At 34.0% G+C, this 115343-nt stretch carries 100 protein-coding genes and 1 riboswitch (2 of these 101 cut by a window edge); of the genes, 55 read left to right on the top strand and 45 right to left on the bottom strand.

The features are described 5' to 3' along the window. Positions 1–389: the 5' portion of an MgtC/SapB family protein gene (locus IR010_RS17065; RefSeq protein WP_029272419.1), read on the bottom strand. 34 nt of this gene lie to the left of the window's left edge; the window shows 389 of its 423 coding nt (coding positions 1–389); it begins with the start codon at positions 387–389; its stop codon lies beyond the left edge, outside the window. 41 nt (positions 390–430) lie between these two features. Continuing rightward, entirely contained in the window at positions 431–1315 is an 885-nt protein-coding gene (gene dinD / locus IR010_RS17060) for a DNA damage-inducible protein D (protein WP_194605572.1), read from the bottom strand. A gap of 264 nt (positions 1316–1579) precedes the next feature. Between dinD and ppsA the strand changes: the two genes are divergently transcribed. From ppsA to IR010_RS17030, 6 genes are all read left to right on the top strand, one after another. Continuing rightward, positions 1580–3982 (top strand): phosphoenolpyruvate synthase, encoded by a 2403-nt coding sequence (gene ppsA, locus IR010_RS17055; RefSeq protein WP_194605570.1) that lies wholly within the window; start codon positions 1580–1582, stop codon positions 3980–3982. A 107-nt stretch (positions 3983–4089) separates the two neighbouring features. After that, positions 4090–5280, top strand: a complete 1191-nt coding sequence (locus tag IR010_RS17050) for a PAS domain-containing sensor histidine kinase (RefSeq protein WP_029272422.1) — start codon at positions 4090–4092, stop codon at positions 5278–5280. Further along, a complete protein-coding gene (locus IR010_RS17045) occupies positions 5273–6322 on the top strand; it encodes a response regulator (protein WP_194605568.1) in 1050 nt (349 codons plus the stop codon). Before IR010_RS17050 ends, IR010_RS17045 begins: the two co-directional genes overlap by 8 nt. Before the next feature lie 117 nt (positions 6323–6439). After that, positions 6440–6889: an Hsp20/alpha crystallin family protein gene (locus IR010_RS17040; RefSeq protein ID WP_194569409.1), complete on the top strand. Its 450-nt coding sequence runs from the start codon at positions 6440–6442 to the stop codon at positions 6887–6889. Positions 6890–6960: 71 nt separating this feature from the next. Continuing rightward, entirely contained in the window at positions 6961–7791 is an 831-nt protein-coding gene (locus tag IR010_RS17035; protein WP_194605566.1) for an ATP cone domain-containing protein, read from the top strand. Position 7792: 1 nt separating this feature from the next. Next, positions 7793–9148 carry an MBL fold metallo-hydrolase RNA specificity domain-containing protein gene (locus IR010_RS17030; RefSeq protein ID WP_194605564.1) on the top strand — a complete coding sequence of 452 codons (1356 nt, stop codon included), beginning with the start codon at positions 7793–7795 and terminating at the stop codon, positions 9146–9148. A 136-nt stretch (positions 9149–9284) separates the two neighbouring features. Here IR010_RS17030 and IR010_RS17025 read toward each other — a convergent pair whose 3' ends face one another. Continuing rightward, positions 9285–9722, bottom strand: coding sequence for a hypothetical protein (locus IR010_RS17025; RefSeq protein ID WP_194569414.1), 438 nt, complete (start codon positions 9720–9722; stop codon positions 9285–9287). Between the two features lie 332 nt (positions 9723–10054). On the opposite strand from IR010_RS17025, the gene IR010_RS17020 reads away from it, so the two are divergent. The 5 genes from IR010_RS17020 (at position 10055) to IR010_RS17000 (ending at position 12985) form a co-directional block, all read left to right on the top strand. Then, a complete protein-coding gene (locus IR010_RS17020; protein ID WP_194569416.1) occupies positions 10055–10567 on the top strand; it encodes a general stress protein in 513 nt (170 codons plus the stop codon). A 75-nt stretch (positions 10568–10642) separates the two neighbouring features. Then, positions 10643–11311 (top strand): BON domain-containing protein, encoded by a 669-nt coding sequence (locus tag IR010_RS17015; RefSeq protein ID WP_194569417.1) that lies wholly within the window; start codon positions 10643–10645, stop codon positions 11309–11311. Positions 11312–11431: 120 nt separating this feature from the next. Then, positions 11432–11596 (top strand): hypothetical protein, encoded by a 165-nt coding sequence (locus tag IR010_RS17010; protein WP_157495070.1) that lies wholly within the window; start codon positions 11432–11434, stop codon positions 11594–11596. 56 nt (positions 11597–11652) lie between these two features. Further along, positions 11653–12132 (top strand): hypothetical protein, encoded by a 480-nt coding sequence (locus IR010_RS17005; RefSeq protein ID WP_194569419.1) that lies wholly within the window; start codon positions 11653–11655, stop codon positions 12130–12132. 22 nt (positions 12133–12154) lie between these two features. Beyond that, positions 12155–12985: a universal stress protein gene (locus IR010_RS17000; RefSeq protein WP_194605562.1), complete on the top strand. Its 831-nt coding sequence runs from the start codon at positions 12155–12157 to the stop codon at positions 12983–12985. A 134-nt stretch (positions 12986–13119) separates the two neighbouring features. On the opposite strand, the gene IR010_RS16995 is transcribed toward IR010_RS17000, so the two are convergent. The 7 genes from IR010_RS16995 to IR010_RS16965 form a co-directional block, all read right to left on the bottom strand. Further along, entirely contained in the window at positions 13120–13569 is a 450-nt protein-coding gene (locus tag IR010_RS16995; protein WP_194569423.1) for a hypothetical protein, read from the bottom strand. A 169-nt stretch (positions 13570–13738) separates the two neighbouring features. Then, on the bottom strand, positions 13739–14449 hold the full coding sequence (locus tag IR010_RS16990; protein WP_029272433.1) for a TIGR00730 family Rossman fold protein: 711 nt from the start codon (positions 14447–14449) through the stop codon (positions 13739–13741). A gap of 20 nt (positions 14450–14469) precedes the next feature. Beyond that, positions 14470–15141 (bottom strand): BON domain-containing protein, encoded by a 672-nt coding sequence (locus IR010_RS16985; RefSeq protein WP_194569425.1) that lies wholly within the window; start codon positions 15139–15141, stop codon positions 14470–14472. Between the two features lie 20 nt (positions 15142–15161). Next, positions 15162–15821, bottom strand: coding sequence for a BON domain-containing protein (locus IR010_RS16980; protein ID WP_029272435.1), 660 nt, complete (start codon positions 15819–15821; stop codon positions 15162–15164). A 419-nt stretch (positions 15822–16240) separates the two neighbouring features. Continuing rightward, complete coding sequence (locus tag IR010_RS16975) at positions 16241–16753, bottom strand: PRC-barrel domain-containing protein (protein ID WP_194605560.1); 513 nt, start codon at positions 16751–16753, stop codon at positions 16241–16243. Between the two features lie 92 nt (positions 16754–16845). Further along, positions 16846–17010 (bottom strand): hypothetical protein, encoded by a 165-nt coding sequence (locus tag IR010_RS16970; protein WP_194569429.1) that lies wholly within the window; start codon positions 17008–17010, stop codon positions 16846–16848. A gap of 232 nt (positions 17011–17242) precedes the next feature. Next, the gene (locus tag IR010_RS16965; RefSeq protein WP_029272437.1) at positions 17243–18028 is read right to left on the bottom strand and encodes a polysaccharide lyase; all 786 of its coding nucleotides are present in this window, start codon (positions 18026–18028) and stop codon (positions 17243–17245) included. A 578-nt stretch (positions 18029–18606) separates the two neighbouring features. On the opposite strand from IR010_RS16965, the gene IR010_RS16960 reads away from it, so the two are divergent. The 3 genes from IR010_RS16960 (at position 18607) to IR010_RS16950 (ending at position 20132) form a co-directional block, all read left to right on the top strand. After that, entirely contained in the window at positions 18607–19023 is a 417-nt protein-coding gene (locus IR010_RS16960) for a DUF2452 domain-containing protein (protein WP_194569792.1), read from the top strand. 15 nt (positions 19024–19038) lie between these two features. Beyond that, the gene (locus IR010_RS16955; RefSeq protein ID WP_194569433.1) at positions 19039–19689 is read left to right on the top strand and encodes a flavin reductase family protein; all 651 of its coding nucleotides are present in this window, start codon (positions 19039–19041) and stop codon (positions 19687–19689) included. A gap of 113 nt (positions 19690–19802) precedes the next feature. Then, the gene (locus IR010_RS16950) at positions 19803–20132 is read left to right on the top strand and encodes a YegP family protein (protein WP_029272440.1); all 330 of its coding nucleotides are present in this window, start codon (positions 19803–19805) and stop codon (positions 20130–20132) included. Positions 20133–20183: 51 nt separating this feature from the next. Here the strand turns inward: IR010_RS16950 and IR010_RS16945 are convergent, their stop codons facing one another. Together IR010_RS16945 and IR010_RS16940 are read right to left on the bottom strand one after the other, a co-directional pair. Further along, a complete protein-coding gene (locus IR010_RS16945; protein WP_194605558.1) occupies positions 20184–21608 on the bottom strand; it encodes an SDR family oxidoreductase in 1425 nt (474 codons plus the stop codon). 14 nt (positions 21609–21622) lie between these two features. Next, positions 21623–22306 carry an SDR family NAD(P)-dependent oxidoreductase gene (locus IR010_RS16940; protein WP_194605556.1) on the bottom strand — a complete coding sequence of 228 codons (684 nt, stop codon included), beginning with the start codon at positions 22304–22306 and terminating at the stop codon, positions 21623–21625. A gap of 286 nt (positions 22307–22592) precedes the next feature. Between IR010_RS16940 and IR010_RS16935 the strand changes: the two genes are divergently transcribed. The 3 genes from IR010_RS16935 (at position 22593) to IR010_RS16925 (ending at position 25001) form a co-directional block, all read left to right on the top strand. After that, positions 22593–22889, top strand: coding sequence for a TIGR03643 family protein (locus IR010_RS16935; protein ID WP_029272443.1), 297 nt, complete (start codon positions 22593–22595; stop codon positions 22887–22889). A 114-nt stretch (positions 22890–23003) separates the two neighbouring features. Continuing rightward, positions 23004–24524, top strand: a complete 1521-nt coding sequence (locus IR010_RS16930; RefSeq protein ID WP_194569440.1) for an ATP-binding protein — start codon at positions 23004–23006, stop codon at positions 24522–24524. A 189-nt stretch (positions 24525–24713) separates the two neighbouring features. Then, positions 24714–25001 carry a hypothetical protein gene (locus IR010_RS16925; RefSeq protein WP_194569442.1) on the top strand — a complete coding sequence of 96 codons (288 nt, stop codon included), beginning with the start codon at positions 24714–24716 and terminating at the stop codon, positions 24999–25001. Between the two features lie 89 nt (positions 25002–25090). Here IR010_RS16925 and IR010_RS16920 read toward each other — a convergent pair whose 3' ends face one another. The 11 genes from IR010_RS16920 to IR010_RS16870 form a co-directional block, all read right to left on the bottom strand. After that, positions 25091–25576, bottom strand: a complete 486-nt coding sequence (locus IR010_RS16920) for a hypothetical protein (RefSeq protein ID WP_194569444.1) — start codon at positions 25574–25576, stop codon at positions 25091–25093. A 364-nt stretch (positions 25577–25940) separates the two neighbouring features. Continuing rightward, positions 25941–26312: a hypothetical protein gene (locus IR010_RS16915; RefSeq protein WP_194605554.1), complete on the bottom strand. Its 372-nt coding sequence runs from the start codon at positions 26310–26312 to the stop codon at positions 25941–25943. Positions 26313–26660: 348 nt separating this feature from the next. Beyond that, entirely contained in the window at positions 26661–27425 is a 765-nt protein-coding gene (locus IR010_RS16910) for a tetratricopeptide repeat protein (RefSeq protein ID WP_194605552.1), read from the bottom strand. 759 nt (positions 27426–28184) lie between these two features. Beyond that, entirely contained in the window at positions 28185–29903 is a 1719-nt protein-coding gene (locus IR010_RS16905; RefSeq protein ID WP_194605550.1) for an FAD/NAD(P)-binding protein, read from the bottom strand. A gap of 372 nt (positions 29904–30275) precedes the next feature. Further along, positions 30276–31670 (bottom strand): aldehyde dehydrogenase family protein, encoded by a 1395-nt coding sequence (locus IR010_RS16900; RefSeq protein WP_194605548.1) that lies wholly within the window; start codon positions 31668–31670, stop codon positions 30276–30278. A gap of 140 nt (positions 31671–31810) precedes the next feature. Then, on the bottom strand, positions 31811–32119 hold the full coding sequence (locus tag IR010_RS16895) for a putative quinol monooxygenase (RefSeq protein ID WP_194605546.1): 309 nt from the start codon (positions 32117–32119) through the stop codon (positions 31811–31813). Positions 32120–32208: 89 nt separating this feature from the next. Then, complete coding sequence (locus IR010_RS16890; RefSeq protein WP_228515185.1) at positions 32209–33003, bottom strand: type 1 glutamine amidotransferase domain-containing protein; 795 nt, start codon at positions 33001–33003, stop codon at positions 32209–32211. 130 nt (positions 33004–33133) lie between these two features. Next, positions 33134–33703, bottom strand: coding sequence for a Crp/Fnr family transcriptional regulator (locus tag IR010_RS16885; RefSeq protein WP_029272461.1), 570 nt, complete (start codon positions 33701–33703; stop codon positions 33134–33136). Positions 33704–33873: 170 nt separating this feature from the next. Further along, on the bottom strand, positions 33874–35439 hold the full coding sequence (locus IR010_RS16880) for a SusD/RagB family nutrient-binding outer membrane lipoprotein (protein WP_194569468.1): 1566 nt from the start codon (positions 35437–35439) through the stop codon (positions 33874–33876). Positions 35440–35470: 31 nt separating this feature from the next. After that, on the bottom strand, positions 35471–38797 hold the full coding sequence (locus tag IR010_RS16875) for a SusC/RagA family TonB-linked outer membrane protein (RefSeq protein ID WP_194569470.1): 3327 nt from the start codon (positions 38795–38797) through the stop codon (positions 35471–35473). Positions 38798–39068: 271 nt separating this feature from the next. Next, positions 39069–40082, bottom strand: a complete 1014-nt coding sequence (locus tag IR010_RS16870) for a LacI family DNA-binding transcriptional regulator (protein WP_228515184.1) — start codon at positions 40080–40082, stop codon at positions 39069–39071. A gap of 423 nt (positions 40083–40505) precedes the next feature. Here IR010_RS16870 and IR010_RS16865 point away from each other — a divergent pair, with 423 nt between their 5' ends. The 16 genes from IR010_RS16865 to IR010_RS16790 all read left to right on the top strand — a co-directional run bounded on the left by IR010_RS16865 (position 40506) and on the right by IR010_RS16790 (position 55707). Beyond that, positions 40506–40760 carry a hypothetical protein gene (locus tag IR010_RS16865; RefSeq protein ID WP_194569473.1) on the top strand — a complete coding sequence of 85 codons (255 nt, stop codon included), beginning with the start codon at positions 40506–40508 and terminating at the stop codon, positions 40758–40760. A gap of 700 nt (positions 40761–41460) precedes the next feature. Continuing rightward, positions 41461–42279: an alpha/beta fold hydrolase gene (locus tag IR010_RS16860; RefSeq protein WP_029272467.1), complete on the top strand. Its 819-nt coding sequence runs from the start codon at positions 41461–41463 to the stop codon at positions 42277–42279. 64 nt (positions 42280–42343) lie between these two features. After that, positions 42344–42667: a phosphoribosylpyrophosphate synthetase gene (locus IR010_RS16855; protein WP_194605543.1), complete on the top strand. Its 324-nt coding sequence runs from the start codon at positions 42344–42346 to the stop codon at positions 42665–42667. A 137-nt stretch (positions 42668–42804) separates the two neighbouring features. Then, complete coding sequence (locus tag IR010_RS16850; RefSeq protein WP_194605541.1) at positions 42805–43437, top strand: hydrolase; 633 nt, start codon at positions 42805–42807, stop codon at positions 43435–43437. A gap of 73 nt (positions 43438–43510) precedes the next feature. Further along, the gene (locus IR010_RS16845) at positions 43511–44899 is read left to right on the top strand and encodes an alginate export family protein (protein WP_228515183.1); all 1389 of its coding nucleotides are present in this window, start codon (positions 43511–43513) and stop codon (positions 44897–44899) included. A 198-nt stretch (positions 44900–45097) separates the two neighbouring features. Continuing rightward, positions 45098–45829, top strand: coding sequence for a M17 family peptidase N-terminal domain-containing protein (locus IR010_RS16840; protein ID WP_194569477.1), 732 nt, complete (start codon positions 45098–45100; stop codon positions 45827–45829). 2 nt (positions 45830–45831) lie between these two features. Beyond that, positions 45832–47718, top strand: a complete 1887-nt coding sequence (locus IR010_RS16835) for an amidohydrolase (protein WP_194569479.1) — start codon at positions 45832–45834, stop codon at positions 47716–47718. Between the two features lie 10 nt (positions 47719–47728). Next, positions 47729–48163, top strand: a complete 435-nt coding sequence (locus tag IR010_RS16830; protein ID WP_194569481.1) for a DoxX family protein — start codon at positions 47729–47731, stop codon at positions 48161–48163. Between the two features lie 193 nt (positions 48164–48356). After that, a complete protein-coding gene (locus IR010_RS16825) occupies positions 48357–48830 on the top strand; it encodes a Dps family protein (protein ID WP_194605539.1) in 474 nt (157 codons plus the stop codon). A gap of 5 nt (positions 48831–48835) precedes the next feature. Beyond that, positions 48836–49498 carry a YoaK family protein gene (locus tag IR010_RS16820; RefSeq protein WP_194605537.1) on the top strand — a complete coding sequence of 221 codons (663 nt, stop codon included), beginning with the start codon at positions 48836–48838 and terminating at the stop codon, positions 49496–49498. 142 nt (positions 49499–49640) lie between these two features. Then, a complete protein-coding gene (locus IR010_RS16815; protein ID WP_194605535.1) occupies positions 49641–51833 on the top strand; it encodes a histidine kinase dimerization/phosphoacceptor domain -containing protein in 2193 nt (730 codons plus the stop codon). Positions 51834–51842: 9 nt separating this feature from the next. After that, positions 51843–53201, top strand: a complete 1359-nt coding sequence (locus IR010_RS16810) for a sigma-54-dependent transcriptional regulator (protein WP_194569490.1) — start codon at positions 51843–51845, stop codon at positions 53199–53201. A gap of 6 nt (positions 53202–53207) precedes the next feature. Continuing rightward, positions 53208–53498, top strand: coding sequence for a GNAT family N-acetyltransferase (locus IR010_RS16805; RefSeq protein ID WP_113678950.1), 291 nt, complete (start codon positions 53208–53210; stop codon positions 53496–53498). 386 nt (positions 53499–53884) lie between these two features. After that, positions 53885–54502, top strand: a complete 618-nt coding sequence (locus IR010_RS16800; protein WP_029272479.1) for an alpha/beta hydrolase — start codon at positions 53885–53887, stop codon at positions 54500–54502. Continuing rightward, positions 54502–54852, top strand: coding sequence for a hypothetical protein (locus IR010_RS16795; protein WP_194569494.1), 351 nt, complete (start codon positions 54502–54504; stop codon positions 54850–54852). Before IR010_RS16800 ends, IR010_RS16795 begins: the two co-directional genes overlap by 1 nt. 237 nt (positions 54853–55089) lie before the next feature. Next, positions 55090–55707 (top strand): TMEM175 family protein, encoded by a 618-nt coding sequence (locus IR010_RS16790; protein WP_194605533.1) that lies wholly within the window; start codon positions 55090–55092, stop codon positions 55705–55707. Positions 55708–55713: 6 nt separating this feature from the next. Here the strand turns inward: IR010_RS16790 and IR010_RS16785 are convergent, their stop codons facing one another. Continuing rightward, positions 55714–57291, bottom strand: a complete 1578-nt coding sequence (locus IR010_RS16785; protein WP_194605531.1) for a sigma-54 interaction domain-containing protein — start codon at positions 57289–57291, stop codon at positions 55714–55716. A 312-nt stretch (positions 57292–57603) separates the two neighbouring features. On the opposite strand from IR010_RS16785, the gene IR010_RS16780 reads away from it, so the two are divergent. After that, positions 57604–58542, top strand: coding sequence for a ring-cleaving dioxygenase (locus IR010_RS16780; RefSeq protein WP_194569501.1), 939 nt, complete (start codon positions 57604–57606; stop codon positions 58540–58542). A gap of 323 nt (positions 58543–58865) precedes the next feature. Next, on the top strand, positions 58866–59060 hold the full coding sequence (locus tag IR010_RS16775; RefSeq protein WP_194605529.1) for a hypothetical protein: 195 nt from the start codon (positions 58866–58868) through the stop codon (positions 59058–59060). Positions 59061–59120: 60 nt separating this feature from the next. Here IR010_RS16775 and IR010_RS16770 read toward each other — a convergent pair whose 3' ends face one another. Both IR010_RS16770 and IR010_RS16765 read right to left on the bottom strand, forming a co-directional pair. Then, positions 59121–59888 carry a methyltransferase domain-containing protein gene (locus IR010_RS16770; RefSeq protein ID WP_194605527.1) on the bottom strand — a complete coding sequence of 256 codons (768 nt, stop codon included), beginning with the start codon at positions 59886–59888 and terminating at the stop codon, positions 59121–59123. Positions 59889–59908: 20 nt separating this feature from the next. Further along, complete coding sequence (locus tag IR010_RS16765) at positions 59909–61543, bottom strand: NADP-dependent glyceraldehyde-3-phosphate dehydrogenase (RefSeq protein ID WP_194605525.1); 1635 nt, start codon at positions 61541–61543, stop codon at positions 59909–59911. Between the two features lie 382 nt (positions 61544–61925). On the opposite strand from IR010_RS16765, the gene nagA reads away from it, so the two are divergent. Both nagA and IR010_RS16755 read left to right on the top strand, forming a co-directional pair. Next, complete coding sequence (gene nagA / locus IR010_RS16760) at positions 61926–63050, top strand: N-acetylglucosamine-6-phosphate deacetylase (RefSeq protein WP_194605523.1); 1125 nt, start codon at positions 61926–61928, stop codon at positions 63048–63050. Between the two features lie 158 nt (positions 63051–63208). Beyond that, the gene (locus IR010_RS16755; RefSeq protein WP_029272488.1) at positions 63209–64789 is read left to right on the top strand and encodes a Na+/H+ antiporter; all 1581 of its coding nucleotides are present in this window, start codon (positions 63209–63211) and stop codon (positions 64787–64789) included. Positions 64790–64857: 68 nt separating this feature from the next. Here IR010_RS16755 and xylA read toward each other — a convergent pair whose 3' ends face one another. Next, on the bottom strand, positions 64858–66186 hold the full coding sequence (gene xylA / locus IR010_RS16750; RefSeq protein WP_194605521.1) for a xylose isomerase: 1329 nt from the start codon (positions 66184–66186) through the stop codon (positions 64858–64860). 184 nt (positions 66187–66370) lie between these two features. Continuing rightward, positions 66371–66541, bottom strand: coding sequence for a hypothetical protein (locus IR010_RS16745; RefSeq protein ID WP_194569514.1), 171 nt, complete (start codon positions 66539–66541; stop codon positions 66371–66373). Positions 66542–66780: 239 nt separating this feature from the next. Between IR010_RS16745 and IR010_RS16740 the strand changes: the two genes are divergently transcribed. Next, positions 66781–67830 carry a glycoside hydrolase family 130 protein gene (locus IR010_RS16740; RefSeq protein ID WP_194605519.1) on the top strand — a complete coding sequence of 350 codons (1050 nt, stop codon included), beginning with the start codon at positions 66781–66783 and terminating at the stop codon, positions 67828–67830. A 9-nt stretch (positions 67831–67839) separates the two neighbouring features. On the opposite strand, the gene IR010_RS16735 is transcribed toward IR010_RS16740, so the two are convergent. The 10 genes from IR010_RS16735 to IR010_RS16690 form a co-directional block, all read right to left on the bottom strand. Continuing rightward, positions 67840–69066, bottom strand: coding sequence for a sensor histidine kinase (locus tag IR010_RS16735; protein WP_194605517.1), 1227 nt, complete (start codon positions 69064–69066; stop codon positions 67840–67842). 20 nt (positions 69067–69086) lie between these two features. Beyond that, positions 69087–75446 carry a HAMP domain-containing protein gene (locus tag IR010_RS16730; RefSeq protein WP_194605516.1) on the bottom strand — a complete coding sequence of 2120 codons (6360 nt, stop codon included), beginning with the start codon at positions 75444–75446 and terminating at the stop codon, positions 69087–69089. 70 nt (positions 75447–75516) lie between these two features. Continuing rightward, positions 75517–75948 carry a response regulator gene (locus IR010_RS16725; RefSeq protein WP_194569522.1) on the bottom strand — a complete coding sequence of 144 codons (432 nt, stop codon included), beginning with the start codon at positions 75946–75948 and terminating at the stop codon, positions 75517–75519. Continuing rightward, positions 75945–77393 (bottom strand): ATP-binding protein, encoded by a 1449-nt coding sequence (locus IR010_RS16720; RefSeq protein WP_029272494.1) that lies wholly within the window; start codon positions 77391–77393, stop codon positions 75945–75947. The genes IR010_RS16725 and IR010_RS16720 overlap by 4 nt, the downstream gene beginning before the upstream one ends. A gap of 128 nt (positions 77394–77521) precedes the next feature. Beyond that, entirely contained in the window at positions 77522–77905 is a 384-nt protein-coding gene (locus tag IR010_RS16715) for a response regulator (protein ID WP_029272495.1), read from the bottom strand. A 278-nt stretch (positions 77906–78183) separates the two neighbouring features. Next, on the bottom strand, positions 78184–79809 hold the full coding sequence (locus IR010_RS16710; RefSeq protein ID WP_194569524.1) for a sensor histidine kinase: 1626 nt from the start codon (positions 79807–79809) through the stop codon (positions 78184–78186). A 5-nt stretch (positions 79810–79814) separates the two neighbouring features. Further along, positions 79815–80828 (bottom strand): SpoIIE family protein phosphatase, encoded by a 1014-nt coding sequence (locus IR010_RS16705; protein ID WP_194569526.1) that lies wholly within the window; start codon positions 80826–80828, stop codon positions 79815–79817. Further along, entirely contained in the window at positions 80821–81183 is a 363-nt protein-coding gene (locus tag IR010_RS16700) for an anti-sigma regulatory factor (RefSeq protein WP_317174477.1), read from the bottom strand. The genes IR010_RS16705 and IR010_RS16700 overlap by 8 nt, the downstream gene beginning before the upstream one ends. Before the next feature lie 31 nt (positions 81184–81214). Continuing rightward, positions 81215–81613 carry an STAS domain-containing protein gene (locus IR010_RS16695; RefSeq protein WP_029272500.1) on the bottom strand — a complete coding sequence of 133 codons (399 nt, stop codon included), beginning with the start codon at positions 81611–81613 and terminating at the stop codon, positions 81215–81217. 21 nt (positions 81614–81634) lie between these two features. Next, positions 81635–82462 (bottom strand): STAS domain-containing protein, encoded by an 828-nt coding sequence (locus IR010_RS16690; RefSeq protein WP_194569528.1) that lies wholly within the window; start codon positions 82460–82462, stop codon positions 81635–81637. 575 nt (positions 82463–83037) lie between these two features. Here IR010_RS16690 and IR010_RS16685 point away from each other — a divergent pair. The 4 genes from IR010_RS16685 (at position 83038) to IR010_RS16670 (ending at position 89070) form a co-directional block, all read left to right on the top strand. Continuing rightward, positions 83038–85182 (top strand): catalase, encoded by a 2145-nt coding sequence (locus tag IR010_RS16685; protein ID WP_194605514.1) that lies wholly within the window; start codon positions 83038–83040, stop codon positions 85180–85182. An 18-nt stretch (positions 85183–85200) separates the two neighbouring features. After that, a complete protein-coding gene (locus IR010_RS16680) occupies positions 85201–85770 on the top strand; it encodes a ferritin-like domain-containing protein (RefSeq protein WP_194605512.1) in 570 nt (189 codons plus the stop codon). A 213-nt stretch (positions 85771–85983) separates the two neighbouring features. Next, positions 85984–86793, top strand: a complete 810-nt coding sequence (locus IR010_RS16675) for a mechanosensitive ion channel family protein (protein WP_194605510.1) — start codon at positions 85984–85986, stop codon at positions 86791–86793. Positions 86794–86892: 99 nt separating this feature from the next. Then, positions 86893–89070, top strand: a complete 2178-nt coding sequence (locus IR010_RS16670) for a hypothetical protein (RefSeq protein ID WP_194605507.1) — start codon at positions 86893–86895, stop codon at positions 89068–89070. Between the two features lie 83 nt (positions 89071–89153). On the opposite strand, the gene IR010_RS16665 is transcribed toward IR010_RS16670, so the two are convergent. Further along, positions 89154–90323, bottom strand: a complete 1170-nt coding sequence (locus tag IR010_RS16665) for a zinc-dependent alcohol dehydrogenase (protein WP_029272506.1) — start codon at positions 90321–90323, stop codon at positions 89154–89156. Between the two features lie 204 nt (positions 90324–90527). Here IR010_RS16665 and IR010_RS16660 point away from each other — a divergent pair, with 204 nt between their 5' ends. Further along, positions 90528–91208, top strand: a complete 681-nt coding sequence (locus IR010_RS16660; protein WP_194569538.1) for an SRPBCC family protein — start codon at positions 90528–90530, stop codon at positions 91206–91208. Between the two features lie 74 nt (positions 91209–91282). On the opposite strand, the gene IR010_RS16655 is transcribed toward IR010_RS16660, so the two are convergent. Together IR010_RS16655 and IR010_RS16650 are read right to left on the bottom strand one after the other, a co-directional pair. After that, entirely contained in the window at positions 91283–91582 is a 300-nt protein-coding gene (locus IR010_RS16655) for a hypothetical protein (RefSeq protein WP_194605504.1), read from the bottom strand. Positions 91583–91755: 173 nt separating this feature from the next. Continuing rightward, complete coding sequence (locus IR010_RS16650) at positions 91756–92388, bottom strand: ferritin-like domain-containing protein (protein ID WP_194605501.1); 633 nt, start codon at positions 92386–92388, stop codon at positions 91756–91758. A gap of 262 nt (positions 92389–92650) precedes the next feature. Between IR010_RS16650 and IR010_RS16645 the strand changes: the two genes are divergently transcribed. From IR010_RS16645 to IR010_RS16625, 5 genes are all read left to right on the top strand, one after another. Beyond that, on the top strand, positions 92651–93790 hold the full coding sequence (locus tag IR010_RS16645; protein ID WP_194605498.1) for a glycosyltransferase: 1140 nt from the start codon (positions 92651–92653) through the stop codon (positions 93788–93790). Next, on the top strand, positions 93787–94926 hold the full coding sequence (gene glf, locus IR010_RS16640) for a UDP-galactopyranose mutase (protein ID WP_194605495.1): 1140 nt from the start codon (positions 93787–93789) through the stop codon (positions 94924–94926). Before IR010_RS16645 ends, glf begins: the two co-directional genes overlap by 4 nt. Beyond that, a complete protein-coding gene (locus IR010_RS16635) occupies positions 94927–96069 on the top strand; it encodes a hypothetical protein (protein WP_194605492.1) in 1143 nt (380 codons plus the stop codon). It abuts the gene before it with no gap. 20 nt (positions 96070–96089) lie between these two features. Continuing rightward, entirely contained in the window at positions 96090–96533 is a 444-nt protein-coding gene (locus IR010_RS16630) for an adenylyltransferase/cytidyltransferase family protein (protein WP_029272513.1), read from the top strand. A gap of 63 nt (positions 96534–96596) precedes the next feature. Further along, positions 96597–97028, top strand: a complete 432-nt coding sequence (locus tag IR010_RS16625; RefSeq protein ID WP_194605489.1) for a hypothetical protein — start codon at positions 96597–96599, stop codon at positions 97026–97028. A gap of 42 nt (positions 97029–97070) precedes the next feature. On the opposite strand, the gene IR010_RS16620 is transcribed toward IR010_RS16625, so the two are convergent. Together IR010_RS16620 and IR010_RS16615 are read right to left on the bottom strand one after the other, a co-directional pair. Further along, positions 97071–98567 (bottom strand): aminotransferase class V-fold PLP-dependent enzyme, encoded by a 1497-nt coding sequence (locus IR010_RS16620; RefSeq protein WP_194569553.1) that lies wholly within the window; start codon positions 98565–98567, stop codon positions 97071–97073. A gap of 56 nt (positions 98568–98623) precedes the next feature. Then, positions 98624–99613 carry a TlpA disulfide reductase family protein gene (locus tag IR010_RS16615; RefSeq protein WP_194569555.1) on the bottom strand — a complete coding sequence of 330 codons (990 nt, stop codon included), beginning with the start codon at positions 99611–99613 and terminating at the stop codon, positions 98624–98626. A 292-nt stretch (positions 99614–99905) separates the two neighbouring features. Beyond that, positions 99906–100005: riboswitch (SAM riboswitch) on the bottom strand. 527 nt (positions 100006–100532) lie between these two features. Here IR010_RS16615 and IR010_RS16610 point away from each other — a divergent pair. The 7 genes from IR010_RS16610 to IR010_RS16580 all read left to right on the top strand — a co-directional run bounded on the left by IR010_RS16610 (position 100533) and on the right by IR010_RS16580 (position 113400). Beyond that, a complete protein-coding gene (locus IR010_RS16610) occupies positions 100533–101135 on the top strand; it encodes an RNA polymerase sigma factor (protein WP_194605486.1) in 603 nt (200 codons plus the stop codon). Between the two features lie 192 nt (positions 101136–101327). Continuing rightward, positions 101328–102371, top strand: coding sequence for a FecR family protein (locus IR010_RS16605; RefSeq protein ID WP_194605482.1), 1044 nt, complete (start codon positions 101328–101330; stop codon positions 102369–102371). A gap of 213 nt (positions 102372–102584) precedes the next feature. Next, the gene (locus tag IR010_RS16600; RefSeq protein WP_194605479.1) at positions 102585–105905 is read left to right on the top strand and encodes a TonB-dependent receptor; all 3321 of its coding nucleotides are present in this window, start codon (positions 102585–102587) and stop codon (positions 105903–105905) included. Between the two features lie 11 nt (positions 105906–105916). Continuing rightward, the gene (locus IR010_RS16595) at positions 105917–107281 is read left to right on the top strand and encodes a RagB/SusD family nutrient uptake outer membrane protein (RefSeq protein ID WP_194569564.1); all 1365 of its coding nucleotides are present in this window, start codon (positions 105917–105919) and stop codon (positions 107279–107281) included. Positions 107282–107349: 68 nt separating this feature from the next. Further along, on the top strand, positions 107350–108297 hold the full coding sequence (locus IR010_RS16590) for an ABC transporter ATP-binding protein (protein ID WP_194605476.1): 948 nt from the start codon (positions 107350–107352) through the stop codon (positions 108295–108297). 10 nt (positions 108298–108307) lie between these two features. Then, positions 108308–110569, top strand: coding sequence for a Gldg family protein (locus IR010_RS16585; RefSeq protein ID WP_194605473.1), 2262 nt, complete (start codon positions 108308–108310; stop codon positions 110567–110569). 11 nt (positions 110570–110580) lie between these two features. Then, a complete protein-coding gene (locus tag IR010_RS16580; protein WP_194605470.1) occupies positions 110581–113400 on the top strand; it encodes a M16 family metallopeptidase in 2820 nt (939 codons plus the stop codon). A gap of 134 nt (positions 113401–113534) precedes the next feature. On the opposite strand, the gene IR010_RS16575 is transcribed toward IR010_RS16580, so the two are convergent. Both IR010_RS16575 and IR010_RS16570 read right to left on the bottom strand, forming a co-directional pair. Then, positions 113535–114536 carry an isoaspartyl peptidase/L-asparaginase family protein gene (locus IR010_RS16575; RefSeq protein ID WP_194605467.1) on the bottom strand — a complete coding sequence of 334 codons (1002 nt, stop codon included), beginning with the start codon at positions 114534–114536 and terminating at the stop codon, positions 113535–113537. Between the two features lie 106 nt (positions 114537–114642). After that, positions 114643–115343, bottom strand: the 3' portion of a protein-coding gene (locus tag IR010_RS16570) for an ROK family protein (protein WP_194605464.1). The gene runs 202 nt beyond the window's last position; 701 of the gene's 903 nt are visible here — the last part of the coding sequence; its start codon lies off the right edge, out of view; it ends in the stop codon at positions 114643–114645.

The raw sequence follows: 115343 nt of genomic DNA, 5'->3' as shown, positions 1-115343 counted from the left end.
TCTAGAACAGTATTTACAATGGTAACTAAAAGTGTACACAATAAAGCCTCTATAAAATAACCTGACGCAGTAATACAGCCAATAGCTGCACTGCACCATATTGTAGCTGCAGAGTTAAGTCCATGTACATTTGGTCCTTCTCTAAAAATAACTCCCGCTCCTAGAAAACCAACACCCATAACAACTTGAGCAGTAATTCTGGTGACATCAATATTTGTTGCTGTTGCTGAAACCTTTATAGATAATAACACAAAAGCTGCTGCTCCTGTAGCGACAAGCATATTTGTTGTAAGACCCGTTTCTTTGTGATGCCATTGTCGCTCAAAACCAATAATTAATCCTGCGATTAAAGCCACTACCAATCGTAATGAAAATTCTATTATAGTCAAAATTATTTATTTTTTAAGGGTTAAACATTTGCCTTCTAAGTTTATTTACTAATCGAATTTACTGTAAACTCTTTTTTGCTTTTTTTTTGCGAAGTCAATTCTTTATCTTTTTGCTTCTTTAGCGTTATATTTTCTAATACTGGCATATTCTCTGGCAAAGTATTTCCTGTGCCTTCGAGAGCTTTACGAACTTTTAATCCCACAACATAATGAATACTATTGGCATCAACAATATCATGTATCTGATCACGGTTTAGTTTCTCGGCAGTTTGCGTAACACGAGATAAATTGACTGACAGCTCAGTAATATCCATATGATCCAAAATGTTTTCATCAGGATCAAGATGTCTTGTCTCACGGATTGCTTTTACATCTAGTCCTCCGTAAAGCCCTCTATAACCATGGTTCTGAAAAAATGCATAATCACTCGGGGTTGTAATACCTGCTTTGCGCGCTGCGCCGGCCAGTTGAAGATTTCTTTTAGCCAGTTCCTCGCGAAGAAAATACCTTCTTTCTTTTATAATTTTTAAATTTTTACGCTGCTGTTGTTGCTTTAGTTCCTGCAAACGAGTTTGTGATGCAAAATAGGCCTGCGCCAGTGCAACGGGCTTAAAATTTGGATCTGCATTTTGAATTGCGAGATAACAGCCGTAACGTGATAATTTTACCTCTCCATTATTCCTTTGCAAGTCATCCCCGACTGATTTTATTGGATTGACATCTTTAAAATGTATAAACGTATCTTGACTAGCATTGATACAAGCCGCTTTTGCTTTGTCTAATACTTTCAAAAACAAACTGTATTTAGAATAATCCAGCAATTTTGAAAGCTCTTTAGCACTCCAATATTCATGACCTGCCCTATCTGTTTTTCGGAGTTTTTCAAAAACAGATCTCTTTTTTGCTTGTGATTTCCTTGTTTTCATGCTACAGATTTTTTCAATTATGAAATTGCTAAAATTGATCTCGTCACAAATCAATTATATACAAATTCCTTGTATTTATCTAATATGATGTGACAAATGTCAATTATTATTTAATTCTGTAAAATGATCTGCATCACATATTATAAAGTCAGAAACTAAAAAAAAAATCATTGCATGATTGCCGTCATTTTCTAATAATTGCGTTTGAATTTATCTTTATTATAAAAATTAGAGCCGTAAAACAAGATTTTAAAAGCAATGAAAATGGAAAAGTATATTTTAAAATTTAATCAAATTGAGATTAATGATGTTAATAAAGTAGGAGGTAAAAATGCTTCTTTGGGAGAAATGTACAACAATCTTATTCCGCAAGGAATTAGGATTCCAAATGGTTTTGCCATTACTACAACTGCTTATAAAGATTTTATTATTTATAATAATCTAAGTGCACAACTAGACGAACTAATGAAAATTTTGGACAAGACAGAGTTCACGAACTTGAGTGAAATTGGTTTAAAAGCCCGAAAATTATTACTAGATGCAAAGTTTCCGCTGGATTTACAAACTGCTATTTCATCTGCTTACAACAGCTTATCTGAAGGCAATGAACTTGCGGTTGCAGTAAGAAGCAGTGCGACAGCAGAAGATCTTGCTAATGCAAGTTTTGCAGGACAGCATGATTCGTTTTTAAACATAAAAGGAACTATGCCACTTATATATGCGGTTAAATGCTGTTTTGCATCACTTTATACAGATAGAGCCATTAAATACAGACAGGATAAAGGTTTTGATCATGACAAAGTATTTCTTTCGGTAGGAATTCAGCAAATGGTTCGTTCAGATTTGGCTTGTTCAGGAATAGGATTTACGCTTGAACCCGAGTCTGGATTTCGTGATTTGATTCATATTGCGGGTACTTGGGGTTTGGGCGAAACAATTGTTCAGGGAACTGTAACACCCGATGAGTTTCTTGTGTTTAAGACTTCTATTAAAAATAATAAAAGAGCCATATTACAAAAAAACCTTGGTACAAAAACTAAGATGCTTATTTACAATGAAAATTCAGCCGGAATAAATTCAACTGTTCTAAAAGTAACGCCACGGAAATGGTGCAATCAATTTGTTCTTGACGATTATGAAATTGAAAAACTGGCCAGATGGGCGCTAGTTATAGAAAATCATTATAAAAAGCCAATGGATTTTGAGTGGGCAAAAGACGGTTTAAATGGTGAGCTTTATATCATTCAGGCCCGACCAGAAACTGTCCATTCACAGATAAAGACCTTATCAATCAATTCTTATAAATTAGAGAAAAAAGGATCAGTCATTATAACGGGAGAAGCTATAGGCACTGCTATAACCAGCGGTTGTGCCAGAATATTGTTTTCTCCTGAAGAAGCTTTAGAATTGCATAAGGGAGATATCCTTATTACCAATTTTACTAGTCCAGACTGGGATCCTATCCTTAAAAAAGTGGCCGGAATTATCACTAATAAAGGAGGAAGAACAAGTCACGCTTCGATAGTCGCTCGTGAGCTTGGAACTCCCGCTATAGTAGGAACAGAAAATGCTACCGAGTTAATCAAAGATGGTGATTTAATTACAATAAGCTGTGCCGAAGGAAAAACAGGATATGTATATAAAGATAAATTGAAATACATTCAAACAACCACCGCCCTTGATAAAATTAAACTGCCAGAAAAACCAAAAGTCCAGCTTATTGTTTCTGAGCCGGAAAAAGCTTTTGAGCTTTCTTTTTATCCTAATGATGGTGTGGGATTGCTTCGTATTGAATTTATTATAACTCATAATGTAAAAACACATCCAATGGCACTCATTCATCCCGAAAAAGTTACTGATCCAACTCAAAGCCTAGCAATTAATAAACTCACGGAAAATTATAATACTAAAGAAGATTATCTCATCGAAAAACTATCGCAGGGTGTTGCCACAATAGCTGCAGCTTTTTATCCAAAAGAAGTTATAGTAAGAATGAGCGATTTTAAGAGTAATGAATATTCAGGACTTCTTGGCGGTACGTTTTTTGAACCACAGGAAGAAAATCCAATGTTAGGCTTTCGCGGTGCTTCTCGTTATTATCATGAAAAATATCGTGAGGGATTTAAGCTCGAATGCCAGGCTATGAAAGTAGTTCGTGATGAAATGGGACTCACCAATGTAAAACTCATGATTCCGTTTTGCCGTACTCCTGAAGAAGGAAAAAGAGTTATTGCACTTATGGCAGAATACGGTTTAAAACAGCACGAAAACGGACTAGAAATATATGTCATGTCTGAAATACCATCTAATGTGTTACTTGCAGAAGAATTTGCTCAAATTTTTGATGGTTTTTCTATAGGATCTAATGACCTAACACAACTGACTTTAGGTATAGATAGAGACTCCGAATTAATAGCTGATCTTTTTGATGAGCAAAATAAAGCTTCGAAAACACTAATTCGTCAAATGATACAAACAGCAAATAAAATGAATAAAAAAATAGGCTTGTGTGGACAAGCACCGAGTGACTCAGCAGAATTTACATTTTTTTTGGTAAAAGCAGGAATCACCAGTATCTCATTTAATGCTGATTCTGTGATAAGTGGTATTAATAATATTAATCAAGCATTACATAAATCTTGTCAAGAAAAAGATTGTATTATTTAGCGCTGTAATTATTTTTGAAATAATATCTACTATTATAAACTACTGATTACCAAAATTTTTATAAATATTTATTATTACATTTGGCAATACCAATATCGATTTGTTATATGAAAAATCAGGCACTTCTAAATGCAATTATTGAAAATGCTATAGATGGGATCATAACGATTAGCGAAAAAGGAATTATAGAGTCGATAAACCCCTCGGCATGCAGGCTTTTTTTGTATACTCCCGAAGAAATCATTGGAAAAAATATTGCATTCTTGATGCCTTCTCCTGATAGAGAAAAACATGATTCTTACTTAGAAAATTATAAATCCTCCGGAATTCCGCATATTATAGGTCATGACAGAGATGTTCTTGGACGAAAAAAAGATGGCAATATTTTTCCCTTTAGACTTGGAGTCAGCGAAGTTAAATTTGAAGGAGAAAGAATTTTTGCAGGTTTTATTCATGACATGAGCCATCAAAAGGAAGCAGAAAGCAGATTAATGCAATATACACAGCATTTAGAGGAATTAGTAAAAGATCGTACTCACACTCTAAATGAAACAATTGAGGCATTAACCCAAACACAAGAAGAAGTCAGCAGTACATTAGAAAAAGAAAAGGAGCTTAATAAAATTAAAAGCCGGCTTTTATCTATGGCTTCGCATGAATTTCGCACTCCGCTCAGTACAATTCAACTTTCTTCTTCTTTAATTCACCGTTATGCAGAAAATGGAAATAATTCAAAAATTCAAGCACATATCCTTAAAATAAAAAGTGCAATAGCAAATTTAACCGGAATACTCGATGATTTTCTGCTTCTTGAAAAAGCTGAATCGAATAAAATTACACTGCAGATATCCTGTTTTAATCTTCAGGATTTTATAAAGGAAATTATTGGAGAGCTCAAACTTCTCACTAAAAAAAAGCAGAAAATAATTAGCAAACAGAATACGGATGTTACTTTGGTAAAATTAGATAAAAATCTTCTCAAAAATTGTATTATTAATCTTGTGTCTAACGCTATAAAGTATTCGGGAGAAGAAACGGAAATTGAGCTTTGGACTTCAATGAACAATAATATAATAACGATTAACGTAAAAGACAATGGTATAGGAATTCCTGAGGAAGATCATGAGCATTTATTCGAAGCTTTTTTCAGGGCTCACAATACAGGTAATATTCCAGGAACTGGTCTAGGGCTGCATATTGTTTCGCGTTATGTATCGCTCATGAAGGGCACTATATCTTTTAAAAGTGCTGTTGATAAAGGAACTTTATTTACTATTGAATTACCACGTTATGACTAAAATACTTATTATTGAAGACAATGACAATATCAGAGAAAATGTTGTTGAAATACTTGAACTCTCAGGATATGAAGTTTTTGAAGCAGATAATGGAAAAACTGGAGTAGAAATAGCGCTTAAAATGAAACCAGATATTGTGCTGTGCGATATTATGATGCCTGAACTTGACGGTTATGGCGTATTACACATTCTTCATAAAAATCCAGAGACACAGGCAACACCTATAATATTTTTAACCGCAAAAGCAGAAAGAGTGGATGTAAGAAAAGGCATGGAATTAGGTGTTGATGATTATCTAACTAAACCTTTTGACGACTTAGAACTTTTGAGAGCCATTGAAGCCAGATTAAAAAAAAGAGAACTGCAACAACTGTTTTACGGACAGACTGCTGAAAACCTGAACACTCTTATTTCTAAAGAAGATGGACTTCTTAAACTGAAGGAAATCATGCTGGACCGCAACACCAGACAGTATAAAAAAAATCAATACATTCATTATGAAGGAGATCATGTAACAGGCATTTATTACATCATTAGTGGAAAAGTAAAAACCGTAAAACTTACAGAAGATGGGCGTGAGCTTATTACGGGTGTATATAAAGAAAATGATTACCTCGATATCAGCATTTTATTTTCTAACGATACTTACAATGACACTACAATCGCTTTAGAAGAAACTGTTTTAAGTTTTCTGCCAACCCAACAACTCGACAAACTTCTGTTTCTTTATCCTGATGTAGGTACAAAATTTATTAAAATTCTCGCTAACGATATGAGAGAAAAAGAGGCTCGTCTCCTGCAAATTGCTTATATGTCAGTGCGAAAAAGAATTGCTCAAGGTATCGTTCATTTACTGTTACAGCACGGTGCAGATGATTCCAGTATCAAGTTCAGCAGAGATGACCTTGCGGCATTTTCTGGAACTTCTCCAGAAACAGTGAGCCGTACCTTAAGTGATTTTAAAGCAGAAGGATTAATTGAGAAAACAGCTAGTACCATTCGTGTACTTAATTTAGATAAATTAGGAAAAATTAAAAACTAAGCGAACAATGTGATGATTATCATATTGTTACATGATTTATATCATTCTATTTTGCACTAATCTATCATAATTTTGATTAAACAAATCAACAAATGTTTAATTTAAATTTATTATATCATGACAACATTAATCCCAACTAAAAAAAATGGTTCTTCACCAAGTATTTTTGAAGATTTTTTTAATGATGGTTTTCTTGATGTTCCTCCATTTTTTGCTTTTGCAAATCAAAAAGGGGCTTTCATTCCGAATGTAAATGTAATAGAAAACACAGATAATTTTGAGATTGAAATGGCCGCGCCGGGACTCCAAAACAAGGATTTTAAAGCAGAAGTTAATAATGGCGTATTAAATATCAGTGCACAAAAAGAAGAAGAATTCAAAGAAGAAGATAAAAATTATAGAAAAAGAGAATTTTGCTATACTTCTTTCAGTCGTTCATTTATACTTCCTGAAAATATAGCAGCTGATAAAATTGATGCGAATTATAAAAATGGAGTTTTAAAACTTACGCTTCCTAAAAAGAACAGCAGCCCTAAAACACCTGTAAAACAAATTAAAATTGGATAATAGTAAAATTATAAAATACCTGCAGAATTGTTTCTGCAGGTATTTTATAATTTTAAACTGGAAAAGCAACCATGAAAGTAATTAAGCACTCGGGACATATTGTTCCTTTTGATGTAGAAAAATTAAAGATATCTCTTCAAAAATCCGGTGCTTCACCTGACCTAATTCAGGAATCGCTGGCTCAAATACAAAACCAGATTTATGAAGGAATAACAACCAAACAGATATACAAAATGGCTTATGCTATTTTAAAAAAAGCTTCGAATGGTCATGCTGCGCGGTATAATTTGCGCTCTGCCCTGCAAATGCTTGGTCCGGCTGGTTTTTTCTTCGAAAAATTTATAGCACGACTATATGCTACCGACGGTTTTAAAACCAGAACCAACTTAACGCTGCAGGGGAAATGTGTCTCGCATGAAGTAGATGTAATGCTGAAAAAAGAGAATCTAATTTCGATGATTGAATGTAAATTTCACAGCAGCAGAGAAGGTTCTTCTGATGTAAAAGTTCCTATGTATATTCTATCTCGTTTTAATGACCTTAAGGTGAAACAGCATAGTATTTTTTCGAGCAGCGAAACTATTAATTCCTGCATTATAGTGACCAATAACCGATTTACTAAAGATGCGGAAAGTTTCGCAAACTGCAGTGGAATATCGCTATTAAGCTGGGATTATCCAAAAGATAACAACATCAAAAGTAAAATCGATAAAGGTGCACTCTACCCTATTACCTGTCTCACTACCTTATCAATGGTAGAAAAGGAAAAATTGCTGATTCTGGATCAATTACTCGTAAAAGATCTTATTAACGATTCTCATAGTCTTCATAAAATTGGCCTTAGCGAAAACCGGGTTCGAAATGTATTGAAAGAAGCTTCACAAATTTGTAAACTTATCTGAGATGAAAATAAAATTCATAGGTGGTTCAGGAACTGTAACAGGATCCAAAACCCTGATCGAAAGCAATGGTGTCAGAATATTGGTTGACTGCGGTCTTTTTCAAGGACTTAAAGCTCTAAGAGAACTCAATTGGGAACCCTTGCCAATTTTACCCTCTACTATAGATTATGTTTTATTAACCCACGGTCATCTTGATCACTGCGGCTGGCTGCCAAGATTGGTTGCGCAAGGATTTAAAGGATATATATATTGCACGAGTCCCACCAAAGCAGTGGCTGAGCTTGTTCTTTTAGACAGCGCTAAAATTCAGGAAGAAGAAGCTAATAAAGCCAACAAAGAACATTATTCTAAACATGAAAAAGCAGAACCTCTTTATACGGTAGTTCAGGCAGAAAATGTTCTTCCTTTTTTTAAAGTGATACAACCCAATCTATCAATTGTTGTGGCAAATGATATTGCTGCCGTTTTTTCGAGTGCCGGACATATTATTGGTGCCTGCAGTATTACGCTTACTATTGAGGGGAAAACTTTGATTTTTTCTGGCGATATTGGGCGAGATGATGACGTATTAATGTTTCCGCCAACAAAACCTTCAAGGGCAGATTATATTTTTTTAGAAAGTACTTACGGAAATCGGCTGCATCCTGATCTCGACGTAAAAAAAGAGCTGGAAACCTATATCAATAGTACTATCGAAAAAAACGGAACTGTAATTATTCCTGGTTTTGCTGTCGAGAGAGCGCAATCCATAATGTATCTTTTATGGAAACTTAAAACAGAAGGAAAAATACCTAACGTCCCCTACATCCTTGACACTCCTATGGGCGCCAGCGTACTTGATGTTTTTTTGGAAAATATGCAATGGCATAAGCTTTCTGTTATTGATTGTCATGAAATGTTCAAAATGTTCAGAATCGTTTCTGAATTCGATCAAACCATGCGTATTATTGAAGATCCTCAGCCAAAAGTAATTATCGCAGCAAGCGGTATGGTTACAGGAGGCCGTGTATTATCGTACTTGCAACAATATATAAGTATAGAAAAAACCACAGTAATAATTGTTGGCTATCAAGCAGAAGGTACTCGTGGAAGAAAGCTTCTTGAAGGAGCTGATGAAATTAAAATTTATGGAAAATATTATCCTGTAAAAGCTAAAATTACACAAATTGAAGGGTTCTCTGCGCATGGTGATCAAGAAGATTTGCTAAACTGGCTTTCTGCTCTTAAAAATAATCCAAAGTGCATTTATTTGGTTCATGGAGAAAACCTTCCATCAGAGGAACTTCGAATTAAAATTCAAGATAGATATGGTTTTACATGCACTGTTCCGTTTATGGGAACGGAAATAGAAATTTAGAAATCATTTATTTCTCTTGATCTTTTATTCCCTTAAAACAATAAAACAGCTACTTATCCTTATGAGATAAAACAAAATTTTAACTGGTAAAAAGTGGTCAGTTCTAAGCTCCCAATAAAGCTGTGATAAAATTTAACTATCCTACACAAACAGATGGAAATATATGCAGTCTCACTTTTAAAGCGTTTAAAACTAAACCCTGATCCTTGCATACAGAAAAAAGCTTTAAAATCTTATTAATATGATTACTCTCTGAAATAATAACTGTTGGGCGAATCACAATATCTGTTATTTCTGAAAATTCATCGGATATAAGTATAGAAGCTCGTGCCGTACTCTTAAAACTTTTAAATATAATGCCTTTGTTTTTTGCTGCTCTAAAAAATGCCGTCATATAAGAACTTTCTATAGATGCAATAAACAAATGCTCAGACGACCATACATCTTCATCTATTTTTTTTAAACACGAATATGGAGCCACTTCAATAGTGTTGTTAAAAATCACCGATGTTAATAGTGCTTTTTTATTTTCTTGCCAATCTAAATTTACCTGATATTCTTCTGCATTTTCCATATAACGTTTTTTTAGGTAGTATCTAAAGTTGTCTGTTCAGGTCATTTATTTTGCTTCTAGCAATAACTAAATTAATTCATTGTCATTTTATAAGAAATGATTTTCATCACACTATAATGCTACCATATTGCAAACAAAAAGTAGTAAAGATCATTTTTATCCATGATTCAGATCATTTTATTTTTTTACGTTTTATTGGAATTTTATCAAAGAAATTAAAAGACTTTTTTTATTCACTTGTAACAAATTATAGCTTATTAAATATGGCTTTAAGGTTAGCATTAATAAAAAAAAATCTCAGTAAAAATTATAATAACTAAAAAATAGACGTAATGGAAAATCAAAAACTATTTGTAGCAAATTATAAAACAATGGACCAAGCTGAAGATGCTGTCAAAAAACTAAAAAAAAGTGGTTACGATATTACAAATTTGACTATAGTAGGAACAGATTGCTATATAGAACAAAGCATTGTAGGATATTTTAACATTTACGACAAAATGGAAAAATGGAGCACGGTTGGGTTATTTGCTATCGGCTTATGTGGACTTATATTTGGATTTTCATTTATTTTTAATTTCGCTGTAAACCTTCCTTATTTTAAAATTCCAATTATATATGCATGTATCGCTATACTTTTAGGAGCTATGCTGCCTTTAATTGGTATGGCACTTTCAAAAGAAAAAAACATAAAATATAAAACAGAAGTAAAGGCAAGAAAATTCATGCTCTTTGCTCAAGATAATGTTGCGAAAATTGAAGTAATAAGAAACATATTGCAGATTCATATTCCAAAAGAAAACTCAATAGCAGAAAAAGAAAACCAGATGATTTTAGAAAATTAAAACTTTGCATCTCGGAAGGAATTGAAAAAATTAAAACTCAGAAACCTTATTAATTAACTACACAATACAAACAAAATGAAAACAAATGAAGAATTACAAAGAGACGTGCAAAATGCTATCAAATGGGAACCACAGTTGCATGCCGCAGAAATTGGAGTAACTGCTAAGGATGGAATTGTAACCCTTATGGGAACTGTAGATGCATATTATAAAAAAACTGAAGCTGAAAATGCTGCCAAAAATGTTGACGGCGTAAAAGCAGTTGTTGAAGAAATTGAAGTAAAATATTCTAACAGCGGTAGGACTGATGAAGATATTGCAAGTGATATTTTAAAAGCTTTAATTGATAGCTGGAATGTTCCTCAGGAAAAAATCCAGGTGAAAGTTGAGAAAGGCTGGGTTACACTTGAAGGCCAGGTTACTTGGAATTATCAAAAAGAAGCTGCAAGTAAATCTATTGAGCATCTTAACGGAGTTAAAAGTGTAACGAACCGCATCAAGATTAAGGCTGAAGTACAAAATGAGATTGAGAAAAAAAATATTAAACGAGCTTTGGCCAGTAATTGGACCTTACATTCTGAAAACATCCTTGTTAAAGTAGACGGGACAAAAGTTACTCTGACAGGAGGTGTTTCTTCATTACATCAGAAAGAATTAGCCGAAAAAATAGTATGGAAAACTCCTGGTATCTGGGCTGTAGACAATCAGCTTGTGGTAGAATATAAATATACTCCTGTACTGTAAATTTAGAAAAGGGAGATTTGATCTCCCTTTTTTACTGAGAAAAGGAGAAATCCTTTCAAAAAACCTCGTAATTCCTAAATTCTAATTTAAGCAAAATTTTAATTTAAAAAATCAAATATTATGGAACCAAGCTGGATCATATTAACTTTTACCGGTATTATAGTATTAATCATGATGATTTATATTTTCAGACAAAACAAAAAAGACAGAAAGGCTTACGAGGATGATTTAAACAAGCCTTCAAATTTTTATGAGGATCAATCTGAAGTAAATGATGTGCAATAATAATTATAATGTAAATGGTAGTCTAGACAAGTAAATTTATTAATAACATACATAAAATGAAAACTTTGACATTTTACATCGCATTCCTATTTGCATCAACATTACTCTTTTTGAATCGTTACTCAGATTTGTATATTAATAATTCAATAACACATTTTATATTACTCATAATAGCGTCAATTACATTGATTCTAATTTTAGGACAGGTATTTGGAAAATTAAAAACTGTAAAATCAAGATTGCTTACAGTATTAATTGTTGTATTTGTATGTTTTATACAGTCCTTTTTGACTTGGGGAGGTGACTGGAAAACACAAACAATTCTTTATCGAAACCTAACGAATGACAATAATACAATAGAATTCCAAATGAGGGGCGACCGTTTTTCTTTTGGATACAAAAAGCGAGTTATAAACAGATTAAAATTATTTCCAGGATTCGATTGGACTACGGATATAGATACCAATAAAATTAATCACAAACAATGGAAAAAATTAAATCTGTATGTAAATGAAATGAAGTTTGCTTCCAATTAGGAACATTAAATTATTAGAAAATATGAAAAAAATACTTGTTACAACTGACTTATCTTACAACTCCAAACCAGCTGTACGCTTTGCAATACAACTTGCTTCACAGGCAGAATATGAACTTACATTTCTGTTTGTAAACACTTCAATTATTATTGATCCTTTTTCAGCTGTTACTTTCGTGGGTCTTCCAGAATCTGATACAAAAATACAAGAACAAAGTTTGATAAAATTTATACATACTTTGTACAGAAAAGCACGTAAACAACCTGGAAAAGTAAATTATATAGCTGAAAATAAGCTTGACGTAAATGAGGCTATTCTAGACTGTGCAAAAAGAATAAAGGCAAATTACATCTGCATGAGTACAAGAGGTGGTGGTCTCGCCAATAAGTTATTAGGCAGTCATACCAACAAAATTTTACATGATTCCACCGTTCCTGTTCTGGTTGTCCCAAAATATTACAGGATGAAAAAACTGAATTCTGTTTTATACCCATCTGATATTGAAAATATAAGTACAGAACTCCCAGTGATTAAAAAGTTTGCCGCTGCGTTTGATGCACCTGTAACAGTATATCATTACGATTATTTTACAGATGAGGATGAGATTAATAAAAAAACAAACAAAATAGAAAATAAATTTAAGTCTGAGAAAGTATCTTTTCAATTTAAGAAATTAAATCCAGACGTATCTCTATTGCGTCACTTGCAATTAGACATCATAAAAACCAAACCATCTATAATTGCCATGTTTGCTAAAGAAAACCGAACCTGGTTCGAACAGCTTTTTCAGTCTCTTAAGACCTCCGAAAAAGGCTTTGACACTAAAACACCAATGCTGGTATTTAGAAAATAACAATTGACCGGTAATCGCTTTGACTACCGGTCAATTTGTTTAAATTATCGATTTTTTCTTCCAAACTATTGTATTTATTTTTCTATCTTTTCACTAGAAATAATTCTTATAAAAGTTTTTTTAATAGTTAAATACTAAGGAATGTTAAATTCCTGAAATTCGCATAAGGCGGCTTCAAGTTTAAGCTTTTCTTTTAAATAATCAAGCTTTAGTGAATCTAATTTGTTTACAACTGATGAATCAAAACTTTCAGTACGAGTTTCATACTCTTTAATGTAATTTACTCTCTTCTTTAATTCCTCAAGGTGATATAGGGCTTCATGAAGTCTCTTTTCCTTTTTACTATCTTTAGATTGCAAGACCATATCCTGCTCTTGTTGCTTAATAATTAATTCAGCTGATGTAATTATACTATCCGATTCTTTATTAAACGAGAACCACTTTTTAAGAGTTTGCTGCTCTATATTTTTGCTTGTCATTACTGAATCTGAATCAACACTGTCTTCAACCAAAGAAGCTTTATCCTGACAGGAATAATATAACAATACTGTTATAAGACCCAAAATACTAAATTTCGTTTTCATATAATTTGATTTTAATCGTGCTGTTTTTTTTAGATTTAAGGATCAAATACACGTAATCAATTAAAAGATCTTTTTTAATAATAACAGAAGTTTAGAAGGCATTTATTTGATTTGTGCACTATTCATTCCATTAACTTTTCAAGCTTCAACAGCGTAAAAAATCTGCATGTTAAACCTGAAATTTGGGTTTTAAATCATAATTTTTAATACTGTGTTCCATTATAAAAAGTCTTGCTTCTTCAATATCATCTGTTATCATAAATAATTTTGAATCTGAGTCATTTATAGTACCCTGCTCTCTCATATTATTAAGGTGTTCAATCAGTGCTTTATGATACGAAGTATTAAAGATGATAATAGGAAAGTTTTTAATTTTTCCGGTCTGTACAAGGGTAAGTGCTTCAAAATATTCATCTAGAGTTCCAAAACCACCTGGCATTACAACAAATGCAAAAGAATATTTTACCAAAAGTATTTTTCGAATAAAAAAATGTTTTGCCACAACCCATTTGTCGAGATATGAATTAGGCATCTGATAAACGGGAAGTTTAATATTGCATCCTACCGACCGACCTCCGACTTCTTTTGCTCCACGGTTTGCAGCTTCCATAAGTCCCGGACCACCGCCCGTCATTATTGTAAAGCCGAGCTTGGCATATTCACCAGCTGCTTTTCTGGTAAAATCATAGTAAGGATGATCTTCTTTAAAACGGGCAGATCCAAAAAAAGTAATGCAAGGGCCAATATTGTAAAGTTTTCTAAAACATCTTATAAGTTCCCATAAAGTAGCTATTATGAATTTAAGCTCGGTAAATCTCGATTGCGGACCTTCTAGAAATTGAATTTCTGACTTATCACCTTGGGATTTACGCTTTATCATAATTTATACTATTTGATCCTTTAACATAGATAAGGCTGTTCCAGATTTACTTTTAAATGATTTACGACTTTAATTATTCCAGGAGTCTTATAAGCAATTCGTTCAGCTTCTTCTTTCTGAAAAATAGAGCCAACAGTTCCAGATAGTTGAACTGTTGCACCTGCAACCTGAATATTAATTTCATCCAGATCAAAAGCCCAATGTCGTTGCAGTGCCTTTTCAAGCATTTCTTTTTCTACCTGATCGTACAGTTCTCTTTTAAGTTTTATATTATTTGTTACTCCCCTTACTCCTTTTTGATTTTCTGCTGTCTCTCGTGCAATATCTCTCTGAAAATTCCAAGGCAATATTCCCTCAAGTGTGACCCATCCTTTTTCTACGGTTAAGGTTACGGTATCTTTAGGAACAATATGATGCTCTCTAAAATTGTTAACAAGCTGTTCTGCAATTTGTTGATCTGTTACCATTGATGCTTTTTCAATAATTACCTGAATTTGATCTACAATTGCTGCAACACCTTTAATTTTCTTTGTAGCATGCAGGGCTTCTGTTTTTTTTATAAGAGAATTTACATTCCCCGTAAGCGTAACTATTGCATCTTTTACAATAACACCAATTTCTGCGGCGTGCAGCAAAGGTTCAAATTTAATAGCTTCCTGAACTTCTCTCTGTAAAACTTCATTACTTTTCATAGCTTATAGTTCTTTAAATATTAATCAAATTCTACCAGAAGTTCATTATCTACGTACCATACTCCCGGTGTATTCCATGCAATTCGTTCTGCCTCCTCTTTTTGAAAAAGAGAATCAACAATACCACTTAGATATATTGTTTTACCTTCAACTCTAACCTTAATATTATCAACATCCAGAATCCAGCTGCGATGAAGAGCTTTCTCAACGATTTCTTGGTTTAGTTCATTTTTTAACTCGGCTTCTATTTTTATCTTATCAATTACCCCTCTTACACCCGGCAGGTGACGAATAGCATTATCTGCAGCCTTTCTTTGAAAATTCCAGTGTAAAATTCCTTCAAGTGTTACCCATCCGTTCTCTACAGTTACATGTATTCTATGATCAGGAACAGCCCAATTTTCTTTTAGTGCCTTAATTACAGAACTGGCTATGTCTGTATCACTTTTAATAGCCGAAAAAAATAAATCAACTTTTACGTCGTCTACTACTGCTTTTACTCCGGCAATATTTTTGACTGCTTGTTCAGCCTCTCTTTTTTGAGTATAGTTATCTACCGTTCCTTCCAAAGTCACAATACCATCCTGAACACTAACATCAATTTCATTAGAGCTTAAAAGAGGTTCCCATTTTATAGCCTCTATTACTTCTTTACGCAAAATATCATTACTTTTTTTCATGTTGAAAATTTTTAAAATTTCACTTTAATTAATATTTTAAGGCATTTTCAGCCACTTATTATTTAGCAAAATTGTAATAATAGAACAACAGGAAAAATGATCTTTATCAAGCTGAAATGTGATATAAAACATATATTAGGGGTTGAATGCATTATAATTTTAAATAAAAAAATTAATCTAATTTTTAAAATGTTTCCAGCTATCTGTTGATTGTATTGAAGCAGTAATAGATGCTCAAATTGAGAGTTATATCGAAGAATTGTTAAACCAGTATATGCAATTTCTCTAAAGTACCGATTTCTTTAAAGACACTCTTTTAGTTATAAAGCATAGAAAAATAAAAAAGACCAAACATTTTTAAACGTTTGATCTTTTAATTGATTTTTATAATATGTCGTTTCCGCATTAAAGAAGCAGCATTAGTGGTTGTCAAATTCTCTGCGGTTATAAAAAGTATCATCATCGCTTTCAGACTCAAGGCGTGACTCACTTTCAGGGTAATAAGACCTTAATGTTTTTCTTTCATAGTTTCTGTCAAAATTATGGTCTCGATTGTATCTGCTTGTTTTTCTAAAGGTGTTGTATCCTATATTGTTAGCCATAACAATTTTAGTATCTTTATTTATGCTGACAGATCCAATTGGTATGATAATATGGCTGTCTCCATCTTTGTATACAAATTCATTTCCATTGTCGTTTGCTATAGCATCATGAACTTCATTTTTGCTGTCTTCTATTAAGCCTTTATCCACGTTTACGTCCAGATAAACAACGCGCTGCATATCTTTATTCACCCATAGATTATCAATTTTTCCAATAGTTCTGTTGTCGGCGTCTACTATTTTCCATCCTGTTACATCAGAATAGTTTGAAGCAACTTTATAGCCCGAAAGTTCATCCAATCTGTATAAATTTCTATCTTTTTTTTCCATATCTTTTTTTTTTAATATTAAATTGTTTTCCCTCTAAGTTTATAGCAGGAAACCACTGATCACAGCGTTTATTATTCCTGCCAGTAACTTAATTAATTTGTAGTTCCCGAAGTTGTAGTGTTTTCGATTTCTACCCTTCTTTCACCCTGAGTATCGTTATCTCTCAAAAATATATAGTATACAAGTGCTGAGATTAACAGAACTACTACAATCCATGGCCATACAGCCTTCTTTTTCTCAATTTTAATTTCTGCCATAACTTATTTGTTTTTGTAATAAAATTTTAACTTTATTAAAGGTACAAATGAGGATAGTTTTAAAAAGTATTTAATTTCATTCAGAAGTTATACAATTCCCAGTATATTAATCTAATATGGAAAATCAGCCACATCAATTTTTATAAAAAATAAAGATCCCGTTACAAAATGTTACGGGATCTTTTTTAGTTTAAATCAATTAATTTCAATGAGAAATTGCTCTTAAATAATTTTATTGAGCATCCCAAGCTGCACTTGCGTAATAAATTGAACTTGTTACGGGTGCTGTCCAGTAATCTTGACTGCCGCCACGGAAAGTATGAAGGCTTACTGCATTAACGTTTCGTTTAGAATCGTTAGTAACCCAGCGAATTGTTTGATTCAATATCTCTGTACCATTTACATAATATTTGACATATCCATTAGTATTGGAGCCAGTATTTAACTTAACAGATATCTGACAATTATATGTTACTCCTTCTTGTATGTAATATTTTTTTCCAAAATCATTGCCAAATTGCCCAGGCTGATCTCGATAATATACATAAGGCTGAAGATAAGCACCGCTTCCTTTGGCTGTATTTGATCCATTTGGGCAATACCACATAAATCTTGCACTGCCTCCATTTCCATCCCATCCTGGGTCGCCCCCGGTATTCTGATCACCAATTAAAATACCATAACCACATTTACCACCTCTGCTCCAATAAAATCCAGAATTAAATTTCATTTGGAACCAAACAGTATAAACGCCAGTTGACCATACACCATAAGATGTGCATAAACCGCCTGGACATGATAATGTATTTGTCTGTAATGTGATAGTTCTCGCTCCTGCACCACCGCCTGCAGCGACAGCGGCATCTTTGTTGGCATTCTGCTGTACCTCTTTGCTTGCGCTTTGTGAAACTTCATTTTTGACGGCTTGCGGTACATTCAAATCTTGTTCCTTTTCACAGGAATTAAACACTAATACTGTAATAAACAGTAAACTTAATAATTTCAGGTTTTTTTTCATTTTGAACAAATTAAAGGTTAGTAAATAATTAATGGTTAGTAAATGATAGATAGTGATACATTATTTTACGCCTAAACAGAAGACTTTTTTCCAATTTTCAAAACAGTTAATAGATAAGTAAATAAAAAGATTGTTTTATTTACCTATTTTTCATGCAGTTATATTTTGTTGTTTATTTTAAATCAGATCTAGATCTGTTTGGCAATTTGTAATGACATTACAAAGTTGGGTAATAACAATTCTAATGGAGAGTAAAAAAGTACGTTTTTAGATACAAAAAAATCCAGTTTAGATATTTTATGTACGTTTTAGATTTAATAATTAAATTTAAAAGAAATGTAAAGGAAAAGCGATGTATCCGATTCACTAATTTATGTTCTGGCGCATTATTTAAATATAAATTGATTATTTTTGTTTAATATTTTTAAAATAACATTAAACAAATTAAAATTTAACAATTACCAAATACCTGATAAGCTGGCTGTTCGCATTTACTTGCATGCTACTAATAAGCTTTCATAAAATATAGCAACTTTAATAGTTAAGCTCTTTTAGCACTAACAAAAATATTTATAATGATAAAAAACAAAAAACCTGATAATGTTGTTTTTTCTACCGAACAAGGCTATAATGCAAGCAGGCTGCCGTATGCTACCAATGTAAGTGCGCCTGTAATAAAAGCAGATGATTTAGCAGGATGGAAAAACATAGGAATTAATAAAGTAAACAAAGAATTTCAAAGCAAATTCAATGAACTTAAGATTCAATACCAGAATCTAATCGAAGAATTTCAATGGAATGAATTGGTTTACAATGCCAAGTTTTCTTTTGAACCAATTGTTGGAGAAATATATCATCTTTATAAAGATAATGAAGGTTTTAACTTTCTTTCGCTGATAGGGCCAAACGAATGGAACAAAGAACATATTGGAACTTTTCAGCTTAACAGTGATAAAAAATGGGTTTTACTCGATCTTAAAAATCCCATTTTTTAAATACATCTTAATCTAATGAAAAAAATATTAAATTTCACGAGCAGTGATCTGCAAAAAATGGAAAAGCAAACTGCTGTACATCTAATAAATAGTTTAGGAGGCTTTAAAAGTGTAGCCTTAGTAGGAACTTCTGATTTGGAAGGAAACACTAATCTTTCCATTTTTAGTTCTTTTTTTCATATTGGCGCCAATCCTCCATTAATAGGAATGATTTTTCGACCAAGTCCGCCTGAGCGAGATACTATGCGAAATATTATTGATTCGGGTTTTTATACTATTAATCATATCAATGAAAATATTTACAGACAGTCACATCAGACATCGGCTCGATATAGTCGTGAAATCTCTGAGTTTGAAGCGGCTGGACTTAGTAAAGAGTATAAAAATAATTTTTTCGCTCCTTTTGTACTCGAAAGCAACGTACAGCTGGGGATTGAATTTAAAGAAAAAATAGACATTCAAATCAATAATACCACGATGGTTATCGGTGAAATAGTCCAAGTTTTCGTTCCAGAAGACTGCTTCTCTGAGGATGGTTTTGTCAACTTAGAAAAAGCAAATACTGTTACCTGTTCCGGTTTAGACAGTTATCATAAAACCATACAGTTAGACCGATTAAGCTATGCAAAACCTAATATGGAAATAACATCACTGATTAAAAATTAAATTTAATAATTATTTAATCATAATATTTCAATTACTTAAATGATGCTTTCATTTTTTTTGTAATTTTAACCTGCCGCTCCAAATTGATAATAATAACTCAAATCCAATAGATTATGGGAACATTTGTTATTACCAAAAAAACAGAAGCGAAATTTCAGGTGCAGCTCAAATCAAAAACAGGCAAGGTCCTGTTGTGTTCGCAAGAATATTCATCTAAGATAAGCTGCAAAAAAGCAATTGAAAAATTCAGAGCCTATGCTCAGGACAAGAATAGCTTTCAAAAAAGGACAACCGTACAATGGGAACTCTATTTTTATCTTAAAACAGCTCAAGGCAAACCCATAGCCACAAGCATAAATTACAATACTTATCTCGCTCGCGAAAAAGCAATAAACACAGTAAAAAAAATTGCTCCAATTGCCGCTGTAGAAGATCACTGCTGAAGACTAAGATTTAATAGCGCTAATAATTAATTTTACAGGGTAATCTATGCTTTACGATTTCCCTATTAAATTTTGTATCATACCTTTAAAAATAAAGCCGTGAAAAGGCAAAACAGAATACCAGTATAATTTACCCAGAATTCCCTCGGGCTTGAAAGTAGCTGCCTGATATAGTGTATTGTTAATAATTTTAAACTCCAGCCAAGCTTCGCCTGGCATTTTCATCTCGGCATACAAAATCAATTTTCCTTCTTTTTTGTTGGCATACACTACACGCCAGAAATCTACTACATCGCCTGGATAAATTACTGTTTTGTGGGTCCTTCCCCTTCTAAGTCCCACGCCTCCAAAAATTTTATCAATAAGTCCCCTCAGACTCCAAAGCCAGTCTCCATAATACCATCCTGTCTCGCCACCTATAGACCAGATTTTTTCAATAGTATAATCCCTGTCTTTGATTACTCTTTTTCGCCTGTCTATAAAACAGTTTTTTTTAGGAACTTTAAGGTACTGCGTGACATTACCGGTAAATCGGCCGCTGATCATAGAGTCTTTCCAGCTCGAAAGGATATCATCCTCCTCTATTTTCAATAAGGCTCTTTTTAGTGCCTGTTCATACGAGATCGGATTTACCTCTAGTAGAGAATTGATGCGATTATCACGGCATATCACTTCAACTTTCATACTGCTCACCAAGGCGGAAGCTAATTTAAATGATGTTGCCGTTACAAAGTAGAGCCAGTATGAAGACAATTTTGGTGTCATTACAGGTACAGTATAAATATACCTTTTAAGCTTTTTTGCCTTTGCAAATTCCAACAGCATTTCTTTATAGGTTAATATATCAGGTCCTCCTATATCAAAACTTTGATTGTAAGTTGCTGTATTAAAAAGTGATCTCGTCAGAAACTCTAAAACATCACTAATGGCAATAGGCTGGCATTTTGTATTGAGCCATTTTGGAGTAATCATTACAGGAAGTTTATCAACCAAATCCCTAATAATCTCAAATGAGGCACTTCCCGATCCTACTATAATTCCAGCTCTTAATGTAGTTGCTGGAATTAATCCGCTTTTTAAAATATTCTCTACTGCCTTTCGCGAAGACAAATGTTTGGATAATGAGCTGTCATTTACAATGCCGCTCAGGTAAATAATCTGTTTGGCGTTGGTATGGTTTAGATACAGCGTAAAATTGCGCGCAGCAATACTTTCAAGTTCATCATAATTTGAAGCAGCACCTGACATTGAATGGATAAGATAGTAAGCTGCATCAATATCATTCGGAATATTTTGGAGTGTGTTTGAATCTAAAAAATCTACTTCAACAACCGTTATTTTACTTGCAAATTCTTCTTCATAGTAAAATCTTTTGGTGTCTCTTACACAGCACACAACTTCATGGCCTTTGCCTAAAAGCAAGGGCAAGAGCCTTTTGCCTATGTAACCTGTCGCACCTGTAAGAAGAATTTTCATGTTTTTATTTTTTATTATAATTTAAAACTCACCAAACCATAATCCATTTGAAAAACCTGTCCAGAAATCGAAGCAGCCTTTTCTGAAATAAGATAATCTGTGAGCTGTGCAACTTCATCTGCTTTCAAATAGTTTTTCATCGGATGGCGATCCCTCATGTTTTCTTTCATGCGGTCATTTCGCAAAATCGAAGCCGATAATGAAGTCTCAGTAATCGTTGGCGCAATAGCATTTATCCTTACTACGGGAGCCAGCTCAGCGCCAAGTGATTTTACTAACCCTTCAACCCCTGCCTTAGCCGTGGCGATACTGGCATGAAAAGGCATACCAAGCTTTGCTGCAACCGTACTGAACAACACAATAGAAGGGTTGTTCCCTCTTTTTAAAACAGGCAGATATTTTTGAATAACACGTACGGCCCCAATTACATTAATTTCAAAATCATCCCTGAAGTCGGCTATGCTTAAACTTAAAATAGGTTTGAGATTAATAGATCCTGGGCAATAAATCAAGGTGTCAATATCTTCAATCTCCGGCAGTTCATCGTGAAGTACGTCTGCCTGAAAATTTATTAAGTTTGGATGGGAAATGTCCGGCACAGTCCTGCTTATATTATAAACAATTTGAGATTCGAGCTGCTGCAGCAGAATTGCACTGCCAATTCCTTTACTCCCGCCGATAATTAAAATCTTATTCATTTTTTTAAAATTTAATATTTTCATTATGCTCTCTCAATCTTCTTAGATTAAGATTCAGTAAGAAAATGAGATTTTCATTATTAAATTAGAACTGCTATATAAAGTAATTTCAAATTTGCAGTTATACATTGTTAAAGATACTAAAATGTTTAACTATTTTAAAAAAAACCTAAACAAAATAAAATCTAATTTATTACCTTAGCTAGGGATGGTTAGAAATATAACTTTAATAATCATTTCTAAATTTGGATTTTATCTAATAGCATTTTTAAAACCACATTAAATTATGACACCAAATAATAATGATTTTTCGCCTATCGAACTCGACCGCATTATTGAAATGGCTTGGGAAGACCGAACCACTTTTGACGCTATAAAATTTCAGTTTAATTTAACTGAATCAGACGTTAGAAAGCTCATGAAAAAAGAATTAAAATTCAGCAGTTATAAACTATGGCGAAAAAGAGTTGAAAATTGCAGTACTAAACATAGAGAAAAACGCCTACAGACAATCGATCGCTTTAAATCAGATCAACAGCGTATGATATCTAACAACAAAATTTCGAAACGAAGAGGAAGATAATCAGTATATTATAAGAAAATTCCGGATTGGAATTGTGAAACACTTTACTAAACTAATGTAATGAAAGGATTTTAAAACAAAATAAATTCACCAACAAAACTAAATCAAAAAGCTATGTACCGAAATATGGGGCTCTTAAATGATATAGTGGACAATACACCCTTGCCCATTGCAGTGTACTCAGGAAATAATCTCAAAATAGAACTTGCAAATACATCTATGATCAAAACATGGGGAAAAGGCGACCAGGTCCTGGGAAAAAATTACCTCGATGTGCTGCCAGAACTTAAAAAAGAGGACTTTTTTGAACAGGCCACAACTGTAATGAAGTCCGGCATACCTTTTCATGGCAATAATAAAAGAGTAGATTTAATTATCGAAGGTGTTATGACCACCCATTATTTCAACTACAGCTTTATTCCGCTTAAAAATGCCGATGGAACTGTTTATGGCGTTATGAATACAGGTACAGATGTTACAGAGCTGCACTTGGCACAACAGCAGATAAAAAACTCAGAAGAAAGGCTGAGAATGGCAATCGATGCTTCTGGTCTTGGTACTTATGAAATAGACTTGGTTACAAAAAAAATAAAAACATCTGGTAATTTTAATTCAATATGGTCTGTGGAGGGCGAAATTTCTAATGAAGAAATCATTGCAAAGCTTCATCCTGATGACTTGCCCGTACGTGAGAAAGCTCATGAAGAAGCAGTCAAAACGGGAAAGATATGTTATGAAACACGCATTATAGATAATGATGATACCATAAAATGGGCTAAAATTAAGGGTGAAATTATCAAAGATGAAAATAATATTCCAACTACTATTATTGGAGTTGTTCAGGACATTAATGAACAGCGAAAATTCGAGGATGAACTAAAAAAACAGGTAGCCAGCAACACGGAAGAGCTAAGGAGATCTAATGATGATCTTTTGCATTTTGCCAATGTGGTGAGCCATGATTTGAGAGAACCTGTTCGAAAAATTAAAATTTTTAATACTCTTTTGCGCAATGAAAAAGACATTGATTTTAATGACAACTGCATCAAGTATTTAAATAAAATAGATCAGAGTACTCAAAGAATGCAAAATCTTATTGAAGGTATTCTCTCCTATTCGACTTTAAGTAAGAACACACAGCCGAATGAACTCATTAATCTTAATGAAATTATTGAAAATATAAAAATAGATCTTGAACTTATTATCAAAGAAAAAGGAGCCATATTCGTTGGTTGTGATCTTCCAGAAATAGAAGGAGTTCCTATTCTTATAAGCCAGCTTTTTTATAACCTGATGCAAAATGCATTGAAATTCTCTAAAGCTGAAGAGCCTCCCAGAGTAATAATTACCTGCTCTTCAACAACTATTGACGGTGCTGAAGCAGTACAGATTTCAATCAAAGATAATGGTATAGGTATGGATGCCGCTTTTGCAGAAAAAATATTTAATGCCTTTGAAAGACTGCATTCTAAAGATGAGTACGAAGGAAATGGTCTTGGACTTTCTCTATGCCGAAAAATTGCCAAACGCCATAATGGAACAATTACAGCCACTGGTGAAAAAGATAATGGAGCAGAATTCATAGTAACCTTGCCCTTAAAACAAGATAAGCTTCTTAACGAAGTGATTATTTAATATTCGAAAAGCAAAAGATAAAAGAGTACTACTTAGAGACATTCACATAGATTTTACCAGCATCTTATATAAAATCATAAAGACTGATAATTATATAATTAGAGCTTCTAATTGTATAATATTGAACCTTGTTTAAGTTTTAATTTTATACTTATAACATCAAGTATAAAATCATAAAAAAATATAATTATGGAAAACTTAATCAATCAGGAAAATCTTGAAGACATCAGAGAATTTATAGAAGACAAAATCAGTGATGTTCCCGGCGAACTTATATTGTTTGGAGCAGTCGGCGCTTTGCTTTTATCTTCTTATCTTAATAAAAATGGCCATAAGCAGGCTGGCTCTGTCATAGGAAAATTAACTATTCCGATCATTGGCATAGGAGTTGCAAAATACAAAGACCTTTTAAAATCAGAACTAGAAAATTTTCAGCAACAGTCAGCGAATGTGATAAACACAGCACTTGAGGCTTAATCTTTTATTTGCATGAGATGCGGAGGAACTGTTTTTTGTAACATATCGCGCATCTCTTGCTAATATTTAACTCATAAAATAATTTGTTATTATTTCTTTTTCTTAGCTTCAAATTGAGCTATGAAATCATTCAAAAGAGTAACTTGATCGTGAGTAATAAGACCTTCCTGCTCATAAGGTACAATTACGTCTATCACAAAATCATATTCATTGATATCTTTAATTTTTTTTCTCTTTAAGATTTTTACCATCTTATTTTCACGTTTGTAAGGTAAATTTTGAGATTTAATTTCTTTCCAAAATTCTTCTACACAATTTCCGTGACCTTCCTGAAAATATGTAAAGATAGAGTCAATATCATATTTTAGACTTTGCATTGTAGCAAATTTTGGTTGCGGATTTAAAAAATTATGTTTCCATTCTTTATATAAATCTATAAAATGAGTAATTTGTTTTTTTTCTTTACTAACGTAATGCTCTTTCCATCCTTGTGGAGGAAATTTTTGAAATACTGTTATTGCTATATCGGCGGCTTTTGCTAAATTTTCTGCCGCTATTTTATATTTTTCAGTCATAATTTATTTATCTCCAGCTCCGTAAAGTCTTTAGCCTCAATGTTGCTCAAATGTCTCTGACTTTGCGTCACTTTTACAAAATCAAATATATAAAAACGCAACAAGTTTCAGACTTAAACGTAAAACGAAATTTTTGTTTTAAAAAAAACATACCCATTTGGAGTATGCTTTAATTGATTTTGATTGCGTTCACAAGCGAGACGCTCGCGCTAGCGAGGGAAAAAAATATGGTCTTTAAAATGGTCGATACATTTTTGACCCAAAAGAAATTTAAAGACTTCTTCGCTAAAAATATAGCTTCGCTTTAAAACAGGAAAACCCGAGCAAATGCTCGGGTTTTCCTGTTTTAAATTCATCAAGATATTTACCTATTTTCAAGAGATATAACTTCTATATTTACCTCTTGACCATCTTTTAGCTCTCCTTTCGAAAATTCTGTTGATCCATAGATGTTTTTTCCACCAAGTATAAAGTGGTATTCTTCATTTTTATCAAGTTTAACTCTAACCGAACCTGTAGAATCTGTAGTATATTTTGCTACTTTAACATACTTTCGCGTTGGAATGCCGAATTCTGCTACTCTAACATCAATAGTGTCAAACATATTAACTCTCTTTTGTTTTGTTTTATTATCAACTGAATTTATTATTATAGTAATTTGGCTTTCTAAGTCACTCTTCCCTTTGCAACTTGAAATTAATATAGCTACTAGTAAGACACATAATACTATACTCATTTTAAGGATTTTTGATTGCATATCTTGTTATATTTAAATGACTCATTAATACCCCCCAGCTCCGCGAAGTCTTCAGTTTCAGTGCTGCGCAAATGTCTCTGACTTTGCGCCACTTTTACAAAATCAAATATATAAAAACGCAACAAAGCATCTGACTTTAAACTCAAATAAAAGTTACATTGCTATTATGTTGTTTCCAATTTCTAAAAAACAAAAAAAAGCGCAAAGTCAGAGACATTTGCGCAGCTTTTTATATTAAACTCTTGGAAAAACCAACAACTAAAACTATTTTTTTGATTGTAATAACCGTATGATTTTTTCCTTATTCTTGATTTTAATTCCCTCTGCTTACAGTAATCTGAAATCTTCTAGAAACTCAGTTTTAAAAGTTGAATCAGGTCCGTCAAAAGGTTCATCTCTGAGTTTTGTATAAAGTACTTTGGCTTCCTCATATCGCCCTTTTAATAAAAGAAAAAGTGGCATATTAGAATACGGATATTTAGAAGTCGGGTCATACTTGATGCTTTGTTTTAAATAATACTCAACATCATTTAGTTTTTGAGTTAAGATACTATACCAGGCAAGACTATTATAATGATGTCCCATTTGTATTTTTACCAAACTGTCCGGAGTACTTTTATAGAAAGCAGAATCCAATGCTACCAAATCAAGATAGTGAGCGCGAAAATCTCCATTTGATTTCAATGATGAAATACTGGATTTTAAAAAATAGGTTCGGTATTGTTTAACCCGATTTGTATCTAAAAGAAAAAGAAGATGCGTCTTTGTATCATAAGTATATTTATAAGATACTAAACTAATTTTATAACGATAAGAAACTTCATTCGTTGATTTTAATATATTAGATACTAAAGAATCAGCTCTGCTTCTATCTTTTTCTTTTAGATAATATTCGTAAAAGTTTAGCACAATATCCGGATTTTTCCCTTTGATGAGATTAGCTGTGTTTTTCTTTTTTAAATTAAACCAATCGTGTATAGTGTCTAATCTTTCTGAATGACTATTTTCATAGTTCGCTTGTAACTTTACTTTTGCCTGAGATTTCGAAATACTTAGCAGTATCACGAAAAATAATATTGTTGTTAATTTCATTTAAATGAATGTATTATAGTTTTTAAAAAAGTTCAGTCAATAAATGATAAGCGAGTTGCCTAAAACACAACTCGAATTCATTTAAATTAACTGAAAAATTGAATTGATATACTCCAGCAATTTTGCTGCTAATTTGACAAACTTATGGCTGTCAATTTTTGTTTTAACCTATTTTAGGTTTTAGAAAAAGAGAAGAGAAACCCGAAGAAATAAAAGTTTCGGGAGTATTGAATTTTTGATTTTTATCAGAAAAATCAAAGTCGTTGATTTTTAAACACTTTGAGCAAACACTAAAAAAATAGCAGATGAAGCTGTGCAAATACATTTAGAATGTTTGCAATTGCCGTCACAAGAATGGTGCTTCTCCTTTTCGCAATGGCCATTAGCATCGCAACAATTTTTTTCATCTTTATTTAATGTAATTTCTGTTGTAGAATGATTTTTTTTCGTTGAATTTCCACACGCAAAAGCATGGCACGGCATCAGAAAAAAGCCAAGCAATAGAAGTACAAAAAAGTAAAAACTCTTCATAAATAGAATTAAGATGAAGCAAAAATAATAATTTAGTTATTACTTTATTGTATTATAATTTAGATCAAGCATTTATATATTATTAGAATAAATTCAAAACATGTATTTATAGTTTTAAACTATTTTTGTTTTTGCAACACTTTATTTCCTGCTAATTTTATTATAGTTATTTTCCTTTTAATGGTATATCTGACTTTGCGCCACTTTTACAACAAAATTAACGGATTTCTAATCCCTCAAAATATCCTCGACAATACGCAACGAAGCCGCTTCGCAAAAATCAAGGCCTGAATAATCCGGATTAAGTCCGCCAATGTAAGGCACTGCCATAATATAAAGGTTTTTATTATAAGCGCCGTATTGATCGATAATCTGAAAATTGTCATTAATTGCTATTCCAGAAACATTCATAAAATAATCTCCGTGTGCATCTTTCTGAATGGTTTCTTGATCTTGCGTAAATGCTTCATGTCCAGCTTGTGTCGATTTAAACTTTAGGCGGGCGGGACTAATTGCTTTTTGGGAAAGCAGACTCTTAAAAGGAAAATCATTATAAGATAAATGCGGCTGTCCCACACAATCAATAAATGTTTTGTAATAAACAGATTGACTTTTATTATTGCTGTCAGTGAAATTATATAGAATACCTCCTTTATTTTGAGGTTCAACTGTACTGTCAGCACCAACCGGAACAAGATCCAGAACACCGGCCTGATGAAGTGCAAGCAATTCTTCGCAAGATTTCTGCGGAACAAATGCAATTACAATCGAAATTAGCGGCATTAGAACTTTTTGAAGGCGCTGCATATCTTCTGCAGATAAATATTTAGCAGGATGGTTCATCGCAAAACTGAGAACGGCCAGCATTTCTTTCCAATAAACTGACTCGTGTCTTTTGATTGATTTCTCTGCCTGAACATATTCAGCTTTTAAAAGTTGAAACGGATCTAGATTTTCACGCAGTTCCATCATTTCTGCAACAAAATCCTCAATTGAGAGGTCTTTAATACGCTGATAAAAATCAGGATCTCGATCTCTAAAAATATCTTTAAAGTCTTTTTCAAAAATAAAATCAAGCGATAAGAATCCATTATTATTTTTTCTGTGATTTTCTATTTCTTCATGAGTCAAAAGAGATTTATTCGAAAGATGAGAATCTTCTAAATGAAAACGCACCGCAGGAAGCATACCACTTCTAGAATGCATCATAATTTTAAATGCACGACTTTCAGGAAGTAATTGAAAAGAAAGATTGCCATCAGTTCCTTTTTCAAATGATCCGTTATGTCTTGCAAGTGTTCTAATAGCATCAATAGCAGTTAAAGAAGATCCTTTTACCGCGATAGCGTGATTTAGTTTTTGCACCAATTTTTGAGGTGGATATGGAGCATCATAATAGCCTGGTATTTTGCCTTCGTGACGTATTGGCCATTTGTGTCCCGTGCAGATAATGGCAAAGTCAAATTCTTCGCTATCTCTATTTAATATTTCAACCGTTACAGTTTTATCTTCCAAATTATAACTGATATCTGTAACTGTGCTCTGGAAATGAGTTCTTGTAATAATTCCTAATTCTGATGCCTTTTTGCGCAGTATTTCAAATTGAGCCGAAAGATATTGGCCAAAAAGCAATCTTGGCACTACTTTATATTCGTTAAATTTATTTGGGTCGATTTTAAATCGCTCTAATAATGCAACTGGCGCCGTGTGAATCCAATCTGACATTGGAGTTACAATATTAGGAACTTCATTATCTGATACATTTGTTATATGTTCATCATTTGCACCTTCACTGCTGTACGGCATTCCCGAGCCAAGCTCTGCTTTTCTCTCAAAAATATCAATCTCAAAATCATTGGTTCCAGATTCAATCAGCCTTTTATAAACAAAAAGACCGCTCGGACCACCTCCTAAGATTGCAATACGTTTTTTATTTTTGATATCCATTCGATTTAAATATTGAATATTATTTATCTTTTAGTTTAAGAATAATAGTATTATTTGAAACAATAATCTACTTTGCAGAGGCTGATAACAGAGATATAAAAAATATAAATTACATCGCTATTCAAAAATATGCCTATAAGGTGCCATACTGCATTTACAAATATCAAATACGCTGTCTAATTTTTGTTATATGATTTAATGCAGAAATTATAAAATTTAAGAGATAAGCCAAAACCCAATTTATGTTTTAAAGCTATGATGATATTTACACTAGTGTTTTTGCTTCTTAAAAATTAAACCAAAGCATTTTATAATAAAAAAAAAGCAACAGTATAATGGCTGTTGCTTTTTCTATATAAAATTTAAAAATAATTACAAATATTTACTTTTAAAAACGGTCATTTTTTCTCTTGTCATATCATTTATTGTATAGGAGATGCCACCCATTCCTAAGCCAGAAGCATCTCTTCCTCCAAAGGGCATCCAATCGACTCTAAATGCAGTATTGTCGTTAATCATAACAGCAGTGGCGTTTAATTTTTTTGAAACCTCTAAAGCGATATCAACATTTTTTGTAAAAACAGCCGCTTGAAAATGAACATCTAAAGCGTTTGCTCTTTTTATTGCTTCTTCCCTATCTGTAAAAGAATAAATACATACAACAGGGCCAAAAATCTCATTTGTTGATACTTTAGCATCTTCTGATGGATTAAGCAAAACTGTTGGCTGAAAACACGTATCAGAAATTCTTTTTCCGCCTGTAACTAATTTAGCGCCATTTTCAATCGCTTCATTCACCCATTCTTCAACTCGGTTAACTTCTTTTGTCGTAATAAGCGAACCGACATCTGTTGTTTTATCAAACGGATTTCCAACAATTAATTTGCTGGTTGCTTCAGAAAATTGTTCAACAAAACGATCACAAATTTCCTGATTTACATAAATTTTCTGAACAGAAACACAAACTTGCCCTGCGTGATAAAAACCTCCTTTTACCAAATCTGAAATCATCTCACTAAAATCAGCATCACTTTCAACAATAACCGGTGCTGCACCGCCATGTTCGAGCGCACATCTTGTTCCCGGAGGTAATTTGCTTTTTAAAGACCAGCCTACTTTTGCTGAACCTATGAAAGTTAAAAAATGAACTCTAGAATCTGTAACCAGCAATTCTGCCGTTTCATTATCACATAATACCACGTGCACCCAACCGTCTGGCAAACCGGCTTCTTTTAAAATACCTGCAAGTTCAAGGCCTGATAAGGGTGTATTGCTTGATGGTTTAAAAATAATAGGACAGCCCGCGGCAACAGCAGTTGCGATTTGATGCACCGCTAAATTTAACGGATGATTGAAAGCACTGACCGCAGCAACAACACCAATAGGTTCTTTTGTCGTAAAAGCAATTCTGTTTAAAGAAGCTTCTGTAAGTGCCATCGGAATCTGTTCGCCTTTAATTTGCGATATATGTTCGGCTGCTAACTTTACGCCTTTAATAGCTCTTATTATTTCTGCTTTTGAATCTTTATATGGTTTTCCGCCTTCACTAATGGCTAAGTGTATTAATTCCTCACTCCTTTCATTCATTATTGAGGCTGCTTTTTCGAGAATCTCTATTCTTTTATAAGCCGGAAGCCAATTCGACTGATCGTTAAATAACTTTTGAGCAATTTGCAAAGCATTTTCAATATCATTTTTATTGACCAACGGAAGTTCTTTTACAAGACTTTGATCGTAGGGGAATATTATTTTTGTGGTATTTTCCATAAATATTTTTTTAATATATAAGCTTAAAAACCATGTTTCAATTGTAACGAAATTCATTTAAACATGATTTGTTTTTTAAATTTAATCAAATTATCGATGAGTACAATGCCAAATAACACAATATTAAACTTTGACAGCTTTTACAAATAAGTTACGGGAGTAGTTAAAATAATTTCTCTTTTTTCTAATAAAGGAACAATTTTTCCTAAAACTAAATCTTGAAAATGAGATGAATTTCGATGTTCTTCTATCGCAGATTCACTACTATACCCTTCAAATAAAACGATTGTATTTAGATCCGAATTGCCTTGATGAATTTCATAAAACAGATTGCCACTTTCTTTAATACTTTCTTCTTGTACTTTTTGGAGCAGATTTAAAATATTTTCAATCTGGCCTTCTATAACTTTCCATGTTGCAAAAACATGAATTGGTTTTTGATTTTTCATTTTTGATTTTTTATAATTATTTTTCAATTTTAATCATGAATAATATTGACCTTCATTCAGATTTTGAAGAAGGTCAATACAATTTAATATTATTTCTTAGCAGATTCTAAGATAACAATCATTTTTTCAGCAACTCCTTTTGCAGAAGCAGGGTTTTGACCGGTAACTAAATTGCCATCTGCAATACTGTGCGCTGACCATACTGCAGCTGCGTGGAATTTTGCACCCTGTTTTGTTAATGCAGTTTCAAGCAGGAAAGACACATCTGCGATAGCGTAACCTCTCTCTTCTTCATCTGTAAAAGAAGTAATATTTTTACCATTTACTAAATAAGATCCGTTGCTTAATTTTACATTTAATAAGGATACAGGACCGTGACAGACCGCTCCTACAACAGCATTTCTTTCATACGTTTCTTTAATTACTTTTTTAAGAAGCTGATTTTCGGGCATATCCACCATTGGCGCTAATCCTCCAGGAACAAAAACGGCATCGTATTTACTCACATCAACATCTGAAAGTTTAACGGCTTTCTGCATACTTTCCCAACCTTTGCCTGTTAAAAAAGCAAGATTGTCAGGATCATTTGCCAAATTAAGGGCATCTAAATACGGAGTATTTCCTGTTAAGCTAGCAAAATCAATCTGGTAATTTGCTTTTTCAAATTCTGCATAAGGATGCGCTACTTCTGGAAGAAAAGTTCCTGTTCTTCTGTTGTTTGGTCCAATAGCATTGGCATTAGACACAATAATTAAAATTTTCTTGTTCATTTTTGTTTCGTTTTTAAGGTTTGTTTTTTGTTTTACTAATGTGTTATCTTTTTGATTTTGGGCATGAGAAGAAAAAAAGGCAAAAGCCATTGCCACGATAATAAGTTTTTTCATTTCTATAAATTTTAAAGGTTGTTAATGAATTATTTATAGGGCAAATTTATACCAGCTCTAGTCCTCAATACGAGGAGAAAAGTCACAAAAAAAGTGTGATAAAAATCACACTTTGAAAAAAACAGTTATGTTATTTATTGCTGGAGTAAAGCCTGCTAAGGGTTTCGCGGCTGACTCCAAGATATTCTGCAATATATTTTTTTGGAATTTTCTGCATTAGATTGGGATAAAGCGCTGCAAATTCTTTATATCGCTGTTGTGGATTATTAGAAAGTAACGAAATAACGCGCTGCTGAAGCGCAATATATCCTTTAGTTAATTTTACCCTGAAAAAGTGTTCCATTTTATGAAGTGCAGTTGACAATTGTTCCCTTCCATCAAGCGTGAGGCATAAAACCTCTCCCGCTTCCATACATAAAACATTCATATTTGCCTGTTTTTGATTGAAATAGGAAATATAATCAGACATCCACCAATTTTCTGTTGCAAATTGTACGATGTGTTCTTTTCCATCTTCATCAAGGTAAAAAACTCTAAAAATACCGCTCATAATAATGTATTCATATTTCGCATCATCACCTTGCTGAATTAGGTATTGATTTTTCAAAACCTTTCTTATTGTAAAAAAGGGCTTGATCGATTCAAACTCTTCATCACTGATGGAGATAATTTCTTCAATATGTTTTCTAAGTTTTTCCATAATTGTATTTTGCAAAATCAAAGATAAAAGATTTATTGGTGTTTAGTTAAATCTAAAGATTCAAACTGGTTTTACTGTAAAACTGCTATTCCTATATTGTCAAAAACCCTTGATTTGAGAAATTCTCAATCAAGGGTTTTACTTGTACTAACAAAAATATTAAAAACTAACTATTTTACGTCCCAGAAAATTTTAGTACTTAAATTATCATTTGCTTTAACCGCATTATAATTATCAGTATTATAAACACTTTCAGAATTTGGATATGTCCAGCGCGTTGGCGGTGTTTTTCTAACCGTACTTGTTTCATCTTCCTGGAATACCAAAGCAGGAAGTTTCAATCTTCTTTGTTCTGCCCAAGATTCATCAGCCTGCATTATGTTGTAATGAATATACTTTTGGAAAGCAATCAATTCTAATTGAGCAGCGGCAGTTACAGCTCCTGCAAAGTTAATTTTAAGAATGTAAGCCTCAATTTCTGCAGTTGTAGGTTCTGTAGTTGGTTTCCAAGTAAGTACATCAGCTTTATCACCTAATCTAACATAATATTCAATTGATTGTCTGATCGCTTTCTCGAAATACGTTTTAGCTGTTGTGCCATTTCCGTTTCTTGAATAATACTCTGCAAGAATCAAATTTACTTCAGCAGCATTTATTAATGTTCCTGGAAGCCATTTGTTTCTGCTGATTACAGATCTGTTGTAGATTGCAATTTTACCATCAACTATTAATTGATCTTGAACACCTGAAGTCAGCGTTGGGTCAAGTCCTGTAAAAACTGTTGCTGTTTGTCCTTTTTCGAACAACCAAGCTTCACGAGGGTCGCCATTGGCATTCATGTGGTCAATCATTGGTTTTGGAGCAACATTATTGTTAGCACCTTCTAAAGCATCTATAAAACCTGCACTATCCAAATCAATATCTTGAGTATAAACTTTAAATGCAATATTTTCTGAGTTTTCGTCTACAATTTTAGCTTCAGCAATGATTTCAGCAATTTCAGTATTTGCTCTAGAAGCCAACGAAGGAACCGCAGAAACTCTGTTTAAAATTCTCAAACGCAAAGAATTGCAATAGTTTTTCCAGCTTACTAGATCTCCTTTATTGATCAAATCTTGATTTTTAAATTCCAAATCTACCTTTGGAGACAAAGCAATCGAATTCAATTCAGTAGAGAACGCTTTCAATTCATCCAACATTTTGATATAAAGCTCTGTTTGGTTATCATACTTAGCAGCTGCATTAGCATAATTACCTCCTGTTGAACTAATTTTACCCGCTTGAGAGAAAGGAATATCTCCAAAGTTATCCACCATTTTTTCAGTATGATCATACAGATAAATAGTTGAAGTAATAGTATAGATTCTATTTTCTGTCTGTTCTGCTGCAGACAAAGAAGCCATCACTTTTTCAAGTTCTCTATATTGAGTAATGAAATTGTAATATCTTTTCCATCTGTCATTTACCGCAGGTCCTGGAATATAGCGTCCCGTTATGTTGGTAAATCCATGAGCCTGTGTATAAGTTAAAGAAGTTGATCTTATAACAGTATAATAATTCCAATAAGATGGAATTACATCCTCAAAGTTAATTTTCATAAAACCTGCAAACTGTTTCGGTACAGTTGTCGTTGTTACTGTAGACGGATCTTTGTATGCATCTTCGAAATCACCTTGCGAGCAAGAGCCGAAGAAACCAGCTGCTGCCACTAATGATATATATAATAATTTTTTCATGTTGTTGTTTTTTTAATTATAACTTATAAAATTAGAAAGATGCTCTTAGCATTGCACCAAAACTTCTAGTTGCTGGAGTTAAACCTGCATTGTTAACGTTTTGAGACCATCTTGATCCTGAAGTTGTTGCCTCTGCATCCATATCTTTAATAGTTCTGTAGATATAAAATAGATTACGTCCAAAAACAGAAAAACTTAATTTAGATGCTCCAATTTTACTCGCCCAGACAGCTGGCATATTATATGCTAATGATATTTCTCTTACTTTAACGTAGTTATTTTTTTGAATATACAAATCATAACGTGAACTGCTGTACTGAGGTCCACCCCAGTTGTAAGTCATATTATAGTAACCTGCCTGAGAGATAACATTTGTATTTGTTGCACCACTTGAAGTTACACCATCCATTATCATACCATCACGGTATAATGTTTGACCTCCTGGTCCTGAAGTAGAACTATTAGGAACTTGAACTCCTTGACCGTTAGCATCTTTGTAGTACGTTAAACCACCACGCTCATTAGTACTAAAGTTCAAAGTTTCTTCTGTCAAACCTCTAGATTTCATCCAGTTAACTCCAGTTGGCATTAAATAACCTCCGTAAGAATAATCAATGTTTACATCTAATGTCAAACTTTTATAAGTAAATGAGTTGATCAAACCTCCCACACCTTTTGGTGTAGCTGTTCCGTATTTTTCCCATTTGTCTCCATCAATCATATAAAATCCATCAGAATCTACCATTTTATTACCTTCAGCATCTGTCTTAACAGGGTGTGCATAAATACCTCCCATCGGATCTCCAACTACTGATTTCAATTGAGCTGCAGAACCATCATAATCAGCATGCAATAATTCAGTTGCACCGTTAGCTAATTTTACAATTTTGTTTATGTTTTTTGCCCAGTTTAAAGTTACATCCCAAGAAAAATCTTCTGTTCTAAAAGGAGAAGCTGTAAAAGCAACTTCAAACCCTTGATTACTTAATTCACCTACGTTCGCTAAAATAGAAGTTGCTCCGGTAGTTGGCGCTAAAGTCAAATCAAGGATTTGATCTTTAACTGTTGCATTATAATAAGAGAAATCTAAACCAAGTCTTCTGTCGAAGAATTTAGTTTCAAAACCAAATTCATACTCCGTTTTCATTTCAGGTTTGATTCCCTCATTTCCATATTTTGTTGGAGAAGTAGTAATCAATACTGGAGTTGTAGTTCCTTGAGTTCCTAACGAAGTTTGTGAGAATGCAATGTTGGCTGCATAACGATCTGGATAATTACCTACAATACCCCAAGAACCACGCATTTTTGCATAACTGATAAATTCTGGCAATTGAACTGCATCTGACAATACAAAACTTGAATTTACAGATGGGTACGTAAATGCATTATTATTTGGGTTCATTGTAGAAGTTCTGTCTCTTCTGATAGTTCCTTCAACAAATAAATAGTTTCTAAAGCTTGCGTTTAAAGTTCCAAAAACGGCATCTTTTACTATTTCATATTTTGAAGAAGTACTCGTTGGAGTATTTACAGATGAATTCATATCGTACCATCCTTCAACACTTAAACCGCCATTTGTTGAGCGAGATAACATTTTACCTGTTTCATCTGATCCTGAATAACCAAGAAGAGCATTTAAACTAAAATCTTCTGTGATTTTTTTATTGTAAGTCAACAATAAATCACCGTAAAGAATATTATAATCTTGAGAATCTATTAAATAAGAACCAGGTCCAAATCCGTAAATTAAAGGTTTTTCAACCGGATTTCTAGATTCTGTATTTACTGAAGTTAAATCGGTAGACACACGCCCACGTAATGTTAAATCTTTAGTAAGAGTAAGCGTTTCAGTAAGACTTGCAATCAAACGATTTGTGATCTCGTCTTGTTGATTTGCGTTAATATTCCAGAAATAGTCACCAATATCTGCTTTGAAACCATTACGTATAATGTTTTCGTTTGGAGTTAAACTTTGATTGGTACCTGTAACATATTTGTATCCTAAACTTGTTTGGTATTTAGCTTTATACCAATCTCCATTATCAAATGGACTAAGCATTCCTGTAAAATTATTGATTAAACGATCCATAGCATAAGTACGGTTATGAATATTTTGATTCATATAACTTACTATAACATCAGTTTTAGAATTTTTACCTGTTTTAAATGATGTATTTAAATTGAAGGTATTTTTTTTGTTATTATTACCCATACTCAATCCTTCAGATTCCGTATGTGTATATGAAAAACGAACACTTGCATTTTCTGTATTGTTAGAAAGTGCTATGTTAGTTGTTCCGTCCCAAGCATTTTGGAATAAATTTTTATATCCATCTTTTTGAGCTGAATACGGACGCACTACTCCATCCCAAGACATAATAGGCTGACCGTCAAACCACATTCCGAAGTTAGAACTTCCGTTAGAAACTCCTCTCGTATCAGCAATTCCATCTCCGTTTGTGTCATAATGAGCAAAACCGTCTGGAGCTAAAAATGCAGAAGTAGAATACGCTGGATTAGAATAACCTGGACCTCTTTCGTATTGAAATCTTGGTAAAAATGCAATTGAATTGTTAGAGTAACTTGTACTGAAATCAACGCCTAAACCTTTTTTGCCTTTTCCAGATTTAGAAGTAATCAATACAACACCATTTACAGCTTCAGAACCATATAATGCAGCAGCAGAAGCTCCTTTAAGAATAGAGATATTCTCAATATCTTCAGGGTTAATATCAGCTAATCCATTACTTTTAACACGTGGTGCATTCCAGTAATCATTATTATTCACCTCACCATCACGAATAGGCACACCATCTAAAACTATCAGAGGCTGATTTTTACCAGTGATAGAGTTTAATCCACGAATCTGTATGTTGATCGCTCCCGCTCCACCTGGAGTTGAAGAAACACGTACTCCTGGCGCTTTACCATATAAAGAATTTGCAATTGTTGGCGAAGCCGTTTTTGTTATCGCATCAGATTTGATGATACTTGTAGCATAACCAATTGATTTGTTCTTTTTAGATTGTCCTAAAGCCGTAACGGTAACACCATCAAGCTCGTTAGTATCAGTTGACAACTTAACTTTTAATCCATCAACAGCTTTTATTTCTATTGTTTTAAATCCTATCGAACTAATGATGATTGTAGCGCCTTCATTTACTGAAATTTTAAAATCCCCATTTTCATCACTATTCGTTTGTGCTTTTGTTCCTTTTTCCTTTATAATGGCAAATGGCACAGGCATATTTGCATTATCTGTAATTGTTCCGGAAATTATCTTGTCTTGTGCATTAACTCCCTGGTAACAAAATACCGTTAGAAAAACTAACAATGATTGATATAGCAGTTTTTTCATAATTAATATTAATTTGGTTTGATTTGTTTTGATTTTGTTTGTGTTTAATTAAAAGTTTCTGATTTAAAGAAAAATATTGAATACTAAAACCTTTAATTTTTTTATTACCAGCTTCTCTCTCAGAATCTCGGTAATAATTAAGTTTCTTGGTCAACATCTCTATTTATTTATATCATAAGCGGTATTTATTTATTTAGTATTTATCTAATTACTCTGAGTTTTTTTTGTACTAAATCGTTTTAGTAAATAATTCTAAAAAAAGGCCTATTTTTTAAACCGATTCTCTTATCGTTAGGCTTCCCTTTTTCTTTTCCTTGATAATCTCATAATTACTTCCGTCAGTCATTTGCTTCATCAATAGTCTTACAGTCTTTTTTCCAATTTGTTCGATTGGCTGAGACAAAACAGTTATAGAAGGAGAATGCAGCCTAAAACTGTCATGATCATCAAAACTAATTACAGCTTTGTCAGCAGGAATACTATGCCCTAATCTCCTTAATGATTGTAAACCAGCAAGCAACAAATAGTTAGCACCAAACAAAATAGCATCAATTTTAGGGTTGAGGATCAAAAAATCTGAAATTTTTTCTATTCTTTCTTCTTCCGTAATATCATATTCTAATTCTAGAATTCTAGAATCATCGTACAAGCCCACATCTCTCAATGCCTTACTATATCCTTGTTTTCTAAAATTCATCTGAATCAATTGAGATGAATTAGTAACAAATGCAATTTTTTTGAATCCTTTCTTCAAAAAATAACGAGCAGCAGTTTCGCCTCCTTCAAAATTATCAAGTACTACATGACTAACTTCCTGACCCTCAAAATATCTATCAACTAAGACAACTGGACATTGAAGTTCCAATAATCGATCGATAGTTGCTTTCATACCTTCAGTAGGCGTAATAATAAAACCATCAACATTTGCCTGTAGTAAACTATTCACTAATTCAATCGCACGTTCATTATTTCCTCCTGTACTACAATAAAACACTCTGTAATTTAAATCGATTGCTTCTCTTTCAATCACTTTTGCCAAATCAGAAAAAAACTGATTTGAAATATCTTCCACAATAAGACCAATAGATCTTGTTTTACCAGTTCTTAAACTGCTGGCCATCATATTGGGTTTGAACTTCATTTCTTCACTAACCTTAAAAACTTTCTTGATCACTTCTTTGCTTATACCTTTCTCCTTTCCTTTATCATTCAAAACAAACGAAACTGTAGTAATAGATACATTTGCAGCTTTCGCTATGTCTTTGATCGTGATCTTTTTTATCATAGAAATGTTAAGTTTATATTAAAACTTAGTTAATTTGTTAAAACAAATATATATTTAATAAAACGATTTACAAAAACGTTTTAGTACTTTTTTTTAGATGTAAATATGTTTTTTAACATTAAAAATAAAAAATATCAACAAATACAGGCAATTGAGTAAAAATAAACGAATATAATTTATCTAAAACAAAATCGTTTTTCTAAAATATAGTACTCAATTGTTAAATTTAAAATGTTAATAGAATAATAGTAAAGATGAATTTTCTAAACCAAAAGTATTTATGTATAAAATAACATAAAAATTGAGCTAATAACAGCTAACACATGAAGACTATATAATTGTGTAAGAGATAAATGTAAAATAATTTTAATAACCTATTTTATATTTATACTGAATAAGAAAATACCCCTAAAAATAACGATTATGAATTGTGAAGGAAAAGAAAATCACAATCGGCATGATAAGGATTTTCACAGTAAAAATGCAAAGTTGGGAAAACATAATTTAAAACCTTCTTCTTTATATGATTCTATAACAATTATAAATGATTATAATAGTTGTCCAAGTTTTAAGAAAAGCAATGCTCTTAAATGGGATGATGAAGATTTATTAAATAATACCAATACTAAAGAACGCAATGACATGGATTTTAATCAGAAAGACAAATCTGATCTGTAATCATACATTTGCAATCTTAGATTTATAATATTGCTTTAAGTAAGCTATCATTCTGAAAGCTGCGCTTTTCTACATGCAAAACATCACGCAGTTGTACCATCAACTATAATCTATTTATGTATGACATTTTTGTGATCATAACTTGATTATCATAACTGAAAAACATAATCTTGATTTATCCAGCTCGCTTATAATTTTTCCTTTTTATCCTATTTTATAAAGATGTTAGCTCATATGTTATAAAGTTTTGTGCCTGATGCCATCACTAAATTATTTCTTTTGTCATAAACAAAATAATCAAAAATAGATTCTTCTTTTCGCGTCTGGTTTTTTTCTAAACTACATTATATGGATTTTTCCATTTGCCTTTTCATGCAATAAAATCGCCTTACTGCATACAAAACAGACAAGAGACTAATAAAATTACGAAATATCGTAAATTAAAACATCTTTAAAAATAGTATATTTATCTTAAAATCAAACAGTTAACACTTAAGGCATATTGTTTGGCTATTGTTTGGCATCAACATTAATAAAAATTGTAACCATGAAACCACCAATGAAAACCAAGCAGATTAATAAAATTAAGTCTTTTCTTAATCTAGGTTAATCGACAGACTTTCGAACTTAATCTAAGTTTGTAAAAGAAAATAACAACAACTATTCATTTCTAAATTTAATAATCTAAAACCATAAAAAAATGAGCACATTTAAAACACAAGACGGAACAGAAATTTTTTACAAAGATTTTGGAACAGGACAGCCAATAGTTTTTCACCACGGATGGCCATTATCAAGTGATGATTGGGATGCACAAATGATGTTTTTCCTAAAACAAGGATACAGAGTTATTGCACACGACAGACGCGGTCATGGTCGCTCTAGCCAAACTTCAGAAGGAAACAATATGGAAACATATGCATCTGACATTGCTGAATTGACAGCTGCGCTTGATTTAAAAAATGCTATTCACGTAGGGCATTCAACTGGTGGCGGTGAAGTAATTCGCTATGCTGCAAAATACGGTAAAGAACGTGTTGCAAAAGCAGTTATTATTAGCGCTGTAACGCCAATTATGATTAAAAACGAATCAAATCCAGAAGGTGTGCCTTTAGCAATTTTTGACGAAATCAGACAAGGTACAGGATTTAACAGAGCACAATATTTTTATGATTTCCCTATTCCGTTTTACGGATGGAACCGCGAAGGTCAAACGGTTAAAGAAGGAATTAAGCACAACTGGTGGCGTCAGGGAATGATGGGTTCAGTATTAGCTCATTATGAAGGAATAAAAGCGTTTTCTGAATCAGATTTTACTGAAGATCTTAAAAGTTTAGATATTCCTGTTTTGGTTTTGCATGGAGAAGATGATCAAATCGTTCCTTTTGGTCAGGCACCAAGAGCTGCAAAACTTTTGAAAAACGGAAAATTGATTTCTTATCCAGGTTTTCCTCATGGTATGCCAACTACAGAAGCAGACACAATTAATAAAGACATTTTAGACTTTATTAAAGCATAAGCATATAGTCCTAAAAAGTAATCACAACTGCCCGTGTTTTGCGGGCAGTTAATCTCTTCCAATTATGAATTCATTTCAACAACCCGCTTTTGATACAGTTACCGAGGCTTTACAATGGTTAAACGATCAAGGTTTTACGGAAAACTTTAATCTTGATGAAAATTGTATCCGTTATAATAATAACACACAAACAATGTCTCCGGAAGAATTTAAAATTGAATATCTATTTCGTTTTGAAGGAGATACAGATCCAGGAGATGAAGATATAGTTTACGGAATTGTATCTGAGATTTATAGCATAAAAGGTGTTTTGACAAGTGCGTTTGGAATTTATGCCGATTCTATTTCGACAGAAATGATAAAAAAACTTTCAACACATTCCCGATAATTTTCATAATACGATAATAAATTCACGAAATATCGTAAGTAAAACGTATCGCTTTAAACCATAAACACCAACAAAACAAGCATTTATAAATTTGGCATTTTGTTGGTATAATTAATAATATTAAAAATAACGATTTTATGAAACCATCAGTAAACTTATTATCACCAGACAATCACGCATTAGTATTAATTGACTTTGAAGGGCAAATGGCATTTGCAACTAACAGTATTGCATTAAGCGAATTGCGTAATAACGTTGCCATTATTTCTGGAGCATCAAAAATCTTTAATGTACCAACTATAGTTACTACAGTTGCAGAAGAGAGTTTTTCCGGACCTGTTTTCCCAGAAGTTGAGGAGTTTTACCCAATCGCAACTTCAGGATATATTGACCGTACTACAATGAATACCTGGGAAGATGAAAATGCTTATAAAGCTATTACAGGAACAAACAAGAAAAAAATAGTTCTTGCCGGATTATGGACAGGCGTTTGTATCGTTGGACCAGCACTTTCAGCAATTGAAGAAGGTTACGAAGTGTATGTAATTACAGATGCCTGTGGAGACGTAAGCGACGAAGCTCATGAACGTGCGATTCAAAGAATGATTCAGGTTGGTGTGCAGCCTATAACTTCTATCCAATATTTATTAGAATTGCAAAGAGACTGGGCGCGTCAGGAAACCTATATTCCGGTGACGAACTTAATGAAAAAACACGGTGGTTCTTACGGTTTAGGTATTCATTACGCACACAACATGGTGAAACACTAATTCATTTCAACCTGATCCCGAAGCTTCGGAACTGAAACCTTAAATAAATACAAACCTTTTACGCTTCATTATTTTGAAATCATCAAAATTCATATCGCTAAACTTTAAGACCATTGTCCTTTCTTTTCTTTTGATTGGAAGCTTTGCATCGGCACAGAATTTTAAACTTTTGCGTTATGATGAAAACTACGAATTTCTAAAAGACTCGACTAGAAACTTTTATGAGAATTTAAAGTTCATTCCGTTAAACAAAGAGAAAGATTTTTATATCTCTCTTGGAGGAGAAGCCCGATATGAATATGTCGATTTCAATAATGAAGATTGGGGAAGGTTAAATATTGGTCACAACAACTTTTTATTACAGCGTTATGATCTTGGAGCCGATATTCATTTAGGAAAAACCTTTAGAGTATTTGCTCAATTGAGAAGTGCCTTGCAGGACGGACGAATTAACGGGCCGCGTGGCATTGACGAAGATCAGCTGAATGTTCAGAATCTTTTTTTAGATGTGAATTTATATCAGAAAGAAGATAAAAAACTGACCATTCGCGCCGGAAGACAAGAATTGGATTATGGTTCCGGAAGATTAATTTCGGTAAGAGAAGGTCCAAATGCGAGACTTTATTTTACGGGTGGAAAAGTAATGTACACTTCTTCCCGATTCTCCATTGACGGATTTGCTATGATGGCTGACACGATTTATACGGGAGCTTTTGATAACAAAATGTCGAAACAGCTGAATCTCTGGGGAGCTTATTCTAAAATAATATTCCCAAAAGCAGGAAATCTGGATTTATATTATCTCGGAATCAGAAGAGACGAATCACTTTTTGAAGAAGGAATTGCACCAGAAAGACGACACACCATTGGAACAAGATTTTGGAAATACGGCGGCGGATTTATCTACAATCTGGAAGCAGCCTATCAATTTGGAACTTTTGGTTCGGGAAACATAAATGCCTGGACAGGATCAATTGACATTGGCTACTCTTTTGAAAACGTGAAATTTAAGCCAACGATCAACCTTCGAAATGATTATATTTCAGGAGATAAAAACAAAGGCGATGGAAGTCTGCAGACGTTCAATCCGTTGTATCCAAAAGGAGGATACTTTGGTTTCAGCCCGCAGGTTGGTCCGGTAAACCTTATCGACATTCATCCTTACGCCACAATGGATTTACTGCCACAGCTAAAGATGCAGGTCGATGTGGTTTTTAACTGGAGATATTCACTGCAGGACGGTGTTTACAGACCAAGCGGTTCGCTGAATCTTCCAGGAAGTTCATCAGAAGAGCAATATATCGGGACTGCTTATCTTGCCAATTTTACTTACAGCGTAAACAAATATATTTCAGTCGTAAGCGGTATCCAATATTTTAAAACTGGTGCTTTTATCGACGATATCATTCCAAATTCGAAAGACGGCGTTTTTTTTAATGCCAGACTTGGATTTAAATTTTAACAACACAATTAAATTTAAACACATAGAAACATAGATTCTATACTTTAAAAAAGGCATTTCACTTACATCAGTAAATCCCGAAGCTTCGGGACTATGTGTGACAAACTTGTTTCTTTTTATATTCTTTTTTATTCATAACAGCATATAAAACCTATGTCCCTATGTGTTTAAATATTTTTTACAATTAAAACAAAAGCCATGAAAAACATATCCATTCTTTCAAAATACAGATTTAGAAATTCTACTCTAACTCTCTTTATCACAATATTATTTGCAAATACTGCTTTTGCACAAATGGCTGCTCTTGGCTCGACTACTACTTGGGGTAAAGTAGACGAAGTTGCCGTAAACGGATTGGTTCAGGGACCATCTGCAGCAGAAGCAGAATTACAAGTTGCCTGCGTTTTTGAATATACCGAAGGTGACATCTTCAACCCTCCTGCCCTTCCTGCAAACCTAAACGGAATGGTGCATTTAGACGACGCTTTAAAAGGGATTATTACCGAATTACGCAAAAGCGGAAAATTTGCAGGACATTCACTTGAAACTTTATTGATTACACCTCCAAAAGGTACTTTGGCTTCTAAACAATTATTGCTTATCGGTCTTGGGGACCGCAATAAATTTACGCCAGATTTAATGATCAGCGTGGGAAGCACTGCAATGCGTGAAGCTTTACGTTTGGGAGTTTCTAATTATTCTTTTGCAAGTGATATTAAAGATGCCGGAATTGATTCGCCAACAGCTTTAGTAGCAACAAATGTAGTTTTAGGCTCTTTTGAAGCTTACAGAACGCAGACCTATTTAAAAGAGAAAAAATTAGCCGATTACAAGCCTTTAACTAAAATTATTCTGCTTGCCGGACCTGCTTTTTATAGTGTTGCAGGCGAAGGAATTAAAGAAGCGATTGCTAAACTTAACGCCAAATAATTATGAAAGCAGATCTAATTTTATTCAACGGTAAAATTCATAGTTTCAATGCGGAAACGCCAAATATTACAGCTGTAGCGATCAAAGACGGAAAATTTATTGGAGTTGGAAATGACAGCAGTGTAATGGAATTTGCATCTGCAGAAACCAAAATAATTGACCTTCACAATAAAAGAGTTGTTCCGGGAATCAACGATTCTCACATTCACCTTATTCGAGGCGGTTTAAATTATAATTTGGAATTACGATGGGATGGAGTTCCTTCTTTAGCTGATGCACTTAGAATGTTAAAAGAGCAAGTTGATCGTACACCAAATCCGCAATGGGTTCGTGTGGTTGGCGGCTGGTCTGAATTTCAGTTTGCAGAACGCAGAATGCCGACTTTAGAAGAAATCAACGCCATTGCTCCCGATACTCCAGTTTTCATTCTGCATTTGTATGACAGAGCGATTATGAATAGAGCGGCATTAAAAGCCGTTGGTTATACTAAAAATACACCAGCGCCTCCCGGAGGGCAAATTGAAAGAGATTCTAAAGGCGAACCAACCGGACTTATCATTGCGACTCCAAATGCAATGATTTTGTATTCGACTTTAGCAAAAGGCCCAACGCTTTCTTATGAGCATCAGATCAATTCGACACGTCATTTCATGAAAGAGTTGAACCGTTTCGGAATCACAAGTGTTATCGATGCAGGAGGCGGATTTCAAAATTTTCCAGACGATTATAAAGTCGTTAATGAATTGAATGAGAAAAAACAATTAACAGTTAGAATCGCTTATAATCTTTTTACCCAAAAACCAAAACACGAATTTGAAGATTTTGAAGATTGGATTGATACGGTAAAATTATATCAGGGCGATGATATGTACCGACATAACGGTGCGGGTGAAATGTTAGTTTTTTCTGCGGCAGATTTTGAAGATTTTCTGCAGCCAAGACCTGATCTTCCTGAAAACATGGAAGCAGAACTGGAAAAAGTTGTCCGTCTTTTGGTAGAAAATCGCTGGCCTTTTCGACTTCACGCGACTTATAACGAAAGCATTACAAGATTTTTAAATGTTTTTGAAAAAATCAATCAGGAAATTCCGTTTAACGGACTGCCGTGGATATTTGACCATGCCGAAACGATTGACGAACGCAATATTGAGCGTGTCAAAAATTTAGGTGGAGGAATTGCGGTACAAAGCAGAATGGCCTATCAAGGTGAATATTTCACAGATCGATACGGTGCAAAAGCAGCCGAAAGTACACCTCCAATTAAAAAGATGCTCGAAATGGAAGTTCCCGTTGGCGGAGGTTCTGATGCAACCAGAGTGAGCAGTTACAATCCGTGGGTTTCCATGTATTGGATGACAGTTGGAAAAACCGTTGGAGGTCTGCAATTGTACAATGAAAGCAGATTAAGCAGAGAAACGGCTCTGGAATTATACACCAGAGGAAGTGCCTGGTTTTCGCAGGAACAGGCTAAAAAAGGAGATATCAGAAAAGGAATGTTTGCCGATTTAGTTGTGCTCGACAGTGACTATTTTACTGTTGCTGATGAAGACATTAAAAAAATCGAAGCCGATTTGACGATTGTCGACGGAAAAATTGTCTATGCCAATGGTGATTTTTCATCCTTTTCGCCGCCGCATATTCCGATTTTGCCGGATTGGTCGCCAACGAATATTTACAACGGTTATCCAAGTAAAAGTAATTTCCAGAGTGCGATTGAAAAAAATGCAAAAGCAGATGCAAAACCAAGCCTGACTTCGCAGATACACAGTTGCAGCGGCAGTTGTGATGTTCACGCTCACAGCCACGATATTGCCAGAATGAGCAACGTTCCTGTAAATAATTATAATGCATTTTGGGGCGCTCTTGGGTGTTCTTGCTTTGCTTTTTAAATTTAAAAAAATGATAGAAATTATAAAACAAATCCTTTATTCAGATTTAGGAACATCTTTCAATAATACTGCACTTTTAGTTTTTAGAGTATTACTTGCGGTAGAGCTTTTTAGAGTTCACGGAATGAAGAAATTTAGAGTTGAAAACGGACAAAGAGAACATGTTCCGAATCCGCTTCATCTGCCTGAAAAATTAAACGGATTAGTGGCCACTTTTTCTGATACTGTAGTTCCGTTTCTTATTATTCTGGGTATCGGAACCCGACTTGTTGTACTGCCTACAATTGGCGTTACAGCCGTAGGATATTTTGTGGTGCACAGGAAAGATTCACTCGAAGTACGCGATGTTCCTTACATGTATACTTTATCACTATTACTAATTCTTGCGCTTGGAGCAGGAACATATTCACTTGATTATTATTTATTAAGCATTATGAACAATTAATTTTAAACACATAGAGACATAGATTTTTTAGACGTATAAAAAGGTATTTTACTTTGTTTAAACAAACATATATCTATGTGTGAGAAACTAGTTTCTTTTTGTATACTTTTTCAAAAGGAAAGAAAATCTATGTTTCTATGTGTTTGATTTATTTATAATTATCACTAACAATATTTATTAAACCTAATTTAAAATGAAAGCAAACATCGGAATTAAACAAGAAAGCATCTCAAAAGTAGTTGAGGTTTTAACTAAAGTTTTGGCTGACGAATTTGTACTTTATACCAAAACAAAAAAAGCACACTGGAATGTAGAAGGTCCGGATTTTTACAACAAACACCTTTTCTTCGAACAGCAATATGAAGCGCTTGACGAAATTGTCGACACCATTGCAGAAAGAATTAGAACGTTAGGACATTATGCGCCGGGAACTTTAAAAGAATTTTTAGCGCTGACACATCTTACAGAAGAATCAAGAGAAAAAAACGACAGCACAGGGTACATCAAAGAATTGCTTTTGGATCATGAAAGCATCTTGATACACTTACGTGAAAATATTAACAATTTTGCTGCAGAACTTCACGATGCCGGAACCAGCGATTATATCACAGGACTTTTAGAAAATCACGAAAAAATGGCGTGGATGCTTCGCGCTCACTTGAACTAAAAATTATGGAAATACAAAAAAATATTTGGTACGTTACCCTGCTTCTCACCATGATAGCAGGTTATTGTGATACCGTAACTTTTGTCGCAGCAGATTCGATATTTTCAGCACACGTTACAGGTAACTTTATTGTTTTCGCTTATCAAATCGTCAAAGGTTCTGATCTTCATGCGTGGGTGAAATTATTGACTTTTCCTGTTTTTATTTTAGCCGTTATTGTGGGTGGAAGAATTGCTTTAAAAAGCATAAATCATTATACAATCTTGTTTTGGGAAGGCGTAATATTATTTTTAAGCGGTATTGCCTCGTACGTTTTCGGTTATTTCGAAATCTTTTCAGAATGGGCAATGTATGCTGTTGCGATGACAACCGTTTTTGCAATGGGACTTCAGAATGCTTTTGGAAAATTGTATGCCAAAGAAACACACGGGCCTACAACCATGATGACAGGTAATGTAACACAAGCTTCTCTTGATTTGGGAAATTTATTAAAAAACGGGTTAAAAGATGCTGAGGTACTATTAAGCTTTAAGAAACAATTAGTTACTATAATTGGGTTTCTTGTGGGATGTTTTTTAGGAGCCGTTGCCGGAAAATTTTTCGGATTAGGCACTTTGATTCTGCCTGGAATTGCCATGATAATATGTTACCTCTACCATCGTGAATAGTAAACAAAGGTGGCTGTAAAGTTGCGGATTTCTGATAATATATTATCTTTAAAAAATGAATTTTATCCCTTTTATTTCTGCCAAATACCGCCTGTGCATCTTATGTACAGTGTCTTTCTTTTTATTTGTTTCCCTTAACGGAATGGCACAGTCCAAAGAAGATCCTGATCAATTAAAAAAGAAAATTGATGCAGCAGAAAGTGACAGTCAGAAAGTAGAATTACTTTTGACCTTAAGCTCTTATTATCTTACTAAACCGGGTGAACTTAAAGCTGATCTTGACAGTGCCAATAATTTAAATTTTGAAGCAAAAAAGTTAAGTAATACTTTAGGATATAAACTCGGAAAAGGAAAAGCCATTCTATTGGAAGGTCAGATTTACAGAGAAAAAGGAGATTCAAAAAACGGATTAAAGAAAACCAATGAAGCACTCGCCTATTCTGAAAAAAACAATTTATTAGTTGTAAAAGCAGATGCTTACAGGGAACTTTGCGCTTACAAAGGTTATGAAAAAGAAGATACAGAAGCCAAAATAAAATATCTTGAAATTGCAGTGCCGCTTTACAAAAAAAGTAAAGCTTACAAGAAACAAGCTGATGCCTTAAAAGATCTTGCCGATTATTACGGAAGCATAGAAGAAAATCAAAAAGCATTAGTGCTTTTAGAAAATGCAGTTGCAGTTTATAAAGCTATTGGTTTCAAAGGTCTTCAGGGAGTTTACACCTTAATGTCTGACAATTACGGAATTTTACAAAATACGCAACTATCACTGCAATATGCTCTTATGGCAGAAAAAACAGCCGAAGAAGTTCATGATACGAGCTATCAGCTGTGCACCATTTACAATCATCTTGCGCTTGCATATTATGATCTTCTCAAATATGATTTGGCATTTTCTAATTTTGAAAAAGCTTTAAATATTGCATTAGAAAATAAAAACACAAGTGATATCAATACTATAAGCTATAATCTGGCTTCATTATATTGTCAGCAGAAAAATTATCCAAAAGCATTACGCACGCTAAAACGAACTGCCAAAGATTATCCTCCAAACGATGAAATAACGAAAGTAAGACAGCGCTTTATATTTGTAGTTTGTTATTCCATGCTCAAACAACTTGACAATGCAAAGCCTTACTACGAGCAGATACTAAAAGATTATAAGGAATCTGATGCGGGTCTTGCGTATAAACTGACAGCAATTATCATTTATTTGCAACAGTCTGGTCAGGTCGAAAAAACGTATGCTTATATCGAAAAATTCAAAGAATTTGCTAAAAAATCGGATAAGCTTATTTTGTATTCACAAATCGAACTTTTGTCTTTTCAGTCTGATCACGCGAGCAAAAAATACGAGTCGGCTATAAAACATTTGCAGAAGCATCAACTTTTAAGAGATTCTATTTTTAATGTAGAAAAACTGAAACAATCTGCCGCATTACAGCTTCAATTTGAAACAGAAAAAAAAGACAAAAACATCAAACTGCTTACACAGCAAGGAAAATTACAGGAAATAAAAATTCATAACGATCAGATTATCCGTTACGTTTTTATTGGAAGTGTTGTCGTTTTGGTACTTTTTCTGGCATTTTTATACAATAGTTTCAGGTCTAAAAAGAAAAAGAATGAAGAATTGGAAATGCAGCGTCAGCAGATTAATGAGCAGAACGAACTGAACAAAAAGATGCTGCTTGAAAAAGAATGGCTTTTGAAGGAAATCCATCATCGTGTAAAGAATAATCTTCAGATTGTGATTAGTTTATTGAACACTCAATCGGCTTATTTGGATAATGAAGATGCTTTAATGGCAATTCAAAACAGCCAGCACAGAATGCATGCGATGTCGCTGATTCATCAAAAATTATATCAATCTGATAATCTGGCTAATATTGATATGTCATGGTATATTTATGAGCTCATCACTTATATGAGAGAATGTTTTGATACTGATAAAAAAATCAATTTTGTTCTGGACACAGAAAAAGTATATCTTGATGTAGCGCAAGCAGTTCCGCTTGGATTAATTATAAATGAAGCCATTAACAATGCCATAAAATATGCTTTTCCACTTGACAAAAAAGGAGATGTGCATATTGAACTTAAAAATATCGGCGAAAATAATTATCAATTGGTAATTGCCGACAACGGTGTAGGTCTTCCTGAGAATTTTGAAGATACAGAAAGAAACTCGTTGGGAATGAATTTAATGATGGGATTAACCGATCAGATTGATGGAACTTTTGATATGAAAAACGATAACGGATTGAGCATCAAAATTACATTTACACGAAATACAGAATTTGAAGGATCAACTGAAAATTCTCAAATAATATAACTTATGGTGATGAAGGAGAAAATTCTAATTGTTGAAGATGAATTTATAGTAGCAAATGATCTAAAAATCATGTTGGTAAAGGCTGGTTATGAAATAACCGGAATTGCTTCTTCTGTGGTTCAAGCCCGTAAATTGATCGAGACAAAAAGGCCCGACTGGGTTTTACTGGATATTATGCTAAAAGGCGATCTTACCGGAATTGACCTGGCTTGGGAACTTCGTGAAATGCAATTGCCGTTTCTCTATATTTCTGCCAATACGAATCAATCGACCCTAGAAGCTGTCAAAGCAACTCATCCTTACGGCTTTATGGTAAAACCGTTTCGAGAGAGAGATCTTATTGTGATGCTTGATATTGCCAAATACAGATTTGGTCAGGAAAACGGAACTTTAGCAGAAATTCCAAATGATACTCAAAACCAAGAAATTGAGGGAATCATTGGAAAAAGTATTCTTTTACAAGAAGTTATAGAAAAAATAAAAATTGTAGCTCCAGCCGAAACTTCAGTTTTGATTCTCGGAGAAAGCGGTACCGGAAAAGAAAGAGTAGCACATTCTATACACGATCTTTCGGCGCACAAATCAAATGCTATTGTAATTGTCAATTGTGCGGCGCTGCCACATTCTTTGATCGAATCAGAATTATTTGGACATGAAAAAGGTGCTTTTACCGGAGCCAATTCGCAACGAATCGGAAAGTTTGAACAAGCGAATGACGGCACCATTTTTCTGGATGAAATTGGAGAGCTTCCACTCGATTCTCAGGTAAAATTATTGCGTGTTTTACAGGAAAAAGAAATCCAAAGACTTGGCGGCAATAAAACGATTAAAATCAATGTTCGTATAGTTGCCGCAACGAATAGATCATTGGAAAAAGAAGTTGCAGAAGGCCGTTTTAGACTTGATTTGTATTATCGTTTAAATGTTTTTCCGATTCAGCTTCCAACATTAAAAGAACGCAAAGAAGATATTGAGGCATTGGCCAATTATTTTCTGAAAAAATACGCAACAAGTTCCCGTAAAAATGTAAGCAGTATCAGTGCAACGGCTCTAGAACAATTAATGCAATATGACTGGCCTGGAAATATTCGAGAATTAGAACATTTAATCGAAAGAAATGTACTGTTGGCCAAAACAAATGAAATCGAAAAATTTGATCTTCCACTAAATAATGCAAAACCGTTAGAAGTAAATAGCGGGAAAATGAAATCGATGGAAGAAATGGAAAAAGAGCATATTATGAATGCGCTTCAAATTTGTGGCGGAAAAGTTTCTGGTCCGGGCGGCGCGGCAGAATTGCTAAAAATACAACCGCAGACTTTGTATTCGAAAATGAAAAAATTAGATATAAAACAAGGATATAATTAAAAAGATATGGAAACAATAAAATTAGAATTAGACGAAAAAAAACACGGCGCTTTTAATCTTTATGTTGATGATAAAAAGCTTGGCGAAATGACAGTAAGCATCAAAGATGATGTTCTAACTGTTTACCACACAGGAGTTGAACCAGAAGCGGAAGGAAAAGGCTACGCCAAAAAACTTCTCGAAGAAATGGTTTCGTATGTTCGTGCTAATAATATGATGGTTATAGCGCTTTGTCCTTATGTTCATGCGCAGTTCAAAAGACATCCGGATGAATATCAGGATATTTGGAAGAGATAAATAATTTTTAAAAAGTTGGGATTCAAATTTGTCGCCATAGTTTGGATTCAAATTTGTCGGCATAGTTTGTCGTCAAAGTTTGTCATTTCGACCGAAGGGAGAAATCACACACGTAGCTCGACAAAGATTAGCGATTTGGATTACGGAGTTTCGCGTGTGATTTCTCCCTTCGTCGAAATGACACAAGAAACTCTACAAATATTGGCGATTTAGATTGCGGAGTTTCGCGTGCGATTTCTCTCCCGAAGCCTCGGGATCGAAATGACAAGATTGGGGTAAATACTTTATTTGACTCCACGAATCAATAGAATAACGAATTAAAAAATCCCCAAAATCTCCAAAATCTGCGAGAAAAAATAACTACACACAACAATTAAAAAAAACTTATGAATACAGAAATTATAACAGACGGTAAACCCTTAGATCAAGCTAAAAAAGCCTTAATTATGATTCACGGTCGCGGTGCAGGTGCTCATGATATTCTCTCCATTGCAAAACATCTAAATGTCGAAAATTTTGCATTGGTTGCACCACAGGCAGAAAACAGAACGTGGTATCCGTATTCTTTTTTGGTACCGCTTGAAGAGAACGAGCCTTCATTTTCAAAATCATTAGATGCAATTCATCAGGTTGTTGTTGCCATCCAGCAAAACGGAATTGAAAAAGAGAATATTTATTTCCTTGGGTTTTCGCAGGGAGCTTGTCTTGCCTTAGAATTTACAGCCAGAAATGCTGCAAAATACGGTGGCGTTGTTGCTTTTACCGGCGGACTTATCGGCGATAAAGTTTACGAAGATCATTACTCAGGAAATTTCGAAAACACTCCAATTTTCATCGGCACAAGCGATCCTGATTTTCATGTTCCTGTTGAAAGAGTAAATGAATCTGAAGCACTGCTTAAAAAAATGGGTGCAAATGTTACCAAAAAAATCTACGACAATATGGGACACACCATAAGTCAGGACGAAGTTGATTTGGTCAACCAACTTATTTTTACAAAATAATGATTCAGATCACTAAAGTTTTCAGCGATGCAAATGGAGAAAGTCATTTTGAAGACTTCGAAGTTCCATTGAAAAACAACGGCGACATCGGATTTTTATCTGATGATGAACCTGTAAGATCAATTGTTTTTAGAGAAGTCTTACCTTCTTACGATTATGATTTTCATAATGCGCCAGACCGACAATATATTGTTTTACTGGATGGCGGTGTAGAAATCGAAACCTCATTAGGAGAAAAAAGAAGCTTTGAAACCGGGTCAATTTTGTTAGTTGAAGACACCAAAGGAAAAGGACATAAAACAAAGAATTTGGAGCCGAAACTTCGAAAATCAATATTTATAAAATTATAATTGCATACGGATTTAACCGCAAAGCACGCAAAGGTTTTTCTTATTAACCGTTAAGTTTGTCATTTCGACGAAGGAGAAATCACACTTGAGACTCTACAAAGTATTTCTCCAATCTTTGTCGATTACCGTGTGTGATTTCTCCTTCGTCGAAATGACATAAAATGAGAATAGATTATTTATAACTCCAGGATTGTCTAAAATCCTTGCGTGCTTTGCGGTTAAAATAAAAAAAATAAAATGGAAAAAGAAACCGTAAGAATAGAAAATTTCAGCGATGCCGTATTTGCGATTGCAATTACGCTTTTGGTGCTGGATCTTCATGCTCCAAGTGCTGCTACTATAAAAAACGGAACTGAACTACTATCTTTTCTAAAAGGTGAATGGACAACGTATCTTGCCTTTACGCTTTCGTTTTTCAGCATTTTTATAATGTGGGTCAATCATCATAAGATTTTCAAACAGATTTACAGCCGTAATACAGCTATAATGTTTGCAAACGGATTGATTCTTTTTCTGGTAACGGCAGTTTCATATCCTACGGCTTTATTAGCACGATTTTTTGACGGAGAAGCATCGAATATTGCTGTGGCGATTTATACGGGAATATTTGTGCTAATTAATGTTTCGTATAATTTATTATGGTTTATTGCAAGCCACAACAAGAAACTTTTACGTCCTGAAATCACAAATTCGGCAATAATTAAAATCCGAAACAATTACTTATATGGATTGCCGACTTACTTAATTGCATTCGGAATTTCATTTCAATATCCGACAATTGCTTTGGCGATCAGCATGCTTTTATTGGTTTTCTGGGCAGTTTCTTCTGGAAAAATAAAAATGATTCACGAGTAAATGAATCTAAAAATGCTTTTTTTTGATCCCTAATTTCTGCATTTTAGAAATTAGTGTTGTTCCGGGTAAGTCCAATAAAACTGCTGCACCTTGCGGACCAGAAATTCTTCCGTTGCATTTTTTAACGACTTTTAAAATGTGCTCCTTCTCTATTTCCTGTAAAGTTTTAATGTAAAATTCATTTTCAGAAGCTGTAGATTCGGTTTTAAAAATCACAGGAAAACTCATTTCTTTGATCGTTTCGTCTTTTGCAAACAAAATACTTCTTTCGACCATATTTTCCAGCTCGCGAACATTTCCCGGCCATGCATTTGCCGTCATGCTGTTCAATACTTTTTTAGAAAAACCTTTTATCTTTTTATTGATTTTATTCGAATGTTTTTCCAGGAAAAAATTCCCTAAAACTTCAATATCTTCTGCACGTTCACGCAAAGGCGGAAGCGGAATCGGAAAAACATTCAATCGGTAATACAAATCACTTCTAAATCGGCATTCGGCAACTTCTTTTTCTAGTAATCTGTTGGTTGCCGCAATTACTCGAACATTTACTTTTATCGTGTTTTTGCCGCCAATTCTTTCTATTTCTTTTTCTTGGAGCACACGCAACAGTTTTCCTTGCAGTTCTAAAGGCATCTCTCCTATTTCATCTAAAAAAATGGTGCTGTTTTCGGCTTGTTCAAATTTCCCAATTCTGGTTTCTAAGGCGCCGGTAAAAGCTCCTTTTTCATGTCCGAATAATTCACTTTCAATCAGATTCTCCGGAATCGAAGCGCAATTTACTTTTACCATTTTTTTATTCGAAACCGATGATAAATTATGAATGGCGCTTGCTACGAGTTCTTTTCCCGTTCCTGTTTCTCCAGAAATCAAAACGGTAGATTGCGAAGAAGCAACCTGCGAAATCAATTCGTAAACATTCTGCATGGCATCGCTGTTTCCTACAATTCCATGAAAACCTTCGTTTTTAATTATAGGTGCTTCATTTTCTTCTGGCGGATTAATTTTCGATTTTGAAAGTACATCAATCTTACTTTCATATTCTTGGGTCAAAATAATATTTCTTACCGTAATAGAAAGCTGCATCGCAATTCCTCTAATAATTCGGTTAGATTCCCTGCTGAACGTTTTAGCATTTTTGAAGAAAAGAAAAAGTACATTTCTGTTTCCTTTAATATAAGGAAGGCAAATTCCTATTCCGTTTTTAAAACCTTTATTGTTTGGTAAATTAATAGGTTCTGGAATTTTTTTTCCGTTTAAAGCATTAAGATCAAAAACAACCGTATCAGCCGAATCCATACATAAATCAAAAAAACCATCTTTAATAGTTAGATTTTTTAACTTCGAATCTTTCTGTAAAAATTGATAGAAAATATGGTATTCGGTTTCATTCTCATCGGCGGAAGCCAGAATAAAATCATCAAAAGAAAATTTGTCTTTTAAAACACCGCTAACTACATGATCAAATTCTTCTTTTGTTAAAGCCTGAGAGAGAGCGGTGCAAATTGACATAATCAGCATTTGTTCTCTTTCTCTTTCCTGCAGCCGGTTCATTAAAACTGCAGTTTGATCTGTCGGCTTTTCCATAAATAATAATTCGTGTGGTATTTGGTAACAGGGTAAATTTAAGAAATAGCCCTAACTAAATTGCTATCGATTTTCTAAATAAAACAGGTTGGGATAATAAAATTACGATATATCGTAGTCACAAAGACAATACTTTAACATTAAATCATTAACTTACAATACTTTAAGTTAAATGGAATATTATTTGGTTATTGTTTGACTGATAAAAATTTAACGGCTTTTTATTTCTTAATCTAGGTTAATCGATGCAGGACTATAACAGGCGTAAATTTGTAAAAGAAAATCAATAACAATTTAATACATATAAAAACCATGGAAAATAAAATTTTAGGCTTACACCATATTACTGCAATTGCAGGTGACGCTAAACGTAATTTCAACTTTTACTCAAACATATTAGGATTAAGATTCATCAAAAAAACGGTGAATTTTGACGATCCTGGAACGTACCATTTTTACTTTGGAGATGAAGTAGGAAGTGCCGGAACTATCTTAACTTTTTTCCCTTGGGGAGAAGGAATCCAACAAGGAAGAAAAGGATCTGGAATGGCAACTGAAATTGGTTATTCTGTTCCAAAAGGAAGTTTGGATTTCTGGCAGAAACGTTTTGAACAGTATAATGTAATTTACAATAAACCGGCTGAAAAATTTGGAGAAAAATATTTGACTTTCTTAGATCCAGACGGATTAAAATTAGAGTTAATCGAATCTAAAACAGACGATAACAGAAAACCTTGGGAAACAGATGAAGTAAAAGCAGATGTGGCTACAAGAGGTTTCCACAACATTACTTTGACTTTAAACAGTATAAAAGCAACAGCTGCCATCTTAACCGAAATATTTGGTTATAAATTGATTGACCAAGATGTAAACCGCTATCGTTATGCAACAGATGCTGTAGAAAATGCTGCCATTGTTGACTTAGTAGAATTGACTGATGAAAAACGCGGTCATGTAGCAAACGGATCTGTTCACCACGTAGCTTTCCGTGTTCAAAATGATGAAATATTAATGCACTTCCGTGAAAAAATCGAAGCTTACGGATTGTCTATTACGCCACAGATTGACAGAAATTATTTCCATTCTCTTTACTTTAGAGAACCGGGAGGAGTTTTATTTGAAATCGCTACAGAAAACCCTGGTTTTACAGTAGATGAAAGTTTAGAAGAATTGGGAAAAAACCTAAAACTTCCTGCACAATACGAAGGTGACAGAGCGGCTATCGAAGCGCATTTGGTGAAAATTAATTAATTTTAAACGTATACCCTATTTAATTTGTTCTTAAAAGCTGTCTGTTTTGACAGCTTTTTTGTTTTATGGAATTGTTATCGCAACTTCAAAAAAATTAAACCGAAGAACTGCAACTTCAAATCATCTTGGATTTTCTTTTGCTTTTATAAAAAAAATTCTTTAATACCGCTCATTATTCCCCAGCGCCGCCAATTTATATTATTACTACATCAAAAATTGAATGCAACATGTTAATTTGACAACATTTCCGCAATATCATATAAGAAAACCTATTGCTATACTCTTAATTTTGAACTCGTTAATGAACATAAAATAGTACAGCCATGGAAAATTTAAAAAGCTACCAAGAGAAGGATTTTAATAGATGTCCAATTCACAGTGAAATTTATGTAGCAAGCAATAATGATTTCATTTACAGAAAAGCTTATAAAGGAGACTGGGGACACTGGGACGATTTGCCTGAAACTGCATCTTCTAATCAGACTTCTTATGACTTGATGGAAAATAAAAATATGTAATAAAAGCAATGTTGCTTTTATTACATATTTTTATTTTATCCTGGATTTACAATCCTAATTTTATGCCTTTTTTCCGTACATTAATATTCTTTTAAAAGAATAAATTGCTGGAAGCTTAGGAAATTCTATCGCTATTCTCTCTTTATATATTTTAATAAAAAGCGTTGCCTGTTCGCTTTCCAATCGCTCTATGTAAGGAATTAAAGCAGATCCTGAAATAAAATCATATAGCGTATCATGGTCTTTTGCAATTATGGGATACACTTTTTGCATAATCTGAATATCTTCAAGACCGCCATCAAAAAGCATTTGTGCGTATTCATCCATACTCAGAACCGGCGAATCTCTTTTATATCCTTTGAAATGAGTTTTAAAAGGTTCTTCCTCTATTAACTCTGATAAAATTTTATTAAGCTTATTTTCTGGCTGTACCGGCATTTGTACTGCAAATTGTCCTTTAGAATTAATAAGTTCTAATAATTTTGGAAATAATATTTCATGATTATCAGACCATTGCAAAGCTGCGTTACTAAAAATCAAATCCCATTTTTCTCCTGACAACAGCATATCTTCTGTTGTTGCTATTCGAAAATGTAAATTTTCAGTTTCCAAAGATTTTGACTGCTCCTGCATTTCAGCAGAAGAATCGATACCAATAAAATTCGCATCTTTAAATTTATTGGCTAGGATTGCGGTCTGTTCTCCGGTACCGCAACCTAAATCAATAGCTATCATCTCTTTTACTGGCTGAATGAATGCTGCCAAATCATAAAAAGGCTGATAGCGAATGTTTTTAAATTTATTATAAATCTCTGGATTCCAAGGCATATTAAAATATTTTGGTTAAATCAAAATATATAATCCGTACTCAAAAAGTTAGAATCATGATCTCTTACAATCGAATTAAACAGCTTTTTATTGGCATCTGTAGCTTTAGTAGCAACAAGTGAACGAATTGAAAAAGAGCGTAATGCATCTGATATTGACAAAGTTCCTTCTGCGCTGTCCTTTCTTCCGGTAAACGGAAAAACGTCTGGTCCACGCTGTGACTGGCAGTTAATATTTACTCTGCTTACTAAATTCACAAACGGATCGATTAAGCTTGCTACTTCTTTCGGATCTTCACTAAAAATACTTACCTGCATACCGTGTGAAGCATTGATTTGATATTCTATAGGTTCATCAATAGAATCAAAAGGCACAATTGGTATAATTGGACCAAATTGTTCTTCATGATACAATTTCATTTTATCATTTACAGGATAAACAACTGCCGGAAAAACGAATGAATTATTAGTATAACCACCATTTTCGTTTATTATTTTGGCTCCATTTGCTAATGCATCATCCAAACAACTTTTAAGATAATCTGGTTTATCAAATTCAGGAAGCGGTGTGATTTTTACATCTTTATCCCAAGGAAGTCCAGGTTTTAGAGCCGCCACAGCCTCACTTAATTTTTGTACAAACTCATCTGCTACTTCTTTCTGTACAAAAATCAATTTTAATGCCGTACAACGTTGTCCATTAAAAGATAGTGCACCCAGCAGACACTCATTTACTGCAACATTTAGATCTGCGTGCTTCGTTACGATCGCTGCATTTTTTGCATCAAGACTTAATATTGATCTTAATCTATTTGCTTTTGGATGTAATTTTTTAAGGCCATTTGCTACTTTACTCGACCCAATAAAAGCCAGCACATTTACTTTACCGCTTTCCATTAATGGCGAAATAATTTCTGCACCTCTGCCGTAAAGCGTGTTTACAGTTCCAGGAGGAAATGCTTCTTTAAAGGCATTAAGCAAAGGATAATGTGCCAAGACACCATGTTTAGGCAATTTAAATAAAATGGTATTCCCCATTATTAGTGCGGGAATTAATGTGGTAAAAATTTCATTAAGCGGGTAATTAAAAGGTCCCATACTAAGAACAACACCTAATGAAGATCGCCTAATCTGAGCCAAAACTCCTTCTGATTCTTCAAATCTGGAAGACTGTCTGTCTAAATCTTTTAAAGCATCTATTGTAGCGTTGATATATTCTACTGTTCGATCAAATTCTTTAGTTGAGTCGGGAAGGCTTTTTCCAATTTCCCACATCAGCAATTTAATAACAGGTTCGCGCTGCTGAATCATTAGGTATACAAATTTCTGCATACATTTAATTCTGTCTTCAACACTCATTGTTGGCCATATCCCTTGTCCGTCGTTGTAAGCTTCTACTGCTGCATCCAGCGATTCTAATGCTTCTTTAGCAGTAGTATGCGGTATTGTACCTACCAGTTTGCGTTTAAGTCCATCTGCACCTGGAACAAAAATCGGAGAAAATACTTCCGTTACTTCACCATTCCAAGGAACTAATTGACCATTTAGCAGGTATTCCCGCTGATGAATTTCTAAAATCTTATATTCTTGAGGAATAAGATTTTCTTCTATAAACAGACTATCGATAGCTGTTAAGGATGCTTTTAAATTTTCCATATGCAATTATTTAATCTTGTAACTTTCAAAAAAAATTGTTGTCTTATTTTATTTTGCTAATTTTCCACATTAGATTCCAGATATTAAATGATGGCAACATTATTTGTATTAAGGCAATTTTGAGTTTCTTATAAAAATACGAAAACTTCATCTGCTGAATAAATTTGCTTTTCTCTAAAATCGATTGATAAATGATATTGATACATTTGTACCTTTATATAAAATAGTTTCAGTTAAACTTACTCAATCAACACCTTTAAACACCAGACAAAACCACAATTTTATTTTGCTGGCGTATTTTATTCAAGTTACTTATTTTTTAAATGCAAACGACATAAATTCTAAAATTGATAATAAAATAATCAAGAAATAAAATTGAACAATGAAACAGGCAATTGTCAATGCTACTGTGCACACAGGAAATGAAATAATTAATAACGGCACAGTTATCATTGAAAACGGAATCATTATTTCGGTACAAAAAGAAATTCCAAATGATATTGAAACCATCGATTTACAAGGAAAACATATTGCATCTGGATTTATAGACATTCAGATAAATGGAGGAGAAAAACACTATTTTAGTCAAAATCCTACCGAAGAAACGATTCAGGATATTTACGATTCTAGCCTTAAATATGGTACAACATATATGCTTCCTTGTTTGATATCTTCTTCAAATGAAACGATTCTTAAAGGAATTGAAGCAATCCGTCATTATCGAGAAAAATATAACAATGGCGTTATCGGAATGCATTTAGAAGGTCCGTTTTTGAATCCGTTAAAACGAGGGGCACACAGCATCGATCAGGTTCGTAAACCTACGAATGCAGAACTTGAAGAGATTATCAGACTCGGGAAAGATGTTATAAAAGTAATCACAATTGCTCCCGAATGTTTTACAGACGAACAGCTGCAAATGTTGTTAGAAAGCGACATTATTATTTCTATCGGACATTCGACTATTACACATAAACAAGCTCAGGTTTATTTTTCGAAAGGCGTAAAACTTGTCACTCATTTATTTAATGCGATGACACAGTTTGGTCATCGTGAACCAGGCTTGGTTGGAGCTGTTTTTGAAAATGAAAATGTATATGCTCCCGTTATTTTAGATGGTGCACATTGTGACTATGCGGCTGCAAAAGTTGCATATAAACTCAAACACGAAAAATTCTTTTTAATAAGCGATGCTACATTTCTAGGCCGAAAAGTCGACAGCTTTCAATGGGATAATTTTGATGCCCATTTAGAAAATGGCTTTTACAGAAACAAAGATGGTAATTTGGCTGGAGCCACTATATCAATGTTAGAAGCGGTTCAAAATGCGTATAATCATTTAGGTGTTTCTGTAGATGAAGCTATAAAAATGGCAACTTCAAATGTTGCAAACGCAATCGGTTTAGAAAATAAAATAGGAAAAATAAAATCTGGATTTCCTGCAAGTTTTGTGAAATTTAATGATGATTTGTCTGAAATAGAAACATTTATTTTTTCAAACAAATAAATAATTTGATAATGAAACTTGAGCTTTCAATAGCATAAAAGTCAGTTTTAATACAATAATACTCAAATAATTAATTCTTATTTGAGCTAAATCTTTCTTTTAAAGTTTTATTTTTATATCTTGATTCTATTATAAATTTCAATTACAAACCAAAAAGAATGCTTGAAAACTTTCCTTTTTATTTAGGACTTTTAATAATTATTTTATTGCTGATAATGCTTGCCAATAAAATAAAAGTAGCTTATCCTGTACTGCTTGTATTGGCAGGACTTGCTATAAGTTTTATTCCTGGCGTACCTGTTATAAACATCGAACCCGAACTTATATTCTTTATTTTTCTGCCTCCATTACTATATGAAGCAGCCTGGACAGTTTCTTGGAAAGAATTATGGCGCTGGCGCCGCATTATTACAAGTTTTGCATTTGTCGTTGTTTTTCTATCGGCATTATCTGTAGCTTTAGTAGCCAATTATCTTATTCCAGGATTTTCATTAGCATTAGGTTTTGTACTTGGTGGAATCGTTTCTCCTCCAGATGCAGTAAGTGCTGGCGCTATTTTAAAATTTGTAAAAGTACCCAAAACAATTTCGTCTATTTTAGAGGGAGAAAGCTTATTGAATGACGCTTCATCGTTGATTATTTTCAGATTTGCAATGATCGCAGTTGCAACAGAACAATTTTTATTTTATAAAGCCGCGGCGAGTTTCAGCTGGATGATTTTTGGCGGCGTAGGCATTGGCTTATTAATTGGATGGCTTTTTATGAAAGCGCATAAATATCTGCCTACTGATGCTAATGCAGATATCGTTTTGTCACTTCTTACACCCTATATAATCTATCTCGCTGCGGAAGAAATTCACAGCTCTGGTGTATTAGCAGTCGTAAGCGGCGGATTGTTATTATCGAATAATAGACATCGTTTTTTGAACAGCAGATCTCGTCTGCAGGGAATCAATGTTTGGGAAAGTTTTTGTTTTATTTTAAATGGATTGGTTTTCATGCTGATCGGATTAGATTTGCCGCAAATTACAAGAGGGCTTGAAGAAGTAAATATTAGTCTTCCAACAGCAATTGGATATGGTGTTATAATAACAGCAGTTTTAATCGTAGGCCGAATATTATCGTCTTATGGCGCGGTAGTAGTTACATTGATTGCCAGAAATTTTATTACTGTTGCTGACAGCAGAAATCCTGGTTTGAAAACGCCCTTTATTTTGGGCTGGACCGGAATGAGAGGTGTGGTTTCATTGGCCGCAGCTTTATCAATTCCAGTTTATCTCAACAATGGCAACGGTTTCCCACAGCGTAATTTAATCTTGTTTATAACCTTTATTGTTATTCTGCTGACTTTACTGATTCAAGGATTGACATTGCCTTATTTCATTAAAAAAATCAAGCTGACAGATATTTACGATCCTATTCCTCGAGATGAAGCTGCTAATAACATTAAACAAGAGCTTACTGCTTACACTTTAAATTATTTGAAAACAAATTACAGCGAGCAAGTTAAGAGCAATAATTCGTTACAGCATCTTATTCAGAAATGGGAACATCGCAATAATGGTGTTGATGACGAGTCTATAGGAACAGATCTTAAAGATATTTATCTTGATTTATTAGTGCAGCAGAGGCAGTGGCTTATAAATAAAAATAAGGAAGATAAAACTTTAGACGAGTCGATTATAAGACGTCAAATGCATTATTTAGATATCGAAGAAGAAAAACTGCGCTATATCTAAAAATGTTTTATTCTAATAAGAATTATCCATTTCATTCAATAAAATGGATAATTCTTAAATTCGAAAATTTATAAGTATCGGTTAATAATATTTTCGAAAAGTTCTTGTTTACCGCTTTTCAATTCTATTTCCTCGTTTTCTTGAGCAATTGCGTACAGATCTTTAAAGTTTAATTTTCCTTCCTCAAATTCTTTTCCCTTTCCAGTATCAAAAGAACTATAACGCTGTTGTCGCAAACTTTCATAAGGCGAAGAGGTGATAATTTTATCAGCGGTGAGTAATGCTCTTGCAAAAGTATCTGCTCCACCAATATGAGCCAAAAAGATATCTTCAATATCTGTAGAATTTCTTCTAATTTTTGCATCAAAATTTACTCCACCGCCCTGAATCCCGCCAGCTTTAAGAAAAACCAGCATAGCCTCTGTAACTTCATATACATTATTAGGGAATTGACTTGTATCCCAGCCATTATGATAGTCTCCTCGATTTGCATCAATACTTCCGAGCATTCCGGCTTTTGAAGCCACTTCAAGTTCATGAGCAAATGTATGCTGTGCCAGTGTAGCGTGATTTACTTCAATATTTAATTTGAAATCTTTTTCAAGTCCGTATTCACGCAAAAAGCCAATTGTCGTTGCACAGTCAAAATCGTATTGATGTTTTAAAGGTTCCATAGGTTTTGGTTCTATTAAAAAATTTCCTTTAAAACCTTGTTCTCTAGCATAATCACGCGCCTGAGCAAGAAATTTTCCTAAGTGGTCCAATTCTCTTTTCATATCTGTATTAAGGAGCGTCATGTAACCTTCTCTTCCTCCCCAAAAAATATAATTTTCTCCGTCTAAAGCAATGGTAGCATCCATCGCTAACTTAACTTGTCCTGCGGCTCTGGCCAATACTTTAAAATCAGGATTTGTTGCAGCGCCATTCATATAACGCGGATTTGAAAAACAATTGGCAGTTCCCCAAAGAACTTTTATGCCAGAAGAATCCATTTTCTCCTTTAAATACGTTGTCATTGTACTCAATCGAAGTTCTGACTGTGTAAAACTTTGACCTTCCTGAACCAAGTCGTAGTCATGAAAGCAAAAATAATCAAAGCCCATTTTACTGATAAATTCAAATGCTGCATCTGCTCTTTTCTTTGCAGCCTGAATAGGTTCTCTGAATTCGTTCCATGCAAATTGGTGTGTTCCTTGTCCAAAAAGATCTGAACCGTTTCCGCCAAAGCTGGGCCAATATGAAATTGCAAATTTAAAATGCTCTCTCATTGTTTTACCAGCAACTACTTGATCTGGATTATAATATCGAAACGCTAAAGGATTATCGGAATCTTTTCCTTCATAATTAATTTTTCCTATTCCTTTATAATACTCCTTATCTCCCCAAACATCACTCATCTTAATAATTTTTAACCTATTTTTTATTTTTTTTGAGGTCAAAGATATACTTTAACCTAGCATATGAAAAGTTAAAATTTGGTTGAAAATAAAAATTTTGTTGGAATTCGGCATTAAATAAAAAATCAAATATTTGCTTTGATTTATCTAATGAGAAGAAGGGTTTCGATTAAAAATTGAATTTTTATTCCTCTGCCGGCACGAGTTGATCTTCAATAAATTTTCCTGTATTGATATTCCCAATTTCATCTTCCCATTGTGTAACTACATTTTCAATAAGTTCTGGTTCGAATCCTATTACCTTCATAACTTGATTGCCAAATTCTTGTCGTACTTTTTGTCCTGTTTTAAACATGATTTCTTTTATTTAAAAATTATTAAAAAATTTATGCGTTTATCATTTGAATGAAGTAAAATTAAATTTATTGATCTGTATTATTTTATATCATTATCTTCTCAATTTATATGATTTAGCAGTATTGAAATCAGCTGGTTAAACTTTCAATTCTGCAAAATACTGCGATCATTATATAAATGCATACTCCTGAAAATTCCATAACTTTAAACATTATACACTTATAAAATAAAGTTATTATGAGCGACATTGCCAGACGTTTTCCCGAGAATCCATTGCTGATGCCAAAAGATCTAAAAGCCAGCAGTACAGAACTTCAAATTATAAGCCTTTTAAATCCTGGTGTTTTTGTTTTTGAAAATAAGACTTGGCTGCTGGTCAGAGTAGCAGAATCGATAGCTCAAAAAGAAGGTGTGATTTTTTTTCCTGTCATTAATGCATTGGGCAAAGTAGAAATTATTGAAATTCCCTTAAATGATCCAGATCTTGTGGCGAATGACCCGAGAGTAATTAAATATAAAGGGTTGGACTACCTGACCACACTTTCGCATCTTAGATTACTTTGCAGTGATGACGGCAGAAAATTCTATGAGCCAGAGCATGATGCATTATTAATGGGTTCTGGGATTTTAGAACAATTTGGCATAGAAGACTGCAGAGTCAGTAAATTAGAAGACACTTATTACCTTACTTATACGGCAGTTTCTGAAAACGGTGTTGGTGTTGGACTTAGAACTACAAAAAACTGGAAAAACTTTGAAAATAAAGGAATGATTTTTCCACCTCATAATAAAGACTGTGCTATTTTTGAAGAATTGGTAAACGGAAAATTCTATGCCTTGCATCGTCCTTCCAGCCCAGAAATTGGAGGAAATTTTATTTGGCTTTCTGAATCGCCAGATGGCATTCATTGGGGAAATCACAAATGCATTATAAAAACACGACAAGGACTTTGGGACAGCGCGAGAGTTGGTGCTGGAGCTGCGCCAATTAAAACAGATAAAGGTTGGCTCGAAATTTATCACGGAGCAAATGCTGAACATCAATATTGTCTTGGCGCCTTTTTGATGGATCTCGAAGATCCATCTAAAGTTCTTGCCCGCACATTAGAACCTATTATGCTTCCGCAGGAAAATTATGAATTGAGCGGTTTCTTTGGTTATGTCGTTTTCACAAATGGACACGTTGTAAATGGTGATAAATTGACTATTTACTATGGAGCCGCTGATGAATTTGTCTGCGGGGCCGATTTTTCTATAAATGAAATACTTTCGTATTTAGAAGTTTAAATACAATTATTAGCTAGCAGGAATATAAATATTAAAAGTTGCGCCCTTCATGGGTTCGCCCGTTGCGTTGATATGACCATTGTGATTTTCAACTATTTTTTTGACAATCGCAAGGCCAATCCCTGTTCCATCATACATGTCTTTACTATGTAATTTTTGAAAGACGCCAAATATTTTTTCACTGTGCTGCGGTTCAAATCCGATTCCATTATCGCCAAAACTGATGTGGCAATAGTCAACATTTGGGGCTAATTTTTCTTTTTCTAAATTGGCTCCACTTACGAGCTGACTTTTAATATTTATTTCAAGCGGTACTTCTGTTCTTGAAAATTTTATAGCATTATGTATTAAATTTTCCATTAATTGAACAAACTGAAAAGGAATTATAGTAAGTACTCCATGAAAATCAGTTGTAATTGTTGCATTCTTCTCTAACAAATTTTCGTGCAAGGCTATTTTTACATCAGAAATAACAGTATTTAAATCAACCTTTTCGAATCTGCGATCAACAATAGTAGTACGAGAGAAAGTTAAAAGACTGTTTATAAGCTCTCGCATTCGGTTTGTCGAATAGAGAATTCTGTTAAACTTATGTTTACCGTCTTCAGATAAATTTGGGTATTCATTCGAAAGAAGAAGATTGACAAAGGTCTGGATTTTTCGTAAAGGTTCCTGAAGATCATGACTTGATATATAAGTAAAAGCGTCCAGTTCCATATTTTTCTTTCTGAGTTCTTCTGCGTGCTTTTCAATTGCTGCATATTGTAAAGCAAGTTCTGAATTCGATTTTAAAATTATTTCATTAAGGGCTTTTGTCTCTTCTTCCTTAATTTGTAATTCTCTATTTTTCTTAAACAATTCAGTAAAAACCATCACCTTTGCCTGCAATATTTCTGGAGACAAAGGTTTAATCATATAATCAACAGCACCAGATTGATATCCCTTGAAAATGTATTCAGTAGTATTCATATTTGCCGTCAAAAAAATGATAGGAACATGTTTTAGTTTATCACTTTGGCGAATAAGTTCGGCTGTTTCAAAACCATCCATCAATGGCATTTGAACATCCATAAGTATAATAGCAAAATCCTGATTTTTCAATAATATCCGCAATGCATCTTTTCCAGATGTTGCTTCAACAAATTGATAACCGCGATCTGCCAGGATGACTTGCAAAGAAAGTAGGTTTTCTTTTTTGTCATCGACTATTAAGATTTTAATTGCATTCTCTACCATTATACTTTTGAATATAATTATTATTTAAGCCATACACGCATAAGAGAGGAAAGCTGTTCAACATTCACTGGTTTTGTCATATAATCTGAGGCACCTGATTCTATGCAACGTTGTCTATCACCTTTCATTGCTTTTGCTGTTACTGCTATGATTGTTAAATCTTTGTGTTTGGCATCTTTTCTAATGCGTTTCATGGTTTCATATCCATCCATTTCTGGCATCATGATATCCATTAAAACGATATCAATTGCAGGATCTTCATTAAGAAGATCAATTGCTTCCTGACCGCTTTCGGCACTTATAACATCCAATCCGTAACGTTCAAGAGCAGTTGTCAATGCAAATAAATTACGAACGTCATCATCAACCAGCAATACTTTCTTACCGACTAATACATCTTCTTTCAAATAAAAAGATTCAATTGTTTCTCTCATTGCATCTGGCAGTTCTTTATGTACACGGTGCATAAATAAAGCTGTTTGATCAATAAGTTCATCCATAGAATTTGCACTTTTTGTAATAATACTGTGAGCAAATCGATTCAATTTTACCTTTTGTTTCTTATCAACATCTCCTGCGGAATGTATAATAATTGCCGTTTCTTGTCCTGCAATATTATTTTCAAGATCGGTAATAAGATCAAGTCCATCTGCATCTGGCAATACTAAATCTAAGATAATACAATCAAATGATTTTTCTCTTATAAGTGCAACTGCTTCAGCAGCCGTTTTTGCACTGAAAACAGTTATGTCTTCGCCGTTCACTGCTTGCAAAATTCTGTCTAATTCCTGCTGATTGTCGTCTACAATTAGTAAGTTTTTAGCTTTTTTATTTTTGAAATCGTGAATATCGTTAAAAAGATAAGCCAGGGAATCATTTTTTACGGGTTTAAGAAAGAAGTTTCTCGCGCCTCGTTTAAGCCCTTTATTTCTTTCATCTTCTCCAGAAATGATGTAAACCGGAATATGACGCAGGTTAAAATCGGTTTTAAGCCTGTCCAGGATTTTCCATCCGCTCGTATCCGGCATATTAAGATCCATTGTAATAGCATGAGGATGAAACTGGTTTATAAAATCAATAACATCATTTCCTTTTGTAGTTACAATTGCCTTAATTCCATTAATGTGCGCCTGCTCAAGCATAATTTTAGCAAAAGTTAAATTATCTTCTGCAATCAATAATACTTTATCGCCTGGTTTAATATCTGTTCTGTCATCACCTACCTCATCAACAAAGAATAAATCAATATCAGATCTATTAAATTTTTCTGATGGCAGTGATTTGATTCGGCCTTTTACGTCTGGTTCCTCTGTAAATTCAATATCTTCTATTTCAGAAATGTCAACATATTGCAAAGGAAGGAACAGTGTAAATTTACTTCCAATGTTTGTCTCGCTTTCCAGTTCAATACTTCCTCCTAATAAATCAGAAAGCCCACGGCTGATTGATAATCCCAATCCTGTTCCTCCATATTTTCGGCTTGTTGAACCTTCGGCTTGCTGGAAAGCTTCAAAAATGATGTTTTGTTTTTCTTTAGAAATACCAATTCCTGTATCTGAAATTTCAAAAGCGACTACTGCTTCTGCATTTTCTAAGCTTGCATTAGTCGTTTTCCAGTTGTTGCTTGCTCGGTATATTTTTAGCTGAACTTCACCTTTTTCAGTGAATTTAAATGAATTAGATAAAAGATTTTTTAAGATTTGATTTAATCGCTGTGAATCGGTTTCCATCAATTCAGGAAGTTCATCATCCATACTGATTTTAAAACGAAGGTGTTTCGCTTCTGCAATAGGATTAAAAGTAGATTCAACAAATCGGCTGATTTCTGCAAAACTAATCGGATTGTAATCGACAGAAATATATCCAGATTCGATTTTTGATAAATCTAAAATGTCATTAATCAGCTGAATAAGGTCATCTCCGCATGAATTAATCGTTTTGGCAAATTGAATCTGTTTTTCAGAAAGATTTCCATCTCTGTTGGCGATTAATTCGTTGGCCAAGATCTGTAAACTGTTCAGCGGTGTTCTTAGCTCGTGCGACATATTCGCCAAGAACTCCGATTTATATTTTGATGTTAAAGTCAGCTGATCTGCTTTTTCTTCCAAAGCTTTTCTTGCAACCTCAACCTCTTGATTTTTCAACTCCACTTCTTCCTTCTGATTTGCCAATAAGAAAGCTTTTTCTTCTAATTCTTCGTTGGTATTTTTCAATACTTCCTGCTGACTTTTCAGCTCGCCTGCCAGCGATTGTGACTGTACTAAAAGTTCTTCCGTTCTTGAATTCGACTCAATTGTGTTCAATACAATTCCGATACTTTCTGTCAATCCTTCCAAGAAATCTAAGTGTGTCTGGCTAAAGGTATCAAGCGATGCCAATTCAATAACTGCTTTAAGCTGTCCTTCAAACAATACAGGCAAAATAATTACGTCCTGCGGTTTCGCATCTCCCAAACCAGAATTAATTCTGATATAATCTTTAGGAACATTGCTCAAAATAATTCTTTCTTTTTCTATCGCAACCTGACCAATAAGGCCTTCTCCCATTGCATATTGCGTAGGCGAATTTTTTCTTTTGATATAGGCGTAAGAAGCAATTAAATTTAATTTAGAATCCTCAAAGTTTTCATCTTCCTGTAAAATATAGAACAGTCCGTGCTGTGCGGTTACAACCGTTGCGAGCTCAGAAAGGATTTTTTTGGTAACCGAATTCAATTCTTTTTGCCCTTGAAGCATTTGAGTAAATTTCGCCAAATTCGATTTCAGCCAGTCTTGTTCCTGATTTCTTAAAGTCGTCGCTTTCAGATTCGAAATCATCTGGTTAATAGTATCTTTCAAGGCTTCTACCTCACCTTTTGCTTCAACACCAATTGTTCGCGTTAAATCTCCTTGTGTTACCGCAGATGCCACCTCAGAAATCGCACGCACCTGAGTCGTCAAATTCGCCGCAAGCTGGTTTACGTTTTCTGTTAAGTTTTTCCACGTTCCCGAAGCTCCCGGTACATTTGCCTGGCCTCCTAGTTTTCCTTCGGCTCCAACCTCACGGGCAACCGTAGTTACCTGATCAGAGAACGTTGCCAAAGTATCAATCATTTCGTTGATGGTATCTGTAAGTTGTGCAACCTCACCTTTAGCATCAATAGATAATTTTTGTTTTAGATTTCCTTTTGCTACGGATGTTACAACTTTCGCAATTCCACGTACTTGGGATGTTAAGTTCGAAGCCATCAAGTTAACAGAGTCTGTTAAATCTTTCCACGTTCCGGCAACCCCTTTTACTTCAGATTGTCCTCCCAGTTTTCCTTCGGTACCAACCTCACGCGCCACACGAGTTACCTCTGATGCAAACGAGTTCAGCTGTTCCACCATCGTATTGAAAGTATTTTTCAAATCTAAAATCTCTCCTTTTACGTCTACCGTAATAGGTTTCGAAAGGTCACCATTGGCTACGGCTTTTGTTACCTCAGCAATATTACGCACCTGATCCGTTAAGTTCGATGCCATCTGGTTAACAGAATCTGTTAAATCTTTCCATGTTCCTGCAACTCCGGGAACGAATGCCTGACCTCCCAGTTTTCCGTCAGTACCTACCTCACGCGCCACACGAGTTACCTCTGATGCGAAGGCACGAAGCTGATCCACCATCGTATTTACGGTTTCTTTCAACTGAAGGATTTCTCCACGAACGTCGGCGGTAATTTTCTTCGACATATCCCCGTTTGCTACGGCAATGGTTACCTCGGCAATATTACGTACCTGTGTCGTTAAGTTACCCGCCATCTGATTAACAGAATCCGTTAAATCTTTCCATGTTCCCGCGACTCCAGGTACATTCGCCTGACCTCCCAGTTTTCCTTCGGTACCAACCTCACGCGCCACACGAGTTACCTCTGAGGCAAACTCACGAAGCTGATCCACCATCGTATTTAAGGTTTCTTTTAATTGAAGAATCTCTCCACGAACGTCAACCGTAATTTTTCGGGACATATCTCCGTTTGCTACGGCAATCGCCACATCGGCAATATTACGTACCTGAGCAGTTAAGTTACCCGCCATCTGGTTAACAGAATCTGTTAAATCTTTCCATGTTCCGGCAACTCCAGGTACATTCGCCTGACCTCCCAGTTTTCCTTCGGTGCCAACCTCACGTGAAACCCTCGTTACCTCCGAAGCAAAGCCTCGAAGCTGATCCACCATGGTATTAATTGTATTTTTAAGCTCAAGGATTTCTCCTTTTACATCTACTGTAATTTGTAATGATAAATCGCCTTTTGCTACCGCCGTTGTTACTTCGGCAATATTACGTACCTGCCCTGTAAGATTCGATGCCATCTGGTTTACCGAATCCGTTAAATCTTTCCACGTTCCTCCAACACCTTCTACCTGAGCCTGACCTCCCAGTTTTCCTTCCGTACCCACCTCACGCGCTACACGGGTTACCTCTGATGCAAATGAGTTCAGCTGGCCCACCATCGTATTAATGGTATTTTTAAGCTCAAGGATCTCTCCTTTTGTATCTACGGTAATCTGACGCGATAAATCGCCTTTTGCTACCGCTGTCGTTACCTCAGCAATGTTACGTACCTGACCAGTTAAGTTGGATGCCATCTGATTTACAGAATCTGTTAAATCTTTCCAAGTTCCTCCAACTCCTTTTACTTTTGCCTGACCTCCCAGTTTTCCTTCCGTACCAACCTCAAGTGCCACACGCGTTACCTCAGATGAGAACGAGTTCAGCTGATCCACCATCGTGTTAATGGTTTTCTTCAACTCAAGGATTTCTCCTTCGGCAACAGCTGTAATTTTTTTAGATAAATCGCCATTTGCTACCGCTGTTGTTACCTCGGCAATATTACGTACCTGACCCGTTAAGTTCGAGGCCATTTGGTTCACGGAATCGGTTAAATCTTTCCAGGTTCCTCCAACTCCTTTTACTTTTGCCTGACCTCCCAGTTTTCCTTCTGAACCTACCTCACGTGCCACACGGGTTACCTCGGCACCAAAGGAGTTCAGCTGATCCACCATGGTATTGATTGTATTTTTAAGTTCCAAGATTTCTCCCGCAACGTTTACCGTAATTTTTTTAGATAAATCGCCTTTTGCTACCGCGGTTGTCACCTCGGCAATATTACGTACCTGACCTGTTAAGTTCGATGCCATTTGATTAACGGAATCGGTCAAATCTTTCCAAACTCCACCAACACCTCGCACTTTTGCCTGACCTCCCAGTTTTCCTTCAGAACCCACCTCTCTTGCCACACGCGTTACCTCAGAAGAAAAGGAATTCAGCTGATCCACCATAGTGTTAATCGTATCTTTCAGCTCCAGAATTTCTCCTTTTACGTCAACCGTAATTTTTTTAGACAAATCTCCTTTTGCTACCGCTGTGGTTACATCGGCAATATTACGCACCTGACCTGTTAGGTTTGACGCCATTTGGTTTACAGAGTCTGTTAAATCTTTCCAAGTTCCTCCAACACCTTTTACCTGTGCCTGTCCTCCCAGTTTTCCTTCGGTTCCTACCTCTCTTGCCACACGCGTTACCTCTGATGAAAACGAGTTCAGCTGATCCACCATCGTATTGATGGTATTTTTAAGTTCCAGGATTTCTCCTTTTACGTCTACTGTAATCTTTTTAGATAAATCCCCTTTTGCTACCGCCGTTGTTACGTCGGCAATATTACGTACCTGACCCGTTAAGTTCGATGCCATTTTATTTACAGAGTCGGTCAAATCTTTCCAAACTCCACCAACACCTCGCACTTTTGCCTGACCTCCCAGTTTTCCTTCGGTACCCACCTCACGCGCCACACGGGTCACCTCCATCGAGAATAAATTCAGCTGTTTTACCATTCCATTTACCTCTTTGGCAATTCTGAGGAATTCTCCCTGAAGCGGATTTCCTTCAATAGAAAGTGGCATTTCCTGAGATAAATTCCCTTTTGCAACCGATGTGATTACGTGCGCTATTTCAATCGTCGGATGCACCAGATCTGAGATTAAGGTATTAACAGAATCAACACATGAACTCCAAGATCCTCTTGCACCATCTAAAGCTACTCTGTTAGTCAGTTTTCCTTGTTTACCAATACTTTTTCCTACCTTCTGAAACTCGAAAACCATTCTTTCGTTCAGATCAATAATTTCATTTAATGTATCACAGATCGATCTTTTAATTCCATTCTGATCCGTTGGAAAACGCTGTGTGAAATTTCCATTTTTAACCTTAAGCAAAATCTTTAAAAATTCTGCATCATTCAAAATAGATTCTTCAGATTCGATTTTCTTTTGTTTGGATTTTGCTGGTTTTTCTCCTGCCACTATTGGAAGTGCCACAATAGTTTCAGTATTTACCTTCTTATTTTCTTTTATTTTTTTCATATCTCAATTCTTTATAGAATGATTAAAAATCTGATACATTATTTTATTTTCTTAGTACTAAAAGGTCTGTTTATAAACTTTCATCCAGTAATATCTTTCGCAAATGAAACTGAACAAAAGCATCCATTGAATCCGATCTTTTAGTATTTTCAGTATAATTTAAGGGCTTTATAATATAGCCTGAAATCCCAAGCTTTTCTGCTTGAGACCTGTCATTTCCTTCTGAAGAAGTAGTCATTATAAACACTTTTAAATCTTTTAGATTTTTATCTTCCCTAATCACTTTCAAAAATTCTATTCCGTTCATTCTTGGCATATTAATATCCAAGAGAATAACATCCGGAACCAAACCTGCATTTGGATCTCGTAAAATTTTCAAAGCTTCGATTCCGTTATATGCCGTATGAAGAACGTATTCACTTTCTAACTTTTTTAAAGACCGCTCCACACTTATAATATCAAGCCCGTCATCTTCTACCAGTAATATTGTTGGTTTTTTCATAACTTATTATTTCTCCAAGTAAAAATAAATTCAGCTCCCTTTCCTAATTCAGATTTAACGATGATTCTTTCATCTTGATCATCAATTATTTTCTTTACAATTGCCAGTCCAACTCCGGTACTTTCCTGTTCATCCTGTTCCCTCAATGTCTGAAAAATTTCGAATATTTTTCGATGATATTCAGGTGCAATTCCAATTCCATTATCCTTTACAGAAAATTCATAAATAGGTAAAAAATATTTACAGCTTATGTGAATATGGCCTTCCTCCTGCGGAATGTATTTTACTGCATTACTAATTAAATTAGCAAAAACTTGTTCGAGTTTTATTCGTTCTGTAAACAAATCAGGAAGATCATCTATTTCTAATTTAAAATTTCTAGGAACAATCGAATCTGCAATTTCATGAACCAGTGCATTTGTATTGATATGTTCGGCTGGAGTTTTAAGATTAAGTCTAGCATAATCGAGCAAACCGTTTATCAAAGCTTCCATACGTCTGGTTTTCTGCGGAATAATATTAAGATATTTTTTAAGCTCAGGCGAAAGTTCATCTGAATGATCTTCTTCTATCCAGCTTACTACATTATGAATACCGCGTATTGGTGCCTTAAGATCATGCGAAACAACATAGGCAAATTTATTAAGTTCTGCATTTCTATTTTTCAGCTCATGAATATTTTTATCTAATTTAAGAGACATGCTGTTGAGTGAAATTTCTAAAGCAGTCAATTCATCGTTTCGTGTATCTTTAACTATAGTAAATTTACCTTTTGAGATATTTTCTGCCAAATGAATCATCGAACTAATTCTTTTAGTCGTAAGAAAAACAATAAATACAGTGCTTCCTACTCCGATGATAATCGTTAGTGTCAAGAAAATTAAAGAAAATGTACGAGCGTATTTGATTGAGGTCAGAAGCATATCTGTATGATGTTTTCTCATCTTATACTCAATTCTATCAAATCGAGAAAACTTGCCGGCTATCTCATCATTTATTTTCTTCCCTACATGTTTTTTAAGTGTATTTTCAAAAAGATTTCGATAAGAATCAGGTCCTTTTTTTCGCATTTCTATTAGCTGTGCCGAATATTTCAGCCAGTCGTTATGACGCAGGTTAATAGAATCTAAAATAATACGCTGTTTGTTATGAGTTCCAATTCGTAACTGTTGTTCTTTTATTAATAAAGGCACAATTTTAAGCCCTTTAAAATAAGAGTCTAAAAAAGTCTGATCGTCTGTAAGAAGATAACCGCGAAAAGCACTCTGCATCTCTATTATTGCTTTATGAGTTTTATTTGAAGTCCGAATAATTTCTTCAGATCTGGCAAGAAACTGAGAGTTGCGCTGTACCTTTTTAGACAACATATAATTTGTATACGAGTCCGCCACAGACAATAAAATTATTACAGTAAACGCTAAAAGAATTTGAGTAGATAATTTCATCGGCAACAATTAACATACGCCTGAATATCAGACACTTTATTTCTTAATAAAAATAAGAAAAAAAACAAAAAGTTCATTGAATAATTTTAATAAGATAACGTATTGCGAAAGATTACCAATACTAAAGATTATGCACTGTAAGTATATCTGCTCAATATTTCTTTTAAGTCGTTAAAGTTATTTGGCTTTGAAATAAAATCATCTGCTCCATGCTCTTTTGCCTCTTGAATAATATCATCTAACTGTGAGGTCGAAAAGATAATAATAGGAATTTGTTTAAGTCTGTCTTCCTTTTTTATTTCTGTCATAAATTCCAGTCCTGACATAATTGGCATATTTAAATCAAGAAAAATAACATCGGGCATAATTTCGTTTTGCATCAATTTGCGCAATGCTTCAACTGGACTGTAAATTGCTGTATATGCTGCAGAAGAAACAGCATTTAATGCTTCCATGAACAAATCGCAATCGTCACAATCATCATCAATTTGAAGTATATTTTTATAAGTCATCACGCTTATTTTTTTTAATTTTAAAAATAAATTTTCAGCTAAATCATTTCAAGAAACGTTAATTTCATTTTTTGAAAATCGTTTAGCTATTTAAAATTGCATTTGCCTAAATTGCATTATTACAAACAAATAGCATCTTACTTACTCAAATGTAGTAATTTAAACCTCAACAAAATACTCAAGTATTAGAAATAAGCACTCTAATTTCATGATTTTTAAAGTAAAACTTACAAAAATCGTTAAATTAATTTCTAACATTAAATTTCATCCTACAACTATCAATCTCTTTTTGGAAGGTAAATCCAAAAAGTTGTTCCTTCGTCGGGCTTACTTGTGAAATTTATAACACCGCCGTGATTTTCTATAATTCGCTTGCATAACGCAAGTCCGATTCCGTTACCGCCAAACTGATCCCGCTGATGCAGTCGCTGAAACATATCGAAAATACGTCCTGAATATTCATTGTCCATTCCGATACCATTATCAGAAACCGATATAACATAAAAATTACCTACTGGACTTAATTTATCTGTCTTGAAATTATCAGACAAAGCAGAAGAAATAATTATTGATGGCTGTGATGTATTGAATTTTAGCGCATTATTAATCAGGTTATAAAATAACTGACGGAGTTGCGAACTAACACCAGAAACACGCGGTAATGCTTCTACTGTGATCAAGGCATTCTTTTCTTCAATAACAAGACTAAGATCACTAATCGTCTCTGTAATAATATGATTTAAATCTAGTTCCTGCAGATTTTGCAGTTTATTATCTATTCTGGAATAATTAAGTACATCAGAAATAAGAGTAGATAATCTGCCTGCTGCAAGGGTGATTTTATCAAAATAATACTGTTTCCTTTGCTCCTCGGTCAAAAACTCTGCGGCACGCGAAAGCATAATCAGAATTTTGCGAAGCGGTTCCTGCAAATCATGACTGGCAATAAAAGCAAATTGCTCTAACTCTTTATTTTTAAATAATAACTTAGAATTCGCATTTTCTAATTCTTGCTGAATCATCTTTAGCTCAGAATTATCCTTAAGAGTTTCGACAACTGTTTTTTGGGCATTAATGTCTACAAAATAAACAAGCCAGCTGTTAAAAGAACCATCTTCAGCCTTATTTGGAATTATCGATATTAAATGCCAAACATACTCTGAATCTTTTTTAATTCTTGTTTCTCCAAAAAAATCTGATCTGTCTTTTTTGGCTTTACTCCACCCTTCACTTATTTCATCTAAATCATCGGGATGAATAAAAGTGGCTAAAGTCTTTTTATCAAAAACAGTAAAAGGCTGCTGTACATAATCTTTTAGCGAATCATTAGCGATAAGCACATGGTTTCTTTCATTTACAACAGAAATTAAAACAGGAAGCGTATTCGCCAATTGCCTGTATCTGTTTTCACTTTCTCCCAGTTTTTCAGAAAGTGCTATTAATTCGATATTTTTCTTTCTGATCTCATCATACGGCGACAATGGCGGTTCATACTTAAAATAATCTACTAAACTTTTTATTTTTATATCTGAAAGAAGTCCTGGTGCTGCTACTTGCTGACTTAGTGTAGTTACAGATTGATTGTCTGAATAAGAATATTCGATATTTCCTGATATTTTTGCTGCATACTGATAGGCTTCAGGATTGCATTTTTTTAAATCTACAGCATCTGTAAGTACTGCCAGTATTTCTTTATGGCTTGGTCTTAGAATATTAATCCCAATTCTCAAAACTGAGTTTTTTCCTTTAGCAATAGAACATCTCGCAACTTCTGAAACAGCTGTAGAGAATCTAGTTTGTGCTGACGATGGCATACCGCACATTTCTGCAATTTTCATTGCTCGCTTGTGTGCCAGTATTAAGTCCATTTCGTTATCAAGATTAATTTTTACAATCTCTTTCATAGCACTTAAATTATTTTACCCACCAGAACTGTTGCATCATCAGTGCCTCTTATATTATCTTTATATAACGAAGAAGCAATTATTCCAGGATTCTGTTTTATTATAGAAGTCAGATCATTTAAATTCCACCTTGTACGTAAACCGTCACTGTGCATTACTATAACCTGATGTTTTTGGTAAGGCACAATCGCGCTGTTTAAGGTACGCGGAATATTATGACCAATTATACCATTGTATGGAGTGTATGTTTTGTTTTCCATACCGCTGTAAATACGTGTATTAATATTTCCTATACCACAAATATTCCAATTTTCAGATTGATAGTCAACGCATGCAATTGTAGCGACCAATCCTCTGCTTTTTTTGACTTTTTCATGTATATCACGAAGAATTGCTTCAGGCTCACTTTCACCACACTGCTTAAAAGCTTTTATCGCTTGCTGAACCGCTTCATGTGCATTTGCTCCATGACCTAATCCGTCTCCAACTAATATTTGAAAACCTTTTTTTGAATGTTTGATATGATATCCATCACCACATACTCTTTCTCCAGGATAATTTACTCTTACAGCAGAAAAATTAAGTCCGCTAGCAATTGGTGATACAGTAAAATCAGTTTTTTCGCAAATTTTTACATATTGTATTGTTCCCCAATTTCGCAGGGAGTAAATCTGAAAATCATTGCTCAATCTTTTAATAGCGCCTAAACCTTGTCCTAAAGTATTAGAAGAAGAATAGCCGTCATGCATTATTTTATTGACATTTTCAATTCCTTTACCACTATCCAAACAATATATTTCAATCTCATTATGTCCCTCTTCTAAGTGAGCTCTGTAGAGCAATTCACCACCACCAGCATATTTAATAAGATTTGAAGTTAATTCGGCAACAATAATATCTGTTTCAGCAGCTCTATGTGGGCTAAAACCTAATTGAAGTGCCAAATTATGTATTTCTCTTTTTATAAAAGCAATAAGGCTTCTATCTTCAATTTTATAACTGGAAAAAGTATTATCCATTTTTCCATTTTGTTATGGTCACAGTAGTACCGTTTCCTAGTTCTGTTTTTATATCAAATTCATTTACAAGCCTTTTTGTTCCTGGTAAGCCAAGACCCAGGCTTTTTCCTGTGCTATATCCGTCTTTCATCGCTAAATCAATATCTGGAATACCAGGACCATTATCTATAAAAGTAACACGCACGCCATTATCACGGCCGTTACTTACAGCTTCAATAATAACTTTGCCGCCTCCCCCATATTTCAAAAGGTTGCGGACAAGTTCACTTGTCGCAGTAATTAATTTGGTTTGATTTAAGATACTCATCCCAATTTTTACGCCATAGTCCCGCACGCGGTTGCGCAATGGCACCACATCCTGTTCTTTTAGGATAGGAATTTCTTCTTTATTCGTTGTCGTCGTCATCTACCTGCTCTTCGTTATCGCCATTGTACATTTTCGCGCGAAGCAGATCCATCCCTTTTTCAACATTTAAGGCACTAATAACACCTTTCAAAGACAGTCCAAGTTCTACAAGAGTAATAGCAACTGCAGGCTGCATTCCTACTACCACTGTTTGTGCATCCATAATTTTAGACATTACAGCAATATTTCCTAAAATTCGTCCCATAAAGGAGTCAATTATAGAAACTGCTGAAATATCAATTAACACACCTTTAGAACTGTATTTGTTTATTGTGTTTATTAAGTCAGATTCGAGATTTTCTGCTAATTGATCGTACAAGTCAACCTGTATTGTAACCAATAAAAAATCTCCCATCTTGAGTATAGGAATTCTTTCCATATTGTTTAAACTCTTATTCGATTATTTTCTCTTCACCACCGTCAGCTGCAACATTTCGAAGGCTGTTTGAAGAGCACTTGCCAGTGATGCTTTTGTAATAATCCCTGTAAGATCTATTCCTAAGTGTACTACTGTTTGAGCAATTTCTGGGCGAATACCGCTGATAATACATTCCGCACCCATCAATCTTGTTGCGCTTACAGTTTTAATTAAATGCTGTGCTACTAATGAATCTACTGCAGGAACACCTGAAATATCCAAGATCGCAATAGAACTTCCTGTATCAACAATTTGCTGCAAAAGGTTTTCCATTACTACCTGAGTTCTTGAACTGTCTAAAGTTCCAATAATTGGCAATGCTACAACTCCATCCCAAACTCTGATTACCGGAGTTGAAATTTCGCTGATTTCATCTATTTGTCTTGAAATCACATCTTCACGGCCTTTCATATAAGCTTCAAAAGTCATGATGGTCATGTTGTCTAAAACTGAGCCTAATTGTAAATTAGCGTTGTATAATTCTACTGGATCTTTTTCTATATCGGATAGGATTTTTGAAGCCGCTTCTTTAAAAGAAATAAGATATTGTGCATTTTCTCTAGGTGAAAAACCGCGCTTTGCTCTTGAGCTAGAAATTCCGATAAGCAAATCGTGAACTTTTTCAAACTCTTCTGAATTTTGATTGTCCTTGGATTGGTGCAATGCATCTAGTAAGAGTGATGCAAATTCTTTTGATTCTTCTTCTTCTGTTGCCCCATCAGTCGATCCGTTTTCTAAAAGAAGCTGAGACCATATTGTAAGTAATTTGTTTTCATGCTCTTTTAAAGCACCTAAGACATTTTTTTGCATTTGCTGTATGTTTGGTTTTTGTATAACAAATATATACAAATAACTTTATTAAAATTCAAAAAAAATTAAGCAAAACTTTACAAAAATAATACTATTTATCTTATAATATTGATAAAAAACTAAGTTTAATCTTATAAAAGAGAAAAAAAACTATTTTAAAAAACTATAATATTAAGGAGAAGAATGTTACTTAAAAATTCAAAATTAATGCAATTACTTATAAAATTTGCGTCCCAAATGTATCTTTTCAGTTAGACTGTTTATTTATATAATTACTTGATTATTTTACATAATTAACATGTTTTACAACTGTTTTACGATTAATTGAAAAATCTATTTTCTAATCCAGAAAAATGGTCACCCATAATTATTATAAGATTAAAATCATTATTCAAATAATGGTAATTCTACAATCTTCAATCTTAATAATATAATAACGAGGTAGTTATATAAAGTAAATTTGGTTTACTGGATAATTAAAAGTAAATAAAATCTTAATTAATATTAATAAGGAGATAAAATTTTAAAGTAATATCCAACAATAACTTTGAGTTTAAACCAATAACATTTTACTAATGGAAAATTTTCAAGATGAAAAACAGCGAGATTTGTCTATAAACAAATCAGATGGAACTAATAAGTTCATGACGACCGACCAAGGCGTTAAGATTAATGATGATAACAATTCGCTAAAAGCTGGCGAAAGAGGTCCTTCTCTGCTAGAGGATTTTATCTTAAGAGAAAAAATTACCCATTTTGACCACGAAAGAATTCCAGAAAGAATTGTACATGCCCGCGGATCTGGTGCACATGGTTTTTTTGAAGTAACAAACCCAATTCCTGAATTGACAAAGGCAGGATTTTTGCAGGAAGCAGGATTAAAAACTGCTGTTTTTACACGATTTTCGACAGTAGCCGGGTCAAGAGGATCAACTGATTTAGCAAGAGACGTGAGAGGATTTTCAGTAAAATTCTACACACAGGAAGGTATTTATGATTTAGTAGGAAACAACATTCCCGTATTTTTTATTCAGGACGCTGCAAAATTTCCAGACCTTATTCATGCCGTAAAACCAGAACCACACAACGAAATCCCACAAGCAGCATCTGCGCATGATACTTTTTGGGATTTTATTTCTTTAATGCCAGAATCAATGCACATGATTATGTGGGTGATGTCTGACCGTGCAATTCCAAGAAGTTACAGAATGATGGAAGGTTTTGGAGTTCACACTTTTAGATTGATTAATGAAGCAAATGAATCATCTTTCGTAAAATTTCACTGGAAACCAAAATTAGGAACTCACGCAGTCGCTTGGGATGAAGCTCAAAAAATTTCTGGAAAAAATCCTGATTTTCATAGAGAAGATTTATGGGAAGCTATTGAAATGGGAAATTTCCCTGAATGGGAATTAGGCGTACAAGTAATTCCAGCAGAAGATGAAAACAAATACGAATTTGATTTGCTTGATCCAACCAAATTAGTTCCAGAAGAATTAGTTCCGGTAACGATTGTTGGCCGAATGGTATTAAACAGAAATCCTGATAATTTCTTTGCAGAAACAGAACAGATTGCTTTTCACCCAGGACATGTAGTTCCGGGAATTGATTTTTCAAATGACCCGCTTCTTCAAGGAAGATTGTTTTCTTATACCGATACACAATTGTCTAGATTAGGAAGTCCGAACTTTCATGAAATTCCAATCAACAGAAGTGTTGCTCCAGTTCACAACAATCAACGTGACGGACATATGCGTCAGGAAATTAATGTTGGCCGCGTAAGCTATCACCCTAATTCGCTAGGTGGCGGATGTCCTTATCAGGCAAAAATTGCTGAAGGCGGATTTTCTAGTTTTAACGAAAGAATCGACGCACATAAAGTTAGAGAAAGAAGTGAAAGTTTTACAGATCATTTTGGTCAAGCCAAATTATTCTTCAACAGTCAAACTCCAACAGAAAAAAGCCATATTGTAAAAGCATTGCGTTTTGAACTTGGTAAAGTAGATACTACAGCAATTCGAGTAAGAATGCTTGGCCTTTTATCTCAAGTAGACAGAGAATTGGCTGAAAAAGTGGCAGAAGGTCTTGGTGCTACGGTTCCTCCAATTTTAGAAACGCCTATTAATCGTGGTGTATCTCCAGAAAACGAAGAAGCTCTTAAACACGAACCACAAACTGTAGAGCAGTCTGTTTCATCTTCTGATGCCTTGACAATGCTTAAAAATCCAACAAATTCGCCTACAATTGCTTCAAGAAAAGTAGCTATTATTTGTAATGATGGTGTTTCTGAAGCTGCTGTGAGCAATATTAAAAATGCACTTTTAAAAGAAGATGCAAAAGGATTCATTGTAGCTCCGCATTTAGGTTCTATAAACACAGATTCTGATGGCGCAATTGGAGTTGATTTTAGTTTTTTAACTGCTTCATCTGTACTTTTTGACGCTGTATATATTGCAGACGGATTGAATGTCGATGCACTTGCAGACGATCAGGATGTAAATGAATTTTTAAGTGACGCTTACAAGCACTGTAAAGTTATTGGCGCAGACGGCCATGCTACTTCAGTAATAAATGCTGCACCATTTGCTTCTAAAATTACCAACGATGATGAAGGCTTAGTATTAACAGGCGAAGCTGGAACAGATGATTTTGCACAAAAATTCATTACCGCTATGGGAAAACACCGTTTCTGGGAACGTGAAAAAAACTTATACAATTAATATTAAAAATATAACACCATGAAAAATCAAGAAAAACCGAATCAAAATAAAGCTGATTTAAAAAATCCTAAAGACAATTTTGTAGCGCCAGCTTCAGATGCCGCTACAGATTTAAGAGACTTTTTTATCGATTGTCTTAAAGATATTTACTGGGCTGAAAATGCTCTTGTAACTGCATTGCCAAAAATGATTGCCAACGCTACATCAGCAAATCTTGCGAGCACTATTACAGAACATTTAGCTGTAACAAAAAATCAGGTCGTAAGACTAGAAAAAGTATTTGACTTGCTTGGAGAAAAAGCGGAAGGAAAAAAATGCGAAGCAATGGCCGGACTTTTAAAAGAAGGCGACAGTATTCTGGAAGAAACTACACCAGGAGCAGTTCGTGATGCAGGTATTATTGCAGCATCACAAAAAATTGAACATTATGAAATTGCAACATACGGTACATTAAATGCCTTTGCAAAAGCTCTTGGCGAAAATGATGCATCGAAATTATTAACGCAAACATTGGCCGAAGAAAAAGAAGCTGATTGTCTGCTTAATGATGTTGCATTAAATGCTGTCAATATTGTGGCAGCTGAATAAGCGTTATCCAATTATTTATAAAAAACATCTGCACCAAAATGCAGATGTTTTTTTTTGTTTATACTAAAAACCTTTTCTCCAATGACTTATGATTATATAACCAAACATTATCATTTTGTAAAACTTTCAGTAAATCGCTTATTACTTTTAATATCTAATAGCAGTTCATTTCTTAAATGACAGCATCAATATAATCAATTTAATAAAATAAATATGGAAGAGTTTTTACATGACATTGCAATACATGTCGAAGAATATTACCAAAGTCTTGTTGATATCACTCCAAAATTATTGCTAGCGATTTTAGTAGTTTTAATTGCCTGGATTATTGCATCACGCGTTAAGGGGTTTGCAGACCAAAGATTAAAGCGCAGAATGCATGATCCTTTATTAGCAGCTTTTATTGCAAATCTAATAAAGGCTATTTTAATTGTAATTGGATTTCTTTTCATGTTTCGCGTTATCGGACTTACGGGAGTTGCGCAAAGCGTTCTTGCCGGTGCAGGAATTTCAGCATTTATTATTGGTTTTGCTCTAAAAGATATAGGAGAAAATTTTCTAGCGGGTATATTACTTGCTTTTAAAAGACCTTTTTCTGTGGGAGATATTATCGAAAGCAACGGCGTTAAAGGAAAAGTTGCAGCTCTTAATCTGCGTGATACTGAAATCAAAAGCGACAGCAAAAATATTTATATTCCTAATGCTCTTTTAATTAAGAATACGCTGATCAACTTTAACAGCGAAGGATTTCTGCTTCAGGATTTTACAATTGGCCTTGAATATGGCTCTGATTACAGAAAAGCATTAGAACTTATTACAGAAGTCATGAAAGCAGATACCGAAATTGTAGACAAAGGATATTCTAATTCTGCTGTTGTTTCAGGAATCACTGGTAATACAATTCAAATCAGTATAAAATATTGGGTAAAAACAGACATTACTATCACAGATGGAAAACACCGATCTGAAATTATAATGAAAGTTGCTGAAAATTTACAAGAAAATGGATTTACTATTAAATAAACAGGCAGTATCTTATTAATAAACTCCTTAAACGGAGAGCACTTGCAAACTTTAAGACATATAAAGTTTAGATAATCAATAATTTTTAAATTAATCATTATGAACACAATTACACCTTGGAGTGCCACGGCGCAGGCAGATATTGAAAATAGTGAAGTAGTACTGGAAAGAAAAATTCTTGATTATACCTATCAGTTGTATAATACTGGAGATTCTTTATGGATTGTGGTACTTATGCCGGAAAATAGAAAAATCGCTTTTAGAGCTGCATTCGGAATGAACAGCTGTTTTGAAGTCGCTAATCTTTTTGATGATGAGGAAACGATTGTTGTTTTATTGAATTCAAGATTAGGAAGTTATGAAGTAAGAATAAATTTTCCAGATAATATACTTCATTACAAAACATCTTTTACAGCAAATATTCCATTGTTGATACCTTTTTGGCCACGAGATATTATGCCTCTTACACAAAATGGAAGCGTTGAGAATACAATGGGAAAAATTCACATGCATCAGGTGGGTACGCGCTCTGGATTACTGTTTGCAAACATGACACAGCCAAAAGATATTTCAATATTTTATTTTCAAGATCTGACTTCTATTTCCCCTTATTGTGAAGCCACCAAAACTTCAGCTGGGGAAACTGTTGGCGGAAGCTGGCCAGAGATCGGATTTCAGCTTCCTATAACGAAAGACTTGCCAATGCCAGCTGGAACAGCTTATACTATTTCTGATGCATATGTAATTTTAAATGAAACTGCTGATGAATCTTCACAAGTATGCCAAAATTTTTTAGAGCATCTGGCAAGAATTTATAAAGTTCTTCCTCATCCAAAAACAGAATATCACAATTGGCCTGATATTGCTGAAAAAGTATTAAAAGATTTATACCATAATAAAGGTGCTTGGACACAAACTAACGGAATTCCGTATCTCAATGCTTATTTGTGCGATTATAAAACGCCGGCAGAAAGTATGGTACAGCTTGCCGTATCGGTTCCTTTTAAAGAATTTGAAAAATGGAGCGGTAAAAAACATCCTTTATACAATGATTTAATAAGTGGGATTCCTGCTTTTTATGATCCAAAAATAAATTGCATTAACCGCTGGCTTCCTGCTCTTTGCGCAGATTTGGATAACTCTGAAGAGCAAAAAAAAGAAATGATAATGGATTCGTGGTACCTGCATCATCCGCTCATGAATCTGGCAAAATTAGCTTTAAAAAAAGATAAAATTGCAGAAAAATTGGTTTTAGATTCTATTGAATATGTGATAAAAGTAGCGCATCATTTTAAATACGAATGGCCGGTTTTTTATGATATGGAAACTTTTGAAGTTATTAAAAAAGAAACCGCACCAGGAGATGGCGGAGAAAAAGATGTACCAGGTTCATACGCACATTTAATGCTTTTGATATTTCGTTTAACCAATGATAAACGGTATTTGAACGAAGCAGAAAAAGCAGCAAAAAAACTGACTGATATAGGATCTAACATTTTTTATCAGGCTAATAATACTGCCTTTGCAGCAGGTGCTTTATTAGAATTGTATAAAATCACCAATAAAAAATTATATCTCGATATTAGTTACGCATGTCTTGCGGGCTTGTTCAAAAACATGCAGATTTGGGACTGCCAATACGGATTTGGAAAAAATTATAATAACTATTTCTGTGTATTCCCTCTCAATGACGCACCATATACTGCTGCTTATGAAGAAATGGAAGTTTATGCCGCTTTATCAGAATATTTGATTCAGGCGAAAGGAATAGATATTTTGCCTGCATTGCGAATATTAATTCCTGAATTTGTAAAATATGCCATCAACAGAATTCCGTATTATTATCCTTTAATGCTTCCAAAAGAGATGTTATCAGAAGAAGTTAAAACGGGTGAATTGCAGCCAGATTTATGGGTACCTGTAGAAGACTTATATAATGGCTGGGAACAAAGCGGTCAAGTAGGTCAAGAAGTATATGGCGCAGGAATAGCATTTGGAGTTGTACCAAGACAATACATAAAAATCAACGAAGATTTTTTACTTTTTATCGATTACCCAATTACGCAATATTCTAAAAAAGGAAATTCAGTAACTCTTCATCTTGATGGCAGTGAAGAAATGATTTGCAATTTAAACATTATCATCCTTAATAAAACTGCTGATACTAAAATTAAACTTGAAGCAAATGGTGAAGTATTAAAAGAAAGTAAAAAGACAAAAAAAATGCACAAGTATGAAGTGTGCGGAAAAAGTAGCATTAAAATCGATTTGAACTAAAACCTTGCGCTACTATATTTAAAAATGAAATCCTAAATTAGCAATTCAATGCATAATTTAGGATTTCATTTTTGTATAAAATTTTATTGCCAAGGATCTAGAACTACTTTTACGCAGCCATCTTCTCTTTTCTTAAAAATATCATAGGCATGAGAAATTTCAGAAAGCGGTAATCTGTGCGTGATAATATCATCAAGTTTTACTTTCCCTTCTACAACATATTCCAAAAGTTTGTCTATATGTTTGTGCGCTGGTGCTTGTCCTCCTCTAAGCGTAATACCCTTATCAAAAAATTGACCTAGCGGAAAATTATCATAGTTTACAGGATAAACACCAAGTACAGATACAATACCGCTTCTTCTCACAGCACTCATACAAGCTTCCAATACCTTAGTCGATCCCTTTTCGAAATTTATAGTTGCTTTAAAACGATCGGCAAAATTTCGGTCTGGCTCAAAACCCACTGCATCAATACATACATCTGCTCCTCGCCCATTAGTCAGTTCGCGAATTTGTTCTACAACTTCTTTTGCGCCATCTTCCCAAAGTATTGTTGTACATCCGGTTGTGGCTTTTGCTTTGTCCAGTCTAAATTGCAATGTATCTACCACAATAACTTGCGCTGCTCCGCGAAGCCAAGCGCTTTTCGCTGCCATAAGTCCAACTGGACCTGAGCCAAATATAGCTACAGTTTCACCGCCTTTTACCTCTCCCCAATCAACGCCTGTATATCCCGTTGGGAAAATATCGGTTAAAAAAAGCAATTGCTCATCTGTTAAATCATCCGGAACTGCTCTTGGTCCAAAATTCGCATAAGGAACGCGAACATATTGTGCCTGTCCTCCGTCATAACCACCATATAAATCTGTATATCCAAAAAGAGCACCGCCCTTTTCTGTCAATATACCGCCTTCTGGTCCGTAATGTTCTGGATTGCTATGCTCGCAATTTCCTGGAACATCGTGATTACAAAAAAAACAGTTGCCACACGCAATAGGAAACGGCACTACAACGCGGTCTCCTCTTTTAAGATGCGTTACCCCAGCACCAACTTCTTCTATTATTCCCATAAACTCATGCCCTAAAACCATTGGTCTAGGCTGAGGCAACCCTCCAGAATAAATATGCAGATCAGAACCGCAGATCGCTGTTGAGGTTACTTTTAAAATTATATCATCTTTCTCTTTAATTTTTGGATCATCGACTGTGTCGTATTTTACAGATCCGGGACCATGAATTACGGCTGCTTTCATAATGTTACTTTTTAAAATTAATAATAGCTAATTAACTACTATAAAAGTGTTTAGGCTTATAATATTAAAGTAAATTCTTATATAAAAAACCACTGGCAATCATATAAAATATGAAGCTAAAGCTGTAATTTTTAACAGGCTATAAATACTAGTTTTGAATTCTTATAATTAATTCAACATCAATTATTCATAAAAAAAGAAATCATGGAAACACAAATTGCATCTCCGATAAATTCACAAAAACAAAAAACGTCTAAACTTAAAACTAATGTATCTGCTTTAGAAAGAATTGCAATGATTACAAGCGGTTCTTATTTATTATACAAAGGTCTAGCTGCAGAGAAAAAAAACATTACTAAAATTGGTACTGGAGGATCAATGTTATTACGAGGTCTTTCTGGATATTGCCCCGTTTATGATGCCGTAGACCATTTAAAAAATGACAAAGCTTCAAATATTAATATTCGTGTAAACAGTGTAATCAATAAGCCTGTAAGCGAAGTATATGCTTTTTGGCGTGATGTCGAAAATCTGCCAAAATTCATGAATCATCTAGAATCTGTGCAGCCTATAAACTTTACTGTATCAAAATGGACGGCAAAAGGTCCTGGTGGCATTGGAAAAATAAGCTGGAAAGCCGAAATCATTAAAGATGAAAAAGAAAAATTCTTGAGCTGGCAATCTTTAGAAGAAGCAGCAGTCAAAAATGTTGGAAAAGTAACATTTAAATCAAAAGGAAATGCGACAGAAATTGATGTAACCATTTCGTATCAAGCACCACTTGGAATTGCTGGCGAAAGCGCTGCAAAACTTTTAAATCCATATTTTGAAAAATTGGTAAAAGATGATATTACAAATTTTAAATCGTATCTAGAGTCACACTAACAGACTAAATATATAAAACCAAAAACCTGCGCCGCATTTCGTCGCAGGTTTTTTTGTTTCAATAAAATCAACCTCTAATTACTTGCTTTCTTTGAAGTTAAAGAATCTGTTCGAACAGAGTTATTCCCTTTTTGAGTTGTTCCTGCAGAGCCAGAACCGGTTGAACCTTCTCCAGTCGCGCCAGTTGTTCCTGTTGTACTTGCATTTACATTTGTAGTATCAGCATTTGGTCCAATACTGTCAACCGTTGTTACCGCAGTATCTGCTTCGTTTGTATAATTATCGGCTGGAGCGGTTTCATTTTTTTTGCAGGAAAATGCAAGGCCAGCTACGACAATTAAAAGTGCCATTTTGGTTTTGAATAGCGTTTTCATAATAATGTTTTTATAGTTTGTAATAGCACTAAATTAAACGGATTCATTCGTTATTAGTTACATTATTATTTATAACTACTACAATATTAACAAGTTACAATTAATTTTATTTCTAAACATAAAAAAACCTGCAATTTAAAATTGCAGGTTTTTTTAGGTAGAAGAGTTTTCGACTATTCTTCTTCTGTAGCATCAAAATTAATTGTATTGTATGCTGCTTCAGTTAGTGTAATGTCTGCTTCTTTTTCTTCGTTCAAAGTTTGAACTAATAATTCAACAGCTTCATCTTCTCCTAAAGTTTTAGCAAATGCAGCTAAAGTTCCATAAGTAGCAATTTCGTAGTGCTCAATTTTTTGAGACGCTGCAATAATTCCAGCATCACGAACAGCACCTAATTCTGTTTCTTCCATAATTCCTTCACCCTCTTTAATAAGGCCATCCATTGCATCGCATTTTTTAGCTGATGCTTTTTCTCCTACAGAAGCAAAAACTTGCTCTAAACGAGTTACCTGTCCTTCAGTTACAGTAAGGTGATCGTTGATGGCATCAATAAGATTTTGTGATGTTGCATTTTTTGCCATTTTAGGTAATGCTTTTGTCAAAGCTTTTTCTGCCCAGTAGATATCTTTTAATGAATCTACAAATAATTCTCTTAACCCTTCAGCTGCTGAAGATTTAGCTTTTACAGTACCTTTTGGTGCAGCCGTTTTTGACGTTGCCGTTTTTGAAGTTGTAGTTTTTGATGATTTTGCAGCAGTTGTACCTGTTGCCTTTTTAGTTGCGGTTTTTGTGTTTGAATCTTTCATGATTATAGTTTTAAAATTTGTTTGTCAAATGTATAATCACAATCGACCTAAGTTCTTATAGGATTATCAGTTAAGATTACATTATTTAAACCTTTAGTAATCAGGAGTTAACAATGTATTAATTCTATAACAAACTTAGATAATCATATAATTTAATAGTGTATATCCTATCTACTTTTGGTTAGCTTTTTCTAATAGTTAATCAGAACTAACTAAAGCTAATTATCTAAAACCCTTATTCTAATCAAACAAATAGAATGTCATGCTAACAAATTTAAAAGACCCAAAAAAAAATGAAAACAAAATAGTTTCTGCAAATAATGAAACTGCTCAAAATTACGATATGATCGTTTTTTGCCACTTAAGATGGCAATTTGTTTATCAGCGCCCGCAGCATATTATCAGCAGAATGTCAGATAATATGAAAGTTTTATTGATTGAGGAACCAATAAGCTATGACAGCAAAGAAGAAAATACTGCAAATCTTACTGTTGTAAATGACAATCTTCATGTTTTACAGCCAAAAGTAAAAGACATCGAATCGATTGCTAAAATATTGCCTGACTATATAAAAAACAGTAATCCAAGTATTGGATGGTTTTATTCGGCTTCGTTTACTCCTTTATTAGATTTCTTTGAATTCGAAACTGTAGTTTATGATTGTATGGATGAACTTTCATTGTTTAAAGGTGCTCCAGAGTATTTAATTCATCAGGAAAAATACCTAATGGCTAATGCTGATATCGTATTTACAGGAGGAAAATCGTTATACGAATCTAAAAAACAATCGCACTCTAATGTATATTGTTTTCCGAGTTCTGTTGACGAAAAACATTTTGCACAAGCGTTAAACGGAATCGAAATTCCACAAGACATTGCAAATATTGACACCCCTATTGTAGGTTATTTTGGAGTTATAGATGAACGTATTGATTTGAAATTAATAGAAGAAACAGCAAAAAAACTGCCTAAAGTTTTCTTCGTAATGATTGGCCCGCTAGCTAAAATTGACGAATCTGATCTTCCAAGAGAAGAAAATATTTATTATTTGGGAATGAAATCTTACAATGAATTGCCAAACTATTTAAAAGCTTTTGACATTGCTATGATGCCTTTTGCTATAAATGATGCTACAAAATACATCAGCCCAACCAAAACATTAGAATATATGGCGGCTGGAAAACCTATTATATCTACAAAAATTCACGATGTCGAACGCGATTACAGCAATTGTGTAAGCCTTGTAGAAAATGCGGACAAATTTACTGATGCAATTACTTCTTTATTTGATAAAAGAGCCACTTCATCCTTGCAGGCAAAATATCATGAAATACTAAAAAACACTTCATGGGATGCTACTGCAGAAAAAATGCAATCCATTATTAAAGAATTTACAAAATGAAGCATATAAACATACTAATAATCGGAGCCGGCATATCTGGTGCCGTTCTTGCAGAAAAATACGCCTCAATAGGCAAAAAAGTTTTAATTATTGAAAAACGAAATCACATTGCAGGAAACTGCTATGATTATATTGATGACAATGGCATTTTGGTCTCAAAATATGGAGCTCATTTGTTTCATACCAATGAAGAATCGGTTTGGGAATATGTCAACCAATTTTCAGAATGGTATCCTTGGGAACATAAAGTAATTGCAAGAGTTGATGAAAAAACTGTTCCGATTCCGGTAAACATTACCACTGTAAACCAATTGTTTGAAACCAAAATCGAGTCTGAAGAAGAGATGGGAAATTGGCTTGAACAAAACCGAACTCCTATCGAAAAACCTTCAAATGGCGAAGAAGCAGTTTTAAATCGTGTTGGCCCTGTACTTTATGAAAAAATGTTTAAGCATTACACCAAAAAACAATGGGACAAATATCCTGCTGAATTAGATGCTTCTGTTTTAGAACGTATTCCTGTTCGTCATAATTACGATGACCGTTATTTTTCTGACAAATATCAGGCTTTGCCAAAAGGCGGCTACACACAATTATTCGAAAACATATTGAGCCATCCAAACATTGAAATTTTACTGGAAACCGATTATTTTGATGTAAAAGAGGAATATAAAGGCTACGAAAAATTATTTTATACCGGACCTGTTGATCGCTTTTTTGATTTTAAGCACAGTATGACAGAAAAATTAGAATACCGTTCTATCAATTTTGTTAGTGAAACTTTTGATGCGGCATTATTTCAGGAAAATTCAGTTGTTAATTATCCTGGAACCGAAGTTGATTTTACCAGAATAATCGAGTATAAACATTTTGGAAATCAAGTTTCAGACAAAACAACTGTCGTAAGAGAATTTACGGTAGATGAAGGAGAACCTTATTACCCTGTTCCGAATCCGCGAAATCAAGAAATTTACGCAAAATACAAAGCTGAGGCTGAAAAACTAATTGATGTTCATTTCGTTGGAAGATTGGCTAACTATAAATATTTCAACATGGATCAAGCGTTTAAAAATGCACTGGATCTTTTTGATACTCTTGAGAATAAAAATAAAGTGAATTATAAAACTGCTGGCTAAATGAAACTTTTTAACACCTTTTTCATGGGAGGTTTTGAATGCGCAGATCATATTAATAGATCTGGCGAAAGAATAAATCTTCTTAAAGAAACACAGCACGATACTCGCGTATACGAAGACTATGAAGCGTTGTATGCTATTGGAATAAAAACAGTACGTGAAGGAATTTGCTGGAGTGAAGTCGAAAAATCTCCTGGTTTTTTTGACTTCACTGAAGTGTATAACCGTATGAAAGCGGCTGAAGAAATAGGTATTCAGCAAATCTGGGATTTGATTCACTTTGGTTACCCTGACGATATTTACCCAACGCATCCGCATTTTTGTGACCGATTTACCGCCTTGTGTGTTGCTTTTGCTTCTTTTTATAATGAAAATTCCATTCAAGAATTATATGTAGTGCCAATTAATGAAATCAGCTTTTTGTCTTGGCATTCTGGCGATGTTCGGGGTACTGTACCATTTGCCGTAAATAGTGGATGGGATATTAAATATCATTTGTGTAAAGCGGCTATTTCTGGAATTAAAGCCTTAAAAACTGTTGATCCTGAATGTGTAATTATTTTGGTAGAACCGTTAGTGAAAATTCATGCGAATGAACAGGAAAATTTGGATATATCTGAATTAAATGAACATCAATTTCAGGCGATGGATATTATTGCCGGAAGAATGTGTCCTGAACTTGGCGGATCTGAAGATTATCTGGATATTTTGGGTTTTAATTATTATTGGAACTGCCAATGGATAGCCAATAGTGAACCGCTGGATTGGCCAGACACAGAACAAAAAAGAACACCACTTTCTGAGTTGCTGCAAGCGGCACATGAAAGATACAAAAAGCCGATTTTTATTTCTGAAACAGGTCATTTTGGCTCAGGTCGAGTAGAATGGATTGAAGAGATTATAAGTCAATCTTTAATTGCCAAAGAAAACGGAGTTGATTTAAACGGTATTTGTATTTACCCAGTTACAGACAGGCCAGATTGGGATAATTTAGAAAGCTACTCTAACTGTGGAATTTTTGATTTGGATGCAAATGGCGAAAGAATTGCTCATCACGAATATTTAGAAGTTATTAAAAATGCAACATCAAAATTTAAAAACACGACCAAAATCATGGATTTTGTACTCAACCTTTTTAGATAATCAATTTAATGAGATGTAAAATGAAACTAAAGAAAACTAAAACCGGAATTACATTCAGTGCTTTCGACTTGCTTCATGCAGGCCATGTGCGTATGCTTGAGGAAGCAAAAATGCATTGTGATTATCTAATCGTAGGTTTGCAAACCGACCCTACGATAGACCGTCCTGAAAAAAACAAACCAACACAATCTGTTGTAGAAAGATACATTCAGCTTAAAGCTTGTAAATTTGTAGATGAAATTATTCCATATACGACAGAACAAGATCTCGAAGATATTCTTCAGGCTTTGCCTATTGATGTTCGTATTTTAGGCGATGAATATAAAGATGTAAGCTTTACAGGAAGAAGCTATTGCGAAAAGATGAATATTAAATTGATTTTTAATCAAAGAAATCATCGATTTTCTAGTAGCGGTCTTCGAAAAGAAGTATACCAGCTGGAGAGCTTAAAACTTGTTAAATAAATCGAACTAAAAAATTAAACTCAACAATAGGTTGACAAACTTATTTATTAAAAAAACATTATTATGAGCACTATTGAAACTTCTAAAACTCAAAATTTCTTCAGGATATTGCTGGGAATTTTTATGATAACTGCCGCAATTGGACATTTTACTTTTCAAAGAGATGATTTTCAAGCTCAGGTTCCAAATTGGATTCCTTTGGATAAAGATCTTGTTGTAATCCTCTCTGGAATTGTAGAAATTATTCTCGGAATTGGAATGATTTTTTTAACCAAATACAAAATAGAATTTGGAATAGCACTGGCTGTTTTTTATGTTTTGGTTTTTCCAGGCAATATTGCTCAATATCTAAATGGAACTGATGCCTTTGGACTAGATACAGACCAATCTCGATTTATTAGATTGTGTTTTCAGCCTGTTTTAATATTTTTAGCATTGTGGTCAACAGGGGCACTTTCTTATCTTTCAAAAAAGACCAATCGTTATATGTTGTAAAAAATTTGTTCTTGATGATCTATTTGTTAATTGGTTTAAGCATTACAGCTTAAACCATTCTTTAACATCTTCTGCAATATTTTCTTGTTCAATACTGCTTTCATATTCATTTGTAGAAGGATTATAACGATAATCTTTTTGCCATTCTTTATGATTTGAAACTACTTTTTTAATCGCTTCGCAAATAAACAAAACTTCTTCATTTGTCATAATCGGATGCAATGACAAACGCACCCATCCTGGCTTATTGGTTTGATTTCTCTGAAGAAGTTCATTTGTTATTATTTCAGATTTTTTCTGATCAATATCAAATAAATAATGTGCATACGTACTTGCACACGACCACCCTCCACGTACCTGAATTCCGAATCTATCATTTAAAAGTCTGACAATTAAGTTATAGTGAATATTTTCGACTATAAAAGAAATACAGCCAATTCGCTCTGTTTCCAAATCACCTAAAAGAGACAAACCCTCTACTTTCTGCAATTCTTCATAACAAAGATCAAGTAATTCTTTGTCTCTTTTTTTTATATTATGAACTCCCATTTTATCTTTAAGTTCTAAAGACAAGGCTGTTCTTATTACTTGCAAAAAACCAGGCGTACCGCCATCTTCTTTAACTTCTATAACATCACTGTAATAATAACCTCCCCACGGATTTGTGCATTTTACATTTCCTCCGCCAGGATTATCAGGATAAGTAGATTTATATAATTGTTCATTAAAAACCAAAATACCGCAAGTTCCGGGACCTCCTAAAAATTTATGCGGAGAAAAGAAAACAGCATCTAATTGTTCTTCTGGATCGTCAGGATGCATATTTATTGCTACATACGGAGCAGAAGCAGCAAAATCTACAAAGCAAAAACCTCCATTTTCGTGCATTACTTTTGCCAGTTCATGATAAGGTGTAATGATTCCTGTAACATTCGAGCAAGCAGTAAAAGAACCAATTTTTAAAGGTCTGTCTGCGTATTTTTTTATGATTTCTGATAGTATTTTAGGGTCGGCCAAATTGTCTTCATTTGGAGGTAAAATCACAACATCGGCAATTGTTTCGTACCAAGAAACCTGATTCGAATGATGCTCCATATGCGTAATAAAAACAACTGGACGCTCATTTTCATTTTTTGTTTTCTCGTTTTCAGTAGTATCAGTTTTTCTTAAACAAATGTAGCGCTGCAGTTTAGACAAAGCCGCCGTCATTCCTGTTCCTGTAGTTACCAAAACATCAGTTGCATTGGCATTTACATGTTTTTTGATTAGTTCTCTCGCATGCTGATAAGCATACGTTGAAGTTTTTCCGGTTTGACTCGAAAATGAATGCGTATTGGCAATCATCGGACCTATTTTAGTCAGCATGATATCTTCAATCGGACCATATAATCTGCCGCTCGCAACCCAATCTGCATACAGTAATTTTTGCTTGCCGTAAACCGATTTAAAAGTATGATTAACTCCAATTGTATTTGCTCTAAATTTAGAAAAATAACATTCTAATTCTATTTGTTGTGTTTCTGTCTCAATCGCATTCATTTCCTTATCATTTAAATTTTAATCTATTTTTCTCTTAGAAAATTTCCTTTTTATGATTAAACCTTTTTATTTAAAAGTGCTTTAAGTGTAGTTTGAAGTTCCTCTCCGCGAAGATTTCTTGCTACAATAATTCCTTTTGAATCGATTAAATAATTAGCCGGAATTGCTCTTACACCATATAATTTAGCGATTGTGCTGTTCCAAAAGGTTAATTCAGAAACCTGAATCCAGTTTAAACCATCATCCTGAATTCCTTTTACCCAGTTTTCTTTCTTTTTATCCAAAGAAACGCCCACAATATTGAATCCTTTGTCGTGAAATTCTTTGTAAGCAGCTACAATATTTGGATTTTCTTTTCGGCATGGTCCACACCATGAAGCCCAAAAATCGATTAAAGTATAGCCTTTTAAATTTTCAGAAAGCTGAACTGATTTTCCTTCAGGATTCTTACCTGTAAAATCTGGTGCTTTTTTGCCAATCTGTAATCCGTTTAAAACCGTTACAAGTTCTTTTAGTTCTTTCACGTAAGTGGTATTTTGCTGGCTTTTATCAAGCAAAGCTATATTTGCCAAAATTTGATCTGGTGTTAATCTGTACGACCAATTTCGATATAAAACATAGGCAGAAACAATAGAATTTGGATGCTCTGTAATAAATTTGCTGATTTCGATGTCATTCTCTTTTCTATAAGCATCGAATAATTCCTGAGAAACTGATCCCTCAACCACAGAAGCGCTGTAATATTTCTTTGGACTTAATTTTACGGTAATTGGACCTTTTTCTAAGAAAATATAAAATGGCGAATTTTCTGTATTAACACTTAAACCATAAAGTTCTGGAGTTTTTACTTTTGTTTTGAAAGCAAATTTCCCGTCTACAACTTTTACTGAATCTATCGTAGTAAACATTTTGTTGTGGAATTTTTGCAGGTAAACATAATTTGCTACTGTATCTATAACAGTTCCTTTTAATTGTAAATTATTTTCTTGCGCCTGAGTTTGGGTAAAGCCAAGAAATAAAGCAAAACCGATTAGTATCTTTTTCATTTGGTTTGGATTTTAAATTGAATTTTAAGTATAATTTGTTGTCGTTTAGTTTAAAATTGGACAAAAAAATTCTTCTGTCACTTTTGGAATGGCTTTTATCAAATGTTGTAAAAACAGAAAAAAGGGGATTAAAAATTATCAGCTTCACATTCGGAAAACTATGAGTTTGTTTTCTGTGAATGATAGTTTAGTGTGTTCGGGACTAGCTTGTAAAAATAATGGCTCATTCTTCATCTTAATTGTAAAAGTTTTAAATAATTAATGAGCTTATTCAGATTTTCTTAGGAAATCGTTCTTATCTGTCCGCCAAAGCGGAAGGATTTAGCACCTTATTTGGCAACAGGTTGCTAAGACTTCATAGGGCCTACTCCCTCAGTCTTTCTGGATAAGTCATGCAAAATTTTCTTTGCTGATGCAAATATATACAAATTCTACAGAATTAGTATAGTTTAAAAAAGTTTTTTTTTAAAATTTTAAAAATAAAATCTTAAAAGAACTTTATAGACTTAATATCAATAAATTAAATCACTGAACAATTAAGTATTATTAAATAAACTGTTCATCTTATTAACTTTCAAATGTAAATTAGATTCTAAATCATTTTTAAATTACAATGTCAGAGATAAAAAACTTGAATCATTTTATAAATATCCTTCAAAAAACGATTAATTTAAAACTCTAACTTGTTGTTTTTCTCAACTAAAACAAGAGTTAACTTACAATTCAATAATGTAAACTTAAAACAGAGTTAATCACAATTTAAATCTTATTTAATATTACAATAGTTATTTTTTAAATACTCCAATAATCAGAGTCATAAATTATCAAAATAGCATTTCTGAAGTTGTTGATAGATAGTTATTGTTGAAGTCTCAAAAAAAATAAATAATATTGCTAAATTGAATAAAACGTTTATAGTATGTCAATTAATTCCAGTTCAGAGCAAAATAAACTTCTCTATGAATTATCTCAAGGGAGCGAGCTGGCGTTTACACAATTGTACAATCAATATAAAAACATTGTTTTTTCAACAGCTTTAAAAATTACAAAATCTAAAATTTTGGCAGAAGAAGCTGTACAAGATGTATTTTTAAAAATTTGGCAAAATCATGAAAACCTTGCCGAAATAGCCAGCATCGAAAATTATCTTTTTATTGTATCTCGAAATCATATTTTCGATATGATTAAAAAAATAGCTAGAGAAACTTCCTTAATTTCTGAAATTGAACACATTAATACTTCTTCAAACGATACTGATACGATTATAAAAGACGATCAGTATAATGTTATTTTAAATCAAATTGTAGAACAGCTTCCTTTCCAACAGCAAAAAATTTACAAAATGGCCAAGTGGGATGGACTAAGTCACCAAAAAATTGGAGAAGATTTAGGAATTTCTACAGAAACGGTAAAAAAACATATGGCGTTGGCATTAAAATTTGTGCGTCATAAAATTTCGCCTTACATGAATATGTTTATGTCGATTCTTTTGTTTTTGATGCTTTATATTCTTCTTCCATAAGCAAGGAACTATACCTAAATTTATTTTTTTTTACATTTTTTTCACTTTCGATTACTCCCTCCCTATTTTTCAATCGTCATTATAATAAAGATCATTATTTATTTAGGCTACCCCTAAATTTAATATGGCTCTTTCAAAAAATAAAGCCCCCAAGCTTACCATAAATTAGTATTAACTCACATTTATAAATAAATGGAAAAAAAAGTATTTGAAGAATTATTTGAAAATTACCTTCAAAATAATCTCTCTGAGGCAGAAGAAAAAAAACTGATGGAGATTATTCAAGAGGGAATTTACGATGATTTCATAAAAGAAAAAATTCAGCTGTTATTGAAAGAAAACGATAATGTGGAATTAGATAAACAAAAGGGAGACGATATCCTTCAATTTATCCTTTCGCAATCTGAATCTGATATAAAAACTAAAGTTATTCCGATTTCAAGAAAAGAAAATTCGAGAAAAATTAGACGTGCCTTAATTGCAATCGCAGCAACTGTTCTTATATTTTTTGCTGTTAAAAACGCTTTAGTTTATAACCAAAAAACAGTTCCTGTTATAACAAAAGGAAATGAGACTGAAGAAGTAAATCCAGTTTTGGCGTATCACGGAAAACAGCTTATACATTTGCCAGATGGAAGTACCATACTTTTAAACGACAACAGCAGCATCGAATACAACCAAAATGAATTTGATACTAAAACTCGAGAAGTGACATTATCAGGAGAAGCTTATTTTGATATTCAAAGAAATGAGAAAAAACCTTTTATCGTTCATACTGGAAAAGTAAGAACGCAAGTTTTAGGAACTGCATTTAATATTAAAGCCAAAAGCAATACCGATGAAGTTGAGGTTACTGTAGAACGCGGTAAAGTTCAGGTTGGCGATCTTAAAAAAGTATATGGCGTAATTACTCCTAATCAGCAGATTAAGGTAAATACAAATACGCTTGTGTACGAACAAAACCAAGTGAATGCTGTCATTGTGATGGAATGGAAAAGCAAATACTTAATTCTCGACAACATCAACATGGAAGAGGCAATTTCGCTTATTTCTCAAAAATATAAAGTGCCAATTACATTATCTAACGAAAAAATTAAAAATTGCAGAATTACGGCAAGTTTTCTTAATGATGAAGATCTTGATCACATCTTAAAAGTAATCTGCAGCGTTATCGAAACTGAATATCGTTATACCGAAAATGGCGCAGTTGTTCTGAAAGGAAACGGCTGTGAATAATAAAAATAGATAAAAAATATTAACCTAAAAAAACTAGCCTATAAACTAAACAAAAAAAAGCCATCTAGCTCCTACACCAGATGGCCACGATTCTTAATAATTAATTCCAGTAACCATTAAAAAACATGCAAATTTATGAAATTACGCTGTAAAACAACCACGTTTGATAGGGAAAAGAACACTTCTTTGTTTCGCCTATCAAAAAAAACAATTATGATCATGCGAATCAGCTTATTCCACATCTTTTTACTGACCTGTGGTACTCATATGGTCTTTGCCACCGAAATGAGCGGACAGAATTTAGAATCTATATCTGTAGATATTGAACTTCATAATCAGGATATCAAGACTCTTTTTAAAACGATCGAAAATAAAACTGGATTGCTGTTTGCTTATCAGCCACAAATCATAAAAGATTTTCCTAAAATTACTACACCAAGAGGACGCAGAACTGTTAGTGATATCTTAGACGCTGTACTTCAAGGCACTAATTTGGTCTACAAACAAGTAGATAAAAATGTTGTGATTTACAAAAAAGAAGTTGCTAAAACTGCTCCAACAGTTTCAAAAACAGAAAATTCAAATGAAGTTGATTATTCGCTTGTTGGTAAAATTTTAGATGAAAACGGATTGCCTTTGCCCGGCGTAAGCGTTGCGCTTGTTGGTGGCAACAAACAAGGAATATCTGATTTTGACGGACAGTTTTATATTAATTTGCCGAAAGGAAAACATGTCTTAAAAGTATCTTATATTGGATATAAAACCCAAGAAGTTACGGTTGAAAATCAAACTTCAATAACAATCAAAATGCAGCCCGATTTAGCAAAATTAGATGAGGTTGTCATTATTGGATACGGAACCACTACAAAAAGAACTTCTACAGGATCTGTTGTAAAAATTACTGCTGAAGATATTGAAAAACAGCCTATAACAAACATTCTTCAGAGTTTGCAGGGAAGAACTCCCGGAGTTTTTGTAACGCAGACTTCTGGCTATGCAGGAAGCAATATGAATATCAGTATTCGTGGTACAAACTCTATTGCAGGAGACAACTTGCCATTATATGTAATTGATGGCGTTCCTTATATCGGCGACGATATCAAAGAGCAGGTTCAATCAGACCGAGTAATTAGAGGCGCTCAAAAATCAACCAGCCCTTTAAATATTATTAATCCAAATGATATCGAAAGCATCGAAATTCTTAAAGATGCAGATGCAACTGCAATTTACGGATCGAGAGGTGCAAATGGTGTTGTACTTATTACGACTAAAAAAGGAGAATCTGGAAAAACTGTATTTACTGTAAATACAAATTCTGGAATTTCAGAAGTAGCACATATGGTAAAAACTTTAGATACTCCTACTTATCTAAACATGCTTCAAACAGCATTAACCAATGGCAAAGCGACACCAAGTGCTTTTAGTAACGGCATCGCCTTAACCGCTTTTGACCAAAATGCTTACACAAACTGGCAACAGAAATTAATAGGCGGTTCGGCTGATTTTAATGATTTTTCAGCAAGTTTAAAAGGCGGCAGCGATAATACCAATTTTCTTTTAAGCAGTGCTTACCATAAAGAAACTACTGTTTTGCCGGGAGATTTTGGTTATAATAAATTTTCTACTAATTTTAATATCAACCATTATACTTTAAATAAAAAGCTGAAATTAGGAGCTTCAGTATTATTTGCGACTGATGAAAATAAATTGCCTTATTACGATATTACCAATTATGCTATTAATACTGCTCCAAATCACCCGATTTACAATTCCGACGGAAGCTATTATTGGTCGCCAACATATTTTAGCGATGTAAACCCAATTGCTGCTTTAGACAGGAGAGTTGAAGATAAAGGAAACAATTTAATTACAAGCTTCAGCGTTCAGTTTGAAATTGCAAAAGGCTTATCTTTTAAAACAGACTTAGGATACGGAAGAGCGCAAATGACGTCAAAACAAATTTTGCCGGCATCTGGAATGAATAATGTTTATTATACGGCCAATAACATTTCGCTAAATACTTCAAGATCGTACACCGTTTCAATTAATAATACTAATAATTTTAGTATTGATCCTCAATTAAATTATTCTACTCCGTTATGGAAAGGTAATCTTACGGCTTTAGTAGGTGGATCTTGGCAGAACAGAAAATCTGAAATGCCTTCGTATGTAAATACGTCAGGGTATAGCTCTGACAATCTTATAGGTATTACAGGAACTGCAACGACAGCAACGATTTACAATGGTTCATCTGAATATAAATATGCTTCTCTTTTTAGCAGAGTAAATTATAATATTTTAAACAAATATATTCTGAATGTAAATTATCGAAGAGATGGATCATCACGTTTTGGCGCCAACAACCGCTACGGAAATTTTGGTTCTGTGGGAGGTGCATGGATTTTTACCGAAGAAGATTTCTTGAAAGGAGATTCTTGGACTTGGCTTAGTTTTGGTAAACTTCGTTCAAGCTACGGAGAAGTTGGAAGCGATGCTATTGGAGATTACGGATATGCTAACACTTACAGTACTTCAACGTATGGAATAGGAAACTCTGCTATGTCTGCAACTAGAATTGCTAATCCAAATTTTCAATGGGAAGTTACTAAGAAATTTGAAGCTGCAATTGACTTAAGTTTCCTTAACGATCGTATTTCATTCAGTGCGGCATATTACAGAAACGTTTCTGGAAATCAATTGGTAAGCGCAACTTTGAGCCCCCAAGCTGGATTTACTTCTTATCAAGCCAATTTAAATGCTGAAGTTGAAAATAAAGGAGTGGAATTTACATTAGGAACAACTAATATTCGTACGAAAAACCTAAGCTGGACAACTTCATTCAACATTTCTAAAAACTCGAATAAATTATTGTCATTTCCAGGTATAGAAACTTCTAGTTATTACACAACTTATGTAGTTGGAAATCCGTTAAGCAGCAGATATTTATACAATTTCACAGGCGTAAACGCAGCAGGAATAGCACAGTTTGAAGATGCGAACGGAGACGGAAAAATTTCAACAGGATTTGCTCAGACAGGAAATGGAGACAGAAAATATTATGGTCCGTCTTATCCTAAATATTATGGTGGAATCTCAAACTCGATTTCATACAAAGCATTTTCTCTTGACTTTTTATTTCAATTTGTTAAACAAGAAGGAAGAAGCCTGCTTTCGTCTATCGCCATACAGCCAGGATATCCTTATGGTTTAGCAAATTATCAAGTAGATGAATACAATGATTATATAGCTCAAGGAAATGTATTGAGTTCTGCTTACCAAGCTAGTTTCTCTAACTATGCAGGTTCTACGGCAACAATTGTAGATGCTTCTTATATTAAACTTAAAAATGTAAGCGCTACTTATAACATTCCGTTAGACCAAAGCACGCAAAAATTCATACAGAATATACGTCTTTCACTTCAAGGACAAAACTTAGTAACTTTTACAAAATACAAAGGATTTGATCCTGAAACGCAAGGTTTAAATTTGCCTCCGTTGCGTACGATCACACTTGGAACTCAGTTTACATTTTAAATCTAAAAGACATGAAAAACAATACTAAATACACTTATATATTTTCGTTTTTTCTTTTGATAGGATTAACGGGCTGTGATGATATGCTTGAAGTTGATCTTCCAAGCAACGAGTTATCTTCTGTAACTATTTATGCGTCTGATCCTACTGCAGAAGCTGCTGTAAACGGAATTTACAACAGTATGGTAACTTATGCTTTTTACGGTTCGCTGCACGCTGATTTTGGACAGACTTCAGACGAACTTATTCTAAAAACACAGCTTGCAAATGTTTATACCTCAAACGAAATCCCTGTAAATGATGGAGATACTGGCGCAATGTGGACAAGCTTTTACAAAACCATATTTAATGCAAACAGCGTTATAGAAGGAATAAGCGAAAGCAAAACACTAACAGCAAGCAAAACACCGCGTTGGATTGCTGAAGCAAAGTTTTTAAGAGCCTACTGCTATTTTTATATGACTAATATTTGGGGAGATGTACCTTTGGTTTTAACCACAAATGTAGATCAAACTTCTTTAGCGCCGAGAAACACTCAAGCTGAAATATACAACCAGATTGTTATTGATTTAACAGATGCTTCTAATGACCTTCCTGTTAATTACAGCAATTACAGTTCACAGCGTATTAGAGCTACAAAATGGGCAGCAGAAGCTTTATTGGCAAGAGTAAATCTTTATTTAGGAAAATGGACAGAAGCTTCTACTCACGCAAGTGCAGTAATCAGTCAAACTGCGACTTATAAAATGATTACTGGATTAACTTCAGTTAACAGTCCGTTTATTGCTGATAATAACGAAGCAATCTGGCAAATACCTTATTTTACAACAGCGTATTCGTATGAAGGTGCTGCATTATTTTCTACAGCAGGAACTTATTTGCTTCGAAAAGGAAATACACTTTTTGAAACAGGAGATGCCAGAAAAACAAACTGGACAATTAGTGTTGCGGCAAGTGACGGAGTCCTATATTTAGCACCTCGAAAATATAAAAATGCTTATGTAACAACTCCTGTAGAACGTTCAACTGTTATTCGATTGGCAGAACTTTATTTGATAAGAGCAGAAGCCAGAGTAAAATCAAATGATATTACAGGAGCACAGCAAGATATTAATGTGATTCGCAATAGAGCTTTATTGCCTTCAACTACCCTGACAGATCCTACGCAATTATTAGCTTTAATTGCTTTAGAAAGAGAACGCGAACTTTTTGCAGAGTTTGGCCACAGATGGTTCGATCTTAAAAGAACCGGAACAATAGACCAAGTATTGGGTGCAACTGCGGGAAAAACATGGACTTCTGCAGACAGCCTTTTCCCGATACCTGAAACGGCTATTCGCTCTAATCCCTTTTTGACTCAAAATTCAGGATATTAAATAATATTAAAATAAATACCCAAGAATGTTTTTCATTGAAAAGCATTCTTGAGGTTTTAAAATTCACTATGGAAACAACAATTGTAAGAGTTGAGGATTTGTCACATCAATACAGTAAGGATTGGGCAATACAAAATATAAGTTTTGAAATTAAAGAAAACAAAATTCTAGGTCTTTTAGGGTCTAACGGAGCGGGAAAATCAACTACAATGAATATCCTTTGCGGCGTATTAAACCAGACCAGCGGCAATATTTTTATTGATGGAATTAATCTAAAAGAAAACCCTGTTGAAGCTAAAAAATTAATTGGATTTTTACCGCAGACACCGCCTTTGCATTTAGACTTAACAGTAGATGAATATTTGATTCATTGCGCAGAATTAAGACATGTAAAAAAAGAAGATTTAAAAAATGCTTTAGAGAAGGCCAAAGAACAATGCGGTATTTCACATTTCAGCAACCGATTAATTCGCAACTTATCTGGAGGTTACAGACAACGTGTAGGTATTGCTCAAGCTATTATTCACGAACCTAAATTAGTAGTTTTAGATGAACCAACCAACGGACTTGACCCCAACCAGATTTTAGAAGTTAGAAAATTAATCAAAAAAATATCAAAAGATAAAGCCGTTATTTTTTCTTCTCATATTTTATCTGAAGTTCAGGCAACTTGCCAAGATATCAGAATGATTGAAAACGGACACATGGTTTTTGCCGATACACTTGATGCTTTCAATAATTATATCGAAGCAGATAAACTGACAGCAAGTTTTGAAAATCCGCCTGTCCTTACTGCTTTAACTGATATTGCTGAAGTTACAGCTGCTGTTTTTCTTACTCCAAAAAAAGTGCAGATTACTTTTACCGGAACTCAAGAAATTGCCGAAAAAATTGTTTCGCTAAGCGTACATAACAATTGGAAACTGCGCGAAATTCAATTCGAAAAAGTATCTCTGGATGAAATTTTCGCACAATTATCTAAAAAAGCTCCCTCTAAAAATTCTCCTACTTCTTAAAAATATAAAAATGAAAACAATATACAGAATAGCTAAAACAGAACTCAATACCATGTTTTATTCGCCCGTTGCGTGGGTTGTTTTAGTAATATTTTCAATCCAGTCAAGCTGGAAATTCTTTGACACGCTCGAACGATTTGAAAAAGGACAAAAAATAGGCCAGCATATGGACAATTTATCACAAATTCTGTTTTCTGGTTTCAGCGGCCTTTTTACAGAAATGCAAAATTATTTATACTTATATGTGCCGCTGTTAACAATGGGACTTATAAGCCGTGAAATTAACAGCGGATCTATCAAGCTTTTGCTTTCTTCCCCAATAAAGATAAAAGATATAGTTCTGGGTAAATTTCTAGCTATTGCAAGTTACTGCCTATTATTTATAGCAATATTAGGCATACTTGCAGGTGTAGCTTATTTTTCTATTGATAATTTAGATATCAAATTTGTTCTATCGGGTCTAATTGGCTTGTATTTACTGGTATGTACTTATGCGGCTATTGGCCTTTTTATGTCATGTCTGACTTCTTATCAGGTCGTAGCTGCCATAAGTACTTTAGTAGTTTTAGCTGGTTTAAATTTCATTGGTAAATTGTGGCAAGGAGTCGAATATGTAAAAGATATTACATATTTCCTTTCTATCTCCGGTCGCGCCAACGAAATGATAGAAGGTCTTATTGTAAGCAAAGACGTATTTTATTTTGTTTTAGTAAGCAGTCTTTTTATTGTTTTAAGTATCTATAAATTACAAACCGGAAGAGACGCACAAACAACTTCTACTAGAGTTCTAAAATATACTGTACTAGTAATTGTCGTTTTATCATTGGGCTACATTACGTCAAGAGCGCCATTATCAGTATACTTTGATATGACGAAAACTAAAAGCAGAACTTTGACAAAAAACAGTCTTGATGTTGTAGATAAGATAGATGGTCCAATAAAAATAACAACCTATGTTAATTTATTAGATATAAATTATTACATGGTAATGCCTTACTCTCAGAATCAGGACATTTCAAGTTTTGAAAAATATTCTCGCTTTTTGCCTCAAATGGAAATGGAATATGTGTATTATTATGATACTTCTAACAATGCTGCTTTATATGCTCAAAATCCGGGATTAAATGACAAACAGCTTGCTCAAAAAATGGTTGAAACACAAAATTTAAAGCTTAAAAAATTATACAGCCCAGCCGAAATAAGCAAAATTATAGATCTGAAACCAGAACAAAACAGAGTAGTCCGAACGGTTGAATACAACGGAAAAAAAACTTTTTTAAGAATGTTTGACGACATGTTTAAAATTCCCATGGAAAAAGAAATTTCTGCTGCTTTAAAACGTTTGGTTGTATCACCGCCCAAAATTGTATTTGCGACGGGAAACATGGAAAGAAGCGTTGACAAAAATGGAGACAAAAATTACAAAACAGGTTTTAATGAAGTTTCTTTCAGATATTCTATGATCAATCAAGGGTTCGATGTTTCGTCTGTAGATATTAATGCACAAAATATTCCGGACCAAACAACTATTTTAATTATTGCAGATCCAAAAACAGAGCTAAGCCAAGGTGCAATCGACAGAATCAACAAATACATCGACCAAGGAAAAAACTTAATGTTATTAGCTGAACCTGAAACAAATTCAACTTTGACAGCTGTTACAGATAAATTGGGACTTAGCTTTACAAGACAATCTTTAGTTCAGGAAAGCGGAGATAATTCACCAGATTATTTGGTAACTGAATTTGCCCAAAGTATCGATTCAGCTGTTATAAAATTAAATAAAACTAAAAATCCTATTCCATTTTTAGGAAGCAGCGGTATTAAAACAGCTAAAAATGCTGGTTTTACAGTAACACCATTATTAAAAACAAATAAACAACCAGCGTGGGAATCTCCAACCGGAATTAACACTATTTCAGCAGATTTGAAAAAGCAGTCTTCTTTTTCAGAAATGCCTCTTGCAGTCGCATTGACGAGAAACATCAACGGAAAATCTCAAAAAATAATTGTTTCAGGTGATGCTGATTTTATGGGTAATGCCGAGTTAAGCCGAGGCGGCTCAGGAACATTTCAGTTTGTTACAGATATTTTTACTTGGTTCAGCAATTATCAATTTCCAATTGACACAACACGTCCAGAAAATACCGACAATCATATTGCAGTAAATGCTAATCAAGTTTTCATTAGTAAGCTACTGTTCATAGGGTTATTTCCTATTTTGATTATATTAGGAGGTGCTTTTATATTGATCAGAAGAAACAGACGATAAAAAATAAAAAAATGCACAATACAACTAAAAAAAATATAGTAATTGGGATCATGCTCCTCTCCTTTCAAGGAGCATTTTCTCAATTTAAAACTACGCTTCCGTTAAATAAAAACGTGACCACCGGCAAACTTAAAAACGGATTAACGTATTACATCCTTAATAACGAAGAGCCTAAAGATCGTGCGAGTTTTTACTTTGTTCAAAATGTTGGAGCTATTTTAGAAGAAGACAATCAAAACGGATTGGCTCACTTTTTAGAACATATGGCTTTTAACGGCACTGAGCATTTTAAAGGAAAAGGAATTATTAAAATGCTGGAAAAAAATGGAGTAAGTTTTGGGAAAGACATTAACGCTTATACAGCTCAGGACGAGACAGTTTACAACATAAGTTCTGTTCCGGTAACCAATGAAAAGTTGATCGATTCTACACTTTGGGTTTTACATGATTGGTCTGGTTCTCTTTCTTTGACAAATGAAGAAATTGATGCAGAAAGAGGCGTAATTCGTGAAGAATGGAGAACGCGAAGAACAAGCGGGTTTCGTCTAAAAATGCAGACAGATCAAGTGTTATACAAAGGTTCTAAATACAGCAAAAGAGATGTTATTGGTGATCTGAATATCATCAATAATTTCAAATATCCTGAACTTAGAAATTATTACAAAAAGTGGTACCGTCCAGATTTACAAGCTGTAATTGTGGTTGGAGATGTTGATGTTAAAGTAATAGAGCAAAAAATAAAAGCAATTTTTTCTGGAATTCCCCTTGCAAAAAAAGCAGCTGCAAGAACCTATGCAAAAATTCCAAAACATGACGAATTGTATTTTGGAACCGCAACTGACAAAGAAGCTTCGTCAACAACAATTACATTGCAATATATTCTCGATGAACCTTTGGTAAAAGACAGTATCGTTACACGTAAAAATGTAATGAATTCTTTCTATACCAGTATTTTAAATAATCGTTTCAAAGAACTTATCTTAAAAAATAAAGGTTCAAGCTTGAATTTTAAAAGTTATTTCGAACCTATTTCAAGATTAAATACTTCGTTTAATATTTCGGCCTTAGCCAAAAAAGGAAAGACTTTAGAATCTTTTGAAGAAGCTTATACTGAAACCGAACGCTTGAAACGTTTTGGTGCCATACAAGCCGAATTAGACCGAACAAAAAAGCTTTTTATCAGTTCTTACGATGATTTTATAAATAATAAAGACAAAGTTGACAACGATACTTGGGCAGATAAATTGACGAATTATTTCTTAAAAGCAAAGCCTTTTTTAAAAGCAGAAGATGATTATAAATTAATTGTAGGCATCATAAAAAGTATTTCTTTGGAAGAATTAAACGCTTATGCGAAAACCATTCAAAAACCAACAAATCAGATCGTTTTGGTAACTGGATCAGATCAGGATCAGAATAATTTTCCGAATAAAGATGCCGTTGTTCAGGTGATGAAAAAGGTTGAAAGCATGAATTTAGAACCTTACACTAAAAAAGAAAACAACGCACCTTTAGTAGAAAAAGAACTAAAACCTGTTGCTGTTAAAAAAACATTTGATGTACCGGGAATTACAGAAGCAAAAGGTTACACGTTAGAAAATGGTGCCAATATCATTATTCTTCCAACGACTTATTCTCAAGATCAGATTGTTTTTTCTGCTTTTTCTAAAGGCGGTAAATCTTTGGTGAAAACAGAAGATTTAACTTCTGCCGAAATTGCGACAACAATTGCAAAATCGTCTGGACTTGGCAATTTTGATAATATTGGATTAAAAGAAAGACTTACCGGTAAAGTAGCACAGGCTTCTCCATTTATCGGAGAATTTACACAGGGATTTCAGGGAAGTTCGAATAAAGCTGATTTAGAAACCATGCTGCAATTGCTTTATCTTTCTTTTGAATCGCCACGTTTTGATCCTACTATTTTTAACATTTTAAAAGAGCAGTATAAAAATCGCTTGGAAAACATTAAAAAAGATAACGGAAGCGCTTTTAAAGACACTATTGATTTGGCAAATTCAAATCACAATCCTCGGACTTTTATCTTCAACGAAAAATTCCTTGAAACGATTGATTTGAAAAAAGCAGAAAATATATACCGTGACCGAATTAAAAATGCCGCTGCTTTTACTTTTGTTTTTGTTGGAAATATTCCAGAATCAGGATTAGGACTGATTCAAAAATATGTCGGAAATATAAAATCTGATTCTTTGTCAAAAGAAACTTTTATCGATTATAATATTGAACCTGCAAAGGGTAAAACAGTTGTTCATTTTAAACGTCCGATGGAAGTAGCTAAATCAACTGTTTACCTTCATTTGAAAGGGGAAATGGAATACAGCAAAGAAAATGCAGTTGGAATGTACATCATTGGCGAATTGCTGTCAAAACGTTTTCTACAGACAATTAGAGAAGAAGAAGGAGGCAGTTACGGCGTAAATGTTGCCGGAAATCTAGAACTGATTCCGAAATCGAATTTTGATCTTGCCTTGACTTTTGACTGCAATCCTGAAAAACAGGAAAAATTAATGCAGATTGTATGGAAAGAATTAAACGATTTAAAATCGAATCCAATCAATGTTAATGATTTAGAAGACATTAAAAAAGCACTTTTAAAAAATAGAGAAGAATCAATAAAAACAAATTCTTTCTGGATTTCAACTATTTACAACAGCAGTTTAAATCAGATTCCGTTTTCGACGGATGATGCATATAAAAATTTAATTTCTAAAATTGATCAAAAAACTATTCAGCAGTTAAGTAAGCACGTCTTGGATAGTTCTAGTAGCGTCGAAGTTATTATGAATCCGGAGAATTCTCCAGGAAAATAATACTTTAGTCTACATTTTTATTTTATTAGTCATTAAAGGTTGTCATTGCCAGACAGCCTTTTTTGGTTATTATAATGGAGTCATAAAAAAACAGCGATCTCTTAAATCGCTGTTTTTTTTATATTTTTAAATTTTTATTTTAGAAAAAAATCGGCATCAATTAATCGATTTCCTGTGTCATCATAAACGGCGTAATTAAAACCTCCCTGAATACAGTACGATCCGTATTCCCCCTCTTTATTTAAAGCAATAAATCCGACTTGAATATCTTTTAATTCTTTGTTTCTGCTTTTGGTCAATTTTACAATTCGGGCAACTGCTTCTTCACAGGCTTTTTGAGGAGATTTTCCCTGACGCATTAATTCTACAACCAAATGACAGCCAGCAATCCTGATTACTTCTTCACCATGACCTGTTGCTGTTGCTGCGCCAATTTCATTATCAACATACAAACCAGCTCCAATAATTGGCGAATCACCCACACGGCCGTGCATTTTAAAAGCCATACCGCTTGTCGTACACGCCCCTGAAAGATTTCCGTTAGCGTCTAACGCAATCATACCAATTGTATCGTGATTTTCTATATTAGCAATAGGTTTGTATTTACTGTCTTTCAGCCATTCTTTCCATTCTTTTTCAGATTCTTCGACTAGTAAATTTTCTTTCTTAAAACCTTGTTCCAATGCAAATTGCAAAGCTCCATCACCAACCAGCATAACGTGAGGTGTTTTTTCCATTACAGCTCTTGCAACTGAAATTGGATGTTTAATAAATTCAAGACAAGCCACTGAGCCAATATTAGCATTTTGATCCATAATACAAGCGTCAAGGGTTACACGGCCATCTCTGTCGGGACGTCCGCCATAACCTACGCTTCTTTCTTTGGGATCGCCTTCTGGAATTTTAACTCCTGCTTCTACCGCATCTAACGCAGTTCCTTTTTTATTTAGAACTTCCCATGCGGCTTCATTTGCCTGAATTCCAAATCTCCAAGTAGAAAGTACAATAGGTTTCTTTCCTTTTTTAGAAACCACTATTTTTTCATCTTCTAAATTTCTGTTGAAAGATTGCAACGCCACAGCTACAGAAGCTATTGCCGTTGTTTTTATAAAATTTCTACGATTTGAGTTTGCCATAATTAGATAAAATTTAAAACCATAAGTAATGTAACAACATATAAAGAATTGTAATATAATTTTATATTACGTTAAACAATTTAAACCTTAGTAAATTTAAAAAAAACTATGCTTTATAAAGCATACTTGCCGCACCTAATAACGCTGCCGCTTCATTATCTGTAGAAACAGAAATCTTGATTTCCATTCCTGCTTCTTTGATTTTTTTATTGAAACTCGGCAGAAAAAATTCGCTGGCGTTGGCTATTTTTCCACCAATAATAAAACTGTCAGCGCCAAATTTTTCTAACCACGGAATTACGATTGACGCCAAATCTTCTCCCATTTCTTCAAAGGCCTTTTTAGCATGTTCATCTTCGGCTAAAGCCAAATTAAAAAGTTCTAATCCGTCATTTAGATTTTGGCCTGTCAACTTTTTGTAGCGGTGTAAAAGACCTCGCGCTGAAACATAATCTTCAGCAATACTTTCTTTAAAAGGAATATTATAAATTTCGCCGTCTGCAGGAACTAATTCTCCCGAAGAAATAGAAATTCCATTGTCTATGAAACAAGCTCCAAGTCCAGTTCCGAGTGTAATCGCCATTACTTTTTTAGAAAGATTTGCAGCATCTTTATGCACTTCTCCTTTTCCAAAACAAACTGCATCGTTTTCAAAAAGAATTGGAAATTCGCTTGAAAGATTAAGTGTGCCTTGAATCAAATAACGAACATTTAAACCGTAAAAATGCTCATATTTAGATTGATCTTTTATCCAGCAAAGTCCGTTAGCATAATCAAACGGTCCAGGCATGCAGACAGCCAAACCTT

This window comes from Flavobacterium sp. MR2016-29, from assembly GCF_015350695.1.
Classification (GTDB): domain Bacteria; phylum Bacteroidota; class Bacteroidia; order Flavobacteriales; family Flavobacteriaceae; genus Flavobacterium.
Note: the sequence above shows the minus strand (reverse complement) of the source record. Positions and strands in the feature narration are given on the sequence as shown.

Coding starts and splice junctions, on each gene's coding strand:
- IR010_RS16925 (WP_194569442.1), top strand. CDS start 24,714: ATGGAAAACTTAATCAATCAGGAAAATCTTGAAGACATCAGAGAATTT.
- IR010_RS16675 (WP_194605510.1), top strand. CDS start 85,984: ATGGAAGAGTTTTTACATGACATTGCAATACATGTCGAAGAATATTAC.
- IR010_RS16620 (WP_194569553.1), bottom strand. CDS start 98,567: ATGAATGCGATTGAGACAGAAACACAACAAATAGAATTAGAATGTTAT.
- IR010_RS16745 (WP_194569514.1), bottom strand. CDS start 66,541: ATGTTTAAAACAGGACAAAAAGTACGACAAGAATTTGGCAATCAAGTT.
- IR010_RS16850 (WP_194605541.1), top strand. CDS start 42,805: ATGAAACCATCAGTAAACTTATTATCACCAGACAATCACGCATTAGTA.
- IR010_RS16705 (WP_194569526.1), bottom strand. CDS start 80,828: ATGGATAATACTTTTTCCAGTTATAAAATTGAAGATAGAAGCCTTATT.
- IR010_RS16785 (WP_194605531.1), bottom strand. CDS start 57,291: ATGGAAAAGCCGACAGATCAAACTGCAGTTTTAATGAACCGGCTGCAG.
- IR010_RS16625 (WP_194605489.1), top strand. CDS start 96,597: ATGAGCACTATTGAAACTTCTAAAACTCAAAATTTCTTCAGGATATTG.
- IR010_RS16720 (WP_029272494.1), bottom strand. CDS start 77,393: ATGAAATTATCTACTCAAATTCTTTTAGCGTTTACTGTAATAATTTTA.
- IR010_RS16940 (WP_194605556.1), bottom strand. CDS start 22,306: ATGAATAAGATTTTAATTATCGGCGGGAGTAAAGGAATTGGCAGTGCA.
- IR010_RS16740 (WP_194605519.1), top strand. CDS start 66,781: ATGAGCGACATTGCCAGACGTTTTCCCGAGAATCCATTGCTGATGCCA.
- IR010_RS17030 (WP_194605564.1), top strand. CDS start 7,793: ATGAAAATAAAATTCATAGGTGGTTCAGGAACTGTAACAGGATCCAAA.
- IR010_RS16810 (WP_194569490.1), top strand. CDS start 51,843: ATGAAGGAGAAAATTCTAATTGTTGAAGATGAATTTATAGTAGCAAAT.
- IR010_RS16770 (WP_194605527.1), bottom strand. CDS start 59,888: ATGCCTTGGAATCCAGAGATTTATAATAAATTTAAAAACATTCGCTAT.
- IR010_RS16755 (WP_029272488.1), top strand. CDS start 63,209: ATGCTTGAAAACTTTCCTTTTTATTTAGGACTTTTAATAATTATTTTA.
- IR010_RS17025 (WP_194569414.1), bottom strand. CDS start 9,722: ATGGAAAATGCAGAAGAATATCAGGTAAATTTAGATTGGCAAGAAAAT.
- dinD (WP_194605572.1), bottom strand. CDS start 1,315: ATGAAAACAAGGAAATCACAAGCAAAAAAGAGATCTGTTTTTGAAAAA.
- glf (WP_194605495.1), top strand. CDS start 93,787: ATGAAGCATATAAACATACTAATAATCGGAGCCGGCATATCTGGTGCC.
- IR010_RS16765 (WP_194605525.1), bottom strand. CDS start 61,543: ATGGAAAATTTAAAAGCATCCTTAACAGCTATCGATAGTCTGTTTATA.
- IR010_RS16865 (WP_194569473.1), top strand. CDS start 40,506: ATGAATTGTGAAGGAAAAGAAAATCACAATCGGCATGATAAGGATTTT.
- IR010_RS17035 (WP_194605566.1), top strand. CDS start 6,961: ATGAAAGTAATTAAGCACTCGGGACATATTGTTCCTTTTGATGTAGAA.
- IR010_RS16580 (WP_194605470.1), top strand. CDS start 110,581: ATGCACAATACAACTAAAAAAAATATAGTAATTGGGATCATGCTCCTC.
- IR010_RS16980 (WP_029272435.1), bottom strand. CDS start 15,821: ATGAAAAAAAGTAATGATATTTTGCGTAAAGAAGTAATAGAGGCTATA.
- IR010_RS16895 (WP_194605546.1), bottom strand. CDS start 32,119: ATGAAAAATCAAAAACCAATTCATGTTTTTGCAACATGGAAAGTTATA.
- IR010_RS16710 (WP_194569524.1), bottom strand. CDS start 79,809: ATGAAAGAGATTGTAAAAATTAATCTTGATAACGAAATGGACTTAATA.
- IR010_RS16735 (WP_194605517.1), bottom strand. CDS start 69,066: ATGGTAGAGAATGCAATTAAAATCTTAATAGTCGATGACAAAAAAGAA.
- IR010_RS16870 (WP_228515184.1), bottom strand. CDS start 40,082: ATGATAAAAAAGATCACGATCAAAGACATAGCGAAAGCTGCAAATGTA.
- IR010_RS16965 (WP_029272437.1), bottom strand. CDS start 18,028: ATGAAAAAAAACCTGAAATTATTAAGTTTACTGTTTATTACAGTATTA.
- IR010_RS16855 (WP_194605543.1), top strand. CDS start 42,344: ATGAATTCATTTCAACAACCCGCTTTTGATACAGTTACCGAGGCTTTA.
- IR010_RS16825 (WP_194605539.1), top strand. CDS start 48,357: ATGAAAGCAAACATCGGAATTAAACAAGAAAGCATCTCAAAAGTAGTT.
- IR010_RS17040 (WP_194569409.1), top strand. CDS start 6,440: ATGACAACATTAATCCCAACTAAAAAAAATGGTTCTTCACCAAGTATT.
- IR010_RS16890 (WP_228515185.1), bottom strand. CDS start 33,003: ATGAAAAAACTTATTATCGTGGCAATGGCTTTTGCCTTTTTTTCTTCT.
- IR010_RS16820 (WP_194605537.1), top strand. CDS start 48,836: ATGGAAATACAAAAAAATATTTGGTACGTTACCCTGCTTCTCACCATG.
- IR010_RS16920 (WP_194569444.1), bottom strand. CDS start 25,576: ATGACTGAAAAATATAAAATAGCGGCAGAAAATTTAGCAAAAGCCGCC.
- IR010_RS16990 (WP_029272433.1), bottom strand. CDS start 14,449: ATGATAAAGCGTAAATCCCAAGGTGATAAGTCAGAAATTCAATTTCTA.
- IR010_RS16725 (WP_194569522.1), bottom strand. CDS start 75,948: ATGAAAAAACCAACAATATTACTGGTAGAAGATGACGGGCTTGATATT.
- IR010_RS17005 (WP_194569419.1), top strand. CDS start 11,653: ATGAAAACTTTGACATTTTACATCGCATTCCTATTTGCATCAACATTA.
- IR010_RS16885 (WP_029272461.1), bottom strand. CDS start 33,703: ATGGAAAAACTTAGAAAACATATTGAAGAAATTATCTCCATCAGTGAT.
- IR010_RS16915 (WP_194605554.1), bottom strand. CDS start 26,312: ATGAGTATAGTATTATGTGTCTTACTAGTAGCTATATTAATTTCAAGT.
- IR010_RS16955 (WP_194569433.1), top strand. CDS start 19,039: ATGAAAAAAATATTAAATTTCACGAGCAGTGATCTGCAAAAAATGGAA.
- IR010_RS16670 (WP_194605507.1), top strand. CDS start 86,893: ATGAACACAATTACACCTTGGAGTGCCACGGCGCAGGCAGATATTGAA.
- nagA (WP_194605523.1), top strand. CDS start 61,926: ATGAAACAGGCAATTGTCAATGCTACTGTGCACACAGGAAATGAAATA.
- IR010_RS16600 (WP_194605479.1), top strand. CDS start 102,585: ATGATCATGCGAATCAGCTTATTCCACATCTTTTTACTGACCTGTGGT.
- IR010_RS16660 (WP_194569538.1), top strand. CDS start 90,528: ATGGAAACACAAATTGCATCTCCGATAAATTCACAAAAACAAAAAACG.
- IR010_RS16930 (WP_194569440.1), top strand. CDS start 23,004: ATGTACCGAAATATGGGGCTCTTAAATGATATAGTGGACAATACACCC.
- IR010_RS16875 (WP_194569470.1), bottom strand. CDS start 38,797: ATGAAAAAACTGCTATATCAATCATTGTTAGTTTTTCTAACGGTATTT.
- IR010_RS16610 (WP_194605486.1), top strand. CDS start 100,533: ATGTCAATTAATTCCAGTTCAGAGCAAAATAAACTTCTCTATGAATTA.
- IR010_RS16730 (WP_194605516.1), bottom strand. CDS start 75,446: ATGAAAAAAATAAAAGAAAATAAGAAGGTAAATACTGAAACTATTGTG.
- IR010_RS16795 (WP_194569494.1), top strand. CDS start 54,502: ATGATTCAGATCACTAAAGTTTTCAGCGATGCAAATGGAGAAAGTCAT.
- IR010_RS16970 (WP_194569429.1), bottom strand. CDS start 17,010: ATGGCAGAAATTAAAATTGAGAAAAAGAAGGCTGTATGGCCATGGATT.
- IR010_RS16645 (WP_194605498.1), top strand. CDS start 92,651: ATGCTAACAAATTTAAAAGACCCAAAAAAAAATGAAAACAAAATAGTT.
- IR010_RS16650 (WP_194605501.1), bottom strand. CDS start 92,388: ATGAAAGATTCAAACACAAAAACCGCAACTAAAAAGGCAACAGGTACA.
- IR010_RS17015 (WP_194569417.1), top strand. CDS start 10,643: ATGAAAACAAATGAAGAATTACAAAGAGACGTGCAAAATGCTATCAAA.
- IR010_RS16790 (WP_194605533.1), top strand. CDS start 55,090: ATGGAAAAAGAAACCGTAAGAATAGAAAATTTCAGCGATGCCGTATTT.
- IR010_RS16585 (WP_194605473.1), top strand. CDS start 108,308: ATGAAAACAATATACAGAATAGCTAAAACAGAACTCAATACCATGTTT.
- IR010_RS17045 (WP_194605568.1), top strand. CDS start 5,273: ATGACTAAAATACTTATTATTGAAGACAATGACAATATCAGAGAAAAT.
- IR010_RS16910 (WP_194605552.1), bottom strand. CDS start 27,425: ATGAAATTAACAACAATATTATTTTTCGTGATACTGCTAAGTATTTCG.
- IR010_RS16665 (WP_029272506.1), bottom strand. CDS start 90,323: ATGAAAGCAGCCGTAATTCATGGTCCCGGATCTGTAAAATACGACACA.
- IR010_RS16715 (WP_029272495.1), bottom strand. CDS start 77,905: ATGACTTATAAAAATATACTTCAAATTGATGATGATTGTGACGATTGC.
- IR010_RS16905 (WP_194605550.1), bottom strand. CDS start 29,903: ATGGATATCAAAAATAAAAAACGTATTGCAATCTTAGGAGGTGGTCCG.
- IR010_RS17020 (WP_194569416.1), top strand. CDS start 10,055: ATGGAAAATCAAAAACTATTTGTAGCAAATTATAAAACAATGGACCAA.
- IR010_RS16945 (WP_194605558.1), bottom strand. CDS start 21,608: ATGAAAATTCTTCTTACAGGTGCGACAGGTTACATAGGCAAAAGGCTC.
- IR010_RS17010 (WP_157495070.1), top strand. CDS start 11,432: ATGGAACCAAGCTGGATCATATTAACTTTTACCGGTATTATAGTATTA.
- IR010_RS16860 (WP_029272467.1), top strand. CDS start 41,461: ATGAGCACATTTAAAACACAAGACGGAACAGAAATTTTTTACAAAGAT.
- IR010_RS16655 (WP_194605504.1), bottom strand. CDS start 91,582: ATGAAAACGCTATTCAAAACCAAAATGGCACTTTTAATTGTCGTAGCT.
- IR010_RS16595 (WP_194569564.1), top strand. CDS start 105,917: ATGAAAAACAATACTAAATACACTTATATATTTTCGTTTTTTCTTTTG.
- IR010_RS16950 (WP_029272440.1), top strand. CDS start 19,803: ATGGGAACATTTGTTATTACCAAAAAAACAGAAGCGAAATTTCAGGTG.
- IR010_RS16880 (WP_194569468.1), bottom strand. CDS start 35,439: ATGAAAAAATTATTATATATATCATTAGTGGCAGCAGCTGGTTTCTTC.
- IR010_RS16805 (WP_113678950.1), top strand. CDS start 53,208: ATGGAAACAATAAAATTAGAATTAGACGAAAAAAAACACGGCGCTTTT.
- xylA (WP_194605521.1), bottom strand. CDS start 66,186: ATGAGTGATGTTTGGGGAGATAAGGAGTATTATAAAGGAATAGGAAAA.
- IR010_RS16830 (WP_194569481.1), top strand. CDS start 47,729: ATGATAGAAATTATAAAACAAATCCTTTATTCAGATTTAGGAACATCT.
- IR010_RS16635 (WP_194605492.1), top strand. CDS start 94,927: ATGAAACTTTTTAACACCTTTTTCATGGGAGGTTTTGAATGCGCAGAT.
- IR010_RS16690 (WP_194569528.1), bottom strand. CDS start 82,462: ATGCAAAAAAATGTCTTAGGTGCTTTAAAAGAGCATGAAAACAAATTA.
- IR010_RS16630 (WP_029272513.1), top strand. CDS start 96,090: ATGAAACTAAAGAAAACTAAAACCGGAATTACATTCAGTGCTTTCGAC.
- IR010_RS16680 (WP_194605512.1), top strand. CDS start 85,201: ATGAAAAATCAAGAAAAACCGAATCAAAATAAAGCTGATTTAAAAAAT.
- IR010_RS16605 (WP_194605482.1), top strand. CDS start 101,328: ATGGAAAAAAAAGTATTTGAAGAATTATTTGAAAATTACCTTCAAAAT.
- IR010_RS16775 (WP_194605529.1), top strand. CDS start 58,866: ATGGAAAATTTAAAAAGCTACCAAGAGAAGGATTTTAATAGATGTCCA.
- IR010_RS16695 (WP_029272500.1), bottom strand. CDS start 81,613: ATGGAAAGAATTCCTATACTCAAGATGGGAGATTTTTTATTGGTTACA.
- IR010_RS16800 (WP_029272479.1), top strand. CDS start 53,885: ATGAATACAGAAATTATAACAGACGGTAAACCCTTAGATCAAGCTAAA.
- ppsA (WP_194605570.1), top strand. CDS start 1,580: ATGGAAAAGTATATTTTAAAATTTAATCAAATTGAGATTAATGATGTT.
- IR010_RS16975 (WP_194605560.1), bottom strand. CDS start 16,753: ATGGAAAAAAAAGATAGAAATTTATACAGATTGGATGAACTTTCGGGC.
- IR010_RS16835 (WP_194569479.1), top strand. CDS start 45,832: ATGAAAGCAGATCTAATTTTATTCAACGGTAAAATTCATAGTTTCAAT.
- IR010_RS16900 (WP_194605548.1), bottom strand. CDS start 31,670: ATGGAAAATACCACAAAAATAATATTCCCCTACGATCAAAGTCTTGTA.
- IR010_RS17000 (WP_194605562.1), top strand. CDS start 12,155: ATGAAAAAAATACTTGTTACAACTGACTTATCTTACAACTCCAAACCA.
- IR010_RS16615 (WP_194569555.1), bottom strand. CDS start 99,613: ATGAAAAAGATACTAATCGGTTTTGCTTTATTTCTTGGCTTTACCCAA.
- IR010_RS16575 (WP_194605467.1), bottom strand. CDS start 114,536: ATGGCAAACTCAAATCGTAGAAATTTTATAAAAACAACGGCAATAGCT.
- IR010_RS16995 (WP_194569423.1), bottom strand. CDS start 13,569: ATGAAAACGAAATTTAGTATTTTGGGTCTTATAACAGTATTGTTATAT.
- IR010_RS16840 (WP_194569477.1), top strand. CDS start 45,098: ATGAAAAACATATCCATTCTTTCAAAATACAGATTTAGAAATTCTACT.
- IR010_RS16685 (WP_194605514.1), top strand. CDS start 83,038: ATGGAAAATTTTCAAGATGAAAAACAGCGAGATTTGTCTATAAACAAA.
- IR010_RS16985 (WP_194569425.1), bottom strand. CDS start 15,141: ATGAAAAGTAATGAAGTTTTACAGAGAGAAGTTCAGGAAGCTATTAAA.
- IR010_RS17050 (WP_029272422.1), top strand. CDS start 4,090: ATGAAAAATCAGGCACTTCTAAATGCAATTATTGAAAATGCTATAGAT.
- IR010_RS16590 (WP_194605476.1), top strand. CDS start 107,350: ATGGAAACAACAATTGTAAGAGTTGAGGATTTGTCACATCAATACAGT.
- IR010_RS16780 (WP_194569501.1), top strand. CDS start 57,604: ATGGAAAATAAAATTTTAGGCTTACACCATATTACTGCAATTGCAGGT.
- IR010_RS16935 (WP_029272443.1), top strand. CDS start 22,593: ATGACACCAAATAATAATGATTTTTCGCCTATCGAACTCGACCGCATT.
- IR010_RS16815 (WP_194605535.1), top strand. CDS start 49,641: ATGGCACAGTCCAAAGAAGATCCTGATCAATTAAAAAAGAAAATTGAT.